This window comes from Blastomonas sp. 34TW (genome assembly GCF_059803595.1).
In genome coordinates, this window is the sequence record NZ_JAPFGW010000002.1 from 287132 (window position 1) to 398638 (window position 111507).

Sequence of the window (111507 nt, forward strand, 5' to 3'; positions counted from 1 at the left end):
GCCCGAGGGGCGCGCCAGTGTCGCCGCGGCCGATCCGGGCGTGCTGTTTGCCGCGGGCAAGCCTGGCGCGGGGCGGCGGTTGCTGATCGGTCCGCCGGGCGCGCTTTCCACCAATCCCGGTCCCGATCTGATCGAGGCGCGGGCGGCAGACCGCATCGCGCAGGAAGATTCGGTGCGGCTGCGCTGGACCGGCGCCGGGCCTGCGGTTGCCGCGATCATGATGGGCGAGGCGGAGGATCTCTCGCGCCAGTCGAACGGCGAACTCGCGCTCGAGATCGAACTCAGGGTCGATACCCCGCCCACGGCTGATGTCAGCCTGGTCATGGGGTGCGGCGCGCAGTGTGCTGGCGGCTTCCCGCTCGCCCCCATGCTCACTGCCGCCGCAAAGACCGGCAAATGGACCCGCATCGCGGTGCCGCTGAGCTGCTTCGCCAAGGCCGGGGTCGACATGACCCGCGTCGACACGCCGCTCAGCCTCGCGACCGCAGGAAAGCTCGAAATCGTCATGTCCTCGGCGAAAATCGTCTCGCCGACCGGGCCCGTCATTCAATGCAAATAATATCAGGATTAGGGAGGATGTCATGAAGAGGAACCAGTTCGCACGCGCCGCGCTGTTTGCGCTGCTGTCGGCCACGGCGGCGATGCCCGCTTATGGCCAGGAGCGCCCTGCAGAGGGCGCGGACAGCGACAAGGACGAGATCATCGTCACCGCCAACCGGCGCGAGGAAAATTCGCAGGACGTCTCGGGCGTGGTCCAGTCGCTGGGGGCAGAACAGCTGCGCCAGGACGGCATTGTCGAGCTGCGCCAGCTGCAGCTCGCAGTGCCGGGTCTCAGCATCGCCAACCAGGAAGGCAATGTCGAAATCTTCATCCGTGGCGTCGGCTCGGCCAACAATACCGAGCTCGGCGATCCCGGCGCTGCCCCACATCTCAACGGCACCTATATCCCGCGTCCGCGCGGGCTGGGCCTGATGTTCTACGACCTCGAGCGCGTCGAGGTGAACAAGGGGCCGCAGGGCACGCTCTACGGACGCAATGCGCTGGCCGGCACGCTCAACATCATCACTGCCAAGCCCAGGCTGGGTCAGTTCGGCGGCTATGCCCAGGCCGAATATTCGAACCGCTCGTCTTACGCTGCCGAAGGCGCGATCAACGTGCCGCTTGGCAGCACTGCAGCGCTCAGGGCAGCGGCCTATTACATCAACCGTGATTACGGCTTCAACAATGTCTCGACCGGCGCACCGGCAAACACGCTCAAGCCCGCTGGCCTTGAAGAGAATTACGCCGGACGCCTGTCGTTCCTGTGGGAGCCGAGCGACCGGCTCAGCATCTCGATCGTCGGCGATTATGGCAGGGAAACGGGCACCGGCTATCCGGGCGCGAACATATTCAACGCCGTGGCCACCACCGGCATCCGGCCCGAAAAGCTGAACCTCAGGGATGTGGTCTATCGCGGGCTGCAGGGGGACATGGAGAACGAGCTCTGGGGCGTCCAGGGCAAGATTGCCTATGATTTCGGCACGTTTGGCGCGGAGCTGACCGGAAGCTATCGCTCGGTCGATTTCTATCAGGTCAACGCCTCAAGCGACGGTATCGATTTCCCCGGTCGTGACCTGTCGGCGGTGCAGTACGACAATTTCTCGGGCAATTTCTGGCAGACCAAGTCCAAGAGCCAGGTTTACGAGGCGCGGATCTTCGCCAACGAGGATCAGCCGTTCCGCTGGAATCTGGGCGGCTTCTATTTCAACGAGGACCAGGCCGTTGGCTATCTCGCGCTCGCCGATCGCGGCTATTGCTGCTATTCGGCGACCGAATTCGTCATGCCCGACGTGAAGGGCGAGAGCTTCGCCTTCTATGCCGACGGCACCTATGACGTCGCCGACCGGCTGCGGCTGATCGCGGGTATCCGATATACCGAAGAGGAGAAATCGCGGTTCGGCATCGGCGGCAACTGGGCGCTGACGCTGGGCGGTGAGGATTTTGCCTGTTGCTTCGCGACGCGTTTGGGAACCGAAGGCTTCCGCCCGGCGCTGCTCGACCGACCCAATTTCGACGTGTCGAACATCACCACGCCGCGCGGCCAGGCGCAGTTCCTGATCGAGGGCATCGCGCGCCCGGGCCTGCGCGACACGCTGATCGCACAGATCGGATCGATCGCCAATGGCACCAACCCCAATGGCACCTGTATCGACCGGCCCGATATCGACAATGGCTTCGTCAACTGCCCCGCAGTCAATCCCTCGAACACCAATGGCGGGTTCAGCTATGCCAATCTCACCATTCCCGGCCAGCAGGTCGGCCGCGCCAAGTTCGATTTCATCGACTGGCGCGTGGGCGTGGAGTTCGACATCGACGACGACCACATGCTCTATGCCAAGGTCTCGACCGGGCACAAATCGGGCGGCTTCAACGACAGCTTCAACGGATCGACCATTCCCGAAGAGTTCCGGCCCGAGGATCTGCTGGTCTATGAGGTCGGCAGCCGCAACGCCTTCGACCTGTTCAACCGCCCGGCGGTGTTCAACCTCACCGGCTTCTACTATGACTATAATAACCAGGTCTTCCAGGACCTGACCTGCATCAATCTCGATACCACCCAGGCACCGCCGGTCTGCAACGGCTATTCGCTGGTCAACCGCAATATCGGTGCCTCGCGCATCTATGGTGCAGAAGCCGAATTGCGCTTCAAGCTGCCGGGCAATTTCGCGGTCGATCTGAACGCGGCGTTCCTCGATACCAAGATCACGCGTGGCACCGTGGCCGATGCGCGCGCGCAGGATTTCGGTGCGGGTGGCAACTCGCCACTGATCAGCCTGGTCGGCAACCGTCTGCCCCTGGCGTCGAAGATCAACATCAGTGCGCGACTGTCGCAATCCTTCCAGGCGGGGCCCGGCCGGTTCGACTGGCAAGCGCTGCTCAACTACCGTTCGTCCTTCTTCCTCAGCCAGTTCAACGAGGACGATATCGTCTTTCTTGACGGAACCCGCCAGACGGCGCTTTCTGCAGGCTTTGCCGATCGTCAGAACGGCTTTGCAACCCTCAACCTGGGCATGGGATACACGGTCAACAACTGTCGGATCGAGGCATGGGCGAGCAATTTCCTCGACGAGATCGCCTCGCAAAAGGCGCTGGTGGGCTCTTCGCTCAACATCCGCTTCCTCAACGATGCCCGCAGCTATGGCATTCGTTTCCGCGTCGACTTCTAGCCAAAAGGGGGCCAAGGTCCGGATCGTTCGCCCCAGGCGGCGCGCGATCCGGTACAATGGGCCTGATACGAGGCCGATGAAGGCAGAGGTAGCTGGAACAGGACATGAGCGGCGGGCGGCTGACATTGTGACCGGGCCCCTTACGCGCCTGTCGCCTGCATTCCTGCCGCTCTATGCGCTCGCCTATGCCGGCGGCGTGATCGCCTATACGCCCTTCCTGATGCTGGTGCTGCCAGCGCGGGTGACCGAGCTTGCCGGCAGCGATGACGTGCGCTGGCTGGGCTATATCGTGTTTGCTGGCGCGCTGGCGGCGAGCGCTGCAGGCGTGGCGTCGGGCTGGCTGAGCGATGCGACGCGCCGCCGCCGCTCCTGGGTCGCGGCCGGGCTGGCCGCCACGGTCGGGCTGCAACTGGCGATCGTCTGGTGCGACACGGTGATGGCGCTGCTCTGGCTGGTCGTCGCCTGGCAGATCGCGCTCAACCTGATGCTGACGCCGCTGATAGCCTGGGCTGGGGATGTGGTGCCCGATGATCGCAAGGGCCTGCTCGGCGGCCTCTTGTCGCTCGCACCGCCGCTGGGCGCGCTTTCGGCGATGCTGCTGCCGACAGCGGCGGAGGGGCTGGCGACACGCGCCGCGACCATCGCCGCCATGACATTGGTGCTGGTGCTGCCGCTGCTGCTGTTTGCGCGATCAGGACCCTTTCCGGACGCAGATCGTTCCACCCGCCGACCCGCTGCAATTGCGCGCGCCGCCTCCGTCGTCCAGCGCGTATGGCTGGCGCGGCTGCTGATGCAGCTGTCGGGCGCGGCGCTGGCCGCCTATCTCTATTTCTGGCTCCGCAGCCTCGACCCCACGATGGACGATGCGGCCAAGATGCTGCTCTATGCGGCGGGGCTCGGCCTGTCGGTGGGCGCGGCGCTGCTGCTGGGGCGGTGGAGCGACCACCATGGCCGTCCGTTTCAGGCGCTGGCGCTGACCGCGCTGGTCGCCTCGGCGGGGTTGTTGGTCATGGCGCTGGCCGGAACCCCTGCCACCGCCAAGCTGGCCTATCTGGCGTTCGTCACCGCCAATGCCGCGTTCCTGGCGCTGCATGCCAGCCAGACGCTGCGCATCCTGCCGGATGCCACCTCGCGCGGCTTGGGCATCGGGCTGTTCAATCTCACCAACACCGCGCCATCGCTGATCATGCCGTGGATCGCGATCACGATGGTGCCCGATTTCGGCTATGCCAGCCTGTTCCTGGTACTTGCCCTATTGGCGCTGGCGTCAGCGCTGCTGCTGCTCAGCCTGCCGAACGACGCGTGATGCCGCTTGGCCGCGCGTCCAATTGCTCTATTCAAGGCGAGGCGGGCGATGCCCCGCCGATAATGTGAGGATGATCGAATGGCGCTTGCACCGCAGAACATGAATGGCAAACCCGGCGTCGCGACCGACCATGTCGACGCGCCCGAGCTCAGGCTGTTCGTGTTCGGGCTGTTCTTCATCTTCGGCGGCATCACCTCGCTCAACGACGTGATCATCCCCAAGCTGAAAGAGCTGTTCACGCTCAACTATACCCAGGCGATGCTGGTGCAGTTCTGCTTCTTCACCGCCTATCTGCTGATCGGCATTCCCGGCGCCAAGCTGGTCAAGAAAGTCGGTTACATGCGCGGCGCCGTATGCGGACTGCTGCTGATGATGCTCGGCTGCCTGCTGTTCATTCCCGCCTCGCGCAACGCGACCTATGGCCTGTTCCTGTTTGCGCTGTTCGTGCTGGCAAGCGGCGTCGTGATCGTCCAGGTCGTCGCCAATCCGCTGATCTCGATGCTGGGCAAGCCCCAGACCGCACACAGCCGCCTGACGTTCGCGCAGGCGTTCAATTCGCTTGGCACCACCGTCTTCCCGATCGTGGGTTCGGCGCTGATCCTCGGCAGCCTCGCCAGCCTCAGCGCGGACCAGCTTTCCGGCCCCGCGCTCGACGCCTATCGCACGGCGGAGAGCCAGGCGATCGTCAATGGCTATCTCGGCATCGCCGCCGCGATCGCGGTGGTGGCCGGCGTGGTCTGGCTGTTCCGCAACCGGTTGAAGGGCGAAACGCACGAGGCGAGCAGCGGTCTGGCCGGGTTCGACCTGCTCGCGCGCCCGCGCTTCGGCTTCGGCGCGCTGTGCATCTTCCTCTATGTCGGCGCCGAGGTCGCGATCGGATCGCTGATCGTCAACTATCTGATGCAGGCGCATGTCATGGCACTGGGCGAACAGGCGGCGGGCAAGCTGATCGGCCTGTACTGGGGGGGCGCGATGGTCGGGCGGTTCATCGGATCGGGCGTGATGCGCTTCGTCAGCCCCGGCACGCTGCTCGCTGCCGTGGCCGCAGGCGCGATCACGCTGATCCTCGTCTCGACGAGCACGCAAGGCATGGTCTCGGGCTACAGCCTGCTCGCCATTGGCCTCATGAACGCGATCATGTTCCCGACCATCTTCAGCCTGGCGTGCGAGGACCTGGGTCCGCGCGCGGCCGACGGATCGGGCATCATCAACATCGCGATCTTCGGCGGGGCGGTGATCCCGCTCGCCACCGGCGCGATCGCCGACCTGTCGGGCCAGCTCGGCCTGGCTCTGGTGCTGCCGGCCCTGTGCTATGCGGTGATCGGCGGATATGGCTGGTATGCGCGCAGCCGGATCGCCTGATTGCAGCACAGCCTGAGCGAGCTTGGCCAGGGTCGCGATGGAGGGCTTGTGCCGCAGCGCACAATAATTTTTTCGCACGTGCGAAGAATCCTCTTGCGCACGTTTGCAAACGATGTTTCTATTCGACGATCAGCTGAGAATAGACGTTTTCGGTTAAGAACGAGCGGTTTCTGCACATTTTATTGCAGGCACGCTTGATCTGGTTTCACCAGTTATTTTGTATCGCACAACAAGGCGGCCACCCGACAAGGGCGGCGCAACCCTGCGCGTTGGCCAGGGAAAGCGCTGCGTCGGGATGGCCTGGCCATGACGGGTGAGGGTGTCGGCAAGGCCTGCATTTTCGAATGGGGGCATTCACAAGGTGATCACACGCAGAACGATGCTGCACCGGATCGGTGCGGCCGGGGGAGTTGCGGCCGTCGCGGGCGCAATGCAGTCGATGGGCTGGTTCGGAGTCGCTGAGGCTGCAGCGCTCGAACCGATGCCGGGCGATCTGGGCAACGGCCGCTCGGTGGTGGTGCTCGGTGCCGGATTTGCCGGGCTGGTTGCGGCCTATGAACTCGAACAGCGCGGATTTGCGGTCACATTGCTCGAAGCGCGGGGACGCGTCGGCGGCAAGGCCTGGACGGTGCGCGATGGTGATCGCATCACGATGTTGGGCGAGGACGACCAGGTCGCCCGCTTTTCCGAAGGCCTGTATTTCAACGCCGGCCCTGCACGCCTGCCCAGTTTCCACCAAGGTGTGCTCGGCTATGCCAAGCGCTTCGGCGTGCCGCTCGAAGTCGAAGTCAATTCCAGCCGCTCGGCCTATTTGGTCGCGAAGAACGGCAGCAAGTTGCGCATGCGCACCGCGATCAACGACATGCGCGGTCATGTCTCCGAACTGCTCGCCAAGGCGGTCAACCAGGGCGCGCTCGATACCGCGCTCAGCGTCGAGGAAAAGGCGAAGCTGCTGCCGTTCCTGAAAGCCTATGGCGATCTGCAGGGCGACTATGCGTTCAAGGGAACGACCCGCTCGGGCTTCAGGACAGGGCCGGGGGCGGGGATATCGAGCTTCGAGACCGCCAATGCGCCGGTGCCGCTCGCCGATTTGCTCGCCAACGAGCAGCTTGGCATGATGGGCTTCGAGGACAATCTCTACATGCAGGCGACCATGTTCCAGCCGGTGGGCGGCATGGACCAGATTTCGGTCGGCATCGAGCGCAACCTGAAGAAACGCGCGGTGCTGAACGCGGATGTCCAGCGCATCCGCCAGAGCGAGGCCGGGGTGGAGATCGCCTATATCGACACGGCCGGCGGCGCGGCGCGGGTCATCAAGGCCGATTACTGCGTGTGCACCATTCCCTTTCCGGTGCTGGCCAGGATCGAGGCCAATTTTGCCAAGCCTGTCGCCAGCGCGATTGCGGGCGTACTTTACGAGGATTCGAACAAGGTTGCGTTCGAGGCACCGCGTTTCTGGGAGCGCGACCAGATCTATGGCGGGCTCACCTTTGTCGGCGGCGAGATCAGCCTGATCTGGTATCCCTCCTGGGGCCTGCACAGCGAAAGGGGCATGATCCTGGGCTGTTACAGCTCGGGCGAGCCGGGCAAGGCCTTTGCCAAAAGGCCGATCGCCGAACAGATCGCGATGGCGCGCGCCGCGATCGAGAGCGTCCATCCCGGCCATGGTGCCGATTGCACCGCTCCGCTGGTCGTCAACTGGCGCAAGATTCCCTATAGCCTGGGCCCCTGGCCCAACTGGAACCCCGGCGTGCGCGATCGCGGCGAGCATCCGATGACCGATACGCCCGCCTTCCGCTTGCTCAATCAGCCCGATGGCCGCATCTTCTTCGCCAGCGCCGCGCTCAGCCAGACGCCCGGCTGGCAGGAAGGCGCGCTGCAATCCGCGCACGCGACCGTCGCCGCATTGGTCGACCAGATGCGGGCGCGGGCGCTGACCGAACCGGGAAGGAACGCGGCCGCCTCATGATCATCCGCCCCGCCCGGTCCGAAGAGATACCCGTGCTCGAGCGGCTGATCGCCGCTTCGGCGCGGCAGCTCAGCATCGGTTTCTACTCTCGGCAAGAGACCGAAGCGGCGATTACCCATGTCTTCGGCATCGATAGCGAGCTGGTCGGCGACGGCACCTATCTGGTGGTCGAGTTGGACGGGCGGATCGCCGGGTGCGGGGGGTGGAGCCGGCGCGCGACCCTGTTCGGCTCCGATCGCTTTGCCCAGCGGCAGATGGGCTTTGTCGATCCCTCCGCCGCCCCGGCGAAGATCAGGGCGTTCTTCATCGCGCCCGAATTTGCCCGGCGCGGCATCGGTTCGGCATTGCTCGATGCGTGCGAACAGGCCGCGCGCGCGGCGGGCTTCACCCAGGCAGAGCTGATGGCGACGCTGCCCGGCGTGCCCTTCTATGCCGCGCATGGCTACCGGCCCGCAGGCGAGGTCGTGCAGGACTATGACGGCATCGCGCTGCGCTTCGTGCCGATGCGCAAGACGCTTTTCGAACCCTCGCAACAGGAGGTCGCACCCGACACGGCAGTCCAGACATAATCTCATGAAACGTCATCGCAGGAACGAACCAACATATCCGGGCGCCACAGCCCGGGATTGGGGAAGATGATGATCGAAAGGCCCAAACGCAAAACAAACGGGGGCTTTAGATGAGAATGAATGGAGGTATTTCGCGGGCCGTGCTCGCGACGGCACTGCTCGCCGCGCCGCAGACCGGCTGGGCCGCAGCTATGGCCGATACGGCCGAGCAGCCGGTGGCCGACGCCGCAGCGCAGGAAGATGACGCGCCCGAAAGGGCCGATATCGTCGTCACCGGCACGCGGCGCACCGACCGCACCGTGATCGAATCCTCGGTGCCGATCGACGTCTTCACCAACGAGGATCTGGCGACCCAGTCGAGCCCGCAATTGCAGACCATCCTGCAGACGCTGGTCCCCTCGTTCAACCAGCAGCGCAACCTGCTCGGCGATGCCTCGGCTTTTGTCCGCCCGCCGACGCTGCGCGGCCTTCCGCCCGACCAGATCCTGGTGCTGATCAACGGCAAGCGCATGCACCGCTCGGCGCTGGTGCAGGTCGCCGGCGGCCAGTTGGCGCAGGGCTCGCAAGGGCCCGATCTGTCGCAGATTCCCGGTCAGGCGCTGGGCCGCATCGAGGTGCTGCGCGATGGCGCATCGGCGCTCTACGGGTCGGATGCGATCGCGGGCGTGATCAATCTGGGGCTGAGCACCAAGGACAGCGGCATCGACATGCAGGCGCGCTATGGCCAGACCTACCAGGGCGACGGCCAGGACACGCAGATCTCGGCGATTGCCGGGTTCAAGCTCGGCAGCGATGGCGGCTTCTTCAACGTCACCGGCGAGTTCATCGACCAGAATATCTGGGACCGTTCGGCCCCGCGCCCCGAAATTGCGCCGCTCGTCGCCGCCGGAATCCGCCCGCCGATCGCCAAGGGCAACCGCCTGGGTCAGCCCGAAAACCGCGCCTATCGCGTGGTGCTCAACGCCTCGCTGCCGCTGGGCGACAGGGACGAGCTGTACCTCTTCGGCAATTGGGGCACGCAGCGCCAGGGCAATGACTTCAACTATCGCCGCCCGATCGGCGTCACCACCACCGCCATTCCCGGTCGCGGGCCCGGCTTCGGCAATACCGGATCGTTCGGCAAGTCGATCAACACCACCTATCTCGACCGGCTACCCAACGGCAATTTCAGCGAGACCGGCCGCACTTTCGAAGCGAGCCAGATCTTCCCCAACGGCTTCACCCCGTTCTTCGAGGCCGAGAACGAGGATTTCGCGATCGTTGGCGGTTACAAGGGAGAGACCGGTTTCGGGATGACCTATGACCTGTCGGGATCGACCGGTACCAACAAGATCCGCTATTTCATGAGCAACACGCTCAACCCCTCGCTGGGGCCTGACAGCCCGACCAGCTTCTATCTCGGCAAGCTGGTGCAGACCGAAACCAACCTCAATCTTGATCTCAGCTATCCCTGGGAGATCGGGCTGGCAAGCCCGCTCAACGTCGCGGGCGGCTTCGAATTCCGGCGCGAGAGCTATGAGGTGGGGCTGGGCGACCGGGCATCCTGGGTCACAGGTCCCTTCGCCGCGCAGACGGTGCAGCGCGCCAACGGCACCACCTTCCTGTCGACCAAGCCGGTCGGCGCGAACGGCTTTCCCGGCTTCGGCCCGGATTCGGTGACCTCGGGCGGGCGCAACAGCGTGTCGGCCTATCTCGACCTCGAGGCCGATATCGTCGAGAGCTTCACCCTGTCGGGCGCGCTGCGCTATGACCGGTTCACCGATTTCGGCGATACCGTGAACGGCAAGATCTCGGCGCGCTGGGCGATTGCCGATGCGATCGCGGTGCGCGGCAATTTCAACACCGGCTTTCGCGCGCCGACGCCGGGCCAGCAATTCACCCAGAATGTGCAGACCGCCTTTCCCAATGGCAGTCCGGTGCCGGTCGCGGTCGCAACGGTGCGGCCCGACAGCATCGTCGGCATCGCTTATGGTTCATCGCCGCTCAAGCCCGAGAAATCGACCAGCTTTTCGGGCGGCCTGGTGCTGACGCCGGGCGGCGGCTTCACCTTCACGCTCGACTATTACAACATCAAGGTGAAGGACCGCATCGGCATCACGGGCAATTTCAACGTGACCGCCGCAAACCGCACGGCCTTGCTGGGCCTTGGCGTCGCCAATGCGCTCGATCTGGGGCAGATCAACTTCTTCACCAACGGCTTTGCCACACGCACCCAGGGCATCGACGCGGTGCTGACCCACAAGGCGACGACCGGCATCGGCAGCTTCAACACCAGCCTGGCGGTCAACTGGAACAAGACCGAGGTGACCAGCATCCGCTCGGTGGTGCAATCGGCGGCGATCGGCGGCACCGCACAGCCGCTGATCGACCGCGTGCGCGAGGGCAATATCGAGGAATCCCTGCCACGCTGGCGGGCGGTGCTGTCGGAGACGTTCACCAGCGGCATGTTCGACGTGACCGCGCGGGTGAACTATGCGAGCTCCATCACCACCTTCTTCGCGCCGGCGACCGGCTTCGACCCCGCCTTCGCCTCGCTCTATCCCAATCCCTGGCCCAAGACCTTCGATGCCGAAATCTGGGCCGATCTCGAGGTCGGGATCACCTTTGCCGAGAAATACCGCATTGCGGTGGGCGGACAGAACATCTTCGACAATGTTCCCGAGCGCGAGACCCGCAACATCTATCCGCAGACCGGCGGCGCGGCCAATGGGTCCTTCTATCCCGATACATCGCCGCTCGGCTGGGCGGGTGGCTTCTGGTATGTCCGGGGCACCGTGAGCTTCTGACGTTCGTTCCCGGCCCCGGCCGAGCAGCTTTTGCCGGGGTCGTTTCTCCTGTCACGTGAAAGGAAATCTTCTTGATCCGCAAAGTCCTGCTGACCTCGATCGCTGCCAGCCTGTGCAGCGCTCCCGCCCTGGCGCAAGGCATCGTGCGCCACACCAATCCGCCGCCAGCGATCATCCTGGGCGGCGTCACCATCCCGCCGGGCGCGGAAATCCTGATGCTCAGCGGCCAGCTCGCCAGCCCGATCGATCCCGCGAAAACCGAAGGAATCGAGGCCTATGGCGATACGAAAACGCAGACTATCAGCACTTTCAAGAAGATCGAGGCAGCGCTCGCCAAGCAGGGCTATGCGATGTCCGACGTGGTCAAGCTGACCGTGTTCGTCGTCGGCGACCCCAAGCTCGGCGGCAAGATGGATTTCGCCGGCTTCAACGCGGGCTATCGCGAGTTCTTCGGCACGGCTGCCAACCCCAATCTGGTCGCCCGTTCCACGGTCCAGGTGGCCGCGCTCGCCGGCCCGCAATTCCTGATCGAGATCGAAGCGACAGCTGCAAAGGTCAAGTAAGCAGCAGGTCCTGCGCGAAGCCCATCGGGGCTGCGAAAGCCATCTTTTCTCGACCCCGGGAAAAGATGGTGGGCGCGGCAGGGATTGAACCTGCGACCCCACCCGTGTGAAGGGTGTGCTCTACCACTGAGCTACGCGCCCGCGCTTGGAATCACCAGCAGGCCGGTGTCGTGCGGAGCGCCCCATTGCCAGAAGCAAGAGCTATTGGCAAGGCCTCCGGTGCGCCAACGCGATCGGTCAGGAAATCGCGCGCAGCGGCGTCACGTTCTCGGCATCCTGGATGGCCTGAGCAGCGCTCAGCCCGTCGAACAGCGTGTTGACCACGATGCGCAGATTGTCCGGCGTCGCGGTGCGGATCATGTCCATCATCACGAACGGGTTGCAGAACGGCTGCATCACCAGATTGGTCAGCGACACGACATGGTCGAGATCATAGCCGGGGAAATAGCCCTCGGCCATCGCCTCGCCCAGGATCACCGCCATATAATGGTCGGCGAGGTCGACATAGCCGCGGATCACTTCCCAATGTTCCTCGCCCAGGTCCATATTGGCGCGGAACAGGTTGGGGTCGGCTTCGAAGCGGGCGCGCTTGACCGCGACGCGGCGGGCGAAGAATTCGAACAGCTTTTCGCGCGGGGGCAGGTCGGAGGCGACCACGTCTTCCATGATCTGGTTCAATTCCTCGAACCAGCGCCCGGCGATGGCCTCGAAGAACGCCTCTTTCGAGGCGAAATAACGGTAGAAGCTCGATTGCGACATGCCGCAGGCGGCAGCGACCTCGGTCAGCGAGAGGTTGATCGCGCCGCGCGTGCGGACCATGTCCTCGGCTGCGTCCATCAGCTGGGTGCGGATGGCTTCATGGTCGTTGAGCGGGCGCGACATCGGATTCAGCCTTGCTGAGTTGGGGAGATAGAACAGTTATATAATAAATTTTGTACTTTATCAAATGTTGCATTCAGGCTTGCGCGGTTTGCAACCAGCTGGGCAGTCGTGCAGGCTCCAGATCCTCGACGCGGCGGTGCTCGACACTCCAGCCGAGTTCGGGATAGCCGATTTTCTGGCGTTTCGCGTCGGCCTCGGCGATCGGCAGCACCACGATGCGGCGGTTGACCTTCTGCCGCCAGTTCATCCGTGCGGTATTTTCCTGTCCGACATAACAACCTTTGGTGAAGCTGACGCCGTTCAATTCGACCGCATTTGTTTCGAGCCAGAGGATGTCGCCGAGCTCATCTGCGCCTTCGGGCACACCCAGCGTCAGCCGGTGTGCCTTCCATGCGTCATCGGCACTCAGGCCATCGCCCGCCGGGGCCAGCCAGCGCCAGCCGAGCGCAGCCAGGCGGGGATCGGGGGCGGCACCTTGCACGGGCTCGGGCGACCAGTGCACCGTCAGCGTCGCATCACGAGCGATAGAAATCTTGCGGCGCAGGCGATAGATTGTCAGCCGTTTGGCGAGCGCATCCGCGTGTTCCGCCTCACAGTCGATCAGCACATCCCTGCCGTCGTCCCAGAGCAGGAAATCGAACATCGCCTTGCCCTGCGCGGTCAACAGTGCGGAATATTGCGGCTTTCCGGGCGCTATCGCCTTCGTGTCCTGCGTCACCAGCCCCTGCAGGAAGCCGCGCACATCCTCTTCCGGGTCGGTGGGCGACAGGCGGACGAGGGCGCGGCGGGCGAGCAGGCTGGGGGTGGACATGGCGCTCAACATGCGTATCGCTCAGCCAGTTTCAAGCGGAGAGATACGATGACAGCCAGCTATGACATGATCGTGAAGAACGGCACCGTCTATCTGCCCGGCGGGCCGGTCTCTGCCGATATCGGCGTCATCGGCGGCAAGATCGCCGCCATCGGTGCGATTTCCGGCGATGCCGGGGAAGTGATCGACTGTACGGGCCTGCACGTGCTGCCCGGCGTGATCGACAGCCAGGTGCATTTCCGCGAGCCGGGGCTCGAGCACAAGGAAGACCTGGAATCGGGCAGCCGCGCCGCCGTGATGGGCGGGGTGACGGCGGTGTTCGAAATGCCCAACACCAAGCCCAATACCGATACCGCCGATCGCGTCGCCGACAAGCTTGCGCGCGCGCACCACCGCATGTGGTGCGATCATGCCTTTTATGTCGGCGCGACCTCGTCGAACGCCGAATCGCTCAAGGAGCTGGAGCGCATTCCCGGCACGGCGGGGGTCAAGATCTTCATGGGCGCTTCGACCGGCGACCTGCTGGTGGCCGACGATGGTGCGCTCGCGCGCGTGCTGGCGAGCGGCAAGCGCCGCGTCGCCATCCATGCCGAGGACGAGTTCCGCATGAACGAGCGCGCCGATCTGCGCGTTACCGGCGATCCCTCGTCACACCCGGTCTGGCGCGACGACGAAAGTGCGATCCTGGCGACGCGGCGCATCCTCCGCCTCGCGCGCGAGGCGAAGCGTCGCATCCACATCCTGCACATCACGACGCCGGCAGAGCTCGAGCTGATCGCGCAGCACAAGGATATCGCGACCTGCGAGGTGACGCCGCAGCACCTGACATTGGCGGGTGAGGAGGCCTATCCGCGGCTCGGTACCTATGCGCAGATGAACCCGCCGATCCGCAGCGGCGCGCATCGGGACGGACTGTGGCACTGGCTGGCCCAGGGCGTGCCTGACGTTGTCGGATCGGACCATGCGCCGCATACCATCGAGGAAAAGTCCAAGACCTATCCCGATACGCCGAGCGGCATGCCCGGCGTGCAGACGCTGCTGCCGCTGCTGCTCGATCACATGCACCATGGGCGGCTGTCGATGCAGCGGCTGATCGATCTGACCTCTGCGGGCGCGCAGCGAATCTTCGGGTTGGTCGGCAAGGGGCGGATCGCCGCCGGTTACGATGCCGATTTCACGGTGGTGGATCTCAAGAAGCGCTGGACCGTGACCGAGGACTGGCTGCAGTCGCGCTGCGGCTGGAGCCCGTTCACCGGCATGGAGCTGACCGGCAAGCCGATCGGCACGATCATTCGCGGGCACCGGGTGATGTGGGAAGATACGCTGGCCGACAGCGCGATCGGCGAGCCGGTGCGCTTCGAGGCGACGGAGTTCTGATTTTTCCGACTGGTGTCGCCCTCACCCTTCCGGCGCTTCGCGCCTCCCTCCCTCTCCCGATGGGAGAGGGAAGGGGCCCGCGACGCGCAGCGGAGTGGGAAGGGTGAGGGTGACCAGAGCAGGGGTCCCTATTCCGCCCCGGTGCTGAGCCCCAGGTCGGGAATGCCGATCGATCGTCGCCCGCCGAAATCGGCGCGGACGACGATGACGCCCTGCTTTTCCATATATTCGATCAGCCGCCGGATGCGCCCCGGCGAGCTGGTGCCATAGGCGCGGCCCAGAGCGCCATCGTCGGGGCAGGGTTGTCCGTCCATGGCGGCACGCGCGATCAGCAGAAAGGGCGCGTACATTTCCTGCGGCAGCCGGGTCGCGGCCTCGAGCAGCGGGGCGCAAGCCGGGTCCGCCGGGTCCAGGATGCCGCCGCGCGCCAGCGCCAGCCGCTGGCGGAAGCCTTCCATGTCGAGCGGCGGGCGGATCAGCCGCTGCATCCGGCAGCGCACCGAGAAATCCTGGTAAAGCAGTGCCTCGGTCTGGTTCGCCATGTTGCCATCGGCGAGCATGTCGGTGAGCACCGCGACCACCACCGCTTCGGCATCGATCGCATCCGCCGCGTCCTCCGCCTCCTTGCGCGCGGCGAACATTGCCGACTGCTCCGGCATCGGCAGAGGGGCAGGGGCGATGCTGCCGATCAGCTCGTCGGCCGCCACCGGCATGGGGCGGGGCGGCGGCATCGGTACCGGCGCATCGTTCGCTCCGGCGGCGAGCAGCATGTCGCGCAGATCCTCGCCCTGCGCTTCGGGCATCGGCAACAGCCTGTGCGTGCCGGTGCGGCTGGTGGTGCGGGTGGCGCCGATGCGCGTGGTCACCGGGCGGCGCGAGATGGCCGGGCCCAGGCCCAGAAAGCAGCCACGCTCCAGATCGCGGATGCGCTCGGCCTGGCGGCGCTCCATGCCGAGCAGGTCGGCGGCGCGCGCCATATCGATGTCGAGAAAGGTGCGCCCCATCAGGAAGTTGCTCGCCTCGGCAGCGACATTCTTGGCGAGCTTGGCGAGGCGCTGCGTCGCGATCGCGCCGGCAAGCCCGCGCTTGCGGCCACGGCACATCAGGTTGGTCATCGCCGACAGGCTGGCGCGGCGCACCGGATCGGGCACGTCGCCGGCGACCGAAGGCGCGAACATCTGCGCTTCGTCGACCACCACGAGCGCCGGATACCAATGCTCGCGCGGCGCATCGAACATGGCGTTGAGGAAGGTCGCGGCACAGGTCATCTGCGCCTCTAGCTCCAACGATTCGAGATTGAGGATCACCGAGGCGCGGTGCTCGCGGATGCGCGCGGCGATGCGCGCGATCTCGCGCTCGTTATAGTCGCCCGCATCGATGACCAGATGCGAAAAGGCGTCGGACAATGTCGCGAAATCGCCTTCGGGGTCGATGATCACCTGCTGGACGAGCCCGGCGCTTTCCTCGAGCAGGCGGCGCAGCAGATGCGACTTGCCCGATCCGGAATTGCCCTGGACCAGAAGCCTGGTCGCCAGCAATTCCTCGATATCGATGCCGACAGGCCGCCCTGTCTCATCCAGACCTATGTCGATCGATGCGCCCACGGCTCAAGGCCCTATCGCGTTGCCAAAGCGGTTGCAACGCTCGCGCGGCCAAATGCTGGGGGCAAAACGGGGCGCAAAGGAAAAGGCCCCGCCCGAGGGGCGAGGCCTTTGTCGTTCGGCTCAGGCCGGAACGGATCAGCCGTTCAGCTTGTCCTTCACCGCCTTTGCGGGGGTGAAGCCGAGCTTCTTGGAGGCCTTGATGGTGATGGTGGCGCCGGTGCCCGGGTTGCGACCTTCGCGCTCCGGGGTCGCCTTGACCTTGAACTTGCCGAAGCCGTTGATCGAGATTTCTTCGCCGGCCGCAGCAGCATCAGCGATTGCAGCGAAAACGCCATCGACCAGCTTGCGCGCATCCGCCTTGGTCACGCCGTGGTCGGCGGCAATTTTCTCTGCAAGTTCAGCATTGTTCATGAGGAAACGTCCCTTCTGATTGGATTTCGGTGGCGGCGGTTTAACGGCAGTTTTTGCGTTCGTCACGGGGATTGCGGAAGTTTTCCCCCAAAATGGCGATGATTGCCGGTAATTGAGAAACATTATCAATCAACCTGATCGATTTTATCGATTATTCTGTTCAAGAAAATCACATGGCGCGTCGCCGGGCATGGCCTTAACCCTTGGTCCATCAGGGTTTTGAATCACACGAAGAGGGATGACCATGGAACTCAAGGGATCGAAGACTGAACAGTGCCTCAAGGATGCGTTTGCCGGCGAAAGCCAGGCCAACCGCCGCTATCTGTATTTCGCCCAGAAGGCCGATATCGAAGGCCATAACGACGTTGCCGCCGTGTTCCGCTCGACCGCGGAAGGCGAAACCGGCCATGCGCATGGCCATCTCGAATTCCTCGAAGCCTGCGGCGATCCCGCCACCGGCGAGCCGATCGGCACCACCGCCGACAATCTGAAGTCGGCGATTGCGGGTGAAACCCACGAATATACCGACATGTATCCGGGCATGGCCAAGACCGCCCGCGACGAAGGTTTCGACGAGATTGCAGACTGGTTCGAAACGCTGGCCAAGGCGGAAAAGAGCCATGCCGGCAAGTTCCAGAAGACGCTCGACGCGCTGCTGGCCGAAGCCTGAGTTTCAGTTGAACGACAACTCGGCCTGCGTCTTCGTGCTTCGGCACGAAGCGCAGGCCATTTTTCTGTCCAGTCCAAACCTCCGCTCGCGGGGGAGAGCAATCACGTCATTCTAGCCTAACAGGGGATCCGCGATGGCAACCGAATACAAGGAAGGCAGCCTCGATGCGCCGACGCGGCATGTGCTGCCCTGGCGCGAGGAATCCTGGTATGACGAGGCCGCGCTCGATGCCGAGCTGCGCCGCGTGTTCGACATCTGCCACGGCTGCCGCCGCTGCTTCAACCTGTGCGACAGCTTCCCCAAGCTGTTCGACATGATCGACGAAAGCCCGAACGAGGAGGTCGAGGACCTGTCCGCCGGGCAAATCAAGCAGGTCGTGGACGCCTGCACGCTGTGCGACATGTGCTTCATGGTGAAGTGCCCCTATGTGCCGCCGCACGAGTTCAACCTCGATTTTCCGCATCTGATGCTGCGTTACCGCGCGGTCGAACATCGCAAGGGCATGACGTCCAAGGCTGATACGCTGCTCGCCGAGACCGATCGCAACGGCAAGCTCGGCAGCGTGCTGTCCGACGTCGCCAATTGGGCGACAGACGGCAAGCGCGAGACGACGCGCGGAATCATGCAGCAGGTGCTGGGCATCGACAAGCGCGCGCACCTGCCCAAGTTCGCCGACATCCCGCTGACCAACCGCGCCGCTGCGCTGGTGCCCGCGCCCAATCCGGATGCACCCGGCTTTGGTCGCCGCGTTGCGCTCTATGCCAGCTGCTACGACCAGTTCAACGACCAGACGCCGGGCGAAGCGGCGGTCAAGGTGCTGGCGCACAACGGCGTCGAGGTGCGGATCGAGCATCCCGAATGCTGCGCGATGCCCAAGCTGGAAAATGGCGACATTCCCGCCGTCGCCAGTGCTGCCGCGCGCGTCGCCGCGCATTTCGCGCCGCTGATCGACCAGGGCTATGATGTGGTCGCGATCACCGCGAGCTGCGCGCTGATGATGAAGTTCGAATGGCCGCTGATCGAACCGGACAACGAGGACATCAAGAAGCTCTCCGCTGCGACGCACGATATCAGCGAATATATCGTCAAGCTGTCGAAACAGGCCGGGCTCACTCCGGTCGAGGCGATGGACGCCAGTATTGGCGTGCACTTCGCCTGCCATTCGCGCGCGCAGAACATGGGCCCCAAGGCGATGGAGATGCTCAAGCTGATCCCCGAGGCGAAGCCCGTGCTGACCGAGCGCTGCTCCGGCCATGGCGGCAAATGGGGCATATACAAGGACAATTTCGACACGGCGGTGAAGCTCGCGCGCCCGACGGTGCGCTCGCTCGAAAAGACCGCGCCCGATTACATGGTCAGCGAATGCCCGCTCGCCGGATCGCACCTCAAGCAGGTGATGGAGCAGGGCGGGGCGGCGAAACTGCCCGAACGGATCGGCCATCCCGTCGAACTGATGGCCAAGGCTTACGGACTCTAACGGATATGGAAAAGACGATGCCCAGGGACCGCCGTTCCATCACCCGCGAGGACATCATGGACCTCGCCGATTACGAGCTGATCCGCAAGGACAAGCGCCAGGAAAGCATCCTGGCCAAGAAATTCTCGCGCCTGGCGATCGGCCCGCATGCGATGATCACCTTCGAAAGCTGGGACAGCATGTGGCTGCAGATCCAGGAGATGCTTCGCATCGAGAAGGGCGGCGAGGAGCAACTGGCCGACGAACTGGCGGCCTATAACCCGATGGTGCCCAATGGCCGCGAGCTGACCGCGACGCTGATGTTCGAGATCGAGAATCCCGAGCGGCGCGACGCGTTCCTGCGCACGATCGGCGGCGTGGAAGAGCATATCTTCCTAACCATCGGCGCCATCCGAATCGCCGCCGTGCCCGAACAGGATGTCGAGCGCACCAGCGCCTCGGGCAAGGCGAGCGCGGTGCACTTCCTGCACTTCCCGCTTGACGATGCCGCGATCGCGGCCTGGCACGATGCGGGCAATGTCGCGATGGTGCAGATCACCCACCCGAATTACGGCCATGCCGCGCTGATCAATGCGGATACGCGCAGCTATCTGACTCGCGCCTGCCTCTGAGGCGCCAGCCGGTTATTTCGGGATGGGATAGCTGTGGCCCGGGCGCGCGTTATACTGACGCCCGCCATTGGCGACCGCGCTGTCGGGATCGGTGAAGATCGGCAGCGGCTCGGCCACGGCTTCGGCGACCGGCTTGGTCGAGATCATCGGTGCCCCGAATTGCGTGTCTCCGGTATCCTCGGCCGGCGGCGGAGGCGCTGAAGGCGCCACATAAGGCTGCGACGGGGCAGGCGCGACGACCGGCGTCGCGGCGACCGGGGCCGCGATCGGGGCTCCGGCGGGTACCGGACCGGTATTGTACGACGATGCAAAGATCGCTGCGGCCAGCATGATGCCGCCCGATCCCAGCATGACTTGTTTGAGCACTGCGCATTACCCTCATTTTGCCGCCATCGCTGCGCACCCTGACAGCGAGCGGTTAACATTCGGTGCCGAATTGTAAAATAAACGGCCAGGTCACGAAAATGCCGCCGAAAACCGTAGTTTCCGGCGGCATGTCTTTCCTCCCCAGGAAAGCTCGTGCAAACTCTTATGGCTCGGCAGAAAGGCAGGGTGGCGGGATTGCCCCGCTCACCCAGATCCTCTCCTGCTAGCTCGTCCCAGCCGTGTCGCCTCATCGCTAGAGGCAGAAATGGCCTTTGGCAGCAGAAATTGACAAAAAATCGGCGGATAACGCCACCATTACCCATGAAAACCTTGTCAGTTTGTCATGATTGTTACAAACTGGGCCATGGTCGAACCTTCGCTTCACGCCGGACCCGCGCTGCGTCGCCTCCGCCGCAATGCCGGTCTCACCCAGGCCGCCATGGCCGAGCGGCTCGATATTTCGCCGAGCTATCTCAACCTGCTCGAGCGCAACCTGCGGCCGGTCAGCGCACGCCTGATGCTGACCCTGGCCGAGCGTTTCGATGTCGATCCGCGCGATCTGACCGGGGATGAACCGGGCGGCGGGCTGGGGCCGATGCGGCGGCGCATGGCCGATCCGATCTTTGCCGATCTCGGCGTCGAGCCGGGCGAGATCGAGGACTGGCTGGCGGCATCGCCCGGCACCGCGGCGGCCTTTGCGCGGCTGTACGACCGGGTGCAGGGCGGCGCGGGAAGCGCAGCGCCGGGGGCCGCCGTCGATGATCCGGTGGCACGCGTGCGCGGCGAGATCGAGCGCTGGCGCAACCATTTTGCCGATCTCGACCATGCCGCCGAGGAGCTGGCCGATGCGCTGCGGCTGCAGAGCGGCGATCTCTATTCCGCCATTGCCGAAAGGTTACGCACCAAGCACCAGCTCTCGATCCGCATCCTGCCCGAAAGCGTGATGCCTGAAAAGCTGCGCCGGCTCGATCTGCATGCGCGCCAGTTGCAGCTATCCGAGATGCTCGACATGGCCTCGCGCACCTTCCAGGCGGCCTATCTGCTCGGTCAGCTCGAATTCCGGTCGGACATCAACGCGCTGGTCGCCGGTGCGCAGTTCGGCGACCGCACCGCCGAGCGGCTCTACCAGCGACATATCTTCAGCTATTTCGCCGCTGCGGTGATGATGCCCTATGGCCGCTTCCTGCGCGCTTGCGAGCAATCGGGCTATGACATGCTGCTGCTCCAGCGACGCTTCGGGGCCGGGTTCGAGCATGTCGCGCACCGGCTCACGACCTTGCAGCGGGTGGGCCAGCGGGGCCTCGGCTTCTTCATGATCCGCGTCGATCGCGCTGGTCAGGTGTCGAAGCGCTTCGGCGGAGCCGCGCGGGCGCCGCTCGCCGATACCGAGGTGACCTGTCCTCTGTGGCACCTGCACCAGGCGTTTTCGCGCCCCAGCCAGGTCCAGGTCCAGCTGGTCGAGCTGGAGGATGCGAGCCGCTGGCTCACACTCGCGCGCAGCGTGCAGGGCGCGGGCTATGGCGCCGGCGGCACGACGGCGGAATTCGCGATCGGCCTTGGCGTGCCGGTCGATCAGGCCGCCACGCTCTGCTATGCGCGCGGCATGGACCTGAGCGCGGCAGGCGCAACGCGCATTGGCCCGGGCTGCGCGATGTGCAAGCGCGGCGACTGCCCGCAGCGATCCAAGCCGCCGCTCGGCATCCGGCTGAAATTCGACGATCGCGAACGCGGTGTCACGCCGTTCGATTTCGTCACCGACTAGGCACTGCCGGTTTCTGGAACCCCTGGCGCGCATGGCCGTACACGCCCCAGAACAACCGCTTAGGGGAAATGCCATGACGGAATACACCACGACCACCGTGACCGATCGCCCGGTCGAGCCGGTGCAGACCCACACTACTGTCGTCGAACGCCGCTCGGGAGGCGGCAGCGGGCTGATGATGGCGATCCTGCTGCTGATCCTGGTCGTCGGCGGCTTCTTTGCCTGGCAGTTCCTGCAGCAGGGCGAGGTCCGCACCGACGCCGTCGCTGGTGCCGCGAATGAGGTCGGTAACGCGGCGCAGAAGGTGGGCGACGCCGCACAGGATGCTGCGCAGAAGATCGGCGAGTAAGCACCCTCCGACCATCGCGAGGGCGTAAAAAGCTTTGACAATGTGCCCGAATTTCTGGGGCTCAGCGCCAATGTGGCTGTAAAATTAACCGACACTTGACCATTGCCCGGCTATAACGGGCAGCATGTTCAGGCTGTTCAAACATTATGTGCCGCATGCGGTGCTGCTGCTCGGCTTTTTCGATCTCGCGCTGCTGGGCCTTGCTGCCGAAATCGGCTGGGTCTGGCGTGCGCACGAGATCGGCATGGCGGTCGAACCGCTCACCCAGCGGCCGCTGCCGATAGCCACCTTCGCGCTGCTCGTGCACATGGCGATGATCGCGGTCGGGGTGTACGGGCCCGACTCCCTGCAATCGCTGCGTTTTGCTGCCGCACGGCTGCTCGTCGCGATCTCGCTGGGCGTCATATTGCTGTCGGTCACCTATTTCATCCTGCCGGGCACCACCTTGTGGCGCTCGAACAGCCTGTACGCGATGGGTCTGTCGATCGTTTTCCTGATCGGCAACCGCATCATTCTCGGCGGATTGCTGGGCACCACCGCGTTCAAGCGCCGGCTGATGGTGCTGGGCGCCGGCAAGCGCGCGCAACGGGTGCAGGACCTGTCCGAACGTCCCGATGCCGGGTTCGTGCTTGTCGGCTTCGTCGCCATGAACGACGGCCCGCTGGTGGTCGAAGAGGCGATCAACCGCGACGCGATCAAGAATCTCGCCAAGCATGTCGAGAACCTCAACGTGACCGAGGTGGTGCTTGCGCTGGAAGAGCGGCGAAACGCGCTGCCGCTCAACGACCTGCTGCGCATCAAGACCACCGGCGTTCACGTCAACGATCTTTCGACCTTTCTGGAACGCGAGACCGGGCGGGTCGATCTCGACACCGTCAATCCCAGCTGGCTGATCTTTTCCGACGGATTTTCCGCAGGCAGGCGCATTTCGACCATCGCCAAGCGCATGTTCGATCTGGTCGTCAGTTCGATCCTGCTGGTGCTGACGGCGCCGATCATCCTGCTCTTCGCGCTGCTGGTAAAGCTCGACAGCAAGGGTCCGGCCTTTTTCAAGCAAGAGCGAGTGGGGCTTTACGGACAGCCGTTCGAGATCGTCAAGCTGCGGTCGATGCGCACCGATGCCGAGGTCGATGGTGCGCAATGGGCGCAGAAGAACGACCCGCGCGTCACGCGCCTCGGCCGTTTCATCCGCAAGGTGCGGATCGACGAGCTGCCCCAGGCCTGGAGCGTGCTCAAGGGCGACATGAGCTTTGTCGGCCCCCGGCCCGAGCGGCCCGAATTCGTCGCCGATCTGGAAACCAAGATGCGCTATTACAACGAGCGGCACATGGTGAAGCCGGGCATTACCGGTTGGGCGCAGATCAACTATCCCTATGGCGCGTCGGTCGAGGATGCCCGGCACAAGCTGGAATACGACCTCTATTACGCCAAGAACTACACGCCCTTTCTCGACCTGCTGATCATTCTGCAGACGCTGCGCGTCGTGCTGTGGCCGGATGGCGCGCGCTGATCCCATGGCCAACTGGGCCGATATAGGCCTCTGGGCCCATAGCGGCGCGGCGGCGCTGACCCTGCTGGTGGCCGCCTGGCTGGTGCAGCGCTGGGCAAGGCTGCGCGATGCGCGCCCGTCGCTGGGCGATGCCGCGCTGCTGCTGGCTCTGCTCTCGACCAGTCTCTGGGCGTTCGCTGTCGCGGTGCTCGGCCCCGTCCACCCGATTGCGGGTCTCGCCGAATCGCTGCGAAATCTCGCTTGGCTGGCCTTCCTGTTCCAGATGGTGCGCTCGGCGCGAGCCCAGCCGGGCACGGTGACGGCGGTCTATCTGGTGCTGACGCTGGTGCTCGCGGCGCAGCCCGTGGTGGAGAACGGACTTACCCTGCTTGCTGCCCATCAGGGGCTGGAAAGCCTGGCGCAGGGCAGCGCGATGCTGCTCAGGATGATCTTCGTCGTCGGCGCGCTGGTGCTGGCGAACAATCTGTACAGCGTCGCCGATGCGGAGACGCGCACCAGCCTGCGCGTGCCGCTGACCGCGCTGGCCGCGATGTGGCTGTACGATCTCAACCTCTACACCATGGGGTATCTGAACGACCGTCCGAGCGCCGACATGCTGGCGCTGCGCGGCGTGCTGATGATCTTTGCGGTGCCCTTCTTCGCGCTTGCCGCCAGCCGGCCCGGCGGATGGAAGCTGACCCTGTCGCGCAAGATCGCCTATCGCTCGCTCTCGCTGTTCGCGATCCTGGGCTATCTCGTCACGATGATCGCGGTGGCGCAGCTGCTGCGCGCGGTCGGCGGGACGGTGGCGTCGGGCGCACAGATGCTGCTGGTGCTCGGCATGTCGCTCGCGGCGCTGATCCTGCTGCCATCGGACCGGTTCCGCGCCTGGTTCAAGGTCAAGGCGACCAAGCATTTCTTCCAGCACCGCTATGATTATCGCGCCGAATGGATCCGCTTTACCGAGACGATTGGGCGGCCGGGCGATGGCACCGCGCCGTTCCACGAACGCGTGATCAAGGCCGCCGCCGATATCAGCGACAGCCCGGCGGGCCTGCTGCTCGCGCCCGGCGACAATGGCCGCATGCAGCTGCAGGCGCGGTTCAACTGGCCGACCGCCGATGTCCCCGCCCAGGCCTGCACGGCAGCAACGATCGGCTATTTCCAGACGACCGGGCGGATCGTCGAGCTCGACGCGCTGCGCTCGGGCCGCGACCGCGACACCGATCGGCGCGCGATTCCCCCCTGGGTGCTCGACGAGCCCAATGCCTGGGCGATCGTGCCTCTGGTCCATTTCGACCGGCTCGCAGGCCTGGTCGTGCTCTCGCGTCCGCTGGTCGAACGGCGCCTGGACTGGGAGGATCTCGATCTGCTGCGCCTCGTCGGACGGCAGCTCGCCAGCTATCTCGCCGAGGCGCGCAGCCAAGAGGCGCTGCGCGAGGCCGACCAGTTCGACGAGTTCAACCGCCGCATGGCCTTTGTCATGCACGACATCAAGAATCTGGTCAGCCAGTTGAGCCTGGTCGCGCGCAATGCCGAGCGGCACGCCGACAATCCCGAATTCCGCAAGGACATGATCGCAACGCTGCAGAATTCGGTCGGCAAGATGAACACCCTGATCCGCAGGCTGACCGGCTATGCGCGCTCGGCGGGAGAGGGCGTCCGCGCGATCGATGCCGAGCGCGTGGTGCGCGCAGTGATCGCGGCCAAGCAGGCTGGGCATCCGGTGATCGCAAGCGCCGCGCAGCGGCTGATGCTGATGGCCGATCCGGCGCAGCTCGAACAGGTGCTCGGCCATCTGATCCAGAACGCGATCGATGCCAGCCCCAGAGATACGCCGGTCTATGTCAGCATGGCGCGCGATGGCCTCAACGGCGTGATCGAGATTGTCGACCATGGCGCGGGCATGTCCGCCGAATTCGTCCGTTCCAAGCTGTTCAAGCCCTTCATCTCGAGCAAGACCGACGGCTTCGGCATCGGCGCCTATGAGGCGCGGCTGCTGGTCGAGGCGATGCACGGGCGCATCGAGGTCGAGAGCCGCGAGGGCGAGGGCAGCCGCTTTTCCATCCATCTTCCGCTCGCCACTCGGATCGATTCCGACGATCCGGCGGCGCAGCCCGTGCCCATTGCTGAAAAGGTAGCCTGACCGATGACCGACCTTTCCCCCAATCCCGCGATGAACGGTGGTGGCAAGGGCGCCAACCGGCTGCCGCGCCTGCTGGTGGTGGAGGACGATGCCGGGCTGCAGCGTCAGCTCAAATGGGCGTTCGACGATTTCGAGGTGCTGTGCGCGGGCGACCGGGCGAGCGCGATCGACCTGCTGCGCTATGAGGAGCCTGATGTCGTGACGCTCGATCTCGGCCTGCCGCCCGATCCCGATGGCGTCAGCGAGGGTTTTGCGACATTGGCGGAGATCCTTCGGCTGAAGCCCGATACCAAGGTGATCATCGCCTCGGGCCATGGCGAGCGGCAGAGCGCGCGCGATGCGATCGCGCAAGGCGCCTATGATTTCTACCGCAAGCCGGTCGAGATCGACGATCTGGCGCTGATCGTCCGCCGCGCGCTCAACGTGCAGCAGATCGAGCGCGAAAATGCGCGGCTCAGCCAGAAATCGGGTGAGGACCATACGGTGCTCGGCGGCATGATCACCGGCGATGCGCAGATGGTGAAAGCCGCGCGCACGATCGAGCGTGTCGCCAATACCAATGTCTCGGTCATGCTGCTCGGCGCGAGCGGGACCGGCAAGGAGCTGTTCGCGCGCGGCCTGCATGAGAAGAGCAACCGCCGCGGCGGCGCCTTCATCGCGATCAACTGCGCGGCGATCCCCGAAAACCTGCTCGAATCCGAGCTGTTCGGGCATGAAAAGGGCGCGTTCACCGGCGCCATCAAGACCACGATCGGCAAGATCGAACAGGCCGCCGGCGGCACCCTTTTCCTCGACGAGGTCGGCGACATTCCGCTGCCCTTGCAGGTCAAGCTGCTGCGCTTCCTGCAGGAGCGCGTGATCGAGCGGGTCGGTGGTCGCAGCCCGATCCCGGTTGATACCCGCGTGGTCTGCGCGACCCACCAGAATCTCGAGAAGATGATCGCCGAGGAGCGGTTCCGTGAGGACCTGTTCTATCGCCTTGCCGAGATCGTGGTGCACATCCCCTCGCTCGCCGAGCGGCCGGGCGATGCGGTGCTGCTCGCCAAGCATTTCCTCGCCCGGTTCGCCGCAGAGATGAACCCGGCCGTGAAGGGCTTTGCCCCCGATGCGCTGAAGATGCTCGATGCCTGGCACTGGCCCGGCAATGTGCGCGAGCTGGAAAACCGGGTGAAGCGCGCGGTGATCATGGCCGAAAGCCGGCTGGTCACCGCCGAGGATCTCGACCTCGAGCGCGCCGAACCGCAGACAGCGGAGTTCCTCAACCTCAAGGCGGTGCGCGAACTGGCCGACCGCAAGGCGATCCGCCATGCGCTCGCGCGGACCGAGGGCAATATCTCGGGCGCGGCCAAGCTGCTCGGCATCAGCCGCCCGACGTTGTATGATCTGCTCCGGCAATATGACATCCAGAGCTGATCTGCGTCCCGGCAACAGGCTGTGGCTGGCGCTCGCCGCCGGGGCCTTGCTGCTGGGAGCAACCGGCGCGGCATTGCGCGCCGAAGACATGGGTACGGCGCGCGAGGCGATGGCGCGCGCCGCCGACTATCGTGCGCGCGGCGACAATCGCGCGGCACGGATCGAGCTGATGAACGCGATCAAGGCCGCGCCGAAGATGAAAGAGGCGCGGCTCGCGCAGGCGCGGGTGTTTCTGGCGCTGTTCGACGCCGACGGGGCGGAGGGCGAGCTCCAGCGCGCGCTGGAATTCGGAGCCGATCGCGCGTTGGTGCGCGCGCCGATGGCCGAGGCGATGGTGCTCCAGGGCCGGGCCGGCGATGCGCTGCGCTGGCTGGGCGAGGGACCGGTGGCCAAGGCGGACATGGGCTATGCCGCGCGGACCCAGGGGCGGGCGCATCTGGCGCTCGGTCAGTATGACGAGGCGCGCGCTGCGTTTGATCGGGCGCTGCAGTTCACCCCCGATGACAGCCTGCTCTGGACCGACATTGCCCGCTTCCGCACCGCATCGGGCGATCAGGCGGGCGGGCTGGAAGCAGCCGACCATGCGGTTGCGCTCGACGCCGGCAATGTCCGCGCCTTGCAGCTGCGTGGTGAACTGACGCGCAGCCAGACCGGGCTCGCTGCCGCCTTGCCATGGTTCGAGCGCGCGCTGGCGATCGACCCCAATGATACCGCCGTGCTCGGCGAATATGCCGCGACGCTGGGCGATATGGGCCGGATGCGCGCGATGCTGAAGGCGGCGCGGCAGATCGTCGCGCTCGAGCCGAACAACCCGCGCGGCTATTTCCTGCAAGCCGTGCTCGCGGCGCGGGCGGGGCGCTACGATTTGGCGCGCACCTTGATGCAGAAGACCGGAGGCGCGCTGGAAGGCGTGCCGGCGGCGATGCAGGTCGAAGGCGTGGTCGAGTTCCAGCTCGGCAACTATCGCCAGGCGATCGACCGGTTCGAAAAGCTTGCCGATGCGCAGCCCCTCAACCGCCGCGCTGCCGAACTGCTCGCGCGCGCGCTCTATGCCGAGGGCGAGCACGAGGCGCTGCTCGAACGCTTCCGCCCGGTCGCCAATCGCGCGGGGGCGAGCGCCTATTTGCTGACGCTCGTCGGGCGCTCGCTCGAAGCGATAGGCGAGCGCGACGCGGCGCTCGAATATCTCGCGCGTGCAACGGCGCCCGATCCCGCACCGCTGCTGCGGCTCGATCAGGACGACGAACCCTGGCTGCTTGCCGATGCCGCCCGCGCCGCGCCGCGCGATGCGCGCGCGGTGGTGCCCTATGTCCGCATGCTGGTAGCGCGCGGGGATTTTGCGCAGGCGGAGGAATTTGCCCGCCCGCTCGCCGATGGCAATCCCGGCGTGCCCGACGCGCAGATGCTGCTGGGCGATGTGCTGTACGCCTCGGGCAATGCCAGTGGGGCCTTGCCCTATTACGAGCGCGCGGCGCGTATTCGTCTGGCGGAGCCGGTGGTGCGGCGCCTGTCGCTGGTGCTGCGCGAGCTCGGTCGTGCGCGCGACTCCGATGCGCTGCTCGAAAGCTTCGTCGACATGAGCCCGGCCAATACCGGCGGGCTGCGGTTGCTTGCCAACGCCTATATCGATCGCGGCGAATGGGCCGGCGCGGTAGCGATGCTGTCGGCGCTGCATGCCCAACTTGGCAGCAGCCAGCCGATGCTGCTCACCGATCTCGCGCTTGCCCGTCTGCGCGCGGGCGATCCTGCACGCGCGGCGCATGATTCGCGGCTCGCCTATCGCGTCCAGCCCGCAAGCCCGCTGGTCGCGCATGTGCGCGGCATGGCGCTGACCGAGGCGGCGGAGACGCCGATGCTGGCAGTGGAGATGCTCGAAAAGGCGCAAGCCCTGCAACCGCGCAACCCCTGGCTGCGCTATCATCTGGCCCAGGCTTATGCCGCTGCAGGCAAGCCTGGCCGCGCGATGGGCGCGCTGCGCGCCTCGCTGTCGCTGGGGGCGTTTCCCGAGCGTGCCGAGGCTGCGGCCATGCTGCGCGATCTGCAGGGCCGGAGCTGAGCGCCCGCACATTTTTGCCTGACCCTGCGCCAAATTCCGCTAAAGGGCAGTGATGACCGATACGACCAATCCCCTGCTCGATACGCGCGCGCTGCCGCGCTTTGCCGAAATCACTGCCGATCATATCGCGCCCGCGCTCGATGAGGCGCTCGCCCGTCATGCCGCGACGATCGAGGCGCTGGTGCGCGACAAGCCTGTCACGTTCGCCGACGCCTGGCTGCCGCTCGAGCGGGCAGAGGCGGAACTGGGCGCGATCTGGGCGGCGGTGTCGCACCTGCATTCGGTAGCCGACAGCCCCGAGCTGCGCACCGCCTATCAGGAGGGCGAGCAGCGGCTGGTTACCAACAGCATCATGGTCGGCCAGAATCGCGAGCTCTACGAGGTGTTCGAGGCGCTTGCGGCGACGCCTGAATTCGCTGCGCTGCCTGACGCAGACCGGGTCGCTGTCGAGCACGCACTGCGCGATTTCCGCCTGTCGGGCGTGGCGCTCGACGAGGCGGCGCGCGAGCGGTTTAAGGCGGTATCGGTGGAACTTGCGACGCTCTCCAACGCATTCGGCAGCGCGGTGCTTGATGCGACCGATGCCTGGGAAGAGCTGATCACCGACGAGGCGGAGCTTGCGGGCGTGTCGGAGACCGACAAGGCGATGTTTGCCGCCGCTGCCGAGGCGAAGGGCCAGACTGGCTGGCGCGTGACGCTGCAGGCGCCATCGGTCAACGCGATCCTGACCTTTGCCGAGAATCGCGATCTGCGCGCGCGGGTGTACAAGGCCTATGGCACCCGTGCTTCGGATCAGGGGCCGCATGCCGGTCAGTTCGACAATTCCGAGCGCATCGCCCGCATCCTCGAGCTGCGGCGCGAGGCGGCGGGGCTGCTCGGCTTTGCCGATCCGGTCGAATGGTCGCTCGCCACCAAGATGGCGTCGGACGGCGGCGCAGTGCTTGCCTTCCTGCGCGATCTTGCCAGCCGCGCCAAGCCGGCGGCGCAGCGCGATCTCGATGAATTGAAGGCCTTTGCCGCCGGGAAGCTGGGCATCGCCGATCTCCAGCCCTGGGATGTCGGCTTTGCCTCGAACCGGTTGCGCCAGGCGCTCTATGCGGTCGACGAGGCCGAAATTCGCGGCTATTTCCCGGTCGAAAAGGTGATGCAGGGCTGGCAGATGCTGCTCGAGCGGCTGTTCGGCATCCGCTTGCAACAGCGCGCCGACGCCTCGCTCTACCATCAGGATGCGCGCTTCTACGATGTCGTCGACGAGAGCGGCAAGGCGATTGCGGGCCTGTATCTCGACCTGTTCGCCCGGCCCGGCAAGCGCGGCGGCGCGTGGATGGGCGAGGCGCGCCCGCGCCGCAACGATGGCGATCACGTCCAGCTGCCGGTCGCCTATATGGTGTGCAATTTCTCGCCCGCCGGACCCGATGCGCCGTCGCTGCTCAGCCATTCGGATGTCGGCACGCTGCTGCACGAGACCGGCCACTGCCTCCACCTGCTGCTGACCGAGGTCAACCGCCCGAGCATCGCGGGCACCAGCGGGTTCGAATGGGATGCGGTCGAGCTGCCCAGCCAGCTGATGGAGGATTTCGCCTGGGACCGGCAGGTGCTCACCGCGATGTCGGGCCATTACAAGACCGGCGAGGCGCTTCCCGACGACCTTTTCGACCGGTTGCTGCGCGCGCGGCATTTTCAGGCCGGGCTGTTCCTGATCCGCCAGATCGAGTTCGCGCTGTTCGACATGCTGCTGCACCTTGGCACGATGGGCAGCGATCCCGTCGAGGTGATCGAGGCGGTGCGCGATGAGGTGGCGGTGATCCGTCCGCCCGCATGGCACCGCTTCCCGCATGCCTTTTCGCATATCTTCGCGGGCGGCTATGCCTCGGGCTATTACAGCTATCTCTGGGCCGAACTGCTCGCCGCCGACGGCTTCATGGCGTTCGTCGAGGCCGGGCTGCTCGACCGTGCGACCGGCGACCGTTTCCGCGCCGAGGTATTGGCGCGCGGCGCAATCCGGCCTGCGGCGGAAAGCTTCCGTGCGTTCCGGGGCCGCGACCCCGATCCGCGCGCGATGCTGGTGCGCCATGGGCTGGTGGACGCCGAAGGATGAGCGAGCTGTGCCCGCGCGGCTGGCTCAATGATGCGATCCGGCGGATCGAGGCGGACTATAACCGTTCCGCCGACACGCACCTGATCCGGCTCGAACTGCCACGTTTCCCAGGCATCACGCTGTATCTGAAGGACGAAAGCTCTCACCCGACCGGCAGCCTCAAGCACCGGCTGGCGCGATCGCTGTTCCTCTATGCCCTGTGCAACGAATGGATCGGGCCGGAGACCTGCGTGATCGAGGCCTCGTCGGGTTCGACCGCGGTGAGCGAGGCCTATTTCGCGCGGATGCTGGGGCTGCGCTTCATCGCGGTGGTGCCCGCGACCACCGCGCCCGCCAAGCTCGATGCCATCCGCTTCCAGGGCGGCGAGATTCACAAGGTCGACGATCCGCGCACCGTGTACGATGTCGCGCACCGGCTCGCGGCGGAAACCGGCGGTCATTATCTCGACCAGTTCACCTATGCCGAACGGGCGACCGACTGGCGCGGCAACAACAATATCGCCGAGAGCATCTTCGCGCAGATGGCCGAAGAGGAATATCCCGAGCCCGAATGGATCGTGTGCGGCGCGGGCACCGGCGGCACATCGGCCACTATCGGGCGGTATCTGCGCTATCAGCGTTATGCGACGCGGCTGTGCGTCGCAGACCCCGAACATTCGGTGTTCCACCGGCATTTTCATGATCGCAGCGCCACATCGCTCCCCGAAGGCTGCGCGAGCCGGATCGAGGGTATCGGCCGCCCCCGGGTTGAGCCGAGCTTCATCCCCGGGGTGATCGACCGGATGATCGCGGTCGACGATGGCGACAGCATCGGCGCGATGCGCGCGCTGTCCGATCGCCTCGGGCGTCGCGTCGGCGGATCGACCGGCACCAACCTGATCGCCTGCGCCGCGCTGATCGAGGAAATGGCGGCATCGGGCACCCAAGGCAGCGTGGTGACGCTGCTGTGCGACGGAGGCGATCGCTATCATACCAGCTATTATGACGATGGCTGGCTCACGCAGAGCGGGCTTGCCTGGCAACCGGCGGCCGAGCGCATGGCGGCTCTGCTGGGGCAATGACAAGGGGAGCGACGCGATGATGATAGGGGTTCTGGCGGCCGTTTCTGCCGCGCTCGCGGTGGCGGCAGGGGCATTCGGCGCGCATGCGGCGGCGGGCGAGCAGCAGGCCGAATGGCTGCGCACCGGCGGCCTGTATCAGATGGTACATGCCGTCGCGGCGCTCGCGATCATGGGCCGCGCGCCCGGTGCGGCCTGGACGCTGCTGATCGGCGGGGCGATCTTTGCGGTGACGCTCTATGCCATGGCGCTGGGCGCGCCACGCTGGCTGGGGGCGGTGACGCCAATCGGCGGCACGCTGCTGATCATCGGCTGGCTCTGGGCCGGCTGGATCTATCTCAAGGCCTGATCACCACCCGCGCGCGGGCGCGGGTGGTGCCAGCAGCAGGCATCAGAACTTGTAGCCGACTTCCACGCCGATGCGGCGCAGGCCGCCCGGCGAGATGAACGAACCGCCGAACTCGGCTGCGGTGATCACCTCGTTCAGATAACGCCGGTTGAGCACATTGTCCGCGAACAGAGTCACGCGCCACTGCTCGCCCTCGAGACCCGCGCGCACGTCGAGCACGCCGAAGGCTTCGCGCCGGGTGACCGCATAATTGGCGTCGCCGACAAAGGCGGGCAGCGCCAGCGCCGATCCGGGCAGCAGGCCGCTGAAGATCGTCGGCACGGTGTTGTTCTGCAGCGTGTGGAACCAGGTCGGGCCGGTGATGCGATAATCGGCGCGGGCGACCAGATCGAAGCTCTTGGCAATGGGGGCTACGATCTGGGTGCCCAGGTTGATCGTATAGTCGGCGGTCGAGGGCGACTTGTTGCCTACCGTCTGCGGACGCGAGCGGTTCTGCTTGATCTCGCTTTCGGTGACGTTGAACGCACCGAAGATCGTCCAGCCCGGCGTCACCTCGGCATTGAGGTTGAGTTCCGCGCCATACAGCTCGACCTTGTCGATGTTCGACACCACGCGGAGCAGACCGAACCCGCCGACGAAGAATTCGAAGAACTGCATGTCGCGGACATCGGTATAATAGCCCGCGAGATCGAACGTCACCTTGCCGTCGAACATCGATCCCTTGAAGCCGCCCTCGAACGCGCTGGACCGTTCCTTGCGATAATCGTCGTTGATCGTGACCTGCGATCCGATGAACTGGTTGAACGACTGGCGGACGATCGCGGCGGAGCCTGAATTATTGAAGCCGCCCGCCTTGAAGCCAATCCCCCAGTTGGCATAGACGTTGAAATTGTCGGCCACCGACCAGCGGAAGGTCAGCTTGGGCTGAAGCTGCTTGTAGCTTTCCGACTTGTCGGGGATGGCGCCTGCGGTCTGGCCGGGATTGATCGGCCCTCCGGTAAACGGATCGAGCACCAGCGGTACATTGTTGGAGACGCTGCGATCCTCGATGTCGTAGCGCAGCGCGAGGCCCAGGTTGATCCGGTCGTTCCAGTTATATTCGGCCGAACCGAAGGCGGCGTACACATCGGTGCTGAAGCTGTCGAAATAGAGCTGGGTCGTGGGGTTGGTCGTGCCCGGCGCGTTGTAGAGTCGGCGGATGATGCCCTGGCCAAGATCCGCGCCCAGGCTGACGCCGACATCGCGGCTGATGTTGAGATAATAGGCGCCCAGCTGCCAGTTGAACGGACCGTCGCCGTTCGAGGACAGGCGGATTTCGCCGCTGAAATCTTCCTGCTGGCGGATCTGGTACTGTGTGCCGTCGCAGGTCGTCGGGCTGTACGGGCCGAAGGTCGATCCGGTGGCCGGCGCGAAGATGAACGGCACCGGCGTCGCGCCGATGAAACCGGGCTGGTTGACCGGGAAGCCGGTGAGCTGCGCGGTGCTGCGGAAGCAGGCGTTCGATGCTGCGACCGATGCGGGCGTCGCGCCGGGGAAGGTGAAGCGGGCAAAGTCCGCCGAGGTGCCGTCAGCGGTCAGCGACTGGTCGACATCGCTGTACAGGCCCCACAGGGTCAGCTTGGCAAAGTCGAATTCATGCTCGAGCTTGATCGAAGCATCGAACGATGTCTGGTCGTTGGTCGGGCGGATATTGCTGTAGAAGTTGAACGGGTGGCGGTTCACATCCTCGAAAAAGGCGGGGTTTGCCGCCGCGAAATTGGGCAGGTGGAAGGCCGCGTTGAACGCGATCGACGCGCCGGTCAGGTCCGAATAGCGTGCCTTGGCGTCGATCTCGGTCCGGTCGCCGAGCTGCGCGACGAAGCGCCCATCCACCGACCATACCTCCTGGTCGTCGATGGTCTTGGAATTGCCCAGGAAGATGTTGCGATAGAAGCCATCGGTCTTGAGATAGCTGCCCGACAGGACGAAACCGGCATTTTCGCCGAGCGGGACCGAGATGAAGGCATTGCCTCTATAGGTCTGCTGTTCGGCGGCGCTGACCTCGATGCCTGCCTCCAGCCGGTCGCTCGGCTTCATCGTCTGGATGACGATCGCACCTGCGGCGGCGTTGCGGCCATAAAGCGCGCCCTGCGGACCTTTGAGGATTTCGATCTGGCGAATGGTGCCCTGGTTCTGGTTGAGCTGGGCGGTATTGGTCTTGAGAATACCGTCGACGACCAGAGCGACCGAGCTTTCGGCGTCGCGCGCGCCGTTGATGCCGCGGATGTTGATCTGCGTGTCGCCCGCCTCGGCCGTGCCGGTGACGATGGTGACGCCGGGCGTCAGCTGCACGAACTGGTCGGCGGTTTCGACCCCGGTCTTCTGGATGGCATCGGCGGTGAGCACCGTCACCGATGCCGGCACCTCGGCCAGACTTTCGTTCTGGCGGCGCGCGGTAACGATGATCACATCGTCCGCCGGTTCCGCCTGGGCCGAATCCTGCGCGAAAGCGGGTGTTGCCAGCGCGCTGGCGAGGACGGTGGCCGATGCTGCGGCAAACAGACTGGGTAAGCGCATGCTGTGAACTCCCTGATATATGTGGGTTCCCCCGAACCCTATATTTTGCTTGGCGGGTGTTGTTTCGGCCGGTCTTCAGACCAGCACATTGGCCCCGCTCATATAGACGTATACTTCCTGGAACCTGCCGTCGCGCAGGCGCCAGAAATTGGTGTTGTGCAAGGTGGTGACGCTGCCATCGGCGGCGGTCAGTTCGGCAATGAAGCTTGCCGCGATCCGGCCGTTGGTTTCGTCGACCGTGCAGGTGAAATCGCGGTGAACGATCTTCTCCCAGGCACCGAAGAAATCGGTGAACATCCGCTCGATTGCGGCCTTGCCGGCATGGGTGGTGAAGCTGGTCTGGACGGTGAACAGCGCCTCGTCATGGAAGCAGGCGAGCGTGGCCGCCATGTCCTTGCGGTCGACGCTGGCGAAATAGCTCTGCGTTGCGAACGCGATCAGTTCGTCGCGGCGCATGGTCGGGGCATATTGCATCAGAGATCCCCTTCTTTCAGCAGATTGTCGCCGCTCATGTACACGAACACCTCCTGGAACAGCCGGTCCTTGAGGTAGAAGCGGTTGCAGTTCTCGTAGCGCAGCTGCTCGCCGCCATTGGGCGTGATCAGCACGGTGAACTGCGAGCAGACCGCGTTCGATTGCGGATCGGCGACATGCACGAAATTGCCGTGCCAGATCTGCTCGAAATCGGCGAACAGCTTGACGAACATCGCCCGGATCGCCTCGCGACCGTCATGCACGGTGTTCGACGTGACTTCGGTCAGTCGCGCATCGGGGGCGAAGCAGTTCAGCACCTCGTCCATGTTCTTGTTGTCGACGCCATCGAAATAGCGCTTGGTGACGATGTCGACATAGAACGGATAGGGCAGCGGAGCCTGTCCTGCGCCGCCAGGTGACCAGTCTGTCATCAGAACCAACCCTTTCTGATATCTGCATCCTTGGGCACTTCCGGGGTCGGAAATGCCTTCTTGCTGTGGGTGAGGCCGCACTCGATCAGCCCTTCGAGGAATTTTCAGGCAATCTGGCCGGGATTGATCACCGGGATCGGCAGGTTTGCCGCCAGGAACGCCGCCGACTGGTGCATGGTGGTCGAGCCCAATACGATCACGTCCGCGCCGTCCTCTTCCATCGCGCGCGTGGCTTCGGCCTTGAGCTTGTCGAAGATCACCTCTTCCTTGCCCGCGAGCAGCTCGGTGACATCGGGCCGGGTGTCGATCGACCGCAGCGAGGCGACGCGGTCCCAGAAGCCATATTCGGTCAGCGTCTTCTGGTAGAGCGGGAACCATTCGGGCCACATGGTGAGCACGGTGAACTTCTTGCCCAGCATCATCGCGGCGGCGAACGCGGCTTCACCGGGGCCGATCACCGGGATCGACAGGCGCGAGCGCAGCGCGCGCAGCCCCGAATCGCTGACCGTGTCGATCAGCACTCCGGCATAGCCCTCGTCCTCGGCAGTGATGCCGGTCTGGAACACCGTCCAGTCCATCAGCAGCATGTCGTGATAGCTGTCACCCAACGCCGCACCCCAAGGGACGGCGACGAATTCGGGCGTAAAGCCGGGGCGGACGAAATCGGAAGGCAGCTGCGCGGCACGGGCGGCGACACCGGCCTCGTCCATGGGAATGGGTACTATCACCTTGATGCGGCGATCATCAGCCATACGCTACCCCACCTTTCGGGATCGTCTGCATCGGTTGGTCCGACCGCGATCCATGGCTTGACGGTATTGTATACAAATGTCTATCGTCAAGGCCGAAATTGGATTGGCGCAAGATCGGCGCAATTGGGCGCGCACCGGGCATGGGACGCCGGAGCGGTGCGTGACCCCGGGACGGGATGGCAGGCAATGGAAAAGGCAGCATCGCCGCGGGCATCGGATATCGCCTATGACAAGATCCGTCAGTTCGTGCTCTCGGGCCGCGCGGAACCGGGCCAGCAGCTGACCGAGGAACAGCTCGCGCGCATTTCTGGCGTGTCGCGTACCCCGGTGCGCGAGGCGGTGCGGCGGCTCGAGAACGAGCTGCTGATCGTGCGCAGCGATTCGAAACGGCTGTTCGTCGCGGACTGGTCGGCCGACGATATCGACGAGATGTTCGTGCTGCGCGGCATGCTCGAAGGCCATGCCGCCAGCCGCGCCGCGCGCAACATCTCGGGCCGCCAGGTCGAGGAACTGGGCCGGATTTCCGACCTTCTCGACGCGGCGGTGCGTTGCAGTCCGCCCGATGTCACCGCATTTCTGGCGCAAAACCGGCGGTTTCACGAGATCATTCTGGAGGCCGCCCGTTCTCCCCGCCTGTCCGCCATGCTGCCGATGCTGGTCGAACAGCCGGTGGTCCGCCGCACGGCCGCGCAGTACAAGACCGAAGAGCTGCTGCAATCGGCGCGTGAGCATCGCGAATTGATCGCCGCGTTCACCGCACGCGATTCGCACTGGGCCCGCGCAGTGATGACCAGCCATATCCGCCGCGCCTTCCACGTCTTCAGCAGCACCGCCAAGCGCCACAAGGAGCAGCGCCAGGCCAATGACTGAGTCAGTTTTCCGAGCGGCTGGACGGGCTCTCCACAAATGTATACAAACATCGCCATGAGCAGCATCCAGATTGTCGAAGTCGGCCCGCGTGACGGCCTGCAGAACGAGCCCGATATCGTCTCCACTGCCGACAAGCTGGAGATGATCGGCCGCATGATCGATGCAGGCGCGCGGCGGCTCGAGGTGGCAAGCTTCGTCCACCCGCAGCGCGTGCCGCAAATGGCCGATGCGGAAGCCGTGATCGCCGGGCTGCCTGACCGCGCGGACGTGTCCTACATCGGCCTGACGCTCAACAAGCGCGGCGTGCTGCGCGCGCTGGCGACCAGGGAAGGCGGCAGGCGCGGGGTCGACGAGATCGGCTGCGTGATCGTTGCCACCGATACGTTCGGGCAGAAGAACCAGGGCCAGACGGTGGCGGAAGGCATTGCCGAGGCGAGCGAGATGATCCGCTTTGCCAAGGAAAACGGCCTGATCGCGCAGGTGACCATCTCGGCCGCGTTCGGCTGCCCGTTCGAGGGCGATGTGCCCGCGCAGCGGATCGTCGACATCGCAAAGGCGGTGCTGGAAGCGGGGCCGTCCGAGATCGCGCTCGCCGACACGATCGGCGTCGGGGTGCCCGCGCAGGTGACCGACCTGTACGGGCGGCTCAGCGAGTTCGTGCCAGCAGACATTCCGCTGCGCGCGCATTTCCACAACACGCGCGGCACCGGCATCGCCAATGCCTGGGCGGCGATCCAGGCCGGGGTTTCCGTGCTCGATGCGAGCCTGGGCGGGCTGGGCGGCTGCCCGTTTGCGCCCAGGGCTACCGGCAATATCGCCACCGAAGAGCTGATCTATCTCGCAGAGAAATCGGGGATCGACCACGGCATGAATCTGGACGCCGCCATCGCGGCCAATCGCTGGATGGCCGGGATTCTCGGTCGCGAGCTGCCTTCCCTGGTTGCCCGCGCGGCAGCCTGAGGCGGAACCAAACATCAATCATGTCGGCGCCAAGCCCGGCAATTGAAGGGGTGAATGCATGAGTTACAGGCTGGGTGTCGATGTCGGCGGCACGTTTACCGATCTGCTGCTGTTCGACGAACAATCTGGCGCCTTCTGGCGGCACAAGACCCCTTCGACCCCGCATGACAGTTCCGAAGGCATTCTGATCGGCGTGCAGGCGATCTGCGCCAAAGCCGGGATCACGCCGGCGGATGTCGAGATCTTCCTGCACGGCACGACGGTCGCGACCAATGCGGTGCTGGAGGGCAAGGGCGCGCGCGTCGGCCTGATCGTGACCGAAGGCTATCGCCAGGTGATGCAGATTGCGCGCAGTTTCGTCCCCGGCGGGCTCGCCGGCTGGATCGTCTGGCCCAAGCCGACCCCGCTCGCAGCATTGGAAGACACGGTCGAGATCAAGGGCCGCATGTCGGCGCAAGGGTCGGAAATCCGCCCGACCGATGATGCCGATATTCGCGCTGCGCTCGAGAAGCTGAAAGGCCAGGGGATCGAGGCGCTGACGGTCAGCCTGATGAACGCGTATCTGAACGGCGCGCACGAGAAGCGCGTGGCAGAGCTCGCCGCCGAAATCCTGCCCGATGTGCCGATTTCGCTGAGCCATGTCGTGCTGCCCGAGATGCAGGAGTACGAGCGCACGCTGACCACCGTCGCCAACGCTGCGGTGCGCCCGGTCGTGGGCCGCTATGTCCGCAACCTGCGCAGCCGGCTGCGCGATGCGGGCATGGCAGGCAAGCTGGCGCTGCTCCGCTCGGACGGGGGTCTCATGTCTTCGGAAAAATCCGAAGAGCATCCCGTCTCGCTGCTGATGTCGGGGCCTGCGGGTGGCGTCACCGGTGCGATCTGGGTCGGCAAAAACGCCGGTATCCACAATATCCTGACATTGGATGTCGGCGGCACCTCGACCGACGTCGCGCTGATCGAGAATCTGGAGGCGCGCCGCGTGCGTACGACCGAGGTCGGGCACCTTTCGGTCCGTGCTTCGGCGCTCGACGTCAAGACCGTGGGGGCGGGCGGTGGATCGATCGCCTATGTGCCCGAACTGACCGGCGCGCTGCGTGTCGGCCCGCAATCGGCGGGCGCGGTGCCGGGGCCGGTCGCCTATGGCAAGGGCGGCGAACTGCCCACCGTGACCGACGCCAATGTCGTGCTCGGCTATCTGCCCGAAGCGCTGCTCGGCGGCACGTTCAAGCTCGACCGCGAAGGCGCGAAAAAGGCGGTGCAGACCATCGCCGATGCGCTCGGCATCGACCTCTATGCCGCCGCACGCGGTATCATCGATATCGTCAACGAGAACATGTTCGGCGCGCTGCGCATGATCTCGGTGCAGCAGGGCTATGACCCGCGCGATTTTGCGCTGATGGGCTTTGGCGGGGCAGGCCCGCTGCACGTCAACGCGGTCGCGCGGCTGATGGGCAGCTGGCCTGCGATCTCGCCGGTGAGCCCCGGCGTGCTGTGCGCGCTCGGCGATGCGACGACGCGGATGCGCACCGAAACCGCGCGCAGCTTCTCGCGCCTGGCTTCGCAGACGACGCTCGAGGAACTGGGCGGCATTCTGGACGAGATGGCGGCGCAGATCGGCGACGAGCTGGTCGCCGAAGGCGTCGCGAAGGACGATGTGACCATCACCTTCGAGGTCGATGTCCGCTATGCGGGGCAAGCCTTCGAGGTGCCGATGTCGGTCACCCGCGATGACCTGCACACCCACGGCATCGAATGGCTGACCGGGCGCTTCGACGAGGAGCACCATCGGCTGTTCACCTTCAACATGGACAGCGAGCACGAGATCGTGAACCTGCGCGCCGTGGCGATGGGCCAGGCGCTCGACCTGCCTGCCGCCAAGCTGCCTGAGGGTAATGGCGATCCATCGGCAGCCAAGCTGCGCGATCATGAGCTGTGGATGGACGGTAGCATGGTCCCGGCGATCATCTACGACCGATCGAAACTGCTCGCCGGGGATGTGATCTCCGGACCCGCCATCGTCATCGAAATGGATTCCACCACGCTGATCGAGGCGGACTGCACCGGCACCGTGGACAGTGTCGGCAACATCCTGATCACGCTGAAATGAAGGGGAACGCGGAAAACTTCTCTCCCTTCACGGGAGAGAAAAGACTTGGCTTGGCAGCTTGCCGCCTAGCAAGTCTTAGAGAGGGCATGGCGCAGCATCGCGGTCGCCGCCCCCTGACCCAGCTCCGTCTAAGCTCCTTCGTCGCCAAGACTTCGCAACCCTCTCCCGCAAGGGGAGAGGGGCATTTGGAGATGCTCTAATGCCCGCAACCATCATCCAGACCAACACCGCCCCGTTCGAGAAAAAGGCGATCGATCCGGTCACGCTCGACATCATCGAAAACGCCCTGCGCAATGCGCGCATCGAGATGGACGCAACCCTGGTGCGCACCGCCATGTCGCCGGGTATCCGCGAGCAGGGCGATGCCTTTCCGCTGATCGCCGACCATGAAGGGCGGATGATCGTCGGCCAGTTCGGCAGCTTTATCGGCGGCTTTCTCGAGGGCTATGACGGCACGCTCGAGGACGGCGACATGATCTTCCTGTCCGACCCCTATTCGGTCGGCGGCGCGATCAGCCATTGCAACGACTGGCTGGTGCTGCTGCCGGTGTTCAAGGATGGCCGCCTGCTCGCCTATACGGCGATGTTCGGTCACCAGAGCGACATTGGCGGCAAGGTGCCAGGGTCTATGCCGATCGATGCGACCAACATTTTCCAGGAGGGCGTGCGCATTCCGCCGGTCAAGATCTGGAAGAAGGGCGTCTATAACGAGGATCTGGTCAAGCTGGTGCTGCACCAGAGCCGAACGCCCGCCTGGTGCGCGGCGGACTTGAACGCACTGATCGCATCATGCCGCGTCGCCGCGCGCCGCGTGATCGAGATGAGCGAGCGGTTCGGCATCGACACCTATGTCTCAGCCACGCAGGAGCTGCTCGCGCGCAACCACCGCGCGATGAAGACGCTGCTTACCCAGGCGATCAGCGAGGAGCCGGTCAGCTTCGAGGATTATATCTGCGACGACGGCATGGGTTATGGCCCGTACAAGCTGAAATGCACGATGTGGCGCGAGGGCGATACCGTCATTCTCGATTTCGACGGCACCGACCCGCAGAGCCAGGCCTCGATCAATTTCCTGCTCAACGAGAACATGTTCAAGATGTTCTTCGGCATTTACATGATCATGGTCTTCGATCCCCAGATCCTGTTCAACGACGGGTTCTACGATCTGATCGAGGTGCGCATTCCGGAAGGATCGCTGCTGAAGCCGCGCTATCCCGCCGCGCTTTCGGGCCGCACCCATGCGCTGGGCCGCATCTTCGACATCCTGGGCGGGCTGCTGGGGCAGAAGACGCCCGAATTCCTCAACGCCGCCGGCTTCTCGTCCAGCCCGCACCTGTTCTATGCGGGGACAGACAAGAAGGGCGACTGGTTCCAGCTGTTCCAGATCGGCTTTGGCGGCATTCCGGGCCGTCCGATGGGCGACGGGCCCGACGGCCATTCGCTCTGGCCGGGCTTCACCAACGTGCCCAACGAGTTTCTCGAGCGCTATTTCCCGCTGGTCATCGAACGCTATGAGACCGTCGCGGACTCGGGCGGCGCGGGGCTGCATCGCGGCGGCAACGGCATCGTCATGACCTATCGTTTCCTCGAGCCGGGCGTCATCGCCATTCATGACGATCGCTGGTTCGTGCCGCCCTGGGGCGTCAATGGCGGCAAGCCGGGCGCTCGCGCGCGCAAGATCCTCGAAAAGCCCGATGGCACGCAAACCATCGTCGGCAACAAGGTGGAGGATGTCGCCATCGAAGCGGGCGATGTCCTGCACTTCATCACCTGGGGCGGCGGCGGCTGGGGCGACCCGCTCGAGCGCGATCCCGAGCTGGTAGGCAAGGAAATCCGCCAGGGTCTGGTCACGCCTGTCGGCGCCAAAGCCTATGGCGTGGTCGCCGATGGCGAAGGCGTGGTTGATCCGGCCGCAACCGAGGCTCTGCGGGCGGAGATCCGTGCCGGTCGCGGCGATCTGCCGCTGTTCGATTACGGGCCTGGCATCGAGACCTTGCGCGCCAATTGCGAGGCCGAAACCGGGCTGCCCGCGCCGATCCAGCCGCGCTGGGCCAATTACGCCATTGCTGCAGAATAAGGGACGGATGAGATGAGCCAGGAAAACCGGGGGGCATTGGCCGGCATTCGTGTCGTCGAACTGGGGCAGTTGATCGCAGGCCCGTTCTGCGGCCAGTTGCTCGGCGACATGGGCGCGGAAGTGATCAAGGTCGAACCCCCGGCCATCGATGGAAAAGGCGGCGGCGACCCCATGCGCAACTGGGGCCATGGCGAGCACAAATTGTGGTGGGAGGTCGTCTCGCGCAACAAGAAGTCGGTGACCGCCAATCTGCGTGTCGCCGAAGGTCAGGAGGTCGTGCGCAAGCTCGCCGCGCATGCCGATATCCTGATCGAGAATTTCAAGCCCGGCACGATCGAGAAATGGGGTCTGGGCCCTGATGCGCTGCACGCGATCAACCCGCGCCTGATCATTGTGCGCGTCTCGGGCTATGGTCAGACCGGGCCTTATTCGTCGCGCGCAGGCTTTGGCGGCATCGGCGAGGCGATGGGCGGCTGGCGCGCGATCGTCGGCGATCCCGATCGTCCGCCCAGCCGCATGGGTGTGTCGATCGGCGACAGCCTGGCGGCCACTTATGGCTGCATGGGCGCGCTCGCCGCGCTGCATGCGCGCGAACGAACGGGCAAGGGCCAGGTCGTCGACAGCGCGCTTTATGAGGCGGTGCTGCAGGTGATGGAAAGCCTGGTGCCCGAGTACATGGTCAGCGGTCATGTCCGCAAGCGCACGGGATCGATCCTCGAAGGCATTGCGCCGAGCAACGTCTACCAATGCAGCGACGGCGAATATCTGATCGGCGCCAATCAGGACGCGGTGTTCGCGCGGCTGTGCCAGGCGATGGGGCGGCCGGAGCTTGCGACCGATCCGCGCTATGTCAGCCATGTCGCGCGCGGGCAGAACCAGAAGGAGCTCGATGATCTGATCGAGGCCTGGACGAGGACGCTGACCGTCGCCGAAGTCGAGGCGTTGATGATCGAGTACAGCGTGCCCGCAGGCAGGATCTACGGTGCGGCGGACATGCTCGAGGACGAGCATTTCAAGGCGCGCGAGGCGTTGGTCGAGGTCGACAGCCCGCGCTGGGGCAAGTTCGCGATGCAGAACAGCTTCCCAAAGCTGTCCGATACGCCGAGCGGAATCCGCAGCCTCGCGCCGCAGAGCATCGGCGAGCATAATGACGAGATCTATGGGACATTGCTCGGCATGGACCAGCAGACGATCGACAATCTGAAGGCCGCCGGCGCGATCTGATCCAGCCCTGTTGCTCCGTCATTCCCGCGAAAGCGGGAATCCCGCTTCTTTCTGTACCTTGCGTACAAGCGGGACCCCCGCCTTCGCGGGGGTGACGGAAAGGGACAGGCAGCCGTAACTTCGTTCAGCCTTTCAACCCTGCCAGATAGTCGAGCGCCTCGGCCTCGCGCACGACATCGGCATATTTCGCGTCCATGTCGAACAGGTTCGCCTCGTGCGGCGCCTGGTGGCGGTCGCCACAGGCATCGGCGATGACGATCGGGATGAAGCCGTGGCTTGAGGTATCGACACAGGTCGCGCGCACGCAGCCGCTGGTGGAAAGCCCGGTGAGCAGCACCGTGTCGACGCCCATCGCGGTCAGCGTCGCGGCGAGCGACGTGCCGAAAAACGCGCTGGGATATTGCTTGGAAATGATGAGCTCGTCGGCGTTCGGCTCCAACCCCTGCGGCCAGGCGCCCATCAGTGATCCTGCCTTGAACACCGCGAGCAGCGGCGTCTTCTGCTTGAAGCGGCCGCCATCGACCATGCTGGGGTGATAGACGACATTGGTGTAGATGATCGGGATGTCCGCCGCACGTGCAGCATCGCGCACCCGGATCGCGCTCGCCAGAGCATCCTCGACGGCGGCATAGAGCGGACATTCCGGATCGAAATAGGCCTGGACGAAATCGATCAGCAGCAGGGCAGGGCGCTGGCCGAAGCCGATGCGGTTGCCGAACACGCCCGCATAGTTCGATGCCGCTTGCGATTCCGTCATGGCCAGACCCCCTTTGCCGCCGGTCCCCGCTGATTCGCGGGCCTGCTGTCTCAAGGGGCCAAGCTCAACAGGCTGGCGCAGCGGAATGCAAGCGCTGGGCTCCGCCATGCGGATGAATTTGCCCGCGAAAGCCATCGAACTGCGCGGCGATCACCCGCGCATAAGGTTCCGAACCCTGGGCCAGCACCAGCTCATGATCCTCCCAGAAAAGGAGCCCGCGCCGTTCGAACTCGGTCAGCACGGCGCGGGCAGTAGGGAGGAACTCGTCGTTCAGGCTCGCGCGGCCCCGGCAGAGCAGCGCATTGATGATATCGCCGCGGCGGATATCGTCGGCATTGAGCGCGACACCGCGCGTCGGCGTCAGCCGGCCTTCGCCCACCAGCTTGCGATAGGGGCCCGCATTCTTCTCGTTCTGCACGATCAGATCGGGAAAGATGCTGATCGCGCTGGCACCGAAGCCCAGCAGCGTCGAGGCACCATCATGCGTGAAGCCCTGGAAATTGCGGTTCACGCGGTTCTCGCGTGCGGCAATGGCGAGCGGATCATGCGGCAGCGCGAAATGGTCGAATCCCACCGGCACATAGCCTGCCTGGGTGAGTGTCAGATAGCCATAGGCGGCCTGTTCGAAGCGCTCGCGGTCATCGGGCAGATCGCGTGCATCGATCCGCTTCTGCCGCGGGATCATGTCGGGCAGGTGCGCATAGCCGAACAATGCGATGCGGCTGGGGGCAAGGCGGATGGTCTGCTGCAGCGTCGCGTCGAGATCGTCGAGATGCTGGCCGGGCAGGCCGTACATCAGATCGAAATTGATCGCATCGATGCCGCGCATGCGCAAGCTGGTCATCGCGGTCTCGATATGGTCGAGCGGCTGGATGCGGCCGATCGCGGCCTGGATGTGCGGCGCGAAGGTCTGCACCCCCATGCTTACCCGGCTGACCCGCGACGAGGCGAGCACCAGCGCCCATTCCGAGGTGAAGTTGCGCGGATCGATCTCGATCGACACCTCGGGGCGCGAGCAGTCGAACACCGTCATGATCCGGTCGAGCAGGCGTACGAACTCGACCGGCGCGATGGCATTGGGGCTGCCCCCGCCAAAGGCGATATGCTGCACGCGTCCACGCCCGCCGAGCCTTTTGGCGACCATCGCGATCTCGGCGCGCAAGGCGGTCAGATAATCGGTCAGCCGATGCTTGCGGTTCGCCGCGCCGGTATTGCAGCCGCAATACCAGCAGATCTGCTCGCAATAGGGTATGTGGACATAGAGCGAGAGAGGGGCCCCCGATTCCACCGCATCGAGCGCGCGCATATAATGCTGAGCCCCCACATCCTCGCCGAAATCGGCCGCGGTGGGATAGCTCGTATAGCGCGGCACGGGGCGGCTGAGCAGATCGGGGTGATATGTCCACATGCCCGCAGATTATGCCGCTTCATGCGGTGCAACATTGATGGAGGTCAAAGTTCCCTGAAAGACCTTCACAGTGCGTGGAATTCGCTCAGAAGCTCGACCAGCTCTCATCGTCGGGATCGGCCTTCAGCGCCAGATTGCCGGCCACCGGCGCGGGCCGATGCTTGGGGCGGGCCTGGCGCGTGGGCGGCTGGCTTGTGCGCTGGCCGGTGTCGAAGCCTTCGACCAGACGGGCAAGGTCGTTGGCCTCGTCGGCCAGGCTGCGGGCGGCGGCGTTGGACTGCTCGACCATCGCGGCATTCTGCTGCGTCATCTTGTCCATGTCGCTGACCGCCTGATTGACCTGCTGCAGGCGCAGCGCCTGGGCCTGGGCGGAATCGGCGATCTCTGCGATGCGGTCGTTGATCGCGGCGACACGTTCGCCGATCCGCATCAGCACGGTACCGGTCTCGTCGACCAGCGCCACGCCTTCGGCCACCGATGCGTGCGACGCCCCGATCAGCGCCTTGATGTCGCTGGCGGCATCGGCGGAACGCTGCGCAAGCGCGCGGACCTCGTTGGCGACCACGGCGAAGCCCTTGCCCGATTCGCCCGCACGCGCGGCTTCGACCCCGGCATTCAGCGCGAGCAGATTGGTCTGGAAGGCAATGCCGTCGATCACGTCGATGATGCTGGTGATCTCGCTCGAGGATTTCTGGATATGCCCCATCGCCTCGACTGCTCGGGTGACGACGATGCCGCCCTCGGTTGCGCTGCCATGCGCGTCGGAGACCTGCTGGCCGACCTCGAACGCGTTCTTCGCGGTTTGCTGCACCATGCCGGTGACCTCGCGCATCGCCGCCGCGCTTTCTTCGATATTTGCCGCCTGCTGCTCGGTACGCTGCGCCAGATCACCCGAGGCCGAGCGGATTTCGGCAGAGCCATTGAGCACATTGCCCGCCGAAGCGGCGGTGCGGGTGACCACCGCGCACAGCGTCTCCGTCGCGCTGTTGAAGCTGACCCGCAGCGGTTCGAACTCGGGCGGGAAGGCGGCGGTGATACGATAGGCGAGGTTGCGACTGGCGAGCGCCTCGAGACCCAGGGTCAGCTCGCGCACCACGCCCGCCTGGACGTCGGCGGCAAGACAGGCCTGCGAGGATTTGCGGAAGACCTCGATCGCGCGCATCATATCGGCGATTTCATCCATCGGCTTGTCGAGCCCCGCTTCGGCCTTGAGATCGCCCTCGGCCATGCGCCACATGACCCGGGACACGGCCTTCAACGGATCGACCAGGTGACGCCGCAGCAGCAGATTGGCGGCGGCCAGCACCAGCAGCAGGACGAGCCCCGCCACCGCCATCGCGACAAAAGCCATGGTGACATAGCTGTCGCCGGTCTGCCGGGTCGCGGCCTGATAGACGGAGGTCTGCTCGACCAGCCGGTCTATCTCGCGCCGGTGATCGGCATAGGCGGCGGCGAGCCGCGCGATGCTCTGCCGGGCGGCGATCTCGTCGCCGCGCTTCAGGCTGGGCAGGAAATACTGTTCAAGCTCGGTATAGAAGCGGCGGGCAGGCGCATCGACCTTGTGCACCTGGGCCTTCAGGTCATCGGGCAGGGTGGATGCGGCCCAGTGCTTCTGACGCGCGTCGAACTCGCCATGCAGCTTCTTCAGCCGTGCCGCATGATGATCGAGCCGCTGAGGCTCGGCCATCGCGAGCCGCGCTTCGAGATAGGATTCGAGGATATAGACGGGCGGCGGCAGGATATCGGCGACGAGATCGGACGCCTGCTGGTTGTCGTTAGAGATCGGGCCGCCGACGCTGATCGTCGCCATCGCCGCGCCGACGAATAGCGCGGTCGCTGCCAGGGTTGCGAAAATGACGCCGGTGCCTGCCAGCGTGGCCTTGCCGATCTGCATCTGTCCTGCCCTTTCGCGCCAGCCAGATCGCCCGGTCCCCGCGTCAATCGAGACCCGTGAGATGGGTGTCGGCCTTCGCACAAGGCCGTCTGGAATAGCGAATGAGCAGCAGGGTCGCGCAAAGCGCTGAATTTATGGTTAATGCCAAATTATGCTTGAGTAACAATGAATAGAACTGATCCTGGATCAAAGCGTTACCTCCGGCCTGTCTCCGGCCGTTTCAGAATTCCGCCCAGTCGCCATCATCGGACTTGAGAGCAAGATTGCCTGAAATTACCGGCAGGCGAGGAGCGGCGCGCCTTTGCGTATTGACCGCTGCAACCTGTGGCCGACCGGTTTCGAAGGCTTCGACCAGCGTCGCGAGTTCGCTCGCTTCATCGGCCAGGCTGCGCGCGGCAGCGTTGGACTGTTCGACCATGGCGGCATTCTGCTGGGTCATCTTGTCCATGTCGCCGACCGCCAGATTGACCTGCTGCAACCGCACCGCCTGCATCTGTGCGGAGTCCGCGATATCGGCAATGCGCGCGTTGATCCTCGCCACGCGCTCGCCGATCTGCAGCAGGACCGCGCCGGTCTCGTCGACCAGGGCCACGCCGTCGGCCACCGACTGGTGCGACGTGGTGATCAGGTCCTTGATGTCATGCGCTGCGTCGGCGGAGCGCTGGGCGAGCGCGCGCACCTCGTTGGCGACCACGGCAAAGCCCTTGCCCGCCTCGCCCGCGCGCGCCGCCTCGACCCCGGCGTTGAGCGCGAGCAGGTTGGTCTGGAAGGCGATGCCGTCGATCACGTCGATGATGCTGGTGATCTGGCTCGCCGATTTCTGGATGCTGTCCATCGCCGCTACTGCGCGGGCGACCACCTTGCCGCCATCGGCGGCGCTCGCATGCGCTTCGGAAATGTCGCGACCGACATCGGTCGCGTTGCGCGCGGTCTGGTGCACCATCTCGGTGACCTCACGCATCGCGGCCGCACTTTCCTCCAGATTGGCGGCCTGCTGCTCGGTGCGCTGGGCGAGATCGTTCGAGGCGGAGCGGATCTCCGCCGCGCCGTTCAGCACATGGCCTGCCGATGCCACGCTATGGCTCAGGACCTCGGCCAGCTCTGCCATGGTCTGGTTGAAGCTGGTGCGCAGCGCTTCATATTCGTCGGGGAAACGCGCGTCGATGCGACGGGTCAGCTGCTTGGCAGCGAGCGCATCCAGCCCGCCGGTCAACTCGCGGACGATGAAAGCCTGTTTCTGCTCGGCGGCGAGCCGCGACCGCGAGGCTGCGCGGAAAACCTCGATCGCGGCGATCATGTCGGCAATCTCGTCGACCGGCTTTTTGACCTCGGCCCGCGCGTCGAGATCGCCGCCGGCCATCCGCCGCATGGTATCGGCGACCGATTTGAGCGGGGTGATCGCATAGCGCGACAGCAGCCCATTGGCTGCTGCGAGCACCAGAGCAAGGATGAGCCCCGCCAGCGCCATGCTCCAATACGCAAAGCTGGCCTGAGCCGCGCCGGCTTCGCGCGTTTCAGCCTGATAGGCGGACGTCTGCTCGACCAGCTCGTCGATCTCGCGCCGATGTGCGGCATAGGCGCGGCCCAGGGCATCGATGCTCGCCGATGCCGCCGCCATGTCGCCGCGCTTCAGGCTCGGGAGAAAGCGACCTTCAACCTCTGCAAAGAACTGTTGCGCGGGCGCATCGACCCTGGTCAGCTGCGCCTTGAGCGGATCGGGCAGGGTCGAGGCGGTCCAGTGCGCCTGGCGGGTCTCATATTCGCCCTGCAGTTTTGCCAGTCGCTCGGCATGGCGCCGCATCGCGCGCGGCTCGACCATCGCCAGGCGCGCTTCCAGATAGGATTCCAGAATATAGACGGGCGGCGGCAGGATATCGGCGACCAGATCCGATGCCTGCTGGTTTGCGGCAACGACCGGGCCGCCGACGCTGATCGTGCTCAACGTCGTGCCGACATAGAGCGCCGCGACAGCGACCGTGGAGAAGATGACGCCGGACCCGATAAGTGTTGCCTTTTTCAGATCCATCGTCCGCGCTCCTTTCATTGGCGACCCGGAGCACGCACAAACGATTGCGAACGCCGGCTGCATTAAGCTTCGACCCCCCTGTTTTGGGGGGTAGCCTCCCGTACGACTGGACAGTTCAAGCATTGGTTAACAACGGCCCTTTTCCGCAGCAGATCTGGACCGATCACCCCCTATTTCAGGGGGGTGTGGCGTAAAGAAAGATTGACACAAACGGATCGCGATAACGGTGCGGGCAACGATTGCAGATCCGGGACAGGCTTGCTACAGCAGGCCAAAAATCATTGTGTATCAATATTTTTGTCGCCTGGTCGCGGCCCACATTGCCTGATCCTCCGGTTGACGCAAACCTCCAATCGAAATGGTTAATATCTTCAGAATTGGGTTAACGGCGCGCCCGTCAAATTGGATTTGTAAAATTTGCCGGGACATGGCCGCAAACCCGCAGAAAAGCGCTGATCGGCGCAAATTACCTCCGCATCGGATGTAATTTGCGCGAGAACCCAGACAGTTCTCGTGCGCTCGCGACCCGTGCCAGGCGGGGAACGGTCCTGTGCGTCGCCTCGTATGCTTCCTGTCGGGCCGGGTGACACAGGAGAAACCCCATGCATAACAGTTTTGTATCTGCCATTTTCGACAACGAGCGCCAAGCCGGACAAGCGGTCGAACAGCTCCGCACCGCGGGCGTGCCGGATAGCGCGATCTCGATTGTCGCCAGATCGGACAATGGCAAGGCCACTACGACCGATGGGGCCGGAGAAGAAACAACGCGCGATGTGCTCGGCACAGCGGCCGCAGGCGCAGGACTTGGTGCGCTGTTCGGCATTGCCGCGCTCGCCATTCCCGGCGTCGGGCCCTTCATTGCAGCTGGCGCGATTGCGGAGGCAGCGGTCGGCGGCGCGGCAGTGACCGGAACCGTGGTCGGGGCTGCAGCTGGCGGTCTGCTAGGCGTGCTTACTAGCCATGGCGTGGATGAGGACGAAGCGCGCTTCTATGAAGAGCGCATGACCCAAGGCGGCATCTTCGTTTCGGTCGATGCCGATTCCGCAGGCGTCTCCCCGGTGCATGTGCGCGATATCCTGTTCGGCGCAGGCGGCTACAATTCCACCGGCGCGCGCAGCGGCACGCTTGCCTGACGAGACAGATTGTCAGGGCGGTGGCCGACAGTCACCGCCCTTGCATCGCTGCCCGCGCCTCAGCAGTGCGAACCGGATTTGCCTGCAAGCCCCTTGGTCCGGCGGTCGGTCATCGCATGGCAGGCCTTGGCGCAATCGCCTTGCTTTTTCGGCAGGCCGTCGTCGCGTTCGGGAATGACGATCGTCGTCGTCCCGCCATTGCAATTTTCCATGACCAGCACCCGAACCTGCGCACGGGCGAGCGGGGCGTTGATCATCGCGATGGCGATAATGAGCGCGCAAAGGGCGGGAAGTCCGCCGGGAAGGCGCAACGCGTTCATGGCAGGGCCTTTCCGGCATCAGCATCGTCGTCAACCAGAATGCGCACGGCAGCGCCATCCATGTCGTCATACTGACCGCCCTGGACGGACCAGAAGAACGCCCCCAGGCCCAGCAGCCCGAGCGACAGCGCGATGGGGATCAGCAACAGCAGGCCGTTCATTTCAAAGCTCCCTTGAGGCGCAGCGCATTGCCGACGACGATCAGCGATGAGCCCGACATGGCGATTGCCGCGACCAGCGGCGTGACCAGTCCGGCAAAGGCCAGCGGCACCGCGATGACATTGTATCCGATCGCCAGCGCGAAATTCTGGCGAACGATGGCCTGGGTGCGGCGTGCCATGCGGATCGTATCGACCACGGGCATTAGCCTGTCGCCCATGAAGATGCAGTCCGAGGCGTTCTTGCCGACATCGCTGGCCGATCCGGGCGCCATCGAGGCGTGGCCGGCGGCGAGCGCAGGACCATCGTTCAGGCCGTCGCCGATCATCAGCACCTTGTGGCCCGCGCCGCTGCTCCGTGCGATGGCGGCGAGCTTGTCCTGCGGGCTGAGCCCGGTCATCGCGGTAAGGCCCAAAGTACGCGCAACCGGCGCTACGGCCTCGGTACGGTCGCCCGAGAGAATCATCGCATCGACACTCTCAGCCTTCAAGGCAGCGATGGCCTCTACAGCATCGGGGCGCAGCGCGTCGGCAAAGCGTACCAGCGCAACGGGATGCCCATCGATGCTAAGCTCGCTCGCCAGTTCGCTGCCCGCTTCCGGACCTTGCGGCCTGCCCAGCGTGACCGGCTGGCCCTGCCACAGCGCGGCGACGCCGAAACCGGGCGTTTCCTGAACTTCGTCGATCTGCGCGGCGTGCACGCCCTGCGCGGTCAGGTCGCGGTTGAGCGCGGCGCTCAAGGGATGGCGGCTCATCTGCGCCAGCGCCAGCAGCAACGGGTAATGCTGCGGCGCGATCTCGCCCAGGTTGCTCGCGACGGGGCGCCCGAGCGTCAGCGTGCCGGTCTTGTCGATCAGTGCGCGGTCGATCTCGGCCATGCGCTCGAGTGCGGAGCCGTCCTTGATCAGCACCCCGCGCTTCATCAGCGCCCCTGCTGCCACGATCTGCGCCGCGGGCACGGCGAGGCCGAGCGCGCAGGGGCAGGTGATGATCAGCACCGCCACCGCGATCAGCAGCGCCTCGTGCCAGCCTGCACCCGCGACCACCCATCCGGCAAAGGCGGTGAGCGCCAGCCCGTGCACCGCAGGAGCATAGAGCCGCGCGGCGCGGTCGGCGATGCGGACATAGCGCGACTTGCCTTGCGAGGCTTCACCCATCAGCCGGGCGATATCGGCGATCGCGGTATCGGTTCCGGCGGCGGTCACGCGCACGCGCACCGGCGCGTCGATATTGAGCGTACCGGCGTGCACCGGATCGTCGAGATCGGCATCCTGAGGCGCGCTTTCGCCGGTGAGCAGCGACAGGTCGATCCGGGTGCGGCCCTGCACGATCACGCCGTCGGCTGCCAACCGTTCGCCCGCTGCGACCAGCATCACCATGCCGGGCTGCAGGGCCGTTGCGTCGGTCCAATGCGTATTGCCATCTGCGCCGACGACCATTGCGCCGGTGCCCATGTTGCGGAGCAGCGCCGTGACGCCGCCGCGCGCGCGGTCGCGCATCACGCTGTCGAGCCAGCGCCCGCACAGCAGGAAGAACAGCAGCATGACGGCGCTGTCAAAATAGGCATGCGCGCCGTGCGTCGCGGTCTCGTAGAGGCTCAGCGCGGTGGCGAGCGTCACGCCGATGCTGATCGGCACGTCCATGTTGGTGTGCCCGTGCCGCAGCGCGCGCCAGGCCGAGCGGAAGAAGGGTCGTCCGGCATAGGCGATGGTCGGCAGGGCAATCAGTGCCGAGAGCCAGTGGAACAGGTCGCGCGTCACCCCGGTCGCGCCCGACCAGACCGAGACCGAGAGCAGCATGATGTTCATCATGGCAAAGCCCGAGACCGCGACCGCGCGGACCAGCTCCTTGCTGCTGGCCGCTTCGCCATCCAGGTCCTTCGGGCCCTCGCCGATCGGGTGCGCCTCGAAGCCCAATGAGGTGAACGCGCCAAGCAGGTCGGGCATCTCGGCATCGGCGGTATGCGCCAGGTGCACGCGCTTTTCGGTGAAGTTGACGCGCGCGGCTTTGATCCGGGCATCGCGCACCAGGCCCTGTTCGAGCTTGGAGATGCATCCGGCGCAGCGGATATCGGGCACGGCAAAGTCGCGTTCGATCAGCGCCGTTTCGGGCGCGAGACGGGTCATCACGTTCACTTGAGGTCCCTCCGATAGCGTGCCTCGTCGCCGCCATGGGCCACGGCGAGCTCGATCCGCCAGCGGCCCTGCGGCAGCATTCGGGTCGAGATCATGCCGCCCTGGCCGTCACCGACCATCACCAGCGCCTGCGACGGCAGACGGCCGAGCGGGTGGTGGATCATCGCCTTGGCGCTTTCGATCGGAAGCTTCGCGTCCTCATGCGCCAGCGTCACGCGGACATGCCGGGTACGGTCGAGCCAGACCGAGGGCTGCCAGCCGAGTCGGTCCTGCGCCTCAGCCTTGGCGAGCAGTTCGTTATAGTGCTGGCTGGCGACATAGCTGTTGTCGACCACCGTGCCGCCGAAGCTCGACAGCGCGAACCGGGCCATGGCGAAGTTCACCGCCATCACGATCGCGAAGAAGCCCACCAGGATGCCGGTCATGTGCCAGCCGGTGAACGGGCGGGGGGCGGTACGCGTGGTCATTACTGGGCCTCCGGGCGGTCGAACTGGATGGTGTCGCTATCGCCGCGCGGGTCGCCGTCCCGGCCTTGCGTCGCGATGGTGAAGTCCTGGCGCGCCGGCCCCTTGGCGGGTGCCGCGACGAACAGGCGGACGCGAGTGACGCTGTCGGGCGAGATGGTCATCTCGACCCGCTGGCTTGCCTTTTCGCGCGATCCGGTCTCGGTCCAGAGCTGCGCCCCGGGCAGCCCGCTGACGGTGATCGCCACCTTGCGCGGGCGCGCTTCCATGTTGCGCAGCTTGAGCGTGTAGTTGTTGCGGATCATGCCGTCGGACAGCTGGACATAGAGCGGGCTGCGCTCGTGCTGCACGGCCAGGTCCAGCCGGGTGCGCTGGCCGAGCGTGAACAGCATCGCGAGGCCGATCGTGCACCAGATGGCGAGATAGACCATCAGCCGCGGACGCAGCAGCGTCTTGAGCACGGGCTGCGCGGTGCCGCCGGCGCGTTCCACCGCGACATCGTCGAGCGCGCAATAGTCGATCAGCCCGCGCGGACGGCCGACCTGCGCCATCACCGTGTCGCAGGCATCGATGCACAGCGCGCAGGTGATGCAGCCGATCTGCGGCCCGGTGCGGATATCGATGCCGGTCGGGCAGACCGCGACGCACTGGTTGCAATCGACGCAATCGCCGATGCTGCCCGGATGCGCGAGCGCCTTTTTCAGGCTTCCGCGCGGTTCGCCGCGCCAGTCCTTGTAGGTCACCAGCAGCGATTTTTCGTCCATCATCGCGGTCTGAATGCGCGGCCACGGGCACATGTAGATGCACACCTGTTCGCGCATGAAGCCGCCGAGCACGAAGGTCGTCATGGTCAGCACGCCGACCGTGGCATAGGCGACATAGGCCGCCTCGCCGGTCCAGAATTCGCGGGTCAACGTCGGCGCATCGGCGAAATACATGATCCACGCGCCGCCGGTCCAGAAGGCGATGGCGAGATAGAGGCCGTATTTGAGCGCGCGCTTTCCGATCTTCTCCAGCGTCCAGGGGCCATTGGCGAGCCGGATCTGCGCGTTGCGATCGCCGTCGATCAGCCGGTCGACATGCTGGAACAGGTCGGTCCACACCGTCTGCGGGCAGGCATAGCCGCACCAGGCCCGGCCGACTGCGCTGGTGACCAGGAACAGGCCGATGCCCGCCATGATCAGCAGGCCCGCGACATAATAGAATTCGTGCGGCCAGATTTCGATCTGGAACATGTAGAAGCGCCGGTTCGCCAGATCGATCAGCACCGCCTGATCGGGCGCATAGGGGCCGCGATCCCAGCGGATCCACGGCGTGCCGTAGTAGATGGCCAGGGTCACGGCCATGATCAGCCATTTCAGGCGTCGGAAAGTGCCGTCCACCTTCTTGGGGTAGACGCCCTTGCGCGCGGCGTAGAGCGGGCCTTCGACGTTCGCAAGGGCGTCGGGGTTAGCCATTATCGGCCTCCCCTTTGGGCTTAGCGGTGAGGACAGGAGCGGGAGCGTCCTCTCCGCCGCCCAAAGAATGGACGTAAGCGCTGAGCATCTTGATGGTCACCGCATCGAGCTTGTCGTTCCAGCGCGGCATCACGCCGTTGCGCGGGGCGTAGATCGTCTTCGCGATCGCCTCGCGGCTGCCGCCATAGAGCCAGACCGCGTCGGTCAGCTTCGGGCCGCCCAGCTCACGGATGCCCTCGCCGTTCGTGCCGTGACAGGCGACGCAGTTCGCCTCGAACAAGGCCGCGCCGCGCGCCGAGGAGGCGCTGGGCTTTTCCTGGCGGCTGATGACGCGGACATGGCTCACCAGATCGTTGATCGCGGCGGCATCGAGAATGCCGTCCTTGCCGAATGCGGGCATCATGTTCATCCGCGTTTCGTCATGATCGGGGTTGCGGATGCCGTGGGTCAGCGTGGTCTCGATCGCGGCGAGGTCGCCGCCCCAGAGCCAGTCGTCATCGGTCAGGCTGGGATAGGCGCCGACCACGCCCGCGCCGCCCGCACCATGGCACTGTACGCAATGCACCTTGAACGCGGCGCTGCCGCCCTGGATCGCGGCTTCGAGCAATTCGGGCTTGGCTGCCAGATCGGTGATCGAGGTAGCGGCAATGGCCTTCGCGATCGGGGCGCGCTTGGCGTCCTGCGCGGCCAGCTCGGCCTTGAGATCGCCGCGGCTCGACCATTCGAGCACGCCGCGCGTGGCGCTGTTGACCATCGGCCAGGCCGGGAACAGCACGACATAGACCGCCGCCCAGGCGATGGTCGCGTAGAAGGTCCACAGCCACCAGCGCGGCAGCGGGGTGTTCAGCTCTTCGATGCCGTCCCATTCATGGCCGACGGTGGCGGTGCCGGTGGGTTCGTCGATGCGGCTCTTGTCAGACATTGTCGTCTTCCCTGAAGATCATGTTGGCGGCGTCGTGGTTGTGCTGGCGCGCGCCCTTGCGGAAGGGCCAGGCGATCAGGCCGATGAACAGCACGGTCATGGCGAGCAGGCCCCAGCTGTCGGCAAAGTGGCGCAGATCGTCATAGGTCATGGATTGGCTCCCTTGGGCGCTGCAGCGGCGACCTTGGCGGGGGCAGGGGCATCGCCCTGGTCCTGCGGCGCGGCCTTTTCGACATCGACCAAGGTGCCCAGCATCTGCAGATACGCGATCAGCGCATCCATCTCGGTGATCCGCGAGGGATCGCCGTCGAAATCGCGCACCTGCGCCTTGGGATAGCGCGCCTGCAATTCGGTGGCGCCATCCGCATTGGGGTCGGCCTGCGCTTTCAGATCGGCATTGGCAGCGGCGATCGCGGCCTTGCTGTACGGCACGCCCACCCGCGACAAAGCGGTGAGATCATCGCTCATGTCGCCCGCATCGAGCTCGCGCTCGGCGAGGAACGCATAAGGCGGCATGATCGATTCCGGCACCACGCTGCGCGGATCGGCGAGGTGCGCGCGGTGCCATTCGTCCGAATAGCGCTTGCCGACACGCGCCAGATCGGGACCGGTGCGCTTCGACCCCCATTGGAACGGGTGATCGTACATGCTCTCGGCCGCCAGGCTGTAATGGCCATAGCGTTCCACCTCGTCGCGGAACGGGCGGATCATCTGGCTGTGGCAGGTATAGCAGCCCTCGCGCATGTAGATGTTGCGTCCGGACAGCTCGAGCGGGGTATAGGGGCGCATCCCCTCGACCTTCTCGATTGTGTTGTCGATCCAGAAGAGCGGGGCGATCTCCACGATGCCGCCGACGACGACGGCGGCGAGCGCGCCCAGACCCAGCAGGGTGATGTTGCGTTCCAGCTTCTTGTGGCTGAAGCGCGGTTCGGCGATATTGTCGGCCATTTCTCGGCTCCCTTATTCGGCGGGCACGGCGACCAGCGGGCGGTCGGCGGCGGCATTGTGCGGCGTCTCGGTCATCGGCTTCTCGTCGCGGACCTTGCCGGCCAGCGTCGCCCAGACGTTGACGATCATGATGATGAAGCCGCTGAGGTAGAGCAGGCCGCCAAAGGCGCGCATCAGGTACATCGGGTGCATCGCGGCGACGGTTTCGACGAAGCTGTAGACCAGATATCCGTCGCTTCCGTATTCGCGCCACATCAGGCCCTGCATGATGCCCGCGACCCACATCGACGCGGCGTAGAAGACGATGCCGGCGCTCGCGAGCCAGAAGTGCCAGTTGACCATCCGCAGCGAGTACAGGCGCTCACGACCCCAGAGCCGCGGGACCAGATAGTACATGCAGGCAAAGGTGATCATGCCGTTCCAGCCGAGCGCACCGCTGTGCACATGGCCGATGGTCCAGTCGGTATAATGCGACAGGCTGTTGACCGACTTGATCGACATCATCGGGCCTTCGAAGGTGCTCATGCCGTAAAAGGCGAGCGCCATGACCATCATGCGGATGATGGGATCGGTGCGGATCTTGTCCCATGCGCCGTTGAGCGTCATCAGGCCGTTGATCATGCCGCCCCAGCTCGGCATCCACAGCATGATCGAAAAGACCATGCCCAGGGTCTGCGCCCAGTCGGGCAGCGCGGTATAGTGGAGGTGGTGCGGACCCGCCCAGATATAGAGGAAGATCAGCGACCAGAAGTGGATGATCGACAGCCGATAGCTGTAGACCGGGCGTTCGGCCTGCTTGGGCACGAAGTAATACATCATCGCCAGGAAGCCGGCGGTCAGGAAGAAGCCGACGGCGTTATGGCCGTACCACCACTGGGTCAGCGCATCCTGCACGCCCGCGAAGGCCGCATAGCTCTTCGATCCGAAGATGGTGGCGGGCAGCGACAGGTTGTTCACCACGTGCAGCATCGCGATGGTGATGATGAAGCTGAGATAGAACCAGTTGGCGACATAGATATGCGGTTCGCGCCGACGGACGATCGTGCCGACGAACACCGCCAAATAGGCGAGCCAGACGATGGTCAGCCACAGATCGACATACCATTCGGGCTCGGCATATTCCTTCGCCTCGGTCACGCCCATGAGGTAACCCGTGGCGGCGAGCACGATGAACAGCTGGTAGCCCCAGAAGACGAAGCGGGCGAGGGCAGGGAAGGCCAGGCGCGCGCGGCAGGTGCGCTGCACGACGTAGAAGCTGGTCGCGATCAGCGCATTGCCGCCGAACGCGAAGATCACCGCCGAGGTATGCAGTGGCCGCAAGCGCCCGAAGGTCGTGAACTCCAGATTGAAGTTGAGCGCGGGATAGGCAAGCTGCAGCGCGATGAACAGTCCGGCGGCGAGCCCCGCCGTGCCCCAGAACAATGTCGCGATGACACCCCAGCGGATGGGATCGTCGTCATATTGCCCCTGATCGGCCGGTGCCTTCAGGATCCCGCGCGCGATCGCGCCATAATCGGCACGGCTCATGGTGAACCAGAGCGCCAGCAGCGCGGCGATCATCATGATCGTCATGTGCACCGCATAGGGCGTGTCGACGGCCATCACCGCCATTGCCAATGCCAGCAGGGCAAGGCCCAGCCAGCCCCCGGCCTTCAAAACCAAACCATCCATAACGCTTGTCCCCGTGCACGCGGCTTCACAGCAGAATCCGCGCTTCCTCCGCAGGGGTTTGCCCCGAGTGGCGGGCCAAGACATTGATCCGGGTCAAAGAAAATTTTGCGCCGCATCAATGCGACGAACCGAGGCCCAAGGCAGGGAAGCGGTCACTCAAGGAGGAGTGATCATCATGAACACCAAGATTATCCCGCTGGCTCTAACGGCAGCTGCGCTGGCCCTTCCCGGCCAGGCGATGGCACAGGCGGGCGAAGTGCATTTCAAGGTTCTGGGCACGCTCGTCGCGCCCGATGGCAAGATCAAGGACGTCAAGGTCGACCGCATCGGTCTGCCCGCCGGAACCCAGACCAAGGCGAACGACAATTTCGTGCCCACGGTCGCGATCGAATATTTCCTCGCCGATTCGCTGTCGGTCGAAACCATCGCCGGGGTGACCGAGCATGATGTCGACGGGCGCGGCGCGCTCGCCGGGGCCGGGCTGGTCTCGAACGCCAAGATCGTCCCCGCCACGGTCACGCTGAAATATCATTTCGGCAAAGCCGGCGGCATCCGCCCCTATATCGGCGCGGGTCCCAGCTATTTCATCTTTATCAACGAAAAACCGGGCGCGACGACGCGGGCGCTCGGCGCCACCAGCCAGAAGATCAACGACACCGTCGGCGCGGCGCTGCAGGCGGGCGTGGACATTCCGGTGAACGACAAGGGGCTGTTCATCTCGGCCGACGTGAAGCGCTATTTCCTGCGCCCGCTGGCCAGCTGGCGTGCCAATGGCGTCGAGGTGCTGCGCACCCGGCACGAGCTTGACCCCTGGGTGATCAGCGCCGGTATCGGCTTCCGCTTCTGACGAAGCGGCGGTGGGTGACTCAGCCCGCCATCTCTTCCATCGCGGCGCGGTTTCGGATCACGATCTCGCGGCGCGATGGCAGGGAGAGCAGCCCGTCGCTCTTCATCCGGGTGAGTTGGCGGCTGGTGGTCTCGATGGTGAGGCCCAATATGTCGGCGATCTGCTGACGGCCGAAGGGCAGCTCGAACCCATTGAGCGATCCATCGGCATTGCAGCCCTGGCCCGACAGGCGATCGGACATTTCGAGCAGGAACGATGCGACCTTTTCGGTTGCCGACTTGCGGCCCAGCAGCATCATCCAGTGGCGCGCGCGGTCGAGCTCATCGAGCGTCCGGCGGAGAAGCTTCTGCTGAAGGTCGGGATGGTCGCTGGCGAAATCGTCGAACGCGTTGCGGTTGAAGATGCAGACCTCGGCATCGGTCATCGCGGTAACGCTGTATGGGCTTTCCTTGCCGAACGGACGGCCGATGAAATCGGACGGAAAGACGATGCCGACAATCTGCTCGCGCCCGTCCGATGCGGCGACGACGAGCTTGAGCACGCCCTCGAGCACATTGGCGACGACGGGCGCGTCATCGCCTTCCCACAGCAGGGTGTGTCCGGCCTTGACCTTCTGGCGGCGACCCATCTTGCCCAGGATCAGCAATTCGTCGGGCGTCAGGCTCGAACAGATCGCGCGGTTCCGCACGATGCAGGAAGAACAGTCGTTCATGGCCCATCCCTAACCAGAAAGCTGTCAAATAGACATAACATTGTTACGGGCGCGGGGGTAGTCCCGCAAAAGTGATCGCGCTTTCGGCTCCATTTTCGGCCACGGCAGCAACGCCTGCGAAATAATCGTCGACGATGATGCCGGGCAGCGTCAGCTTGGTATCGGTGGTTTCCTGCGACTGTTCCCAGTCGCGCGCATCGGCCCTGCGCCAATAGACTTTGTAGCGCGCCGCGCCCGGAACCTCGGCCCAGCTCACCTTGGTGTCGGTGCTGAGCGCGCCGCCCAGTACCGCGCTGGCGGGCGCAGGCGGGGCGCTGGCGAGTTCGCGGATGACCGCGATGTTGAGCGCGGTAACGCGCGCGAGATAGGGAAAGTCCATCTCGTCGATGGTATCACCGAACTTGCGCCCGTTTTCCTCGCGAATGTCCTGATGCTGGTGATCGTAATTCTCGACGCCGACGGTGAAGCGGATCGCCGGATAGCCCAGTTCCAGCGCGGGAAGGTGATCGCCGCCGCGCGAGAAGCGGTCGGGGCGGCGGACGCCGAAGACCTCTAGTCCCAGATCGCCGCGGGCCTTGCCGACGCGCTGTGCGGCGCGCATCAGCGCCCGCGAGGGGCCGTCATCCTCCGCGCCGCTGCCGCGACGCGCCATCGCTTCGACCACCGATTCCGATGCGCGGATGCCCTCGCTGAACACGCGCACCCGGTCGGCGACCTTGCGGCCATCCTGACCCTCGGTATTGCCGACGATATCGTTGTTGAGCAGCGCGCGCACCTGCCAGCCGCGCGCCCGTGCGGTCTCGGCAATCAGCCGACCGCCCCACAGCCCCTGTTCCTCGCCCGAGAGCACGGCATAGATGATCGTCGGCGCGAACTTTTCCTTGCTCAGGGCACGCGCGGCTTCGAGCACCAGCGCCACGCCTGAGCCGTCGTCGTTCGCGCCAGGCGCGTCGCTGGTGAAATCGGCGACGTCCGACACGCGGCTGTCGATATGCGCGGAAATGATGATGACATCATCGGGATTGCCCGTCCCGGCCTGCACGCCCAGCACGTTGACGACATTGACGCCATTGGGCGCGCGCGGGCCGGTGAAGCGCCGGTCGATCTGCTCGACGGTGATGCAGCCGCCGCACGCCTTGCCGATCTTTGCGAATTCCGCTGCCGCCCAGCGCCTTGCCGCACCGATGCCGCGCGTGGGATGGTCGGGCGAGGACAATGTGTGGCGCGTGCCGAAGCTCACCAGCTTCTCGACATCGGCGCGCAGGCGGCCGGGATCGGCCTCTGGCGCGGCGAGCGCGGGGGTAACGGAAAGGGAAAGGGCGGCGACCAGGGTTGCGATCTTGAGCATGCGCGCAAGCTGGCGCAAATCCCCTGTCAGCGCAAGAGCTTGGGCAACGCCTTGGCCACGCGTCAACCGCCGGTTTTGAGATACCAGCGCTCGCGCCCTTCCAGGCAGAGAGCCGTCAGCATGCCGCTCATATAGGCCCCGGTATCGATGCCGATGCGGTTGGAGCATTCCTCGACATCGTCGGTGATAGTGTGGCCATGCACGATCAGCTTGTCGTGCGGGGTTTCGTCCATGATGAAATCCTCGCGGATCCAGCGCAGGTCCTTGGGGCGCTGCTCCTCGATCGACTTGCCCGGACGGATGCCGGCATGGACAAAGGCATAATCGCCCATCACGATCCGGTCCTTGAAGCCGCGCACGAAATCGAGATGCCGCTTGGGCAGCAGCGTGGTGAGCCGCTCGGTCAGCTCTTCCATGCTCAGCGAATTATATTCCTGTGGGCTGATGTCATAGCTCAGGATCGTTTCGCGTCCGCCGATCTTGCAGAAGAAGCGCACCAGCTTCTCGTCGCCATCGGCGGCGGCGAGATACACTTCCTCGTGATTGCCCATCAGGAAATGGACATTGTCGCCCAGCGTTTCGGACAGTTCGATCGCGCGATCGATCACCCCGGCGCTGTCCGGGCCGCGATCCATCAGGTCGCCCAGAAACACGATATGCGTGTCAGCAGGGCCGCGCATGCGGTCGTCCATGACGATCTTGCCGAGCAGCTGGTCGAGCAGGTCGCGCCGGCCATGGATGTCGCCGATCGCATAGACGCGCTGGCCGTCGGGCAGGGTGGCGGTATCGATGGGCGCTGCCGGTTTGGGCTTTCTGCGCAGCAAGGCCTTCAGCATGATGCTTCCGCTTCTTCTCTTGTCGTGATCGTGCGTCGCCCCGTGCGGCTGCTATATGCGCCAATCGGCCCAAAGTGCAATGGGCCTGTGTTCGCAAGTGCAGCAATTCCTGCGCTGTGTCGCAATGGCGCAACATTCCCCCTCCCGCCGGGGAGGGGGAATCAGGATCACTCCGCCGCGAAGCTCAATCCGGCCCGGGCGACCAGCCGTTTGACCAGTTGCTCGCCCAGCACCGCGCCAGGGGTGGTGATGCCGCCGGGGCCTTCGGGCACGTCCTCGATCAGCCCGAGCGCGCTTTCGGCGATCATCTTGCTGGTAGAGCCGTATCCGGGGTCCTTGTCGCCCTTCACGCCATAGAGCTGCACCTGGCCATCGGGCATCTCGGCGACGAACAGCACGTCGTAGAAACCGTTCTCGCGCTCCTCCTTGCTCGGGCCTTCGCCGGGCTTGGGGCCGCCTTCGCCGCCCATCATATCGGTGCTGGCAATATGCTTGGCGATCGCCTCGCCCTTCTCGCCGGGGCCGGTCAGCATCATCTCGTCATAGACGAAATCCTGCCCATAGGGGTGGCCGAGCAGCGCATTGGTGCGATGGACATTCTTGGTGTTGATCGGCGCCATGATGAACGGCGCGGCCCAGCTGCCGAGCTTCTCGTCATGCTCGGGCTTGTTGCCCTTGGGCTGGGCCGGGCCTTCGAAGCCGCCCGCCAGGCTGAACGGGTTGGTAAGATAGCCGAGCAGTTCGGGATTGCGCCCCACCGCCGCCATGGTCGCCTTGAGCGAGGCGGCGGTACCGCCCGAAAAGGTGCCCTGCATCGCGCGCACGCGGCCCTTGATCCGCGGCGCGGGCTTGCCGAACTTCGCGACGCACTCCTTCTGCAGCATCAGCACGCCGAGATCGAACGGGATCGAATCGAAGCCGGTCGAGAACACGATCCGCGCGCCGCTTTCCTTCGCGGCCGCATCATATTTGTCGATCATCTGGCGCATCCAGGCGGGCTCGCCGCACAGATCGACATAATCGGTACCATTGGCGGCGCAGGCGGCGACCAGCGGCTCGCCATAGAGCTGGTACGGGCCAACGGTGGTCAGCACGACCTTCGTCCGCTTGGCCATGGCATCGATGGTGTCGGGCTCGTCGGCATTGGCAACGACGATCGGGGTGTCGGCAGGCAGGCCCATTTCGGCGAGCACCGATGCCATCTTGTCGGCAGAGCGCGCCGCGACCGCCCATTTGGGGGCATTGCCGCCTTGGCCGTAAGTATTCTGCAGATATTCGGCGACCAGTCGCCCGGTAAAGCCGCTGGCACCATAGACGATGACGTCGAACTCGCGCGAATCGCGTGCGGACATGAGGCTCTCTCCTGCTGTGATGTTATGGTGCGTGCTTGTGGGTCAAAGCCGGGGCAATGTCACGCCGCGCTGGCCCATATATTTGCCCGCGCGGTCGGCATAGCTTGTCTCACACGGTTCGTTGCCCTGGAGGAACAGGAACTGGCACGCGCCCTCGTTGGCGTAGATCTTGGCGGGCAGCGGCGTGGTGTTGCTGAATTCGAGCGTGACATGGCCTTCCCAGCCCGGCTCGAGCGGGGTGACGTTGACGATGATGCCGCAGCGCGCATAGGTCGATTTGCCGAGGCAGATGACCAGCACGTCGCGCGGCACGCGGAAATATTCGACCGTGCGTGCCAGCGCGAAGCTGTTCGGCGGGATGATGCAGACATCGGTCTTGCGATCGACAAAGCTCGCCGGATCGAATTCCTTGGGGTCGACCACCGAGGAATTGACGTTGGTGAAGATCTTGAACTCGTCCGCCACGCGCGCGTCATAGCCATAGGAGGAGAGGCCATAGGAAATGCAGCCATCGCGCCGCTGGCCTTCCACGAACGGCTCGATCATGCCGTTTTCCTGCGCCTGGGTGCGGATCCATTTGTCGGAAAGGATGGACATGCGGCTATTCTCCTGGCCCGCTCAGCCTGAGCCTGTCGAAGGCTCTGCGCGTACGCTGGCTGAGCGGTCGTGGTTAGAGTTTATTCCAGATTGGCCGGGCCGAACGCGGCTGGCAAGAGCACCGAAAGCCGGTGCTCGATCGCGCCCGTCGCGTGGCCCGAATAGACGATCGGATCGGTGCCGCCGAGTTGCGCCAGCTCGTTCATCACCTGGCGGCAGCGGCCGCAGGGCGTCACCGGATGCGGACCTGGCGCAAGCTGGCCATCGGGCCCCAGTGGCCCGCCCATGATCGCGACCTCGACCAGACCGGTGCGGCGGCCCTGAAGGTTGGCAGCGATCGCGGCGCTGGTTTCGGCGCAGATGGCCAGACCATAGCTCGCATTCTCGAAATTGCTGCCGGTCACGATCGTGCCATCGGCAAAGCGGAAGGCAGCGCCGACATGAAAGCCCGAATAGGGGGCATAGGCCGTCAGCGCCGCAGCCCGCGCGGCCTCCAGCAATTGGGTTCTGCTTGCATCGTCATTCATGGTCGCACCACATTCCAGCGCACGCCGTCGGGCGCGCCGTTGATCCGGTAGAAACTGCTCGACTGCCACATGACCCAGCGCTTGGCCGCATAGTCGGGCGGCACGAAATCGCCGATCAGCCAGACGGTGCGCGCCAGCCCTTCGCTGACCTGATAGGCATCCTCGAAATCGCGGCCGATGCGCAGCAGCGCCGGCTTGCCCGCATGGTTCTCGATCTGGTTGAGCAGGGTGTTGAGCTCGCCCAGCAGCATGGCGCGATCAGGTCGGGTCTTGCAGGCTTCGCTCAGCTCCAGGCTGACAACGGGGGGCAGCATGTCGGGATCGCGCGGAACGGTGGTGATGAACTGCTGCGCCTGCGATTCCTCACTGGCGCACAGGCTGAACTCATGCACCGCGCCATAGCGCATGCCCGCCGCGCGCGCGCCCTTGATGTTCGCCGCAAAGCGCGGGTCACGCAGGCGCCCGCCCGCGCTCGCGCGCACATAGGCAAAATCCGCGCCCATGGTCGCCAGTGTCGGCCAGGCCAGGTCGCCATCGGCGGCGCTGACATACAGGCCCTGCACCGGGTAATCCTTGCGCGAAGGGGTCCATCCGGTGATGCCGCCCCAGATCAGCCCGCCGAGCACCGCCAGCAGCAGCGCGAGCAGGACGAGGCCGATGGTCCAGCGTTTCAGGGTCGAAGGGCGCATGTCGCTCGTGTCAGCCCTTGATGTGCAGCACGCAGATCAGCGTGAACAGGCGGCGCGCGGTGGGAAAATCGATCTCGATCTTGTCCTGCAGTCGCTCGACCAGCAGCTCGGCCGCGTCGTTGTGGACCCCGCGCCGCGCCATGTCGATCGTCTCGATCTCCTGCGCCGTCGCCTTGCGGATCGCCTGATAATAGCTGTCGCAGATCGCGAAATATTCGCGGATCGGGCGGCGGAAGCGGCCCAGCGCCAGCACCAGCGTTTCCAGATGGCTGCCATCCTCGCGCGAGATGGTGATGGCAAGCCTGCCCTCGAACACCGCCAGATGCAGCCGGAAGGGTCCGGCATAGCCATCGGGATAGGCTTTGAGCGGCTTGAAGAAATTGTCCTCGATCAGGTCGAAAATGGCGATGCGCCGTTCCTGCTCGATATCCGCATTGCGCCACAGAATCGTCTGCTCGTCGAGCTCGACATGGATGATGCGCGGGTTGGACATGATCCCCCCGTCTTTCCCTATGCCGTGCATCGGGGCAAGCGGAAAAAGCCCGCCGGTTCTGCTCTCCCCGGCCTTGTCCACACGATTATTGGCACAGGCGGCTTGCGCGCCCGGGCGGCTGCGGCGATTATGGTCGGATGCCCGAAGATATCCTGCTCCAAGCCGCACCGCCGCCGGCGCTGCCGCCCCAGATTGCCGCGCCGAATGCGCGCGAGCCCGCCGAAGCGCGGCTGCCGCGCAATATCGAGGCCGAGGCCGCGTTCCTGGGCGCGCTGCTGATCGACAACCGCATCGCGGAAGAGGTCGGCGCGCGGCTCAAGGCGGAGCATTTCTTCGAAAGCGTCCATCAGCGGCTCTATGCGCAGATCATGAAGCTGATCGACAAGAACGTCACCGTCACCCCGGTGACGCTCAAGCCGTTCTTCGAGAATGACGCCGGTTTGGCGGAGCTGGGCGGTATGCGCTATCTCGCACGGCTGACCGGCGATGCCGGCGGGCTGATCGGCGCACGCGACTTTGCCGAGCAGATCTACAATCTCGCGCTGCTGCGCGAGCTGATCCAGGTCGGCCGATCGCTGGTCGAAAAGGCGATGGACACCAGCGAGGCGGTCGACCCTATGGGGCAGATCGAGCTCGCCGAGGCCGCGCTCTACAATGTCGCGCAAGGCGAGGGCGATACCAGCGGCGCGGTGCAGTTCAACGTCGCCACCCGCACCGCACTGTCGATGGTCGAAAAGGCGCTGAACAGCGGCGGCCATGTCTCGGGCGTGACCACGGGTCTTACCGATCTCAACGCCAAGATTGGCGGCTTGCATCCTTCCGACCTTTTGATCCTTGCCGGACGCCCAGGCATGGGCAAGACCTCGCTTGCCACCAACATCGCCTTCAACGCCGCCGCGCGCTGGCGGCTCGACAAGGCGGCGGGCGTCGCCGACGACAAGAATGTCGGTGCGAAGACCGCGTTTTTCAGCCTCGAAATGTCGGCAGACCAGCTCGCCACGCGTATCCTGGCGGAGCAATCGCGGATCAGCTCTGAAAAGCTGCGCATGGGGCAGATCGCGCGCAACGAGTTCCAGCGGCTGGTCGCGGCCTCGCAGGAGCTCGAGGACCTGCCGCTGTTTATCGACGATACGCCGGGCCTGACCATCGCCGCGCTCCGCGCCCGCGCGCGGCGGCTCAAGCGCAAGCACGATATCGGCTTCATCGTGGTCGACTATCTCCAGCTGCTCCAGGGTACGGGCCGCAACGAGGGGCGCGTCAACGAGATTTCGGAGATCAGTCGCGGCCTCAAGACGCTAGCCAAGGAGCTGCAGCTGCCGGTGATGGCGCTGTCGCAGCTCAGCCGCGCGGTCGAAAGCCGCGAGGACAAGCGACCGCAGCTGTCGGACCTTCGCGAATCCGGATCGATCGAGCAGGACGCGGACATCGTGCTCTTCATCTATCGCGACGAATATTACAATCAGGCGCTCCAGCCGACCGTTCCCGACGACAACAGCACGCCCGAAGAGGTCGAGAAATACCGGATCTGGGAGGAACGCCATCTCAAGGTGCAGGGCAAGGCGACCGTTGTCGTCGCCAAGCAGCGCCATGGCTCCACCGGCAACGTCCAGCTGCGCTTCGAAAGCGAATATACCAAGTTCAGCGACCTCGCCCGCGAAGACTATATGGAAGGTGGGTTTGACGAATAGGCGAGGCTGAATGACGCGTATCGGCAAGCTGCAGGAAAAATTGCTGCGTGGCAGTGCACTGAGCTTCGCCGAGTTGGAGCGGCTTTTGCAGGCTTATGGTTTCGTCCTGGATCGCGTCAAGGGCAGCCACCATATCTACAAGCACCAGGGCATTGGAGACCGGATCAACGCCCAACCCGATGGCAAATCGGCCAAGCCCTATCAGGTGCGCCAGTTTCTTGTTATTATCGAAGCCCACGGGCTCCAGTTGGATGACAAGGCATGACGCCGCATTACCATATCAACCTGTTTTGGTCGGCTGAGGACGAAAGCTGGATCGCAGATGTTCCCGATCTAAAACATTGCAGCGCGCATGGAGCAACGCCCGAACAGGCTGCCGCAGAAATTGCAATCGCCATCGAAGCCTTTGTCGAAAGCCTGGAAGCCGATGGCCTGCCCGTACCCGAACCTCGTTACCGCCCCGCCTATCAGAGTGTTCGGGCCGCCTAACCTCGTAGCATCGTCAACAGGGTTCGCAGCCTCGGTTTGACGATCGAAGCCATACACATCATATTGCACCAATAGTATGACGATGATGGGATGTCATTATGGCGACGGTGCGCAAGACGATCACGCTGACGCAGCAGCAGGACGCCTGGATTTCCGACAAGATCGCCGCTGGCAGCTACACCAATGACAGCGAGGCGATCCGGGACCTGATCCGGCAGGCGCAGCAACGCGACCTCGAACTGGACAGTATCCGCTCGGCGCTGATTGAGGGCGAAATGAGCGGCGACCCCGAACCTTTCGATTTCGCCGAGTTCAAGCGTCGCAAGCTTGAAGAGCATGGCTAGTTTCAAGCTCGCGCCAGCGGCGCAGCGCGATCTTGACGGCATTTTCGACTACACCATCGTCCATTGGGGGCGCGAACAGGCCTTGCGCTATGTCGACGGCATTGAAGCGGTCTGCGCCGAACTAGCGACCGCGCCTTACATGGCACCGGCCTGCGATCACATCCGCAAGGACTACAGGCGGCGCACGATCTGCCGTCATGTCGTCTACTTCCGCATCATACCCGAAGGCATCGCGGTTATGCGCATATTGCATCAGCGGATGCAGGCGCCGTCACATCTCTAGCCCCGCACCACCGTCATCAGATAATTGAGTGCCAGATTGTCGCTAAGGTGCAGGCCCTTGAGCGGGTCCCAGGCGATGCCGCGCGTGTCGGTGACGGTGAGGCCCGCATCCTTCAGCAGCGCGGTCAGCTCCTCGGGCGTCAGGAACTTGTGCCAGTCGTGCGTCCCACGAGGCACCTGGCCCAGCCGTTCTGCCGCTTCGACCAGCATGAGCCGGGATAGCGGCGTGCGATTGGGGGTGGACAGCAGCATCAGCCCGCCTGGCGCGAGCGCGCGTTCCAGCGCCGCGACGAATGCGGCAGGATCGGTAACATGCTCGATCACCTCCATCGAGGTGACGAGATCGAACGTCTCGCCCGCCAGCGTCTCGACATCGACATTGCGATAGTCGATCGCGAGCCCGACTGCCTCGGCATGCGCTTGCGCCGCCGCGACATTTTCGGCCGCCGCATCGAGCCCGGTCACGCGCGCCCCCAGCCGGGCGAGCGGTTCGGCCAGCAGCCCCGCGCCGCAGCCAACATCGATCGCGCTGCGCCCCGCCAGCGGCTTGCGCGCTGCGCCCGCCTCTGCCCAATGCCGGTCGATCGCGGCGCGGATATAGGTAAGGCGCACGGGGTTCAGCTTGTGCAGCATCGCCGATTCGCCCCTGGGATCCCACCATTCGGCCGCGAGCCTGCCGAAATGCGCGGCCTCTTTGGGGTCGATCGTGCCGCTACGCGTTTCGACGGTTCCGGTGCTTGCGTTCATGATGGGGCCTCTCTATGGCAGCGCCCGGTTATAGGGGCGAACTTCGCATAAGGGAAAGCACGAACGGGCAATGGCACGGATCGTCATGAAATTCGGCGGCACATCGATGGCCGGGACAGAGCGCATCCGCAGGGTCGCGCGCATCGTCAAGCGCCAGCAGGATGCCGGGCACGAGGTCGCGGTGGTCGTCTCCGCGATGGCGGGGGAGACCGACCGGCTGGTCAATTTCTGCCGCGAGGCCAACCCGCTCTACGATCCGGCGGAATATGACGTCGTCGTCGCCAGCGGCGAGCAGGTGACGAGCGGCCTGCTGGCGATCGCGCTGCAGGCGCTTGGCGCCAACGCGCGCAGCTGGCTGGGCTGGCAGCTCCCGATCAAGACTGTCGAGGCGCATGCCAAGGCGCGCATCGACAGCATCGATGCCGAAGCGCTGATCGCCGAGATGCAGAAGGGCGTCATTGCCGTGATCCCCGGTTTCCAGGGCATGAGCGAGGATGGCCGCGTGACCACGCTGGGCCGGGGCGGATCGGATACCTCGGCGGTCGCGGTAGCGGCGGCAGTCAAGGCCGATCGCTGCGACATCTATACCGATGTCGACGGCGTCTACACGACCGATCCGCGTATCGTCGCCAAGGCGCGCAAGCTTGCCAATGTGACATACGAAGAAATGCTCGAACTGGCGAGTGTCGGGGCCAAGGTGCTGCAGACCCGCTCGGTGGGCCTGGCGATGAAGGAAGGCGTGCGCGTGCAGGTGCTGTCCTCGTTCATCGACGACGATGCGCCGGCTGCGGACACGATCCCCGGAACGATGATCGTCAGCGACGAAGAACTGGAAGGAATGGACATGGAACGCCAGCTGATTACCGGCATCGCGCACGACAAAAACGAGGCGAAGATCACGCTGACCCGCGTGCCCGACAAGCCGGGCGCGGTGGCGAACATCTTCGGCCCGCTCGCCGAGGCCGCGATCAATGTCGACATGATCATCCAGAATGTCGGCCGCGACAAGGGCGAGACCGATGTGACCTTCACCGTGCCCGCCGCAGATCTGGCGCGTTCGCTCGACCTGCTCGAAGGCGCGAAGGAATCGATCGGCTTCAACCGCATCATCCCCGATACCAATGTCGCCAAGATCTCGGTGGTCGGCGTCGGCATGAAGAGCCATGCAGGCGTCGCCTCGACGATGTTCAAGGCGCTGGCCGATCGCGGCGTCAATATCCAGGCAATCTCGACCAGCGAGATCAAGGTCAGCGTGCTGATCGAGGAAGACTATACCGAGCTCGCGGTGCGCGTGCTGCATACGGCCTATGGGCTGGACGCGGTAGAGGCATGAGCGTGAGCCACCCGCTCACCGCTGCCGCCATGGCGCGCGGCACCGCCTTTTTGGGCAGCGAGACCGCAATCCTGTGCGGGGCGATGAGCTGGGTGTCGGAGCGCAACCTCGTCTCCGCGATATCCAACGCGGGGGGCTTTGGCGTGATTGCCTGCGGGGCGATGACGCCCGAATTGCTTGATGCCGAAATCGCTGCAACCAGGGCGCTGGCGACCAAGCCGTTTGGCGTCAACCTCATCACCATGCACCCGCAGCTGATGGATCTGATCGCGGTGTGCGCCAAGCATGGTGTCGGCCATGTCGTGCTCGCAGGCGGTCTGCCGCCCAAGGGCAGCATCGAGGCGATCAAGGACGCCGGTGCGAAAGTGGTCTGCTTTGCGCCCGCTCTGACGCTGGCCAAGAAGTTCATCCGCTCAGGGGTCGATGCGCTGGTCATCGAGGGCATGGAGGCAGGCGGCCATATCGGGCCGGTATCGACGAGCGTGCTGGCGCAGGAAATCCTGCCCGAAGTGGCGCACGAGGTGCCGGTGTTCGTCGCAGGCGGCATCGGACGCGGCAGCGCGATCGCCGCCTATCTCGAAATGGGTGCAGCAGGCGTGCAGTTGGGCACGCGTTTCGTCTGCGCGCATGAATCGATCGCGCATCCGGCGTTCAAAAAGGCGTTCCTGCGCGGCAACGCGCGCGATGCGGTCGCCAGCGTGCAGGTCGATCCGCGCCTTCCGGTGATTCCCGTGCGCGCGCTCAAGAACAAGGGCACCGAGGAATTCACCGCCAAGCAGCGCGAGGTGGCCGCATTGCTCGACGCGGGCGGCATAGACATGAACGAAGCCCAGTTGCAGATCGAGCATTTCTGGGCAGGCGCGCTGCGCCGCGCGGTGATAGATGGCGATGTCGAGAACGGATCGCTGATGGCGGGCCAGTCGGTCGGCATGGTCACCCGCGAGGAAAGCGCCGCCGAGATCATCGCCACGTTGATGGACGAAACCGAAGCGGCGCTCGCGCGCTGATACGCGTCAATATCAGGGGTTCGGGTTGGGCAGCGGGGCCTGGCCTTCGGGAGCCTCGACTGGATCGGACACCGATTCCTGCGGGTCGGGCGCGGGATTTTCCGGCCCCGTCGCCGCGCCCGTGATCCAGATGATGCTGAGCGCGATGATCGCAAGGCCCAGCGACACCATCAGCACATAGCGCACGATATTGCGCTTCTGCCCGCCGCTCGCCTCTTCGGTGGTCATTTCGACCTCTTCGCCATGTCGGATCATGTTTTCGCCTCCATCGTGTCCCACAGGTATCGGGGGGATTACGGAGGTGGGTGGCGATAGTTCCCTTCAACCGCCGGGCAACGCGCTGCCCGACAGGAACCACAAGGCGATGGCCGCAAGCCCGATCGCCAGCGCGCGCCGCGTCGTTCGCAGCCGTTCCGGTGCGCTGAGCAGCGGGTGCAGCGTGGCGGCGAGCAGGACGATCGCCACATGCACCACGGTCGCAACCACAACGCTGATTCCGGTCAGCAGCAGCCCGTCGTGCAGGCTCGCACCCGATTGCGGCAGGAAGCGCGGCAAAATCGCGACATAGAACAGCGCCGCCTTGGGATTCAGCACGTTGGTCATCAGTCCGCGCAGGAAGAAGCGGTGCTGGCCGGACGTTCCACCGGCAATGCCGGCGGGCGATGTCTCCTTCTCGTCGCGCCAGGTCTCCCAGGCGAGGTAGAAAAGATAGGCGGTGCCAGCCCAGCGCAGCGCGTTCCACAATAGCGGGCTCGCGGCGACCAGCGCGGCAAAGCCCATCGCGGCGGCCAGCCCGATCAGCGCCAGGCCCAGCGCGACGCCGACCACTGCCGCCAGCCCCGCGCGCCGTCCATGACCCAGCGTGAGCGCCGCCAGATAAGCCATGTTCGGCCCCGGCGTCAGTTCGATCAGCAGCACCGTGGCGAGATAGCTTGTCAACATCGCCCGCCAGCCTAGTGTGTCGGAGCAGAAGCGCAATCATGGCAGGGCAGGGAGCGGACATGCTGGAACGTCAGGAAAATCATGACTTTGCCGCTCCTGTCGAGGCCGTGGTCGCCCGCTGGACCGACGCGGAATTCCTGACCGCGATGATGCAGAGCCAGGGATCGCGCGAGATTGCGGTGACCGTAGAGCGCCCTTCGCCGCAAGAAATCCATGTCGCGATCACCCGCCAGGTCCCGGTCGATGCGCCCGCGATGATCCGCGCGGTCATCGGTTCGTGGCTAGATCTCACCCAGCGCGATGTCTGGCAGCGTCAGAGCGACGGCAGCTGGCACGCGGTACGCGACGCCAAGCCCAAGGGCCTGTCCGCCGAGGGGCAATGCCTGCTGACGCTCAGCGCCAACGGTGATGGCGGCACGGCCTGCGCCGCCACCGTCAGCGTACAGTCGCGCGCGCCGATGGTTGCCGCGATGGTCGAGAGCCTGATGCTCGAGGACAGCACCCGGCTGTTGCGGCAGGAATTCGAAGCCGTTTCCGCCGCAACAGCCTGATCGCCATCAGTTGCGGCACTGCTTGTTGCGCAGCGTCGTGATGTCATAGACCCTGGCGTTGCGGGTATTGACCGAGATGCACTGCTTGGACACCTGCCGCCAATAGGTGGTGAACCGCCCATCGCCATTGGTGGTATAGGTCTCGATCTGCCGGAACCCGCGCCGGGGCAATTCGGCCTCCGAATAGCTGCGCGCCTGGCCGATCAGGTCCTGGACATAGACATCCTCGCGATAGCCGCCGCCGCCCTGGCCGGGGCGATGGCTGCCGTCATATTCGCGCTGTTGCACGCCGACCTGATAGCCCTGCGAGTAGTAATCGGACCGATCATAATTGTGATAGGGATAGTTGTAGAGCCCGTCGCGATAGCCGCGATCATAGGCGGCCTCCTGCTGGGCAGTGCCGCCATGCTCGCCATTGTCGTGATGGTGCGACTTGTGCGCGAGCGCCAGCGCGCCGATCAGAGCTGCTGCGCCGACAGCGACCGCAACAGCGGTGCCATTGTCGCCCGATTTCTGTTTGCAGTCGCTGGGTGAGGCCTTGTCGATCCGCTCGTAGCGTCCATCATAGGTGACCACGGTGATGCAGCGCTTGCGGGCACCGTTCCACCAGTTGGCATAGGCGCGCTCGTCGCCCTTGGTCACGTCGACAAAAGTATATCCGCGCTGTTCGAGCTGGGTTTCGCCTCCGGCCCCGCGCGCGCCGACCAGATCGGCGACATCGTCGGGCGGTGCGGCCTGCGCGGGAATGGGTGCAAGCACCATGGCCGCCAGAGCCAGAGTTGCGGCGCTGCGTGATCCTCTCTTTGTCATCTGCATTACCCCCTGCTTGGGGCAGGCATGAGTCGATGACTGCCCGCGCACCGAGAATATCATGTTCCGCAACGCCGGGATATCGTGCAACATTGTCAACCGACGTGGCAAACGGCCATGCAAGCATTGGGGAGGATGGAACATGACGACAACCGGCGGATGCCTGTGCGGCGCGGTGCGCTATGCGATCGAGGGTGAGCCGCTGATGGCCGCGGTCTGCCATTGCCGCAATTGCCAGAAACAGGCAGGCAGCGCGATGTCGGTGCTGATCGGGGTCGCCGCCGCGCAGATGACGATCACCGGCGAGCTCAAGACCTATGAGGACCGGGGCGAAAGCGGCGATCCGGTCTGGCGGCGCTTCTGCGGCAATTGCGGATCGCCGATATTGTCCGATCTGCCCAGCCAGCAGGGTCTGCATTTCGTCAAGGCGGGCACGCTCGACGATGTGAGTGGTCTCGATCCGAAGCTGCATTTCTGGACGCAAAGCGCCCAGCCCTGGGTGCGCTTTGCCGAGGATGCGGTAAAGTTCGACAAGACGCCGGGTTAGGCTGGGCTGCCAGTCTCCAGCGGTGCGACAGGAGATTAACAAGCCATAATTATGTGAGAAGTAGTGACGCAAGCTATTATGCGGCCGAACGTTTGCAGCAAGGGAATGCGAAAATGGCCGGACCATTTGATGATCTTCAGATTGGAGAAAGCCGTACGACTGGCGGAGCCGGTATCGACGCGCTCGTTATCGGTCCGTTTCTTTTCGACACAAACTTGGAAATCTACGCCTGGCACACGGGCGTGAAAACCGGGGAAGGCAATAGCGCCTATCTGACGCTCAGCCACGATGGGGCTGAAATCGGAAAGGACCAGGATCAGAATTTTGACAATTATTCGTTGCGCGTTGCTAAAACCATCAGGTTGGCCAAGCTTGCCAGCACGTCGCTAACCATCCGCTATGACAATACTATGGCTACCCGCCGCGACTATGGCCTGAAGATAACGTTCACGATGCTTGGCTGACGAATTTCTTGCTCAACCCGGCTCCCAACCCTCTTCTGCCAACACGAAGCCGCCGAATTCGAATCCCGGCGAGACCAGGCAGCTGACCAGCGCCCAGCCCTTATCGGCATGCGCCGCCTGCCAGTGGCCGGGCGGGATGACGGCCTGTGCGGTCTCGCCATGCAGGATGTCCGCGCCGAGCCGGTGCCAGCTCACCGGCCCTGCATCCCCCGGTGCGTGGCCGAGCGCGATTGGGTGACCGGCGTGCCAGCACCAGATCTCGGTCGCATCGACCGTGTGGCAGTGCGAGCGCTGCCCGGCCTCGAGCAGGAAATAGATGAGCGTTTCGCTCGCGCGGCCATCGGCCCCGGCAGGTCCACGCCAGGTTTCCTTATACCAGCCGCCTTCGGGATGCGGGGCCAGGCCCAGGGTCTCGATCAGCGCGCGCGCCGCGTCGCTCATCCGGCGCGCTCCTGGTCGCGCTTGGCCGCCATCTGCGCGCCGATCGACCCGATCAGTTCGAACGCCTTGAGCGGATCGTTCATGCGCAGCTTGGCGATCATGTCCTCCATGCCTTCGGCAACCAGGATCTCCGGTTCGCCGGCATCGATTCCCGCCAGGATGCGGCTGGCGCATTCGGCCGGGTCCATGCCATTGGCGATAGCGCTGTCAGTGTGACCGAAGGCGGTGCCATCGCCCGATAGCGCATTAGCCGAGACGGCGGTGCGGATGGAGCCTGGAAGCACGGTGTGCACCTTCAGCCCGTAATGCGTTTCGGTCTCGGCGCGCAGCGCATCGAGATAGCCGATCAGCCCGTGCTTGGCGGCGCAATAGGCGGTGCGCAGCGGCACCCCGGCGCGGCCTGCGACCGAGGAGATGCCCACGATCAGTCCTGACTTGCGCGAGGCCATGTGCGGCAGCAGCAGCTGGGTCAGCCAGATCGGCGCGAGCAGATCGACAGCGATGATCCGGTCATAGACCTCGAGCGCGCTGTCCACCGCGAGCGCGCGCTGGCTGATCCCGGCATTGTTGATCAGCCCGTCGACCTGGCCCTTCCACGCGATTGCCTTTTCGACGATGCCGGGCAGCGCGGCCTGGTCCGTGGTCTCGAAGGGCAGGATCATGCTCTCCGTCGGCAGCCGGTCTGCTACCGCCTGTAACGCATCGGTGCGACGGCCCGAAAGGATGATGTGCGCGCCGCGCGCGGCAAGGGCCTCGGCCAGCGCCTCGCCAATGCCTGATGAAGCCCCGGTAATCCAGATGACCTTGCCCGAATATTCCATGCATCCTGCTCCTGTCCATGTTTGCGGCATCAAAGGGCGGTCTGCGCCAAACCGCAAGCGGGAAAAATCCGCCCAGAGCCGCGTCGCCACCCGCCGCACCACCCTTGCCAAGGCCGTGTTGCCGCAGTAAGACGCCAGCCCGCTCCAGCTATAGTGCAGGACCTTACGGATACATGACTTCCGCCTATAACCAAGCCCGCCCGGTCATCTCCTCGACCGGCCTTTTCACCCCCGCAGGCAGCATCAGCAACGAAGAGCTGGTCGCCAGTTTCAACGCTTATGTTGCGCAGCATAATGCGCAGCATGCCGCCGAAATCGAGGCGGGCGAGAGGACTGCGCTGCAGCCGAGCTCGGTCGAGTTCATCGAGAAGGCGAGCGGAATCAAGGCGCGCAAGGTGCTTTCCAAGGCGTCGATCCTTGATGTTGACGTGATGTGCCCGCGGTTCGAAGAGCGTCCCAATGACCAGATATCCGTCCTGGCCGAAATCGGCGTTGCCGCCGCGCGCGATGCGCTCGAGCGTGCGGGCCGCGATGCGAAGGACGTCGATGCGGTGCTGGTCGCCTGCTCGAACCTGCAGCGCGCCTATCCCGCCATCGCGATCGAGGTGCAGGACGCACTGGGCATCGAGGGCTTCGGCTTCGACATGAATGTCGCATGCTCGTCGGCGACCTTCGGCATCCAGACCGCCGCCGATTTCATCCGCGCAGGGAATGCGCGTTCGGTGCTGGTGGTCAGCCCGGAAATCTGCTCGGGCCATCTCAACTGGCGCGACCGCGACAGCCATTTCATCTTCGGCGACGTCGCGACCGCCGTACTGGTCGAGGCGGCCGATTTCGCGCCCGTCGGGCACTGGGATATATTGGGCACGCAGCTCAAGACGCGCTTCTCGAACAATATCCGCAACAATTTCGGTTTCTTGAACCGCACCGCGCCCGAAACGCGCGACAGCGCCGACAAGCTGTTCGTCCAGGAAGGGCGCAAGGTGTTCAAGGAGGTGGTGCCGATGGTCGGCGATCTGATCACCGACCATATCGCACGGCTCGGCATCGCACCGGCTGACCTGCGCCGCCTGTGGCTGCACCAGGCCAATGCGGGCATGAACCGGCTGATCGCGCAGCGCGTGCTGGGACATGAGGCGAGCGAAGACGAGAGCCCGACCGTGCTCGACAGCTATGCGAACACCTCGTCCGCAGGATCGATCATCGCCTTCCATCTGAACAGCGAGGATTTGAAGCCGGGTGATACCGGCATCATCTGCTCGTTCGGTGCGGGCTATTCCGCAGGGTCCGTGGTTATCCGCAAGGCTGCGTAAAGCAATGGCGGTGACGGTCGAGACTTTGCCCGTCCACAGCATCGCCGAGGCCATCGACGCGCTGGCGAGCTTGCGCATCGCGGTGTTTCGCGAGTGGCCCTATCTCTATGATGGCGACGCCGCCTATGAGCGCGAGTATCTCGCCGAATTTGCCGCTGCGCCCGATGCGGCGCTGGTGATTGCGCGCGACGGCGATACCATTGTCGGCGCGGCCACGGCATCGCCGCTCGCTGCGCAAAAGGACGCCTTCAAGGCCCCGTTTGTCGCGAATGGATGGGACGTTGCCCGGGCATTCTATTTCGGCGAATCGGTGCTGCTGCCGGGCTATCGCGGGCAGGGGATTGGCCACGCGTTCTTCGATCATCGCGAGACGGCGGGCCGTGCGGCCGGGGCAAATGTCGCGCTCTTCTGCGCGGTGCAGCGTCCGGCGGATCACCCGATGCGTCCGAGCGACTATCGCCCGCTCGACGCGTTCTGGGCGAAGCGCGGCTATGCCAGGGTGTCCGGGCTGGTGACCAGCTTCGACTGGCTCGATATCGGCGACACACACGAGACGCCGCACCCGATGCAGTTCTGGGCGCGGATGCTCTGAAACCGCCGTCATTCCCGCGAAAGCGGGAATCCCGCTACGATCGAAACATCAGCGCAGAAGCGGGACCCCCGCTTTCGCGGGGGTGACGATCAGGGAAAGCGATTTGCTCAACCCTCTTTGGGCAGCTTCACCTTGGGCTTGGCCGCAAACGGCCTGATGCCGAACTCGGGATAGACCTCGCTCGGATAGTAGAACACGCCGTCCTTGGCGACGAGACGGATCGCCTTGATGGCTTTGAGGTCCTTCGTCGGGTCGCCCTGGATCAGGAAGAAATCGGCATATTTGCCCTTCTCGATGCTGCCCAGCGACTGGTCCTGCTTCAGATACTGCGCCATGTCATAGGTCGCGCGCCGCAGGATCTGCGCGGGCGTCATCCCGGCCTTCTGATAGAGTTCCAGCTCGCGGTGATAGGTGAAGCTGCCGCCCATATCGGTGCCGGGGATCAGGAAGATGCCCGATTCGTGCATCTTGCGGATCGTCGCCGCAACCTGATCGAACGCGCCGCGATAGGCCTTGTCGTCCGCCGCATCGGCGATCTTGGCCCAGGCCTGTTTCGCGCTGCGCTGCACGCCGACGGGCATATGGTCGACATAATCGGCCATGCCGGGATTGATCATGCCGTTGCGCGAGAGCAGCAGCGATTCATGGATGGCGAAAGTGGGGTCGATCGTCACCTTGTTGTCGACCATCGCGCGGATCGTCGCGTTGACGCGGCCGCTGTTGAGGTCGAGCGCGGGCAGGCGCTTCAATGCGGTGAGGCGCAGCAGCGTGCGCGTGTCCTCTCCCGGTTCGAGCACCCAGCCCAGCATCACCTGGTTGATATGCGTCATCTCGTCATAGCCCGCCGCGATCATCGCATCGGCATTGGTGAAGGCAGGCACGTGGCCCATGACATGCAGCCCCAGCGCCTTGGCTTCCTTGACCAGCGCCGGAATCCATTCGGGGTTCATGCTGTTGTAGATCTTGATCGCCTGATAGTCGCGCGCGGCATAGAAGCGCGCGGCGTCGATTGCCTCCTGCTGGCTGTTCACCAATATGCCGTTGTTCGAGCTGAACGGCGACTTGCCCTCGATAAAGCCGGATTTGATGATCCGCGGACCCGCCAGAACGCCGTTGTCTATCCGCTCGATCAGGCCGTCGAGCACGTCGATCTCGTTGCCCATGTCGCGCACCGAGGTGATGCCCGCAAGCACGTTGAGCATCGCGTCTTCCTGGCCGATATGCCCGTGCATCTCGTACAGGCCCGGAACCAGCGTGCCGCCTTCGCCATCGATAGTCACCTCGCCTGGCGTCGCGGGGCTGCTGGCAGGCAGTACGGCGGAGATATGGCGGCCGCTGACCAGCACGCTTTTCGGTTCGGTGAGCTTCATCGCCACCGGATCGAACACGCGCACATTGGTGATGCGCACCGGCGCCTTGTACGTGTTCGCTGCCTTGGCCTGCATCTTGACGAAGCGTTCGGTCGAATATTTGACTGCGAGATCGCGCAGTTTGATGTCCTCGCCCTCGAAGCCCTTGCGCACGAACACCGCACGCGGGCTGATCGCGGCGAACAGCGCGCCCTTGTCGTCGAGCAGGAAATAGCCGGGGTCGAGATCGTTGCCCGACAGCGCATAGGCGGTGACGGTCATCGCGCCGCCAGTGCCGGTCACCTGCACCTTTTCCAGCTCTGCCAGGCTCAGTGCGCCACCGGGCAGCGCGGGGATCGAGCGATCATCATCGGCGAGCAGCGCGCGGGCATAAAGCCCAGCCGCCCAGGGGCTGCCCTCCTGCGCGACATAAATGGCCTGGCCCTTGGGTTTGGCGGTGCCGCTGCCGGTCGAATCGGTCCAGCGCGCGGTGCCGCGCTGCATCGTGAAGCTCTCGTTGATCGCGTTGCCGAAGGTCGAGTTGCCGGTGATCTTCCAGCTGACGGGCATGCCCTTGGCGTCGAGCTTCAGCTCTTCCTTCATGGTCGGGCCGCGACCGTTGTTCTTGTAGTCGTAATCGATCTTCACCGTGTCGCCGCTGCGCACGACATCGAGATGGCCGACATTGGCGCCGCCGATGATGACGGTGAAATTCTCGGTCGAATCTTGCGCCAGTGCGGGCATGCCCAATGGGGCGATCGCGAGCGCGAGCGCGATGGAACCGAATTTCAGTGCTTTAGCGGCCACGGCCAGTCCTTCCCTGCGAGGATTTTTATCTTCGCAGACAATGGGCTAGCGCGAAGGGGAAGGCAAGCGGGCCGGGGAAAATCCTCCCCCGGACAGGCCGGGGGAGGATTTGCAGAGGTCAGCTCGCCGGGTTGCCCGTGGCGATGCTGAGTTCGGCCATCAGCGCATTGCGGTCTTCGGCGGCGACCGCCAGCACATGCGCCTGCACCTCATCGGCGCGGCGGGCGAGCGTGTCGCTGACCTGCTCCTTGCCCTGGGCGCAGCGGCCGTTGGTCGATCCTTCGATCAGCTTGGCCGGTACCAGCGTGCGCACGACATGGCTGCCCTGTCCGGCCGGTGCCTGGAGATGCCGTTCGACCATGACTTCCGCCTTCCACAAGCAGCGGGCGGTGCTGGGCCGGTTCGGGCTCATATTGCCGATCTGGCGATAGCTGACCATCGTCTTGGGCTGATAGACGGCGGTCACCTCGCGCTCTCCGTGCGGCACCTGCACCTGATGGCGGATGTGCTGGAATTCGGAAGCGCTGGCGGGGATCGAAAGTCCTGCAACTGACAGAGCCGCGATCGTGGCGGCCTTTATATTTTTCATCTCTTTGTCCTTTCCAATGGATGTGCATTGGTCGGGATGCGCGGGATTTCGATCGTAAGACCGGGCCGGAAGCCCGGGATGGTGCGCATCCCGTAGCAGTCCGACATCACGCAGCATTTTGAGAACGCTGCGCCAGAGGGGCCCGGCCTGCTTCATCGAGAATGGGGGCGGGGAACCCGTCTGTCAACCGCAGCGCGAAAGACGTTCATGCTGCGCAGCAATAGATGCAGACTATGCCTTCAGATCTGTCTGGCGAAGGCCGTCAGCTCGGCACGCAGATTGGGATGGGCATCTGCCGTCCTGGCACAGATGATGTCATAGACCTCGTCGGCATGTCCGTCGCGAAACGCCATCGACCAGTCGCCGAACTCGCGTCTGCCCACGGTCCGGCGGCTGAGCATCACTTGCGCGCGGTGCCGCGTATCGCGCCGAATCCGCTCGAACGTGTTCTCCACCGCACCCCACGGCCCTTCGAGCACTTGGAGAAAGCGCTTGCCGTTGAACATCAGCAGGCCGGTAATGTCGTGCGCGCGGTTATTGCGCCGGGCGACCGCGAGGATCGATCCCAGATCGACGGTTTCTCTTGGAGACACCGTGCTGATATACAGGATCTGCAAAAGATCGGAGCGCTCTGACATGACCGCAGCTTGATGGGGCATGGTTAAAATGCCCTGAATCGGATCGAATTGTTCCGAATTTTTCTGCAGTTTAATGTCGATCAGAAGACAGGGTCATTCGCGCCATTGTCATCCCGGGCATCGGGGAGCGGCGTTACCTCGCTATGGATGCCGCATTCGGTCTTGTCCCAGCCCTTCCAGCGGCCCGAGCGCGGATCTTCGCCGGGCGCGACCTTGCTGGTGCAGGGCGCGCAGCCGATCGAGGGATAGCCCTGCGCCTCGAGCGGGTGGCGCGGCAAGTCGTGTTCGGCGAAATAGCCGTCGAGCATCTCCTTGGTCCAGCTCGCGAGCGGATTGAGCTTGAACCGGCCCTGCGCGTCGGACGTGTCGATCTCGAACCGCGGCAGGCCCTGGCGCGTCGCCGACTGGAAACCCTTGCGCCCGGTGATCGAGCCGTCATAGGCGAGCAGCGCCTTGGCCAGCGGGCGGACCTTGCGGATCTCGCAGCAGCCATCGGGATCATAGGACCAGCGCAGGCCATTGGCGTCCTGCTTTTCCAGATCCTCTGCGTCAGGCGACAGCAGGATCAGGTTGGTGAGGCCGAGCCGCTCGACCAGGGTGTCGCGATAGGCCAGCGTCTCGGGGAAATGCTTGCCGGTGTCGAGGAACAGCACCGGCAGCGAGGGATCGACCGAAGCGATCATGTGCAGCAGCACCGCACTCTCTGCGCCGAAGGACGAGACGATCGCAAGATCGCCGACCAGTCCGTCGCGGATCACGGTGCGCATCATCTCTGCCGTATCGGTGCCGCGGAACATGTTATTGAGGCGGATAGCATCGCGCTCGGTAAAGCGCGGACCCGCATCAATGCGGTCGCGCTGGCGGGGGGCAGCACTGGCAGCGGGCTGCGCGTTGATTTCGGTCTGCTTCATGATGCCACCTGATGCCGCTTGGCCCAGATCGCGGCGACGCCGTCGCTGGTCTTCTGGTAGAATTCGGGGAAGAAACCTTCTGCCGCTTTCACATCGTCGGGGTTCAGCGGGCGATTGGGGGCAAAGCTGTCGAATCCGCAGCGGCGCAGGAAGACGAACTGGTCGACCAGCACATCGCCGACCGCGCGCAGCTCGCCCTTGTATCCGGCTTCGCGCAGGATCTGCGCGCTGGAAAATCCGCGTCCGTCGCCGAAACTCGGGAAGTTCACCTCGACAAGGCGGAGCTGATCGAGCTGCGGCAGCAGCGCGCGCGCGTCCTCGCCCGGCTCGATGCGCACCGCAGCCGAATTGGTGCCTGCGGTGAACTCGGCGAACGGGATGGCGGTGTCGGTGACAGCGGGCTCATCGCGATAAAGGATCTGGACGTCAGCCATAAAGCGCCTCCTTGAACGGCTGCATGCCGATGCGGCGATAGGTGTCGACAAAGCGTTCGCCGGGTTCGCGCGCGCCAAGATACACGTTGGTGACGGTCTCGACCGCGTTGACGATGCCATCCTCGTCAAAGCCGGGGCCGACGATCTTGGCGAGCGAGACATCCTCCGCGCCCGATCCGCCGAGCAGCAGCTGGTAGTTTTCCAGCCCCTTCTTGTCGACGCCCAGAATGCCGATATGTCCGGCATGGTGGTGGCCGCAGGCGTTGATGCAGCCCGAGATCTTGAGCTTGAGTTCGCCCAATTCCCGTTGCCGCCCGGTATCGGCGAAACGCTCCGAAATCTTCTGCGCCACCGGAATCGAGCGGGCATTGGCGAGGCTGCAATAATCGAGCCCGGGGCAGGCGATCATGTCGCCGATCAGGTCGAGATTGGCGGTGGCGAGGCCTGCATCATCGAGCTTCTGCCAGATCGCGTAGAGATCAGCCTTGCGGACATGCGCCAGCACGATGTTCTGCGCATGCGTCACGCGCAGCTCGTCGAACGCGTAGTCGCGCGCCAGTTCGGCCATCAGGTCGATCTGCTCGGCGGTGGCATCGCCGGGAATGCCGCCCGCAGGCTTGAGGCTGATCGTCAGCGACGTGTAGCCTGGCACGCGGTGCGGGTGCGTGTTCTGATCGACCCAGACCGCGAAATCGGGGTCCGACCGGTCGATTTCGTCGCTCAGCCCCTGCTCGAACGGCGGGTCGCGGAAGAACGCGCTGATTCGCTCGAGCTCGGCCGCAGGCGGGTTGAGCCCCAGCGTCTTCATGTGCGCGAACTCTTCCTCGACCTGGCGGATATATTCCGCCGCGCCGAGTTCGTGCACCAGGATCTTGATGCGCGCCTTGTACTTGTTGTCGCGGCGGCCATGGCGGTTGTAGACGCGCAGGCACGCCTCGGCATAGCTGATCAGCTCCTCGATCGGCACCCACTCGCGGATCATCGGCGCGATCATCGGGGTGCGGCCCATGCCGCCACCGGCAAAGAACCGAGCGCCGAGCACACCGTCGGCATTCTTCACCAGCTCGATGCCGATGTCATGCAGCCGCATCGCCGCCCGGTCATTGGGCGAGGCGATGACCGCGATCTTGAACTTGCGCGGCAGCAGCTGGAATTCGGGGTGGAAGGTCGACCATTGCCGCAGCAGTTCCGCCCAGGGCCTCGGATCGGCAATCTCGTCGGCAGCAGCGCCAGCAAACTGGTCGGAGCTGATGTTGCGGATGCAATTGCCGCTGGTCTGGATCGCGTGCATCTCCACCGTCGCCAGTTCGGCGAGAATATCGGGCGCGTCCTCCAGCTTGATCCAGTTATACTGGATGTTCTGCCGGGTGGTAAAATGGCCATAGCCCTTGTCATACTTGCGCGCGATATGGGCGAGCATGTGCATCTGCTTCGAACTGAGCGTGCCATAGGGGATCGCCACGCGCAGCATATAGGCGTGCAATTGCAGATAGAGGCCGTTCTTCAGGCGAAGATGCCGGAACTCCTCCTCGGGCAGGCTGCCATCGAGGCGGCGGCGCACCTGGTCGCGGAACTCCGCGACGCGTGCATCGACCATCGCCTGGTCATATTGGTCATACTGATACATCGCGTACCCTTCCGAAAAATCTCAAACCTGTGCGGCAAAGCCGCGAACGGCGACCAGGTCGAGCCGCTGGCTGCCGACGATCCGGCCAAGCTCCGCCAGACCTTCGCCCTCGATCAGCACGGTCTTGTGGGCCTTGCGGATCGCCTCGAAACCCTTTGCCGTGGCAGGGTCGTCATACCCTTGCGCGGTCGGGTAACCGACCTGCATCGCATAATCCCAGGCCTCGAAGCCGGGGGCGGAGCGCGCCAGCCAGAAGCCGGTGAACAGGCCCTGGTCGAGCGCCTGCTGGTCCATCACCAGCCAGTTTGCGGCAAGGAACTGGCCCAGCGCATCGGCCTTGCCCGGCAGTGCCTTGAGCAGCGTCTGTTCGACCACCACCGTCGGGCTTGGGCCCGCGGCATGCGCGGGTGCGACAACACCGCCCAGCATGGCCAGGCCCGCCATTCCCGTCAGGGCATCACGGCGCGAGGGCATAGTTTCAGGCCCTCACGATCGGAATGCTGGTGTTGATGGCAAGGTCGGTGCGCACCGTGGGTCCGAAGGCACGGATGCGTTCCTTGATGTGCAGCGGCATCGGACCCTGATCGGTCTGCTTGCCATCGACGATATAGGGCACATTGACGCGCAACGCGGATTCCTCACGCTTGAGGATCGCCTCGGCCTCGTCGCCTGCATCAACGCTGTCGGCCAGGTGGCGCGACCAGCGCGTATCGCCCGCCCACCAGATGACGTCGCCGGTCTTCAGGTCGTTACCGGTGAGAATCTTCATGAAATCGGCTCCAGATGCTGGGCAAAGAGCGTGGGCAGGCAGTCGGTGGCGTTGGCGCGGGTGACGACATCGCCGATCACGATCAGCGCGGGGCTCACCACCTGCTCGCGCGCGATCATGGGCCCGAGATCGGTCAGCAGCGTGCGCAGGGTGCGCATATCGGCGCGCGTGCCTTTCTCGAGCACGGCCACGGGCGTATCGGGCGACAGGCCGTCGGCGATCAGCTTTTCGGCGATCGCATCGCCGGTGGCGACGCCCATATAGATGACGAGCGTGCGGCCCTTTCCGGCCAGGCCCGACCAGTCCTGCTCGGTCAGGCCCTTGCACTGGCCCGCAACGAAGGTGACCGCGCTCGATAGCTCGCGATGGGTCAGTGGCAGTTGGGCAGCGGCAGCGGCACCATTGGCCGCGCTGATGCCGGGGATGACCTCGACCCGCACGCCAGCGGCGCGGCAATCGTCGACCTCTTCGCCGCCGCGCCCGAAGATGAACGGATCGCCGCCCTTTAGCCGCACGACATCATGGCCGGCGCGTGCCTGCTCGATCAGCAGCGCGTTGATATCCTGTTGCGGAAGCGTGTGCCGGGCGCGCTGCTTGGCGACCGAGATCAGCTGCGCATCGGGCCGGGCGAGCGCCAGGATGGCGTCATCGACCAGACCGTCATGCACGATCAGCCGCGCGCGCGCGATGATCCGCGCGGCCTTGACGGTGAGCAGATCGGGGTCGCCGGGGCCTGCGCCGACCAGCCAGACGGTGCCGGGCGCCGCTTGCGGGACAGAAGGGGGATGCGTCATGCCGTTGGTCCTTTCCAACGGTGCATCTGATATTTGGAGGCCTTGGATGCAAAGCAGAACCCCTTGGGCAGGGGTTAGATTTGCTTTTGCGGCTGCGAAGGAACCTGGTCTCCCGGCCCCGGTTCAGTCCGACTTCAGGCCGATGCCGATGGTCGCGCGCGGCTGCTCCATCTCGTTCGAGACAACCGGATAAGCGCAGTAATCGGCCGCGTAATAGGCGCTGGGGCGGTGGTTGCCTGAAAGTCCCACCCCGCCGAACGGTGCCTTGGACGAGGCCCCGTTGGTCGGCCGGTTCCAGTTGACGATTCCGGCGCGGATGTTGGCCCAGAACTGCTTGTAATGCTGCGGGGTTCCGCCCACCAGAGCGGCGGACAGGCCGAAACGGGTATTGTTCGCCTCGGCCACCGCCTCCTCGAACGAGCTGACCTTGACCACCTGCAGCAGCGGGCCGAACAGCTCGATATCGGGCCGATCCTTGACATTGGTGACGTCGATGATCGCGGGCGACAGGAAGGGCAGATTGTCGTCGAGCCGCACCAGATGCTTGATGACGCGGCCGCCGTTGCTGAGGAAATAGAGGAAGCTTTCGGTCAGCCCGTCGGCGGTGGCATTGTCGATCACCGGGCCCATGAACGGCTGCGGATCGTCGAACGGCTTGCCCACGACCAGCCGGTCGGCCAGCTTCTTGGTTTCGGCAATCACCGCATCGTAGATGGTGTCACGCACGATCAGACGGCTGGCCGCCGAGCAGCGCTGGCCCGCCGAGGTAAAGGCCGACTGGATGATCAGCACCGCCGCATCGGCGATGCACGGCGTATCCCAGATGACCATGGGATTGTTGCCGCCCATTTCCAGCGCGACGATCTTGTCCGGGCGGCTGGCGAGCGTGCGGTTGATCGCGATGCCCGTGGTGGCAGAGCCGGTGAACAGCACGCCATCGACGTCTTCGTGCGCGACGAGCGCCTTGCCCTCGTCCGCACCGCCGATCAGCAGCCGCACCACGCCTTCGGGGATCCCGGCCTGGTGCAGGCATTCGACCAGCATCGCGCCGACGGCAGGCGTCTTTTCCGAAGGTTTGAACACCACGGCATTGCCCGCGATCAGCGCGGGGATGATATGGCCGTTGGGCAGATGTGCGGGGAAATTGTAAGGCCCCAGCACCGCCATCACGCCATGCGGCTTGTGCCTCAATGCCATGGTGCCGCCCAGAGCGCTGTCCAGCTTGCGCTGCGAGGTGCGCTCGGCATAGGCGGCGACCGAAATATCGACCTTGGCAACGACCGATTCCACCTCGGTCCGCGATTCCCACATCGGCTTGCCGGTTTCGCGCGCGATCAGCTCGGCCATTTCCTCGGCGCGCGCGCGCACCTGATTGGCAAAGCGGCGGCAAAGCTCGATCCGTTTGGTGACCGCCATCGCCACCCATTCGGGAAAGGCCGCACGCGCGGTTGCGACTTCGGCATCGACATCGCCATGCGGGCCGGACCAGAGCCGGGCACCGCTTGCAGGCTCGAAGGAGACAAGTTCAGGCAATTTCACGCTTTCTGGCGAGCAGTTCATGACCGGTTGTGCGAACCTGGAGCCCCCGATAGCAAGTTATGAACGCGGCGGAAACCGTTGAACGCCATGGTGACAAATTTGTGGCGATTTCTTGGGGTTGCGCATCGGGCGCGCTCTGATAGATTTCGCGACGGCTGGTTAACGACCACTCGGCGAACAGGGTCGCATGAGTAAAGTTATAGCCGGGGGCAAACCCGCCTTGTCATCGAGCAAGGAGCGGTCCCATGAAATCTTTCCCCAACAACGCAAAAGCGTTGCGTGCCACGCTTTTTCTGGCCTCAAGTGCTGCAGCCATCGCGATCGCGAGCCCAGCTTATGCCGATGCCACCGCGCCTTGCAACGCCAATGCCGGACCTGACGGGATCGCGGGGAACGCAGACGATGTGCCCGAAAGCACCGAATGCGGCGTGAATGCAACTGCGAGCGGCGCGGGCGCGACGGCGGTCGGCAACCAGAGCAGCGCGAGTGGCACGTTCAGCGTGGCCGTTGGCGCGCGCTCGGTATCGACCGGTGTCCAGTCTTCCGCGATCGGCCCGGCTGCATCTGCTTCGGGCAATTTTTCCACAGCGGTAGGGACGTTCGCCAATGCCTCGGGCCAGCAATCCCATGCCTTCGGCGATTCGGCGACGGCCTCGGCCAGCTTCGCCATTGCCATCGGGACGGCTGCCACATCCTCGTCGCAGAGCAGCATCGCAATCGGTGCCGGATCGACGACCACAACCGCCGGAACGACGCCCTCCGGTGCAGCGTCGCTGGGGACGGCAGTCGCTATCGGCAATGCCGCGCGGGCAACCCAGGAGGATGCGGTCGCGCTGGGTGACCTTGCCAATGCCTCCGGCTTTCATGCAACGGCGATCGGCGGTGAATCGGTGGCTTCGGGCGTAGGCAGCCAGGCCTTCGGCTGGCAGGCCAACGCCTCGGGGCGTACGGCAGTTGCCGTGGGTCATCAGGCGAATGCTGCCGGATTCGAGGCGACATCGGTCGGCAAGAGCACCCTGGCAGGCGGCGCCAACGCGACGGCGGTGGGCAGCCGCGCCAATGCTGCGGGGATCAGTTCGGTCGCGATCGGCAACGGCGCGGTGACGGCGGACGGCACGACGCCCTCGGGCGCGGCTTCGACCGGCACGGCGGTGGCGATCGGCAATGGCGCACGGGCCACGGCTGAGGATGCCGTCGCGCTGGGCGATCTTGCCAATGCGAGCGGTTTTCACGCGACCGCGATTGGCGGGGAATCGGTGGCCTCTGGCGTGGGCAGCCAGGCGTTCGGCTGGCAGGCCAATGCCTCGGGGCGCACCGCCGTTGCAGTGGGTCATCAGGCCAATGCTGCAGGCTTCGAGGCGACCTCGGTGGGCAAGAGCGCCCAGGCGGGCGGCACCAATTCTGCTGCGCTCGGCAGCCGGGCCAATGCGGCAGGCATCAATTCGGTCGCGATCGGCAACGGCGCGGTGACGGCAGACGGCACGACACCCTCGGGCGCGGCCTCGACCGGCACCGCGGTGGCTGTCGGCAATCTGGCGCAGGCCACGGCTGAGGATGCCGTTGCGCTGGGCGATCTGGCCAATGCGAGCGGTTTCCACGCGACCGCGATCGGTGGGGAATCGGTGGCCTCGGGCGTGGGCAGCCAGGCGTTCGGCTGGCAGGCCAATGCCTCGGGGCGCACCGCCGTTGCAGTGGGTCATCAGGCCAATGCTGCAGGCTTCGAGGCGACCTCGGTGGGCAAGAGCGCTCAAGCCGGCGGCGCCAACGCTTCGGCGCTGGGCAGCCGCGCCAACGCCTCGGGCGTGAACTCGCTTGCGGCGGGCAACGCGGCCGTATCTGCCGGCATCAACTCGGTCGCGATCGGCAACGGCGCGGTAACGGCAGACGGCACCACGCCCTCGGGCGCTGCCTCGACCGGCACAGCGGTCGCCATCGGCAATGCCGCACAGGCCACTGCCGAGGACGCCGTGGCGCTGGGTGATCTGGCCAATGCGAGCGGTTTCCATGCGACCGCAATTGGTGGGGAATCGGTGGCCTCGGGCGTCGGCAGCCAGGCCTTCGGCTGGCAGGCCAATGCCTCGGGTCGCACGGCCGTTGCGGTCGGGCACCAGGCGAATGCCGCCGGTTTCGAGGCCACCTCGGTCGGCAAGAGCGCGCAGGCTGGCGGGGCGAACGCGACGTCGGTCGGTAGCCGCGCCAATGCGGCAGGTCTCAATTCGGTCGCGATCGGCAACGGCGCGGTGACGGCGGACGGCACAACGCCCTCGGGTGCCGCCTCGACGGGCACCGCGGTGGCCATCGGCAATGGCGCGCGCGCGACGGCGGAAGATGCGGTGGCGCTGGGCGACCTCGCCAACGCCTCGGGCTTCCACGCGACCGCAATCGGCGGCGAATCGGTCGCCTCGGGCGTGGGCAGCCAGGCCTTCGGCTGGCAGGCCAATGCCTCGGGCCGTACCGCTGTGGCGGTCGGTCATCAGGCCAATGCCGCCGGGCTCGAGGCGACCTCGGTCGGCAAGAGCGCGCAGGCGGGCGGGGCCAATGCCAGCGCGCTCGGCAGCCGCGCCAATGCCGCCGCCGATAACAGCGTTGCCTTGGGCAATGGCGCGAGTGCCACGGCGACCAATGCGGTTGCGCTGGGCTCGGGATCGGTGGCCGATCGCGCAAATACCGTCTCGGTAGGGGCGGCGGGCGCCGAGCGGGCCATCACCAATGTTGCAGCCGGCACGGCGCTGACCGATGCGGTCAATGTCGGCCAGCTCAACGCGGTCGCCGCGACCACCACGGCCAATGCGGCACGGCTCAACTATTTCGCAGTCAACAGCACCCAGGCGGGAGCGACGGCAACGGGCGCCTCTGCCATTGCGGCGGGTGACAATGCCCGGGCTGAAGGGATCGACGCGCTTGCCATCGGCGGCGACGATGCCGGGACCGGCGCGCGCGCGATCGGCAATTCGACCGTGGCGATCGGCGGTGAGGCGGATGCCTTCGGTCCTGGAGCAACCGCCTTTGGCTGGCGCTCCAATGCCGATGCCGAGCGCGCGCATGCGCTGGGCCACCTTGCCAATGCCACGGGCGTGCGCTCGCTGGCGGTTGGTGAAGCCGCCAACGCGACCGCGCTGACCTCGGTCGCGGTCGGCAATCAGGCCAGCGCTACTGACGAGGATTCGGTCGCGATCGGCGATCTCGCCAATGCCAGCGGCTTCCACGCCACGGCGGTGGGTGGCGAATCGGTTGCATCAGGCCGTGGGGCGCAGAGTTTCGGCTGGCAGGCGCGCGCCTCGGGCGAACTGTCGCTGGCAGCGGGGCACCAGGCGCAAGCGACGGGCGTCCGCTCGACTGCCGTCGGCAAGAGCGCGGTTGCGTCTGCCGCCAATTCGGTCGCGATCGGCAACCAGGCCACGACCGACAGCGCCAACACCGCCTCGCTCGGCACGTCGGTCGCGATCGGCAATCTGGCCAGCGCAGGCGATGAAGACTCGGTTGCAATCGGCGACCAGGCCAATGCCTCGGGCTTCCACGCCACGGCGGTGGGCGGCGAAGCGGTAGCTTCGGGCCGGGGATCGCAGACCTTCGGCTGGCAGGCGCGGGCGACGGGCGAACTGTCGCTGGCGGTCGGGCATCAGGCGGTGGCGGGCGGCGTCCGCTCACTCGCCTTGGGCAAGAGCGCGACGGCAAGCGGCGATTTCTCGATCGCGATCGGCAATCTGGCTTCGACCGGAGCCTTTATCAACTCGGTCGCCATCGGCAACGGATCGGTCGCCACCGCGAACAACCAGTTCGTGCTCGGCGCGGCCAACCACAGCTATCGGTTCGCGGGCCTGGCGGGCATCGTTCCTGCCGGCCAGCAGTTCTTCCTGACGATCGATTCGGCGGGTAATCTGATCGCGGTCGCCTCCGCACCTCCGGGTGCGGGCATCGGCACGGGTGTCGACAGCACGCAAGTAGGCGTCGGCGCGCGGGCCAGCGCGGAAGATGCGGTGGCCGTGGGCAACAGCGCGGTGGCCAGCGCGGTCGATGCGACGGCCGTCGGCACCGACGCTCAGGCGTTGAGCCCCGGTGCCACTGCGATCGGTGCGGGCGCGATCGCCTCGGGCTCGACCGCCGTCGGCGCGGATGCACAGGCGCTCGGCGCGGGATCGGCGGCCTATGGCTCCAACTCGCGCGCGACCGGCGCACGCTCGATCGCCATCGGCGAGGATGGTGACGATGCCGATGGGCTGGGGGCCGTGGCATCGGGTACCGGCGCCATCGCCATCGGCAACGATGCCCGGTCGACCGGGGTCGAAGCGGTCGCCATGGGCCTCAGCGCTGCGGCCACCGCGCAATCGAGCACGGCCGTGGGTGGTCGTGCGCTTGCCACTGCCACCGCCGCCACCGCCTTTGGCTGGCGCGCCGAGGCACTGGCGGAACGCGCCACCGCGCTCGGCCATCTCGCCAATGCCAGCGGCGTGCGCTCGACCGCCGTGGGTGAGGCTGCAGCGTCTTCGGGTGATCTCAGCGTCGCGGTTGGCAACCAGTCGGTCGCCAGCGGTACCAACGCTGTCGCCATCGGCAACACGGCTATTGCCAGCGGCGGCGATGCGATCGCGATCGGCGGCAACCGCGACGGTGCCTCGGGCCGCGCGACCCAGGCCACCGGAGCCTCGACCACGGCGGTCGGCGGCCAGGCGCTGGCCACGGCCACGGCGGCCACCGCCTATGGCTGGCGGTCGGAAGCGACGGCGGAACGCGCGACCGCGCTCGGCCATCTTGCCGTGGCCTCGGGCGTGCGCTCGGTCGCGGTGGGTGAGGCGGCGATCGCCTCTGGCGCCGGTGCCATTGCCATCGGCAACCAGAGCTCGGCCGCGTTCACCAATTCGGTCGCTATCGGTAACGGTGCCACGGCCAACCGCGCCAACCAGATCAAGCTGGGAGGCACGGGAAGCTCGGTGACGATCGGCGATCTTGCTGCCAGCACCGCGGCGCAATCGGGCACCACCTCGATCGTTACCACCGATGCCAGCGGCACGCTGGGCGCAGGGCCTGCGGTGAGCAATTTCGCCACCAATGCGCAGGTCACCGCGCTCACCGGCCAGGTGAACACGCTGTTCGACCTGACCGAGATCAACCGGCGGGCGATCAACCGGGCCAACGAGGGCGTGGCGATGGCGCTCGCCATGGAATCGCCCGCACTGCCTGCAGGCACCAACTTTGCGCTGTCGGGCGGTGTCGGCTATTATGAGGACCAGGCCTCGCTGACCATGGCAATCACCGCCCGGGTCGGGGAGAATGCTTCGGTTTCCGCCGGTATCGGTACCGGCTTCAACAGCGGTTCGGTGGGCGCGCGCGGCGGCTTCCAGATCGCCTGGTAAGGACGGGTATGACAGGTTCGAACTTCTGGCCGGGGCGTCTTGTCCCGGCCTTTTTGCTTGCCGCTGCGGCGCTGGTTCTGCCCGGTGCGGCATCGGCTCAGGGTGCGCCCCAGGCCGCGCAGCCACCGATCTCGGTCGAACCGGTGCCGAGCGAGCTCGAACTCGCCAAGCTGCTCTGGTCGACCATGACGGCGGTCCACCATGCCAATCTTTCGGGCAATTATTCGGTGCTGCGCGATATTTCCTCGCCGGGCTTTCAGGTAATGAACAATGCCGCGCGGCTGGGCGAGATTTTCGCCAGCATCCGCGAAAGCCGGGTCGATCTATCCAACGCGCTGCTCCTCGCCCCCACCTACACTGAGCCGCCCTCGGTGGTGGAGCCGGGCGTGATCCGCGTGCGCGGCTATTTCGGCCTGCGGCCCACCGCGATCTTCTTCGATTTCTATTTCCAGTGGGTTGAGGGGCGCTGGCGGCTGCATGGCGTTTCGATCAGCCCGCAGGCGATCGCATCCGAGGAAGCGCCGGAGCGGGGGCGGACATCAACCCGCTGACCTGGGGCGCAATTCCCGCTTCCCCCCGCCCGCATCCGCGCGCATATAGCGCGCGGTTTTTCATCGTTCACAGGCTATCCCCATGAAGCGCAGATCCGGACAAGACCCCGCCATCACTAGCCGCTGGCGCCCCGCCACCCGCGCGATCCGCGGTGGCACCGCGCGCAGCGAGTTCGGCGAAACCTCCGAGGCGCTGTTCCTGACTTCGGGCTTTGCCTATGATTGCGCCGAGGATGCCGCCGCGCGCTTCAACGGCGAGCAGGACGGCATGACCTATAGCCGGTTGCAGAATCCCACGGTCGAGATGCTGGAAAAGCGCATCTCGCTCATGGAGGGCGCGGAGGCCACGCGCTGCATGGCGAGCGGCATGGCCGCGATGACCGCCGCCCTGCTTTGCCAGCTCCAGATGGGCGACCATGTCGTTGCCAGCCGCGCGCTCTTCGGATCGTGCCGCTGGCTCACCGACTCGCTGCTGCCGAAGTTCGGCATCGAGACCACGATCATCGACGGGCGCGAGCTCGACCAATGGGAGGCGGCGATCCGCCCGAACACCAAGGTGTTCTTCTTCGAAACGCCTGCCAACCCGACGATGGACGTGATCGACATCAAGGCCGTGTGCGAGATCGCCCGCGCCCACGGCATCGTGAGCGTCGTCGACAATGCCTTTGCCACCAACGTGCTGCAGCGGCCGATGGAATATGGCGCCGATGTCGTCGCCTATAGCGCGACCAAGATGATGGACGGGCAGGGTCGCGTGCTCGCCGGCGCGGTTTGCGGCACCGAGGATTTCATCACCAACACGCTGCTGCCCTTTACCCGCAATACCGGGCCGACGCTGAGCGCGTTCAATGCCTGGGTGGTGCTCAAGGGGCTCGAGACGCTCGACCTGCGCATCCGCCGCCAGAGCGACAATGCGCTGAAGGTCGCGCGCTTCCTTGAGGGCCGGGTGGAACGGGTCAACTATCCGGGCCTGGCAAGCCATCCGCAGCACAATCTCGCCATGGCGCAGATGGAGGCCGCAGGGCCGATCTTCTCGCTCTATGTCGGCGGTGGCAGGGCCCGCGCGCACGCGCTGCTCAACGCGCTCGAGCTGGTCGATATCTCGAACAATATCGGCGATTCCCGCTCGCTGATGACCCATCCCAGCTCGACCACGCACCACGGCCTGGGCGAGGAGGCGCGACTCGCGGTCGGCATTACCGAGGACATGCTGCGGCTCAACGTCGGGCTGGAGGATGTCGACGACGTGATCGAGGACCTGGACCGCGCGCTGGGCAAGGCGGGGCTGTAAGCCCCACTGGCCGCGCAGCACCCACCCCCATCCCCTCCCTTCCAGGGAGGGGAGCAGGCTGCGCAAACGGTTAAATCATGTGCGTTCCCCTCCCTGAAAGGGAGGGGTTAGGGGTGGGTGGGCGTCTGCAAAAACACCCTTGATCCCATCCGACCAAATTCACCGTTTACAGCCGTAGTCGAATCGATTACACCCGTAGTCGTATCTCCTGCAACAGGTGAAGGCGACTCGATGGCTCCCGAACGGATCAGTGATGCGGAACATGCGGTGATGGAGGTGCTGTGGCAGCGCGCGCCGCTCACCGCGACCGAGGTGGCGGACGCGCTGGCCGATGCGCGCGAATGGTCGTTGCAGACGGTCAAGACGCTGCTCTCGCGGCTCACCAACAAGGGCGCGGTGTCCTATGATCAGGACGGCCGCCGCTATCTCTACAGCCCCATTCTCGCGCGCGAAGACTATGTCGGCGATGAATCGCGGCGGTTGGTCGATCGGCTGTTCGGCGGACGCGCCGCGCCGCTTATCGCGCATCTGGCAGAACAGCAGAAATTCACGGCGGAGGACCTAGCCGAAATCGAACGGCTGATCGGGGAGTTGAAGTCATGATCGGGGAGTGGCTCGCATTTCAATCGCTTAGCGATTTTGCGCATGGGGTGGCCGGCGAGTGGCTGGTCGACACATTGATCGTCACCGCCGCGCTGATGGCTTTGGTGCTGGTGCTGCGTCGTCCGGTGGCGAAGCATTTCGGCGCGGAACTCGCCTATGCACTCTGGGCGATCCCGCTGGCGCGGCTGTTCATGCCGCCGCTGACCAGGACCATCGAGGTGAAGGTGAGCGCGCCAGCCGCGCCGGTCGCGACCGAGGCAGTCGAGAGTGCCGGAACCATCATCCCTGCGGCCATGGCGGCCCCCGCGGACGCGATGCCCGAGCCGAGCCTGGTGCAGACCCTGCTCGCCAATGCCGACTGGTTCGCAATCGGCGTGACGGTGTGGCTGTGCGGCGCGGCGATTTTCCTGATCGCGCAGCTTTCCGCTTATTTGCAGAACCGGCGTGAGTTGCTCGAGGATGCGGTCGAGGTCGCGCGCATTGATGATATCCGCGTGATCGAGATTGCGGGCATTTCCGGCCCCTTCGCCTTCGGCCTGTGGCAGCGTTATATCGCGCTGCCGATCGGCTTTACCCGCGATTACAACCCGGTCGAGCGCGAGCTGGCACTGGCACATGAACGCAGCCACCACCGCGCGGGCGACCTGTGGGCGAACTTTGCCGCGCTGGCGATGCTGTCGTTGCACTGGTTCAATCCCGTAGCGTGGATGGCCTGGCGCGCCTTCCGCTTCGACCAGGAAGCCGCGTGCGATGCGCGCGTGCTGCGCCGCCGCACCAGTGCCGAGCGCCAGGCTTATGCCCGCGCCATCGCCAAGGCGGCGACCGGCCAGACGCTGGCTTTTGCCAGCCCCTTGAACCCCAAGGACAAGATTGTCGAAAGGCTGAAGATCATGAAGCAGTCGGAAACCTCGAAAGGCCGCAAATGGCTGGGCGGCTCGCTGATCGGCGGCGGTCTTGTCACCGCGATGGCGATGACCGCAACGGTTAGCTATGCGGTGCAGCCGGTCGAGCCCGAAGCACCCGAAGCGCCGCTTGCGCCTGATGCTCCTGACGCACCGGCAGCGCCTGCGGCACCGTCGGTCAAGGTCGATGACGGCGTCTATGTCTACACGCTGCGCCGCGACGACGGGAAGAAGGTGGTGCTGCGCCTCAACCGTCCCGCGCGCCAGAAGGAGCTGGACCGCATGGCTGCTGACGCTGAGCGTTCGCGCGCCGATGCCGACCGTGCGCTTGCCGACGCCGATCTTGCGGTTGCCGAAGCCGATCGTGCCCGTGCCGAAGCAGATCGTGCCGCGGGCCAGGCGGCCTGGGCTGCAGCGGAAGCCAAGCGTGAAGGCGCACGGGCCAGCGCCTATGCGCAAGCCTCGCGGGTCATGGTGCGCCGGGGATCGCCGGGTGACAATGTGATCGAGCTGGGCGACAATCATACGCTGCGCATTCAGACCACCGATTGCGAAGGCAAGTCCAGGTCGGCGGCGTTCATGACGCAGACCGAAACGCGCAATGGCCAGGTGACCCGCACCAAGGTCGTGACCTGCGGCCAGGTCACGCCCGACGAGGCCGAGATCGCCGCGCAGATCGAGCGCGGCATGGCCGAGGGCCGCAAGTCGATGGAGCGTGCGCGCGCCGAAATCCGCCGCAACCCGAATCTGAGCGCCGAGGATCGCGCCGAAGCGCTGCGCGGCCTCGATGAAGGTCTGCGCGAAATGCGGGCTGGCCTGGCCGAGGCGCGCCGTCAGGTTCGCCGCGATGTCCGCCGCGACATGGGCGAGGTCCGGCGCGAGATAAGCCGCATTCCCGAGCCGCCCGAAGCGCCCGAGCCGCCCGCTCCGCCGGCGCGGACCTGGTAACCGCCGAGAACCGATCGGCAAAAGGGGCTGCGCGGCAAAAGTTGCGCAGCCCCTTTCGTTTCTGCGCCATCGGTGCCACCTAGGCCGCATGGAACTGCCTGCTGACCTGCCGACCGGCCTTGCCGAGCCGCTCGAACCGCTTGTCCGCCGCGTGCTCGCGGGCAACCCCTCGCCCTTCACCTATACCGGCACCCAGACCTATGTCGTGGGCGACGGCGCAGATGTCGCGGTCATCGATCCGGGTCCGGCGGATGAGGCGCATATCGATGCGATCCTCGCGACCGTGGGCGATGCCCGCATCGCTGCCATCATGTGCACGCACACGCACCGCGACCACAGCCCCGCCGCCGCGCCGCTCAAGGCCCGCACCGGAGCACCGATCATCGGTTGTGCGCCGCTGATCCTGTCCGACGATGGCCCGCGCGCCGACGAGGCGTTCGATACCACATACGCGCCCGACCGGGTGCTGACCGATGGCGAGCGCGTCTCGGGCACCGGCTGGACGATCGAGGCGGTGGCGACGCCTGGCCATACCAGCAACCATCTGTGCCTCGCGCTGGTCGAAAGCGACGCGCTGTTCACCGGCGATCATGTCATGGGCTGGTCGACCAGCGTCATCTCGCCGCCCGATGGCGACATGGCCGCCTATATGGCGAGCCTCGCCAAGCTGCAGGAGCGCTCCGACCGGATCTATTATCCCGCGCACGGGCCTGCGGTCGAGAACCCGGCGCAGCTGGTGCGTGGCATGATGGGCCATCGCAAGCAGCGCGAACGCCAGGTGCTGCGTCAGCTCGAAGCTGGCGCGCAGACCATCCCCGCCATGGTGCCCGAGATGTACAAGGGCCTTGATGCGCGGCTTTACGGCGCGGCGGGCCGTTCGGTGCTGGCGCATCTGATCGATCTCGAACATCGCGGCGCTGTGATGCGCGATGGCGAATTGTGGCGGCTGGTCGCAGGCGCGCCCAAGGCCGCAAACAGCGTTTCGTAAATCGCTGGTTCCGCGTTATGCTCCCGCCGGGTCCGGGGGGAGTCGAAACATGGCGGTTACCGGCGTTCTGCGACAACGTGCGGCTGCGGCCGAACCCTTTTATGCATGGTCGGCGACCATCATGGCGCTGCTCGTGGTCACGGGATTCAGCCTGCACCTCGCAATGGGGCGATCGACCTTTGCCGCACGCCCCCTGGTGCATGTGCATGGCATTGTCTTCATGGGCTGGGTGCTGCTGTTCACCGCGCAGGCCTGGCTGGCGGTGCAGGGACCGCATGGCGCACACCGCCTGCTTGGCCGCATCACCGCCGTCTGGGTGCTGCTGATGATGGCGCTCGGCTTCTGGATCACCATTGATGTCGTGCAACGCGGGATCACGCCGTTCTTTTTCCAGCCGCAGCATTTCCTGATCGCCAATCCGGTCAACCTGCTGATGTTCGGGTGCCTGATCGTCGCGGCGCTGCGGCTGCGGCACCAGCGCGACTGGCATATGCGGCTGCAGCTGTGTGCCATGGCGACCTTGCTCAACCCCGGTCTGGGTCGGCTGCTGCCGACACCCTTGCTGGTGCCCCATGCGTGGGAAATCCCCTTGCTGTGCGCCCTCATCTTCCCGCTGGCGGGGGTCGTTCGCGATCTGCGGCACGGCGTGCGCTGGCACCCGGCCTATCTCTGGGGCATGCTCGCAATCGTGCTACCCATCCCCGTCGTAAACCTGATCGCACAGACCGCTTTGGGCGATGCGATCTATGCCTGGACGGTCGCAGGGCATCCGGGCGAAGCCATTGCGGGTATGGCATTTCCGCCGCCGCCCCCCATGTAACGCGCCATCGACCATTTGCCCTTGGCCCGCCTCCCGTCTAGACAGGGGCGGAAGGGGTCATTGTTGCCCCGTGTTGAGGACCTGCCATGACTGCACAACCCCGCGAAAATCTCTCCGGTCTCGACCTGCGCGCCGAGATCGACCGGCTGCGCAAGGAGAAGAACGCGGTCATTCTGGCGCATTACTACCAGAAGCCCGAATTGCAGGATATTGCCGATTTCGTCGGGGATTCGCTGGAACTGTCGCGGATCGCGGCGGACACCGATGCGGACGTGATCGCCTTTTGCGGCGTCAAGTTCATGGCCGAAACCGCCAAGATCCTGTCGCCCGACAAGATCGTCGTGCTGCCGGACCTGGACGCGGGCTGCTCGCTCGAGGACAGCTGCCCACCGGACAAGTTCGCCGCCTTCCGCGCGCAGCATCCGGATCATATCGCGCTCACGTACATCAACTGCTCGACCGAGGTGAAGGCGCTGTCCGACATCATCGTCACCTCGTCCTCGGCGGAAAAGATCTTGAGCCAGATTCCTGCGGACCAGAAGATCATCTTCGGCCCGGACAAGCATCTGGGCGGCTATTTGCAGCGCAAGCTGGGCCGCGAGATGCTGCTCTGGCCGGGCGTGTGCATCGTGCACGAGGCGTTCAGCGAGACCGAGCTGCTCAAGCTCAAGGCGCAATATCCCGACGCGCCGGTCGCCGCGCACCCCGAATGCCCGGCCCACATTATCGACCATGCCGATATGGTCGGATCGACCAGCGCGATCCTGAAATTCGCCAAGGAAACGCCGAGCGAGGTGGTGATCGTCGCGACCGAGCCGCACATCATCCACCAGATGGAAAAGGCGGTGCCCGAAAAGACGTTCATCGGCGCGCCGGGCGCGGACGGCAACTGCAACTGCAATATCTGCCCGTACATGGCGCTGAACACGATGGAAAAGCTCTATGTCGCGCTGCGCGATCTGGAGCCGCGGATCGAGCTGGACGAGGAACTGCGCCTCCAGGCGAAGAAATCGCTCGACCGGATGCTCGAAATGGCGAGCAGCACGGTGGGGCAGGGCGATCTCGGTCGCCCCGATCTCGCGCATCAGGGCTGACCGGCCCCGGCGCCGCCGGCGCTATTTGTGCACCGCATTGCGCCCCGCCATCGCCGAATAGAAGGCGAAGGCGGGGGCCATGTCCTTTTCGTAATCGCCGGTGGGGTGGATCACCGGGCCCAGGCCTGCGCGCCGGTTGCCATAATCCATGAAGCCGCAGACGATCGGCACGCCCGCGCCATGCGCGATGCGGTAAAAGCCGGTGCGCCAGGCATCGACCGTCTTGCGCGTGCCTTCGGGCGCAATCGTGAGGATGAAATCCTCGCGCGCGGCGAATTCGGCGATCATCTGCTGCACCATGTCACCCGCCGCGCTGCGATCGACCGGGACGCCGCCCATCTGCCGCATGAAATTGCCGAACGGCCAGCGGAACAGCGAGGTCTTGGCCATGAAATGCGTCTGCAGGCCCAGCTCGCGGGTCACGCCCATATAGTTAGGAAAGTCCCAGTTGCTGGTATGCGGCACCGCGATGATGACATAGCGCCGCTCGGGCGGTGGCGTGCCCACAGCCGTGAACCGGTGGCGGCGATAGATGAACATCAGCAGCGCATAAAGCGCGCGCGCCATCCAGCCGAGATGCGCGGTCGATGGCTCGCGCGAGCGCGACGCCTGGCTTGCCTTGGTCATCCTACCCCCGGTCGCGCCTTGCCGCTTGCAGCGAGATAGCCGTAGCGGCAGGCACCTGTCGCCTAGTGACGCAATCGCGCGGCGAGATCAACCGCACGACAATCGGCGCCGATAAATTTGGCGCCGCGTCGATCAATCATATTGCGCACAATATAATCGCTTACTATATATCCGTCATACACGGACAACAAGGAGCCGAAAATGAGCACTCTCTATACCACCCGCGTCAACGCCTATGGCGGCCGCAGCGGCACCATCAAGAGCGAGGACGGCATTCTCGACCTGGCGCTCGCCATGCCCAAGGAACTGGGCGGCAAGGGCGGCGCGACCAACCCCGAGCAGCTCTTTGCCGCAGGCTATGCCGCCTGTTTCGAGAACGCCGTCATCCATGTGACGCGCGGCAAGGCGGAGCAGGTCAAGGACAGCGATATCGAGGTCGCTGCCGAAGTCAGCCTGCTGCCGACCGAACAGGGCGGTTTCCAGCTCGCCGTCGCGCTCGAGGTCGAGATCACCGGCGTCGATCAGGCCAAGGCCGAGGAGATCGTTCAGGCAGCGCACGCCGTCTGCCCCTATTCGAACGCGATCCGCGGCAATGTCGACGTCAAGATCAGCGTGTTCGCGCAATGACCGGCAAGGTGGCAGCGCCGGGCGATGATCCGCTTCTGCTCGATCGGCAGGTGTGCTTCCCGCTCTACGCGGCCACCAACCTGCTGAACCGGCTGTACGGGCCGGTTCTCAAGCCGCTGGGGCTCACCTACCCGCAATATCTGGTGATGCTGGTGCTGTGGGAAGACGAGCCTCAGACGGTCGGTTCGCTCGGCGCGCGGCTCTATCTGGACAGCGGGACGTTGACCCCGCTGCTCAAGCGGATGGAGGCGGCTGGCCTGGTCAGCCGTACCCGCGATGCCGAGGACGAGCGGCGCGTGCTGATCGGCCTGACCGAGCAGGGCAGGGCGCTGCGGGCGGACGCGCTGCACGTGCCCGAGACGATCGCGGGCGGCCGCTCGCCCGAGGGGCTCGACGAGCTTCGCGAGAGTGTGCGCAGACTGGTCGCGATGCTGGCGGCGCCCGGCGCGGAGGGTTGAGCGCGCTCAGCGGCGCTTGCGGAAGGGCCAGTCGGTGACCCCGCCTGCCCAGAGCGCCCACCAGATGATCAGCGGTTGCAGCATCAGCCGCGGGCCGTGATAGGTCCAGGGAAGCCGCATGCCGCCGATCGCGATGTCATTGATCGCATGGTTGATATTGGCAGGCCACACGCACAGGGCATAGAGCGCCAAGCCGATCCCTGCGGCAAAGCGCAGCCGCGGGATCATCAGCCCGACCGCGCCGGCGATCTCGGCAATGCCGGTCAGGAAGACCATTTCATCGGGAAACGGCACCCAGCCCGGGGTGATCGCAAGGAACCCGCCGGGCGAGCGGATGTGGATGACCCCGGCAGCGAAATAGATCAGCGCCAGCAGCCAGCGAAATCCGGTGCGGACGGGCGATTGCGCCTGCATGGCCGCCTCAGCGCTTGCGCACGAACTCGGCGCGCAGCACCAGGCCCTTGATGCCGTCGAACCGGCAGTCGATTTGCTGCGCGTCGCCGGTCAACCGGATCGCCTTGATCAGCGTGCCGCGCTTGAGCGTCTGCCCCGCGCCCTTGACCTTGAGGTCCTTGATCAGCGTGACCTGATCGCCATCGGCGAGCAGATTGCCGACCGCATCGCGGACCTCGACCGCATCGCTCGCGGGCGCGCTCACCTGGTCCGCCGGGACCCATTCGCCCGTAGCCTCGTCATAGACATAGGCGTCTTCCTCGTCCGGCTGCATCGGCCCTTCCCCCTCTTCGCTCTTCGCGATCCTCGCCGCCTCTATAGGCGCATAAGAACCAGTTCAACACGCCTTTCGGTCCCCTGCGCAGGCAGGGGGCCATCTCCTGCCCGCGCATCTGTCGCAGCCGATGCCAGGATGACGAACCGTTCGATGATGGGCCCCTGCCTTCGCAGGGGACCGGTCTTATCTCGTAGCGTCGGATGGCGTTGCGACCTTCGCGCGCTTCTTCCGCGCGGGCGCAGGCTTGTTGGCGCGGTGCTTTTTCGCCGCCTTGGGGGTCGGCGCATCGGGGCCGTCGGGCTTGGGCTTGAACCGGCACAGGTCCGCGACCGGGCAGCGCCAGCATTCGGGCTTTCGTGCCTTGCAGATATAACGACCGTGCAGGATCAGCCAGTGATGGCCGTGCACGCGGAACGGGCCCGGCGTGCCCTTGTCGAGTGCGCGCTCGACATCGATCACGGTGCGCCCCGGCGCCAGCCCGGTGCGGTTGCCGACGCGGAAGATATGCGTGTCGACCGCAAAGGTTTCCGCCCCGAACGCCGCGTTGAGCACGACATTGGCGGTCTTGCGCCCGACGCCGGGCAGCGCGGTCAGTGCATCGCGATCTTCCGGCACCTCGCTGCCGTGCCGCTCGATCAGCGCCTCGGACAGAGCGATGACGTTTTTCGCCTTGCTGTTGAACAGGCCGATCGTCTTGATATGCGCCTTCAAGCCTTCCTCGCCCAGCGCGACCATCTGCTCGGGGGTCTTGACGCTCTCGAACAGCGCCCGTGTCGCCTTGTTGACGCCGATGTCGGTCGCCTGGGCGGAGAGGACCACCGCGACGAGAAGCTGGAAATGATTGCCATATTCCAGCTCGGTCACCGGCGCGGGGTTGGTTTCGGCGAGGCGGCGGTAGAATTCGAAAGTGTCGGCCTTGTTCATGGCGCCGCTTGTGCCAGAGCCATGTCCACCGCGGCAAGGGCGTGCAGCGTGGTCGTGTCGAACAGCGGCACGGCGCTGTCTTCCTCTCGCACCAGCAGCATGATCTCGGTACAGCCCAGGATGATCGCCTGCGCGCCGGCCTCTGCGAGCCGCGCCATGATCGCGCGATAGGTGGTGCGCGACTCTTCGGTCACGATCCCGCGCACCAGCTCGTCATAGATGATTCGGTGCACGTCCTGCCGGTCCGCCGCTTCTGGGACGATCACGTCCAGCCCGTACCGCTGCGCCAGCCGATCGCGCAGGAAAGGCTGTTCCATGGTGAAACCGGTGCCCAGCAGCCCGACCTTGGCTAGCCCCTTGGCTGCTATGGCGCTGCCGACCGGATCGGCAATGTGCAGCAGCGGGATGCCGATCGCTGCCTGAACCGCATCGGCCATCAGGTGCATGGTATTGGTGCAGACGACCAGCAGCTCCGCCCCGCCGCGTTCGGCCTGGCGTGCAGCAGCAATCATTCGCTCAGTCAGCGCATCCCAGTCGCCTGCATGCTGCAGCGCCTCGATCTCGGCGAAATCGACCGAGACCATCACGCTTGCCGCGCTGTGCGTGCCGCCGAGGCGCTCGCGAACCGCCTGGTTGATCAACCGGTAGTAATGCACCGAGCTCTCCCAGCTCATCCCGCCGAGCAGGCCGATGGTGCGCATCAGGGATTGGCCGTGGCGGTCGCTGGCTTGCCTGCGGGGTGCTTTGCCTTCCATTCCATCGCGCTGCGCACGCGGCGCTCGACCGAGGGGTGCGTGTAGAACAGCATTTCCTGCAAGGGATGCGGGCGCGGGTAGCGATATTCGGCGGTCTTGACGAGCGCACCCGCCAGAGCATCGGGCAGGTTGACCATCTGCAGCGAATAGGCGTCGGCCTCGCTCTCGCCGATCCGGGTCAGCGCATTGGTCACCGGCAGCGCCAGCGTGCCCAGGATCGACAGCACCAGCATCAGCACCGGCAGGCCGCGCGGATCGGATATATCGGTGGTCGGGCTGCCCAGCGCGCGGGCAAGGCGCGGGTGCAGGCGATCGGCAAGGAAGAACAGCACGACCACGAGCAGGCTCAGCACCCCGACCGAGCGCCAGACATGGCCGAGCACATAATGGCCGATCTCGTGCCCGGTCACCGCGCGCACCTCGTCGAGCGAGGCCTGTTTCAGCGCGACATCCGAGATGGCGATCCGCGCGGCGCTGCCGATGCCGGAGACGTTCGCGGTGAAATTGTTCGATTGGCGCGATCCGTCATAGATGAAGATCCTGTCCGCCGGGATATCGACCTGGCGTGCCATATCGAGCACCGCATCGCGCACCGGTCCCTCGGGAATCGGCTTGTACTGGTTGAACAGCGGCTCGATCAGGCTCGGCGCCAGCAGCAGGCCTGCCGATACCGCCGCCGCGGCAAGGCCGGCGGACCAGAGCCACCAGGTCTGGCCGGTACGCCGCATCAGCGCATAGACGCCGAGCAGAAACAGGCTGCCCATCACGGTGCTGATCGTCATCGCGATCGCGCCCTGGCTGAGGAAATCGCCAAGCGGCTGGCTGGTCAGGCCATAGCTCTTTTCGTGCCACCAGTCCGAATAGATCGTCCAGGGCAGGCCGAGCACGGTGGAGGCTACCGAGAAGCCTGCGACCGTCAACAGGGTACGCAGCGCCCAGCCGCGCCGTTCCAGGCGCGCCCAGATGCGATTGGTGAGCTTCAGCCGCACGAGAATCAGGGTGACGACCAGTGTGACGACCAGCCCGCCCAGGATCATCCATTCGCTCGATGCCGTATAGGCGGCGGCCTTGGCGAGCGCTTCCGCGCCCAGCCCGTCGATATACGCCCTGGTTGCCGCTTCCGGATCGAATGCCATGCCTGCCCCGCTGTATTGCTGTTATAATACAGGCTTAAGCGGAGGCGTGATGGTCGTCAAGCCAGCCCCAACACCTGCGGCATGGTGTAACGCCCTGCCGGCTGGTCGTGCAGCCACAGGCACGCCCTGACTGCACCGCGCGCGAACACCATCCGGCTTTCGGCGCGATGGGTGAGTTCGATCCGCTCGTTATCGCCCGCCAGATAGACGGTATGGTCGCCCGCGACCGATCCGCCGCGCAAGCTCGCAAAGCCGATCGCCCCGCGTGCCCGTGCGCCGGTCACGCCATCGCGCCCGCGCTCGCTGTCGCGTGCGAGGTCGAGCCCGCGCGCCCGCGCTGCCGCCTCGCCCAGCAGCAAGGCAGTCCCAGAGGGTGCATCGACCTTGTGGCGGTGGTGCATTTCGGCAATCTCGATATCCCAGTCCTCGCCGAGCCGGATCGCGGCTTCGTGGACCAGATGCGCGAGCAAGGTGACGCCGAGCGAGGTATTGCCCGTCTGCAGCACGGCGATGTGATCGGCAGCGCTGTCGATCAGCCAGTGATGGCGTTCCTCCAGCCCCGTGGTCCCGATGACGATGGGCACATTCGCCGCGACCGCCGCGTCGAGATTGGCCTCGAGTGCCTGGGGGACCGAGAAATCGACCAGCACGTCGCTCTCCTTTGCCAGCGCCAGCGGATCGCCGCCCTGATCGATGCCGCCCGAAACGCTTGCGCCGCCCTCCGCAATCGCGCTTTCCAGCGCCTGGCCCATGCGGCCCGCAAGCCCGATAATCCCGATACGCGTCATCCGTCTTTCCTCAGACTGTAATTCGCCCGGCCAATGCCCTATTGCCTGGCTCATGGCAAAGATTCCCAGCATCGTCATCCTCACCGGCGCCGGCGTGAGCGCGGAAAGCGGCATCGACACCTTCCGCGCCGAGGGCGGTCTATGGGAGCAGCACCGGGTGGAGGATGTCGCCACGCCCGAGGCGTTCGTGCGCGATCCCGATCTGGTGCTGCGCTTCTACGACATGCGCCGCGAGGCGATCCAGACCAAGCAGCCCAATGCCGCGCACGAGGCGCTGGCCCGGCTCGACCGCGAATGGCCGGGCGAACTGCTGATCATCACCCAGAATGTCGACGATTTGCACGAGCGCGCTGGTGCAAGCCGGTTGCTGCACATGCACGGCACGCATCTGACCGCCTGGTGTCTCGCCTGCGATGCGCGGCCCGAATGGCGCGAACCGCTGATCGACCGGCCCGCCTGTCCCGAATGCGGCGTGGCCGGGCAGCTGCGCCCCGATATCGTCTGGTTCGGCGAGATGCCGTACGAAATGGAGCGGATCTACGAAGCCGTCGGCGCGTGCGACCTGTTTGTCTCGATCGGTACCTCGGGCGCGGTCTATCCTGCTGCGGGCCTCGTGCGCGAGGCGCGGGCGAGGGGCGCGATGACGCTAGAGCTCAATCTCGAGCCGAGCCAGGGCAGCTATTTCTTCCACGAATCGCGCCACGGCCCGGCGACGAAGCTGGTGCCCGAATGGGTCGGCGAGATGCTGGGTCAGGGATGATGCGCGCAGGGCCCTCCCTCTCGATGGGGGAGGGTTGGGTGGGGGTGATCGTGCCGGATCATGCCTGGGCGCCAACTGGCACCACCAGCCTCACCGCTGCGACAAGGTGGCAAAGCCACCAAGTCTCGCTGCCTCTCCCATCGAGGGAGAGGCGGGTAACGCGCACGCTTTCCCTCCCCAAGAAGAGGGGAGAGGCCTAGCCGTTCACCGTCACCACCAGAAACAGCGTCCAGCCGATCGCCACCGCATAGGCGATCCAGGTGCCGATGACGCCCAGCGCGCGCAGCTGCGGCGGCTTGCCGGGGCCGTGGGGCTGGTGCAGACCGATGATATGCGCGGCACGGGCCGCCAGAAACAGCACCGCCAGCCCGGTCAGCGGCCAGTGGCTGGCATTCGCCATCTCGAGCAGCCCGATCAGGATCACGAACAAGGGCGCGTGCTCGGCGAGATTGCCATGCGCGCGGCTCGAACTGATCAGCCCGGCATCGCCCGCATCGCCGAACGAGGCCTGGGTGCGGAAGCGTGCGCGCACGGTCGCGATGGCGGTGGCGAGCAGCATGATCGCGCAGATCGCGGCGGTCAGCGCGGTAACGGGCAGGGTCATCGGCATCCTCCCAGATGAGGAGCCGACTATGCCGCCGGGCTCGCGCCCCCGCAAGCCTTGCACTCTGGGTCCTTGGCAATCTTCAGCGTGCGCCAGAGCGGGCTGAGGCCATCGATCAGGTGCAGCTTGCCGCGCGGATCGTCGCCAAATCCGGTGATCGCGCGCACGACCTCCATCGCGGCGAACGCGCCCACTAGGCCGACCATCGCGCCGAGTACGCCCTGCTCGGCGCAGGTATCGCAATCCTCGGCATCGAACGCGTCACCGACAAAGCAGCGATAGCAGGGCGCATCGGGCAACCAGCCGCGAAACGTGCCGATCTGCCCCTGGAAACGCCCGATCGCCGCGCTGACCAGCGGGATGTGCAAGGCGGTGAGCGTATCGGAGACGAGCAGCCGCGTCGCGAAATTGTCGGTGCCGTCGAGCACGACATCGGCTCCGGCGAGCAGGGCGGTGGCATTGTCCGCGCTCAGCCGCTCGGGCAGGGCGGCGACCTGTAATTCGGGGTCGAACCGCCGGACCCAGGCGGCCGCGACCTCGGCCTTGGATTGCCCGACATCTGCGGGCGTGAACAGTGTTTGGCGCTGCAGGTTGGAAAGATCGACTGCATCGCCATCGATCAGCGTCAGCTTCCCGATGCCGGCGGCGCCGAGATACTGCAGCGCCGGACAGCCGATTCCACCCATGCCGACCAGCAGGACATGCGCTGACGCGAGCTTCGCCACGCCCACGCCGCCGATCTCGGGCAGCACGATATGCCGGGCATGGCGTTCGAGCTGGGTGGGGGAAAGCGGCATGCGGCGAACGTCCTCATTGAACCGCGCGAATGCCGAAAAGGCCATCGTCATTCCCGCGAAAGCGGGAATCCCGCTCGGGTCGGCGCTATAGCGGGATTCCCGCCTTCGCGGGAATGGCGAAATTGTTGGGCTGGTGCCGCGTCAGCTTTCCAGCTGCTGCAGCAGCGCGCGTACGTCGCCATCCATATCGGCATCGCGCGTGCGCAGGTCCTCGATCAGGCGGACGGCGTGGATGACGGTCGAATGATCGCGTCCGCCGAACTTGCGGCCGATCTCGGGATAGGAGCGCGGGGTCAGCACCTTGGCGAGATACATCGCCACCTGGCGCGGGCGCACCACGGCGCGTGCGCGGCGCTTGGACGACATTTCGGCGCGATCGACCTTGTAGAACTGGCAGACGGCGCGCTGGATCTCGTCGATGGTGATCCGTCGGCGGTTGGCGCTCAGGAGGTCCGAGAGTTGCTCCTCGGCCAGCGCCAGCGTCACCTTCTGCCCGGTGATCTGGGCATAGGCCATCAGCTTGTTGAGCCCGCCGACCAACTCGCGGACATTGCGGCTGATCGTGCGTGCGAGAAACTCGGTCACGTCTTCGGGAATCTCGCCCATGCGCATCTGTTCGACCCGCGCGCGCAGGATCGCGCGGCGCAGTTCGATATCGGCAGGCTGAATGTCGGCGACCAGGCCCATGGCGAGCCGCGAGAGCAACCGCTGATCCACCCCGTCCAGCGCCTGGGGCGCGCGGTCCGAGGTGACGACGAGGCGCTTGCCTGCGCCCAGGATCGCATCGATCGTGTGGAGGAATTCCTCCTGGGTCGAATTCTTGCCGATGATGAACTGGATGTCGTCGACCAGCAGCATGTCGAAGCTGCGCAGACGCGCCTTGAATGCCATTGAATCGCCGCGCTGAATGGCACTGACGAAATCGTTCATGAACTTTTCCGCCGGGCAGTAGCAGATGCGCGCCTGCGGATTGATCTCGGCATAGGCATTGCCGATCGCGTGGAGCAGGTGCGTCTTGCCCTGGCCGGTCGCGGCCTTGAGGTAGAGCGGGCTGAACAGCGGCTTTTCGGCTGCGGCCATGCGCTGCGCGGCGTTGAACGCGAGCACGTTCGACTGACCGGTGATGAAGCCCGAGAAGAGCTGCGAGGGATCGAGCGCGATGCGGTTGCCGCTTTCGGCAGCGCGCGGCGCGGCCGCGATCGGCGCCACCGGGGCGGCCACGCGCGGGCGTGCGATCTCGGCTTCACGCGGCGCGGCGGCAATGGCGACGCTGCGCACTTCGGGGCGCACGATCTTCCAAGCCAGGGCCAGACGGTCGGCAAAGCGCTCGCGCACCCAGTTGGCGGAAAATTCAGACGGCAGGTGCAGGTGAAGCTGGCCCGAGGCAGGCTCGAAGCTGCCGGGACGGATGGGGCGGATCCACTGGGTGTGGATCTGTGCACCCAGATCCTTGCGCAGACCTTCGCTGATCTCGTTCCAGTCGGCCGCCCAGTCTGCCGCGCCGCTCGAATCACTGAGTTCGATCATGCCTGAATGCCACTTCTTGTATCTTGGTCAGCACCGGTACCGCCGGTCATCGCTGACAAGGGGTCCGGCGGAACCTGATGGTTCTGCCGGATGGGACGGAAAACGGCGGGCAACCCTTGACTTCGGTTGCACCCCAGCCGTTGCGGAATGCTAGTTCAGGCGCCCTCGGCCAGGGTCCGGCCAGCGCGAGCTGGCACAGGCGGCATGCCGGGCGGCATAGCCGGGCAGGCGTGCAGAGTCACATCCGGGATGATCCCGGTCCATCCAGTGCAGTGGCAATCCGACCCAGTTACGCAAAACCTGCTACCTCCCCCTCGCTTGCATCGCATCAGGGCCTATCCCTGGCGCAATGATCTTCCCTGTGTGCCGCCCAACCCCTTGGTCAGCACGGGAAACCGTCCCAAATCTGGGGCACAAAAGGTGCTCACCGAAAAACACATGGGTCTTTCGATCAATGTATCCACCAGTTTGTGCAATGGAGAGCTTGGCTGATCGCTCGGCTCTCGACCCTGATGTAGCCGTGGAAAAACGAGTCGAGCAAGAGCCGCCGGGTAAAAAAAATG

107 protein-coding genes and 1 tRNA gene (1 of these 108 running past the window's edge) are annotated in these 111507 nt (G+C 65.2%); 51 read left to right on the plus strand and 57 right to left on the minus strand.

Annotated features, from left to right (window positions below):
* From OPU69_RS04470 to OPU69_RS04505, 8 genes are all read left to right on the plus strand, one after another.
* A protein-coding gene (locus OPU69_RS04470; protein ID WP_498509592.1) for a glycoside hydrolase family 3 protein crosses the window boundary here: on the plus strand, positions 1–559 show its end. 1970 nt of this gene lie to the left of the window's left edge; 559 of the gene's 2529 nt are visible here — the last part of the coding sequence; the start codon falls outside the window, past its left edge; the stop codon is at positions 557–559.
* A 22-nt stretch (positions 560–581) separates the two neighbouring features.
* Positions 582–3206: a TonB-dependent receptor gene (locus tag OPU69_RS04475; RefSeq protein ID WP_498509482.1), complete on the plus strand. Its 2625-nt coding sequence runs from the start codon at positions 582–584 to the stop codon at positions 3204–3206.
* 127 nt (positions 3207–3333) lie between these two features.
* The gene (locus OPU69_RS04480) at positions 3334–4512 is read left to right on the plus strand and encodes an MFS transporter (RefSeq protein WP_498509483.1); all 1179 of its coding nucleotides are present in this window, start codon (positions 3334–3336) and stop codon (positions 4510–4512) included.
* Between the two features lie 78 nt (positions 4513–4590).
* Complete coding sequence (locus tag OPU69_RS04485; RefSeq protein WP_498509484.1) at positions 4591–5874, plus strand: sugar MFS transporter; 1284 nt, start codon at positions 4591–4593, stop codon at positions 5872–5874.
* Positions 5875–6235: 361 nt separating this feature from the next.
* Positions 6236–7843 (plus strand): flavin monoamine oxidase family protein, encoded by a 1608-nt coding sequence (locus OPU69_RS04490; RefSeq protein WP_498509485.1) that lies wholly within the window; start codon positions 6236–6238, stop codon positions 7841–7843.
* Positions 7840–8412, plus strand: a complete 573-nt coding sequence (locus OPU69_RS04495; protein WP_498509486.1) for a GNAT family N-acetyltransferase — start codon at positions 7840–7842, stop codon at positions 8410–8412. The genes OPU69_RS04490 and OPU69_RS04495 overlap by 4 nt, the downstream gene beginning before the upstream one ends.
* A 110-nt stretch (positions 8413–8522) precedes the next feature.
* On the plus strand, positions 8523–11198 hold the full coding sequence (locus tag OPU69_RS04500) for a TonB-dependent receptor plug domain-containing protein (protein ID WP_067513249.1): 2676 nt from the start codon (positions 8523–8525) through the stop codon (positions 11196–11198).
* 71 nt (positions 11199–11269) lie between these two features.
* Positions 11270–11761, plus strand: a complete 492-nt coding sequence (locus tag OPU69_RS04505) for a RidA family protein (RefSeq protein ID WP_060978951.1) — start codon at positions 11270–11272, stop codon at positions 11759–11761.
* Positions 11762–11827: 66 nt separating this feature from the next.
* Here OPU69_RS04505 and OPU69_RS04510 read toward each other — a convergent pair.
* From OPU69_RS04510 to ygfZ, 3 genes are all read right to left on the minus strand, one after another.
* A tRNA-Val gene (locus tag OPU69_RS04510) sits at positions 11828–11902 on the minus strand.
* A gap of 96 nt (positions 11903–11998) precedes the next feature.
* Positions 11999–12643 (minus strand): TetR/AcrR family transcriptional regulator, encoded by a 645-nt coding sequence (locus tag OPU69_RS04515; protein ID WP_498509487.1) that lies wholly within the window; start codon positions 12641–12643, stop codon positions 11999–12001.
* Between the two features lie 73 nt (positions 12644–12716).
* Positions 12717–13454: a CAF17-like 4Fe-4S cluster assembly/insertion protein YgfZ gene (gene ygfZ / locus OPU69_RS04520; protein WP_498509488.1), complete on the minus strand. Its 738-nt coding sequence runs from the start codon at positions 13452–13454 to the stop codon at positions 12717–12719.
* A 48-nt stretch (positions 13455–13502) separates the two neighbouring features.
* Between ygfZ and OPU69_RS04525 the strand changes: the two genes are divergently transcribed.
* Complete coding sequence (locus OPU69_RS04525) at positions 13503–14831, plus strand: dihydroorotase (RefSeq protein WP_498509489.1); 1329 nt, start codon at positions 13503–13505, stop codon at positions 14829–14831.
* A gap of 128 nt (positions 14832–14959) precedes the next feature.
* Here the strand turns inward: OPU69_RS04525 and OPU69_RS04530 are convergent, their stop codons facing one another.
* Complete coding sequence (locus tag OPU69_RS04530; protein ID WP_060978947.1) at positions 14960–16435, minus strand: helicase HerA domain-containing protein; 1476 nt, start codon at positions 16433–16435, stop codon at positions 14960–14962.
* 135 nt (positions 16436–16570) lie between these two features.
* On the minus strand, positions 16571–16846 hold the full coding sequence (locus OPU69_RS04535) for an HU family DNA-binding protein (protein ID WP_023838445.1): 276 nt from the start codon (positions 16844–16846) through the stop codon (positions 16571–16573).
* Positions 16847–17084: 238 nt separating this feature from the next.
* Between OPU69_RS04535 and OPU69_RS04540 the strand changes: the two genes are divergently transcribed.
* The 3 genes from OPU69_RS04540 to OPU69_RS04550 all read left to right on the plus strand — a co-directional run bounded on the left by OPU69_RS04540 (position 17085) and on the right by OPU69_RS04550 (position 19604).
* The gene (locus OPU69_RS04540; protein WP_023838444.1) at positions 17085–17516 is read left to right on the plus strand and encodes a rubrerythrin family protein; all 432 of its coding nucleotides are present in this window, start codon (positions 17085–17087) and stop codon (positions 17514–17516) included.
* A 133-nt stretch (positions 17517–17649) separates the two neighbouring features.
* Positions 17650–18993: a heterodisulfide reductase-related iron-sulfur binding cluster gene (locus OPU69_RS04545; protein WP_060978946.1), complete on the plus strand. Its 1344-nt coding sequence runs from the start codon at positions 17650–17652 to the stop codon at positions 18991–18993.
* 17 nt (positions 18994–19010) lie between these two features.
* Positions 19011–19604, plus strand: a complete 594-nt coding sequence (locus tag OPU69_RS04550) for a DUF3501 family protein (protein ID WP_060978967.1) — start codon at positions 19011–19013, stop codon at positions 19602–19604.
* Positions 19605–19616: 12 nt separating this feature from the next.
* Here the strand turns inward: OPU69_RS04550 and OPU69_RS04555 are convergent, their stop codons facing one another.
* Complete coding sequence (locus tag OPU69_RS04555; RefSeq protein ID WP_156439094.1) at positions 19617–19970, minus strand: hypothetical protein; 354 nt, start codon at positions 19968–19970, stop codon at positions 19617–19619.
* A 364-nt stretch (positions 19971–20334) separates the two neighbouring features.
* Here OPU69_RS04555 and OPU69_RS04560 point away from each other — a divergent pair, with 364 nt between their 5' ends.
* From OPU69_RS04560 to OPU69_RS04600, 9 genes are all read left to right on the plus strand, one after another.
* Complete coding sequence (locus OPU69_RS04560) at positions 20335–21732, plus strand: helix-turn-helix domain-containing protein (RefSeq protein ID WP_498509490.1); 1398 nt, start codon at positions 20335–20337, stop codon at positions 21730–21732.
* Between the two features lie 73 nt (positions 21733–21805).
* Entirely contained in the window at positions 21806–22081 is a 276-nt protein-coding gene (locus OPU69_RS04565; protein WP_060978943.1) for a hypothetical protein, read from the plus strand.
* Between the two features lie 124 nt (positions 22082–22205).
* Positions 22206–23591 carry a TIGR03013 family XrtA/PEP-CTERM system glycosyltransferase gene (locus tag OPU69_RS04570; protein WP_060978942.1) on the plus strand — a complete coding sequence of 462 codons (1386 nt, stop codon included), beginning with the start codon at positions 22206–22208 and terminating at the stop codon, positions 23589–23591.
* A 4-nt stretch (positions 23592–23595) separates the two neighbouring features.
* Positions 23596–25716 carry an XrtA/PEP-CTERM system histidine kinase PrsK gene (prsK, locus tag OPU69_RS04575; protein WP_498509491.1) on the plus strand — a complete coding sequence of 707 codons (2121 nt, stop codon included), beginning with the start codon at positions 23596–23598 and terminating at the stop codon, positions 25714–25716.
* Positions 25717–25719: 3 nt separating this feature from the next.
* Positions 25720–27129, plus strand: a complete 1410-nt coding sequence (gene prsR / locus OPU69_RS04580) for a PEP-CTERM-box response regulator transcription factor (RefSeq protein WP_171007804.1) — start codon at positions 25720–25722, stop codon at positions 27127–27129.
* The gene (locus OPU69_RS04585; RefSeq protein ID WP_498509492.1) at positions 27113–29185 is read left to right on the plus strand and encodes a tetratricopeptide repeat protein; all 2073 of its coding nucleotides are present in this window, start codon (positions 27113–27115) and stop codon (positions 29183–29185) included. Before prsR ends, OPU69_RS04585 begins: the two co-directional genes overlap by 17 nt.
* A 52-nt stretch (positions 29186–29237) precedes the next feature.
* Positions 29238–31283 (plus strand): M3 family metallopeptidase, encoded by a 2046-nt coding sequence (locus OPU69_RS04590; RefSeq protein ID WP_498509493.1) that lies wholly within the window; start codon positions 29238–29240, stop codon positions 31281–31283.
* Positions 31280–32344, plus strand: coding sequence for a PLP-dependent cysteine synthase family protein (locus OPU69_RS04595; protein ID WP_060978939.1), 1065 nt, complete (start codon positions 31280–31282; stop codon positions 32342–32344). The genes OPU69_RS04590 and OPU69_RS04595 overlap by 4 nt, the downstream gene beginning before the upstream one ends.
* Before the next feature lie 19 nt (positions 32345–32363).
* On the plus strand, positions 32364–32690 hold the full coding sequence (locus OPU69_RS04600; RefSeq protein WP_060978965.1) for a DUF423 domain-containing protein: 327 nt from the start codon (positions 32364–32366) through the stop codon (positions 32688–32690).
* A 42-nt stretch (positions 32691–32732) separates the two neighbouring features.
* On the opposite strand, the gene OPU69_RS04605 is transcribed toward OPU69_RS04600, so the two are convergent.
* The 4 genes from OPU69_RS04605 to OPU69_RS04620 all read right to left on the minus strand — a co-directional run bounded on the left by OPU69_RS04605 (position 32733) and on the right by OPU69_RS04620 (position 36903).
* Positions 32733–35246 carry a TonB-dependent receptor gene (locus OPU69_RS04605; protein WP_498509494.1) on the minus strand — a complete coding sequence of 838 codons (2514 nt, stop codon included), beginning with the start codon at positions 35244–35246 and terminating at the stop codon, positions 32733–32735.
* A gap of 75 nt (positions 35247–35321) precedes the next feature.
* Positions 35322–35720: a nuclear transport factor 2 family protein gene (locus tag OPU69_RS04610; RefSeq protein ID WP_060978937.1), complete on the minus strand. Its 399-nt coding sequence runs from the start codon at positions 35718–35720 to the stop codon at positions 35322–35324.
* Entirely contained in the window at positions 35720–36151 is a 432-nt protein-coding gene (locus OPU69_RS04615; RefSeq protein ID WP_060978936.1) for a nuclear transport factor 2 family protein, read from the minus strand. Before OPU69_RS04615 ends, OPU69_RS04610 begins: the two co-directional genes overlap by 1 nt.
* 104 nt (positions 36152–36255) lie before the next feature.
* Positions 36256–36903: an aspartate/glutamate racemase family protein gene (locus tag OPU69_RS04620; RefSeq protein WP_498509495.1), complete on the minus strand. Its 648-nt coding sequence runs from the start codon at positions 36901–36903 to the stop codon at positions 36256–36258.
* Between the two features lie 186 nt (positions 36904–37089).
* On the opposite strand from OPU69_RS04620, the gene OPU69_RS04625 reads away from it, so the two are divergent.
* From OPU69_RS04625 to OPU69_RS04645, 5 genes are all read left to right on the plus strand, one after another.
* The gene (locus OPU69_RS04625; RefSeq protein ID WP_060978934.1) at positions 37090–37773 is read left to right on the plus strand and encodes a GntR family transcriptional regulator; all 684 of its coding nucleotides are present in this window, start codon (positions 37090–37092) and stop codon (positions 37771–37773) included.
* 54 nt (positions 37774–37827) lie between these two features.
* Positions 37828–38733 (plus strand): hydroxymethylglutaryl-CoA lyase, encoded by a 906-nt coding sequence (locus tag OPU69_RS04630; protein ID WP_498509496.1) that lies wholly within the window; start codon positions 37828–37830, stop codon positions 38731–38733.
* Between the two features lie 58 nt (positions 38734–38791).
* Entirely contained in the window at positions 38792–40840 is a 2049-nt protein-coding gene (locus tag OPU69_RS04635) for a hydantoinase/oxoprolinase family protein (RefSeq protein WP_498509497.1), read from the plus strand.
* Between the two features lie 199 nt (positions 40841–41039).
* Positions 41040–42917, plus strand: a complete 1878-nt coding sequence (locus tag OPU69_RS04640; RefSeq protein WP_498509498.1) for a hydantoinase B/oxoprolinase family protein — start codon at positions 41040–41042, stop codon at positions 42915–42917.
* Positions 42918–42929: 12 nt separating this feature from the next.
* Entirely contained in the window at positions 42930–44141 is a 1212-nt protein-coding gene (locus OPU69_RS04645) for a CaiB/BaiF CoA transferase family protein (RefSeq protein WP_498509499.1), read from the plus strand.
* A 124-nt stretch (positions 44142–44265) separates the two neighbouring features.
* On the opposite strand, the gene OPU69_RS04650 is transcribed toward OPU69_RS04645, so the two are convergent.
* From OPU69_RS04650 to OPU69_RS04665, 4 genes are all read right to left on the minus strand, one after another.
* The gene (locus OPU69_RS04650) at positions 44266–44898 is read right to left on the minus strand and encodes an isochorismatase family protein (RefSeq protein ID WP_498509500.1); all 633 of its coding nucleotides are present in this window, start codon (positions 44896–44898) and stop codon (positions 44266–44268) included.
* A gap of 64 nt (positions 44899–44962) precedes the next feature.
* Complete coding sequence (gene hemN / locus OPU69_RS04655; RefSeq protein WP_498509501.1) at positions 44963–46306, minus strand: oxygen-independent coproporphyrinogen III oxidase; 1344 nt, start codon at positions 46304–46306, stop codon at positions 44963–44965.
* Positions 46307–46391: 85 nt separating this feature from the next.
* Positions 46392–48200 (minus strand): methyl-accepting chemotaxis protein, encoded by a 1809-nt coding sequence (locus OPU69_RS04660; protein WP_498509502.1) that lies wholly within the window; start codon positions 48198–48200, stop codon positions 46392–46394.
* A 220-nt stretch (positions 48201–48420) separates the two neighbouring features.
* Positions 48421–50226, minus strand: a complete 1806-nt coding sequence (locus OPU69_RS04665) for a methyl-accepting chemotaxis protein (RefSeq protein WP_498509503.1) — start codon at positions 50224–50226, stop codon at positions 48421–48423.
* A 602-nt stretch (positions 50227–50828) separates the two neighbouring features.
* On the opposite strand from OPU69_RS04665, the gene OPU69_RS04670 reads away from it, so the two are divergent.
* Positions 50829–51359, plus strand: a complete 531-nt coding sequence (locus OPU69_RS04670) for a hypothetical protein (RefSeq protein ID WP_060980021.1) — start codon at positions 50829–50831, stop codon at positions 51357–51359.
* 59 nt (positions 51360–51418) lie between these two features.
* Here the strand turns inward: OPU69_RS04670 and OPU69_RS04675 are convergent, their stop codons facing one another.
* From OPU69_RS04675 to ccoN, 9 genes are read right to left on the minus strand one after another with little or no spacing between them, the layout of a single operon-like run.
* On the minus strand, positions 51419–51679 hold the full coding sequence (locus OPU69_RS04675; protein WP_498509504.1) for a hypothetical protein: 261 nt from the start codon (positions 51677–51679) through the stop codon (positions 51419–51421).
* Positions 51676–51840 (minus strand): cbb3-type cytochrome oxidase assembly protein CcoS, encoded by a 165-nt coding sequence (gene ccoS, locus OPU69_RS04680; RefSeq protein WP_060980019.1) that lies wholly within the window; start codon positions 51838–51840, stop codon positions 51676–51678. The genes OPU69_RS04675 and ccoS overlap by 4 nt, the downstream gene beginning before the upstream one ends.
* Positions 51837–53963, minus strand: a complete 2127-nt coding sequence (locus OPU69_RS04685; RefSeq protein WP_498509593.1) for a heavy metal translocating P-type ATPase — start codon at positions 53961–53963, stop codon at positions 51837–51839. Before OPU69_RS04685 ends, ccoS begins: the two co-directional genes overlap by 4 nt.
* A gap of 5 nt (positions 53964–53968) precedes the next feature.
* Positions 53969–54439, minus strand: a complete 471-nt coding sequence (locus OPU69_RS04690; protein ID WP_498509505.1) for a FixH family protein — start codon at positions 54437–54439, stop codon at positions 53969–53971.
* The gene (gene ccoG / locus OPU69_RS04695; RefSeq protein WP_060980018.1) at positions 54439–55893 is read right to left on the minus strand and encodes a cytochrome c oxidase accessory protein CcoG; all 1455 of its coding nucleotides are present in this window, start codon (positions 55891–55893) and stop codon (positions 54439–54441) included. Before ccoG ends, OPU69_RS04690 begins: the two co-directional genes overlap by 1 nt.
* The gene (gene ccoP / locus OPU69_RS04700; protein WP_498509506.1) at positions 55886–56815 is read right to left on the minus strand and encodes a cytochrome-c oxidase, cbb3-type subunit III; all 930 of its coding nucleotides are present in this window, start codon (positions 56813–56815) and stop codon (positions 55886–55888) included. The genes ccoG and ccoP overlap by 8 nt, the downstream gene beginning before the upstream one ends.
* On the minus strand, positions 56808–56966 hold the full coding sequence (locus OPU69_RS04705; RefSeq protein WP_060980016.1) for a cbb3-type cytochrome c oxidase subunit 3: 159 nt from the start codon (positions 56964–56966) through the stop codon (positions 56808–56810). The genes ccoP and OPU69_RS04705 overlap by 8 nt, the downstream gene beginning before the upstream one ends.
* Positions 56963–57763, minus strand: coding sequence for a cytochrome-c oxidase, cbb3-type subunit II (gene ccoO, locus OPU69_RS04710; RefSeq protein WP_060980015.1), 801 nt, complete (start codon positions 57761–57763; stop codon positions 56963–56965). The genes OPU69_RS04705 and ccoO overlap by 4 nt, the downstream gene beginning before the upstream one ends.
* 12 nt (positions 57764–57775) lie before the next feature.
* Complete coding sequence (gene ccoN / locus OPU69_RS04715; RefSeq protein WP_060980014.1) at positions 57776–59434, minus strand: cytochrome-c oxidase, cbb3-type subunit I; 1659 nt, start codon at positions 59432–59434, stop codon at positions 57776–57778.
* A gap of 175 nt (positions 59435–59609) precedes the next feature.
* Here ccoN and OPU69_RS04720 point away from each other — a divergent pair, with 175 nt between their 5' ends.
* The gene (locus OPU69_RS04720; protein ID WP_060980027.1) at positions 59610–60281 is read left to right on the plus strand and encodes an OmpW/AlkL family protein; all 672 of its coding nucleotides are present in this window, start codon (positions 59610–59612) and stop codon (positions 60279–60281) included.
* Between the two features lie 19 nt (positions 60282–60300).
* On the opposite strand, the gene OPU69_RS04725 is transcribed toward OPU69_RS04720, so the two are convergent.
* From OPU69_RS04725 to OPU69_RS04760, 8 genes are all read right to left on the minus strand, one after another.
* Positions 60301–60993 carry a Crp/Fnr family transcriptional regulator gene (locus OPU69_RS04725; protein ID WP_498509507.1) on the minus strand — a complete coding sequence of 231 codons (693 nt, stop codon included), beginning with the start codon at positions 60991–60993 and terminating at the stop codon, positions 60301–60303.
* A gap of 43 nt (positions 60994–61036) precedes the next feature.
* The gene (locus tag OPU69_RS04730) at positions 61037–62341 is read right to left on the minus strand and encodes a M20/M25/M40 family metallo-hydrolase (protein WP_498509508.1); all 1305 of its coding nucleotides are present in this window, start codon (positions 62339–62341) and stop codon (positions 61037–61039) included.
* Between the two features lie 62 nt (positions 62342–62403).
* Positions 62404–63177 (minus strand): metallophosphoesterase family protein, encoded by a 774-nt coding sequence (locus OPU69_RS04735; protein ID WP_498509509.1) that lies wholly within the window; start codon positions 63175–63177, stop codon positions 62404–62406.
* Between the two features lie 167 nt (positions 63178–63344).
* Positions 63345–64529: a saccharopine dehydrogenase family protein gene (locus OPU69_RS04740; protein WP_498509510.1), complete on the minus strand. Its 1185-nt coding sequence runs from the start codon at positions 64527–64529 to the stop codon at positions 63345–63347.
* A 42-nt stretch (positions 64530–64571) separates the two neighbouring features.
* A complete protein-coding gene (gene dcd, locus OPU69_RS04745; RefSeq protein WP_498509511.1) occupies positions 64572–65126 on the minus strand; it encodes a dCTP deaminase in 555 nt (184 codons plus the stop codon).
* Between the two features lie 80 nt (positions 65127–65206).
* Positions 65207–65653: a cytidine deaminase gene (locus tag OPU69_RS04750; RefSeq protein WP_498509512.1), complete on the minus strand. Its 447-nt coding sequence runs from the start codon at positions 65651–65653 to the stop codon at positions 65207–65209.
* Positions 65650–66342, minus strand: coding sequence for a glycoside hydrolase family 25 protein (locus tag OPU69_RS04755; RefSeq protein WP_498509513.1), 693 nt, complete (start codon positions 66340–66342; stop codon positions 65650–65652). The genes OPU69_RS04750 and OPU69_RS04755 overlap by 4 nt, the downstream gene beginning before the upstream one ends.
* Before the next feature lie 10 nt (positions 66343–66352).
* Positions 66353–66835: a UPF0262 family protein gene (locus tag OPU69_RS04760; RefSeq protein WP_060980007.1), complete on the minus strand. Its 483-nt coding sequence runs from the start codon at positions 66833–66835 to the stop codon at positions 66353–66355.
* 137 nt (positions 66836–66972) lie between these two features.
* On the opposite strand from OPU69_RS04760, the gene OPU69_RS04765 reads away from it, so the two are divergent.
* The 5 genes from OPU69_RS04765 to OPU69_RS04785 all read left to right on the plus strand — a co-directional run bounded on the left by OPU69_RS04765 (position 66973) and on the right by OPU69_RS04785 (position 69639).
* Complete coding sequence (locus OPU69_RS04765) at positions 66973–68523, plus strand: replicative DNA helicase (protein ID WP_081096951.1); 1551 nt, start codon at positions 66973–66975, stop codon at positions 68521–68523.
* 10 nt (positions 68524–68533) lie between these two features.
* Positions 68534–68788 carry a type II toxin-antitoxin system HicA family toxin gene (locus OPU69_RS04770; RefSeq protein ID WP_498509514.1) on the plus strand — a complete coding sequence of 85 codons (255 nt, stop codon included), beginning with the start codon at positions 68534–68536 and terminating at the stop codon, positions 68786–68788.
* Positions 68785–69012 (plus strand): type II toxin-antitoxin system HicB family antitoxin, encoded by a 228-nt coding sequence (locus OPU69_RS04775; RefSeq protein WP_446659054.1) that lies wholly within the window; start codon positions 68785–68787, stop codon positions 69010–69012. The genes OPU69_RS04770 and OPU69_RS04775 overlap by 4 nt, the downstream gene beginning before the upstream one ends.
* A gap of 98 nt (positions 69013–69110) precedes the next feature.
* Entirely contained in the window at positions 69111–69356 is a 246-nt protein-coding gene (locus OPU69_RS04780) for a type II toxin-antitoxin system ParD family antitoxin (RefSeq protein ID WP_060980004.1), read from the plus strand.
* Positions 69349–69639, plus strand: a complete 291-nt coding sequence (locus OPU69_RS04785) for a type II toxin-antitoxin system RelE/ParE family toxin (RefSeq protein ID WP_060980003.1) — start codon at positions 69349–69351, stop codon at positions 69637–69639. The genes OPU69_RS04780 and OPU69_RS04785 overlap by 8 nt, the downstream gene beginning before the upstream one ends.
* Here the strand turns inward: OPU69_RS04785 and ubiG are convergent.
* The gene (ubiG, locus tag OPU69_RS04790; protein WP_060980002.1) at positions 69636–70385 is read right to left on the minus strand and encodes a bifunctional 2-polyprenyl-6-hydroxyphenol methylase/3-demethylubiquinol 3-O-methyltransferase UbiG; all 750 of its coding nucleotides are present in this window, start codon (positions 70383–70385) and stop codon (positions 69636–69638) included. The genes OPU69_RS04785 and ubiG overlap by 4 nt on opposite strands.
* Positions 70386–70455: 70 nt before the next feature.
* Here ubiG and OPU69_RS04795 point away from each other — a divergent pair, with 70 nt between their 5' ends.
* Positions 70456–71718: an aspartate kinase gene (locus OPU69_RS04795; protein ID WP_060980001.1), complete on the plus strand. Its 1263-nt coding sequence runs from the start codon at positions 70456–70458 to the stop codon at positions 71716–71718.
* Positions 71715–72725, plus strand: a complete 1011-nt coding sequence (locus OPU69_RS04800; RefSeq protein ID WP_060980000.1) for an NAD(P)H-dependent flavin oxidoreductase — start codon at positions 71715–71717, stop codon at positions 72723–72725. The genes OPU69_RS04795 and OPU69_RS04800 overlap by 4 nt, the downstream gene beginning before the upstream one ends.
* 12 nt (positions 72726–72737) lie before the next feature.
* On the opposite strand, the gene OPU69_RS04805 is transcribed toward OPU69_RS04800, so the two are convergent.
* Both OPU69_RS04805 and OPU69_RS04810 read right to left on the minus strand, forming a co-directional pair.
* Positions 72738–72980, minus strand: a complete 243-nt coding sequence (locus OPU69_RS04805) for a hypothetical protein (RefSeq protein WP_060979999.1) — start codon at positions 72978–72980, stop codon at positions 72738–72740.
* A 66-nt stretch (positions 72981–73046) separates the two neighbouring features.
* Positions 73047–73667 carry a LysE family translocator gene (locus OPU69_RS04810; protein ID WP_498509515.1) on the minus strand — a complete coding sequence of 207 codons (621 nt, stop codon included), beginning with the start codon at positions 73665–73667 and terminating at the stop codon, positions 73047–73049.
* Positions 73668–73726: 59 nt separating this feature from the next.
* On the opposite strand from OPU69_RS04810, the gene OPU69_RS04815 reads away from it, so the two are divergent.
* Positions 73727–74218, plus strand: coding sequence for a DUF2505 domain-containing protein (locus OPU69_RS04815; protein WP_060979997.1), 492 nt, complete (start codon positions 73727–73729; stop codon positions 74216–74218).
* A gap of 6 nt (positions 74219–74224) precedes the next feature.
* Here OPU69_RS04815 and OPU69_RS04820 read toward each other — a convergent pair whose 3' ends face one another.
* Positions 74225–75028, minus strand: coding sequence for a hypothetical protein (locus tag OPU69_RS04820; protein WP_498509516.1), 804 nt, complete (start codon positions 75026–75028; stop codon positions 74225–74227).
* 142 nt (positions 75029–75170) lie between these two features.
* On the opposite strand from OPU69_RS04820, the gene OPU69_RS04825 reads away from it, so the two are divergent.
* Together OPU69_RS04825 and OPU69_RS04830 are read left to right on the plus strand one after the other, a co-directional pair.
* Entirely contained in the window at positions 75171–75575 is a 405-nt protein-coding gene (locus OPU69_RS04825) for a GFA family protein (protein ID WP_060979995.1), read from the plus strand.
* A gap of 113 nt (positions 75576–75688) precedes the next feature.
* Positions 75689–76039, plus strand: a complete 351-nt coding sequence (locus OPU69_RS04830) for a hypothetical protein (RefSeq protein WP_060979994.1) — start codon at positions 75689–75691, stop codon at positions 76037–76039.
* Between the two features lie 12 nt (positions 76040–76051).
* Here the strand turns inward: OPU69_RS04830 and OPU69_RS04835 are convergent, their stop codons facing one another.
* The gene (locus OPU69_RS04835) at positions 76052–76480 is read right to left on the minus strand and encodes a cupin domain-containing protein (protein ID WP_498509517.1); all 429 of its coding nucleotides are present in this window, start codon (positions 76478–76480) and stop codon (positions 76052–76054) included.
* Entirely contained in the window at positions 76477–77301 is an 825-nt protein-coding gene (locus OPU69_RS04840; RefSeq protein ID WP_498509518.1) for an SDR family NAD(P)-dependent oxidoreductase, read from the minus strand. The genes OPU69_RS04835 and OPU69_RS04840 overlap by 4 nt, the downstream gene beginning before the upstream one ends.
* A 173-nt stretch (positions 77302–77474) precedes the next feature.
* Between OPU69_RS04840 and OPU69_RS04845 the strand changes: the two genes are divergently transcribed.
* Together OPU69_RS04845 and OPU69_RS04850 are read left to right on the plus strand one after the other, a co-directional pair.
* Positions 77475–78614: a beta-ketoacyl-ACP synthase III gene (locus OPU69_RS04845; protein WP_498509519.1), complete on the plus strand. Its 1140-nt coding sequence runs from the start codon at positions 77475–77477 to the stop codon at positions 78612–78614.
* A 4-nt stretch (positions 78615–78618) separates the two neighbouring features.
* On the plus strand, positions 78619–79206 hold the full coding sequence (locus tag OPU69_RS04850) for a GNAT family N-acetyltransferase (protein ID WP_498509520.1): 588 nt from the start codon (positions 78619–78621) through the stop codon (positions 79204–79206).
* A 107-nt stretch (positions 79207–79313) separates the two neighbouring features.
* Here OPU69_RS04850 and OPU69_RS04855 read toward each other — a convergent pair whose 3' ends face one another.
* The 10 genes from OPU69_RS04855 to astD form a co-directional block, all read right to left on the minus strand.
* Complete coding sequence (locus OPU69_RS04855; protein WP_498509521.1) at positions 79314–81362, minus strand: amidohydrolase family protein; 2049 nt, start codon at positions 81360–81362, stop codon at positions 79314–79316.
* Between the two features lie 118 nt (positions 81363–81480).
* The gene (locus OPU69_RS04860) at positions 81481–81951 is read right to left on the minus strand and encodes a hypothetical protein (RefSeq protein WP_060979988.1); all 471 of its coding nucleotides are present in this window, start codon (positions 81949–81951) and stop codon (positions 81481–81483) included.
* A 239-nt stretch (positions 81952–82190) separates the two neighbouring features.
* Positions 82191–82610 carry a BLUF domain-containing protein gene (locus OPU69_RS04865; RefSeq protein ID WP_498509522.1) on the minus strand — a complete coding sequence of 140 codons (420 nt, stop codon included), beginning with the start codon at positions 82608–82610 and terminating at the stop codon, positions 82191–82193.
* A 59-nt stretch (positions 82611–82669) separates the two neighbouring features.
* Entirely contained in the window at positions 82670–83500 is an 831-nt protein-coding gene (locus OPU69_RS04870; protein WP_498509523.1) for a phosphoadenylyl-sulfate reductase, read from the minus strand.
* Complete coding sequence (locus OPU69_RS04875) at positions 83497–83934, minus strand: DUF934 domain-containing protein (RefSeq protein ID WP_498509524.1); 438 nt, start codon at positions 83932–83934, stop codon at positions 83497–83499. The genes OPU69_RS04870 and OPU69_RS04875 overlap by 4 nt, the downstream gene beginning before the upstream one ends.
* Complete coding sequence (locus OPU69_RS04880) at positions 83927–85561, minus strand: nitrite/sulfite reductase (protein WP_498509525.1); 1635 nt, start codon at positions 85559–85561, stop codon at positions 83927–83929. The genes OPU69_RS04875 and OPU69_RS04880 overlap by 8 nt, the downstream gene beginning before the upstream one ends.
* 21 nt (positions 85562–85582) lie before the next feature.
* Complete coding sequence (locus OPU69_RS04885) at positions 85583–86035, minus strand: hypothetical protein (RefSeq protein ID WP_060979983.1); 453 nt, start codon at positions 86033–86035, stop codon at positions 85583–85585.
* A 4-nt stretch (positions 86036–86039) separates the two neighbouring features.
* Positions 86040–86330, minus strand: a complete 291-nt coding sequence (locus OPU69_RS04890; protein WP_060979982.1) for a DUF2849 domain-containing protein — start codon at positions 86328–86330, stop codon at positions 86040–86042.
* Positions 86327–87124, minus strand: coding sequence for a uroporphyrinogen-III C-methyltransferase (gene cobA, locus OPU69_RS04895; RefSeq protein ID WP_498509526.1), 798 nt, complete (start codon positions 87122–87124; stop codon positions 86327–86329). Before cobA ends, OPU69_RS04890 begins: the two co-directional genes overlap by 4 nt.
* A gap of 123 nt (positions 87125–87247) precedes the next feature.
* Positions 87248–88684 (minus strand): succinylglutamate-semialdehyde dehydrogenase, encoded by a 1437-nt coding sequence (astD, locus tag OPU69_RS04900; protein ID WP_498509527.1) that lies wholly within the window; start codon positions 88682–88684, stop codon positions 87248–87250.
* Positions 88685–88908: 224 nt separating this feature from the next.
* On the opposite strand from astD, the gene OPU69_RS04905 reads away from it, so the two are divergent.
* The 8 genes from OPU69_RS04905 (at position 88909) to nadA (ending at position 101211) form a co-directional block, all read left to right on the plus strand.
* Entirely contained in the window at positions 88909–94014 is a 5106-nt protein-coding gene (locus OPU69_RS04905; RefSeq protein ID WP_498509528.1) for a beta strand repeat-containing protein, read from the plus strand.
* Between the two features lie 8 nt (positions 94015–94022).
* Positions 94023–94565: a hypothetical protein gene (locus OPU69_RS04910; RefSeq protein WP_060979979.1), complete on the plus strand. Its 543-nt coding sequence runs from the start codon at positions 94023–94025 to the stop codon at positions 94563–94565.
* A gap of 82 nt (positions 94566–94647) precedes the next feature.
* Positions 94648–95856, plus strand: coding sequence for an O-succinylhomoserine sulfhydrylase (gene metZ, locus OPU69_RS04915; RefSeq protein ID WP_060979978.1), 1209 nt, complete (start codon positions 94648–94650; stop codon positions 95854–95856).
* Between the two features lie 231 nt (positions 95857–96087).
* Positions 96088–96459 carry a BlaI/MecI/CopY family transcriptional regulator gene (locus OPU69_RS04920; RefSeq protein WP_060979086.1) on the plus strand — a complete coding sequence of 124 codons (372 nt, stop codon included), beginning with the start codon at positions 96088–96090 and terminating at the stop codon, positions 96457–96459.
* A complete protein-coding gene (locus tag OPU69_RS04925; protein ID WP_060979085.1) occupies positions 96456–98309 on the plus strand; it encodes a M56 family metallopeptidase in 1854 nt (617 codons plus the stop codon). The genes OPU69_RS04920 and OPU69_RS04925 overlap by 4 nt, the downstream gene beginning before the upstream one ends.
* An 88-nt stretch (positions 98310–98397) precedes the next feature.
* Positions 98398–99297: an MBL fold metallo-hydrolase gene (locus tag OPU69_RS04930; protein WP_498509529.1), complete on the plus strand. Its 900-nt coding sequence runs from the start codon at positions 98398–98400 to the stop codon at positions 99295–99297.
* A gap of 49 nt (positions 99298–99346) precedes the next feature.
* Positions 99347–100117 (plus strand): hypothetical protein, encoded by a 771-nt coding sequence (locus tag OPU69_RS04935; RefSeq protein WP_498509530.1) that lies wholly within the window; start codon positions 99347–99349, stop codon positions 100115–100117.
* Between the two features lie 86 nt (positions 100118–100203).
* Positions 100204–101211: a quinolinate synthase NadA gene (gene nadA, locus OPU69_RS04940; RefSeq protein ID WP_060979082.1), complete on the plus strand. Its 1008-nt coding sequence runs from the start codon at positions 100204–100206 to the stop codon at positions 101209–101211.
* Between the two features lie 21 nt (positions 101212–101232).
* Here the strand turns inward: nadA and OPU69_RS04945 are convergent, their stop codons facing one another.
* Positions 101233–101838: a lysophospholipid acyltransferase family protein gene (locus tag OPU69_RS04945; protein ID WP_060979081.1), complete on the minus strand. Its 606-nt coding sequence runs from the start codon at positions 101836–101838 to the stop codon at positions 101233–101235.
* Positions 101839–102039: 201 nt separating this feature from the next.
* On the opposite strand from OPU69_RS04945, the gene OPU69_RS04950 reads away from it, so the two are divergent.
* Positions 102040–102465 carry an organic hydroperoxide resistance protein gene (locus OPU69_RS04950; RefSeq protein ID WP_110299566.1) on the plus strand — a complete coding sequence of 142 codons (426 nt, stop codon included), beginning with the start codon at positions 102040–102042 and terminating at the stop codon, positions 102463–102465.
* Complete coding sequence (locus OPU69_RS04955; RefSeq protein ID WP_498509531.1) at positions 102462–102923, plus strand: MarR family winged helix-turn-helix transcriptional regulator; 462 nt, start codon at positions 102462–102464, stop codon at positions 102921–102923. Before OPU69_RS04950 ends, OPU69_RS04955 begins: the two co-directional genes overlap by 4 nt.
* A gap of 6 nt (positions 102924–102929) precedes the next feature.
* Here the strand turns inward: OPU69_RS04955 and OPU69_RS04960 are convergent, their stop codons facing one another.
* The 6 genes from OPU69_RS04960 to dapB form a co-directional block, all read right to left on the minus strand.
* A complete protein-coding gene (locus tag OPU69_RS04960; RefSeq protein WP_498509532.1) occupies positions 102930–103337 on the minus strand; it encodes a DoxX family protein in 408 nt (135 codons plus the stop codon).
* Between the two features lie 7 nt (positions 103338–103344).
* Positions 103345–103650, minus strand: a complete 306-nt coding sequence (locus OPU69_RS04965) for an alkylphosphonate utilization protein (protein ID WP_498509533.1) — start codon at positions 103648–103650, stop codon at positions 103345–103347.
* A gap of 186 nt (positions 103651–103836) precedes the next feature.
* Positions 103837–104577, minus strand: a complete 741-nt coding sequence (nth, locus tag OPU69_RS04970; protein WP_498509534.1) for an endonuclease III — start codon at positions 104575–104577, stop codon at positions 103837–103839.
* Positions 104574–105278 carry an aspartate/glutamate racemase family protein gene (locus OPU69_RS04975; protein WP_498509535.1) on the minus strand — a complete coding sequence of 235 codons (705 nt, stop codon included), beginning with the start codon at positions 105276–105278 and terminating at the stop codon, positions 104574–104576. Before OPU69_RS04975 ends, nth begins: the two co-directional genes overlap by 4 nt.
* Positions 105278–106468, minus strand: coding sequence for a M48 family metalloprotease (locus tag OPU69_RS04980; RefSeq protein ID WP_498509536.1), 1191 nt, complete (start codon positions 106466–106468; stop codon positions 105278–105280). Before OPU69_RS04980 ends, OPU69_RS04975 begins: the two co-directional genes overlap by 1 nt.
* Before the next feature lie 56 nt (positions 106469–106524).
* Positions 106525–107256, minus strand: a complete 732-nt coding sequence (gene dapB / locus OPU69_RS04985; protein ID WP_060976912.1) for a 4-hydroxy-tetrahydrodipicolinate reductase — start codon at positions 107254–107256, stop codon at positions 106525–106527.
* 52 nt (positions 107257–107308) lie between these two features.
* Here dapB and OPU69_RS04990 point away from each other — a divergent pair, with 52 nt between their 5' ends.
* Positions 107309–108016, plus strand: a complete 708-nt coding sequence (locus OPU69_RS04990) for an NAD-dependent deacylase (protein WP_498509537.1) — start codon at positions 107309–107311, stop codon at positions 108014–108016.
* Positions 108017–108212: 196 nt separating this feature from the next.
* On the opposite strand, the gene OPU69_RS04995 is transcribed toward OPU69_RS04990, so the two are convergent.
* The 3 genes from OPU69_RS04995 to dnaA form a co-directional block, all read right to left on the minus strand.
* The gene (locus OPU69_RS04995) at positions 108213–108620 is read right to left on the minus strand and encodes an MAPEG family protein (protein WP_498509538.1); all 408 of its coding nucleotides are present in this window, start codon (positions 108618–108620) and stop codon (positions 108213–108215) included.
* Between the two features lie 26 nt (positions 108621–108646).
* Complete coding sequence (locus tag OPU69_RS05000; protein WP_498509594.1) at positions 108647–109417, minus strand: HesA/MoeB/ThiF family protein; 771 nt, start codon at positions 109415–109417, stop codon at positions 108647–108649.
* Positions 109418–109558: 141 nt separating this feature from the next.
* Positions 109559–110944, minus strand: a complete 1386-nt coding sequence (dnaA, locus tag OPU69_RS05005) for a chromosomal replication initiator protein DnaA (protein WP_060980352.1) — start codon at positions 110942–110944, stop codon at positions 109559–109561.
* Positions 110945–111507 lie beyond the last annotated feature (563 nt).

Excerpts from the sequence above, each read along its gene's own strand:
- OPU69_RS04685 (WP_498509593.1), bottom strand. The coding sequence starts at position 53,963 with ATGACCCGTCTCGCGCCCGAAACGGCGCTGATCGAACGCGACTTTGCC.
- dcd (WP_498509511.1), bottom strand. The coding sequence starts at position 65,126 with ATGTCCATCCTTTCCGACAAATGGATCCGCACCCAGGCGCAGGAAAAC.
- OPU69_RS04890 (WP_060979982.1), bottom strand. The coding sequence starts at position 86,330 with ATGAAGATTCTCACCGGTAACGACCTGAAGACCGGCGACGTCATCTGG.
- OPU69_RS04610 (WP_060978937.1), bottom strand. The coding sequence starts at position 35,720 with ATGCAATATGCCCCGACCATGCGCCGCGACGAACTGATCGCGTTCGCA.
- OPU69_RS04630 (WP_498509496.1), top strand. The coding sequence starts at position 37,828 with ATGAGCAGCATCCAGATTGTCGAAGTCGGCCCGCGTGACGGCCTGCAG.
- OPU69_RS04925 (WP_060979085.1), top strand. The coding sequence starts at position 96,456 with ATGATCGGGGAGTGGCTCGCATTTCAATCGCTTAGCGATTTTGCGCAT.
- OPU69_RS04840 (WP_498509518.1), bottom strand. The coding sequence starts at position 77,301 with ATGGAATATTCGGGCAAGGTCATCTGGATTACCGGGGCTTCATCAGGC.
- OPU69_RS04570 (WP_060978942.1), top strand. The coding sequence starts at position 22,206 with ATGTTCAGGCTGTTCAAACATTATGTGCCGCATGCGGTGCTGCTGCTC.
- OPU69_RS04870 (WP_498509523.1), bottom strand. The coding sequence starts at position 83,500 with ATGAAGCAGACCGAAATCAACGCGCAGCCCGCTGCCAGTGCTGCCCCC.
- OPU69_RS04675 (WP_498509504.1), bottom strand. The coding sequence starts at position 51,679 with ATGAACGCGTTGCGCCTTCCCGGCGGACTTCCCGCCCTTTGCGCGCTC.
- OPU69_RS04945 (WP_060979081.1), bottom strand. The coding sequence starts at position 101,838 with ATGACCAAGGCAAGCCAGGCGTCGCGCTCGCGCGAGCCATCGACCGCG.
- OPU69_RS04565 (WP_060978943.1), top strand. The coding sequence starts at position 21,806 with ATGACGGAATACACCACGACCACCGTGACCGATCGCCCGGTCGAGCCG.
- OPU69_RS04650 (WP_498509500.1), bottom strand. The coding sequence starts at position 44,898 with ATGACGGAATCGCAAGCGGCATCGAACTATGCGGGCGTGTTCGGCAAC.
- OPU69_RS04740 (WP_498509510.1), bottom strand. The coding sequence starts at position 64,529 with ATGTCCGCACGCGATTCGCGCGAGTTCGACGTCATCGTCTATGGTGCC.
- OPU69_RS04585 (WP_498509492.1), top strand. The coding sequence starts at position 27,113 with ATGACATCCAGAGCTGATCTGCGTCCCGGCAACAGGCTGTGGCTGGCG.
- OPU69_RS04815 (WP_060979997.1), top strand. The coding sequence starts at position 73,727 with ATGCTGGAACGTCAGGAAAATCATGACTTTGCCGCTCCTGTCGAGGCC.
- OPU69_RS04965 (WP_498509533.1), bottom strand. The coding sequence starts at position 103,650 with ATGCAGCCGGACGAGGAAGACGCCTATGTCTATGACGAGGCTACGGGC.
- OPU69_RS04770 (WP_498509514.1), top strand. The coding sequence starts at position 68,534 with ATGACGCGTATCGGCAAGCTGCAGGAAAAATTGCTGCGTGGCAGTGCA.
- OPU69_RS04670 (WP_060980021.1), top strand. The coding sequence starts at position 50,829 with ATGCATAACAGTTTTGTATCTGCCATTTTCGACAACGAGCGCCAAGCC.
- OPU69_RS04980 (WP_498509536.1), bottom strand. The coding sequence starts at position 106,468 with ATGGCATTCGATCCGGAAGCGGCAACCAGGGCGTATATCGACGGGCTG.
- OPU69_RS04820 (WP_498509516.1), bottom strand. The coding sequence starts at position 75,028 with ATGACAAAGAGAGGATCACGCAGCGCCGCAACTCTGGCTCTGGCGGCC.
- OPU69_RS04865 (WP_498509522.1), bottom strand. The coding sequence starts at position 82,610 with ATGCCCCATCAAGCTGCGGTCATGTCAGAGCGCTCCGATCTTTTGCAG.
- OPU69_RS04880 (WP_498509525.1), bottom strand. The coding sequence starts at position 85,561 with ATGTATCAGTATGACCAATATGACCAGGCGATGGTCGATGCACGCGTC.
- OPU69_RS04705 (WP_060980016.1), bottom strand. The coding sequence starts at position 56,966 with ATGACCTATGACGATCTGCGCCACTTTGCCGACAGCTGGGGCCTGCTC.
- OPU69_RS04535 (WP_023838445.1), bottom strand. The coding sequence starts at position 16,846 with ATGAACAATGCTGAACTTGCAGAGAAAATTGCCGCCGACCACGGCGTG.
- OPU69_RS04785 (WP_060980003.1), top strand. The coding sequence starts at position 69,349 with ATGGCTAGTTTCAAGCTCGCGCCAGCGGCGCAGCGCGATCTTGACGGC.
- OPU69_RS04775 (WP_446659054.1), top strand. The coding sequence starts at position 68,785 with ATGACGCCGCATTACCATATCAACCTGTTTTGGTCGGCTGAGGACGAA.
- OPU69_RS04690 (WP_498509505.1), bottom strand. The coding sequence starts at position 54,439 with ATGACCACGCGTACCGCCCCCCGCCCGTTCACCGGCTGGCACATGACC.
- OPU69_RS04605 (WP_498509494.1), bottom strand. The coding sequence starts at position 35,246 with ATGCGCTTACCCAGTCTGTTTGCCGCAGCATCGGCCACCGTCCTCGCC.
- OPU69_RS05000 (WP_498509594.1), bottom strand. The coding sequence starts at position 109,417 with ATGCCGCTTTCCCCCACCCAGCTCGAACGCCATGCCCGGCATATCGTG.
- OPU69_RS04795 (WP_060980001.1), top strand. The coding sequence starts at position 70,456 with ATGGCACGGATCGTCATGAAATTCGGCGGCACATCGATGGCCGGGACA.
- OPU69_RS04720 (WP_060980027.1), top strand. The coding sequence starts at position 59,610 with ATGAACACCAAGATTATCCCGCTGGCTCTAACGGCAGCTGCGCTGGCC.
- OPU69_RS04845 (WP_498509519.1), top strand. The coding sequence starts at position 77,475 with ATGACTTCCGCCTATAACCAAGCCCGCCCGGTCATCTCCTCGACCGGC.
- OPU69_RS04600 (WP_060978965.1), top strand. The coding sequence starts at position 32,364 with ATGATAGGGGTTCTGGCGGCCGTTTCTGCCGCGCTCGCGGTGGCGGCA.
- prsK (WP_498509491.1), top strand. The coding sequence starts at position 23,596 with ATGGCCAACTGGGCCGATATAGGCCTCTGGGCCCATAGCGGCGCGGCG.
- OPU69_RS04635 (WP_498509497.1), top strand. The coding sequence starts at position 38,792 with ATGAGTTACAGGCTGGGTGTCGATGTCGGCGGCACGTTTACCGATCTG.
- OPU69_RS04500 (WP_067513249.1), top strand. The coding sequence starts at position 8,523 with ATGAGAATGAATGGAGGTATTTCGCGGGCCGTGCTCGCGACGGCACTG.
- OPU69_RS04615 (WP_060978936.1), bottom strand. The coding sequence starts at position 36,151 with ATGACAGACTGGTCACCTGGCGGCGCAGGACAGGCTCCGCTGCCCTAT.
- OPU69_RS04495 (WP_498509486.1), top strand. The coding sequence starts at position 7,840 with ATGATCATCCGCCCCGCCCGGTCCGAAGAGATACCCGTGCTCGAGCGG.
- OPU69_RS04735 (WP_498509509.1), bottom strand. The coding sequence starts at position 63,177 with ATGCTGAAGGCCTTGCTGCGCAGAAAGCCCAAACCGGCAGCGCCCATC.
- ygfZ (WP_498509488.1), bottom strand. The coding sequence starts at position 13,454 with ATGTCCACCCCCAGCCTGCTCGCCCGCCGCGCCCTCGTCCGCCTGTCG.
- OPU69_RS04780 (WP_060980004.1), top strand. The coding sequence starts at position 69,111 with ATGGCGACGGTGCGCAAGACGATCACGCTGACGCAGCAGCAGGACGCC.
- OPU69_RS04525 (WP_498509489.1), top strand. The coding sequence starts at position 13,503 with ATGACAGCCAGCTATGACATGATCGTGAAGAACGGCACCGTCTATCTG.
- OPU69_RS04960 (WP_498509532.1), bottom strand. The coding sequence starts at position 103,337 with ATGCAGGCGCAATCGCCCGTCCGCACCGGATTTCGCTGGCTGCTGGCG.
- OPU69_RS04860 (WP_060979988.1), bottom strand. The coding sequence starts at position 81,951 with ATGAAAAATATAAAGGCCGCCACGATCGCGGCTCTGTCAGTTGCAGGA.
- dnaA (WP_060980352.1), bottom strand. The coding sequence starts at position 110,944 with ATGATCGAACTCAGTGATTCGAGCGGCGCGGCAGACTGGGCGGCCGAC.
- OPU69_RS04620 (WP_498509495.1), bottom strand. The coding sequence starts at position 36,903 with ATGGCTGATGATCGCCGCATCAAGGTGATAGTACCCATTCCCATGGAC.
- OPU69_RS04645 (WP_498509499.1), top strand. The coding sequence starts at position 42,930 with ATGAGCCAGGAAAACCGGGGGGCATTGGCCGGCATTCGTGTCGTCGAA.
- OPU69_RS04765 (WP_081096951.1), top strand. The coding sequence starts at position 66,973 with ATGCCCGAAGATATCCTGCTCCAAGCCGCACCGCCGCCGGCGCTGCCG.
- ccoN (WP_060980014.1), bottom strand. The coding sequence starts at position 59,434 with ATGGATGGTTTGGTTTTGAAGGCCGGGGGCTGGCTGGGCCTTGCCCTG.
- OPU69_RS04760 (WP_060980007.1), bottom strand. The coding sequence starts at position 66,835 with ATGTCCAACCCGCGCATCATCCATGTCGAGCTCGACGAGCAGACGATT.
- OPU69_RS04485 (WP_498509484.1), top strand. The coding sequence starts at position 4,591 with ATGGCGCTTGCACCGCAGAACATGAATGGCAAACCCGGCGTCGCGACC.
- OPU69_RS04935 (WP_498509530.1), top strand. The coding sequence starts at position 99,347 with ATGGCGGTTACCGGCGTTCTGCGACAACGTGCGGCTGCGGCCGAACCC.
- OPU69_RS04835 (WP_498509517.1), bottom strand. The coding sequence starts at position 76,480 with ATGAGCGACGCGGCGCGCGCGCTGATCGAGACCCTGGGCCTGGCCCCG.
- OPU69_RS04475 (WP_498509482.1), top strand. The coding sequence starts at position 582 with ATGAAGAGGAACCAGTTCGCACGCGCCGCGCTGTTTGCGCTGCTGTCG.
- OPU69_RS04625 (WP_060978934.1), top strand. The coding sequence starts at position 37,090 with ATGGAAAAGGCAGCATCGCCGCGGGCATCGGATATCGCCTATGACAAG.
- hemN (WP_498509501.1), bottom strand. The coding sequence starts at position 46,306 with ATGTGGACATATCACCCCGATCTGCTCAGCCGCCCCGTGCCGCGCTAT.
- OPU69_RS04590 (WP_498509493.1), top strand. The coding sequence starts at position 29,238 with ATGACCGATACGACCAATCCCCTGCTCGATACGCGCGCGCTGCCGCGC.
- OPU69_RS04910 (WP_060979979.1), top strand. The coding sequence starts at position 94,023 with ATGACAGGTTCGAACTTCTGGCCGGGGCGTCTTGTCCCGGCCTTTTTG.
- OPU69_RS04550 (WP_060978967.1), top strand. The coding sequence starts at position 19,011 with ATGCCCAGGGACCGCCGTTCCATCACCCGCGAGGACATCATGGACCTC.
- OPU69_RS04805 (WP_060979999.1), bottom strand. The coding sequence starts at position 72,980 with ATGATCCGACATGGCGAAGAGGTCGAAATGACCACCGAAGAGGCGAGC.
- OPU69_RS04560 (WP_498509490.1), top strand. The coding sequence starts at position 20,335 with ATGGTCGAACCTTCGCTTCACGCCGGACCCGCGCTGCGTCGCCTCCGC.
- OPU69_RS04750 (WP_498509512.1), bottom strand. The coding sequence starts at position 65,653 with ATGAATGACGATGCAAGCAGAACCCAATTGCTGGAGGCCGCGCGGGCT.
- OPU69_RS04810 (WP_498509515.1), bottom strand. The coding sequence starts at position 73,667 with ATGTTGACAAGCTATCTCGCCACGGTGCTGCTGATCGAACTGACGCCG.
- astD (WP_498509527.1), bottom strand. The coding sequence starts at position 88,684 with ATGAACTGCTCGCCAGAAAGCGTGAAATTGCCTGAACTTGTCTCCTTC.
- metZ (WP_060979978.1), top strand. The coding sequence starts at position 94,648 with ATGAAGCGCAGATCCGGACAAGACCCCGCCATCACTAGCCGCTGGCGC.
- OPU69_RS04995 (WP_498509538.1), bottom strand. The coding sequence starts at position 108,620 with ATGACCCTGCCCGTTACCGCGCTGACCGCCGCGATCTGCGCGATCATG.
- OPU69_RS04930 (WP_498509529.1), top strand. The coding sequence starts at position 98,398 with ATGGAACTGCCTGCTGACCTGCCGACCGGCCTTGCCGAGCCGCTCGAA.
- OPU69_RS04515 (WP_498509487.1), bottom strand. The coding sequence starts at position 12,643 with ATGTCGCGCCCGCTCAACGACCATGAAGCCATCCGCACCCAGCTGATG.
- OPU69_RS04660 (WP_498509502.1), bottom strand. The coding sequence starts at position 48,200 with ATGCAGATCGGCAAGGCCACGCTGGCAGGCACCGGCGTCATTTTCGCA.
- OPU69_RS04595 (WP_060978939.1), top strand. The coding sequence starts at position 31,280 with ATGAGCGAGCTGTGCCCGCGCGGCTGGCTCAATGATGCGATCCGGCGG.
- OPU69_RS04885 (WP_060979983.1), bottom strand. The coding sequence starts at position 86,035 with ATGCCCTCGCGCCGTGATGCCCTGACGGGAATGGCGGGCCTGGCCATG.
- nth (WP_498509534.1), bottom strand. The coding sequence starts at position 104,577 with ATGAACAAGGCCGACACTTTCGAATTCTACCGCCGCCTCGCCGAAACC.
- OPU69_RS04990 (WP_498509537.1), top strand. The coding sequence starts at position 107,309 with ATGGCAAAGATTCCCAGCATCGTCATCCTCACCGGCGCCGGCGTGAGC.
- OPU69_RS04825 (WP_060979995.1), top strand. The coding sequence starts at position 75,171 with ATGACGACAACCGGCGGATGCCTGTGCGGCGCGGTGCGCTATGCGATC.
- ccoP (WP_498509506.1), bottom strand. The coding sequence starts at position 56,815 with ATGTCTGACAAGAGCCGCATCGACGAACCCACCGGCACCGCCACCGTC.
- ccoS (WP_060980019.1), bottom strand. The coding sequence starts at position 51,840 with ATGAACGGCCTGCTGTTGCTGATCCCCATCGCGCTGTCGCTCGGGCTG.
- OPU69_RS04665 (WP_498509503.1), bottom strand. The coding sequence starts at position 50,226 with ATGGATCTGAAAAAGGCAACACTTATCGGGTCCGGCGTCATCTTCTCC.
- OPU69_RS04920 (WP_060979086.1), top strand. The coding sequence starts at position 96,088 with ATGGCTCCCGAACGGATCAGTGATGCGGAACATGCGGTGATGGAGGTG.
- cobA (WP_498509526.1), bottom strand. The coding sequence starts at position 87,124 with ATGACGCATCCCCCTTCTGTCCCGCAAGCGGCGCCCGGCACCGTCTGG.
- OPU69_RS04730 (WP_498509508.1), bottom strand. The coding sequence starts at position 62,341 with ATGCTCAAGATCGCAACCCTGGTCGCCGCCCTTTCCCTTTCCGTTACC.
- OPU69_RS04640 (WP_498509498.1), top strand. The coding sequence starts at position 41,040 with ATGCCCGCAACCATCATCCAGACCAACACCGCCCCGTTCGAGAAAAAG.
- prsR (WP_171007804.1), top strand. The coding sequence starts at position 25,720 with ATGACCGACCTTTCCCCCAATCCCGCGATGAACGGTGGTGGCAAGGGC.
- OPU69_RS04950 (WP_110299566.1), top strand. The coding sequence starts at position 102,040 with ATGAGCACTCTCTATACCACCCGCGTCAACGCCTATGGCGGCCGCAGC.
- OPU69_RS04830 (WP_060979994.1), top strand. The coding sequence starts at position 75,689 with ATGGCCGGACCATTTGATGATCTTCAGATTGGAGAAAGCCGTACGACT.
- OPU69_RS04725 (WP_498509507.1), bottom strand. The coding sequence starts at position 60,993 with ATGAACGACTGTTCTTCCTGCATCGTGCGGAACCGCGCGATCTGTTCG.
- dapB (WP_060976912.1), bottom strand. The coding sequence starts at position 107,256 with ATGACGCGTATCGGGATTATCGGGCTTGCGGGCCGCATGGGCCAGGCG.
- OPU69_RS04875 (WP_498509524.1), bottom strand. The coding sequence starts at position 83,934 with ATGGCTGACGTCCAGATCCTTTATCGCGATGAGCCCGCTGTCACCGAC.
- ccoG (WP_060980018.1), bottom strand. The coding sequence starts at position 55,893 with ATGGCTAACCCCGACGCCCTTGCGAACGTCGAAGGCCCGCTCTACGCC.
- OPU69_RS04850 (WP_498509520.1), top strand. The coding sequence starts at position 78,619 with ATGGCGGTGACGGTCGAGACTTTGCCCGTCCACAGCATCGCCGAGGCC.
- OPU69_RS04545 (WP_060978946.1), top strand. The coding sequence starts at position 17,650 with ATGGCAACCGAATACAAGGAAGGCAGCCTCGATGCGCCGACGCGGCAT.
- OPU69_RS04540 (WP_023838444.1), top strand. The coding sequence starts at position 17,085 with ATGACCATGGAACTCAAGGGATCGAAGACTGAACAGTGCCTCAAGGAT.
- OPU69_RS04755 (WP_498509513.1), bottom strand. The coding sequence starts at position 66,342 with ATGCGCCCTTCGACCCTGAAACGCTGGACCATCGGCCTCGTCCTGCTC.
- OPU69_RS04905 (WP_498509528.1), top strand. The coding sequence starts at position 88,909 with ATGAAATCTTTCCCCAACAACGCAAAAGCGTTGCGTGCCACGCTTTTT.
- OPU69_RS04800 (WP_060980000.1), top strand. The coding sequence starts at position 71,715 with ATGAGCGTGAGCCACCCGCTCACCGCTGCCGCCATGGCGCGCGGCACC.
- OPU69_RS04975 (WP_498509535.1), bottom strand. The coding sequence starts at position 105,278 with ATGCGCACCATCGGCCTGCTCGGCGGGATGAGCTGGGAGAGCTCGGTG.
- nadA (WP_060979082.1), top strand. The coding sequence starts at position 100,204 with ATGACTGCACAACCCCGCGAAAATCTCTCCGGTCTCGACCTGCGCGCC.
- ubiG (WP_060980002.1), bottom strand. The coding sequence starts at position 70,385 with ATGAACGCAAGCACCGGAACCGTCGAAACGCGTAGCGGCACGATCGAC.
- OPU69_RS04955 (WP_498509531.1), top strand. The coding sequence starts at position 102,462 with ATGACCGGCAAGGTGGCAGCGCCGGGCGATGATCCGCTTCTGCTCGAT.
- ccoO (WP_060980015.1), bottom strand. The coding sequence starts at position 57,763 with ATGGCCGACAATATCGCCGAACCGCGCTTCAGCCACAAGAAGCTGGAA.